The following is a 91,552-nucleotide window of genomic DNA, read 5'->3' on the forward strand; positions in this document are numbered from 1 at the left end:
ATCTGCTCTTTCTCGCTGCCGTGCCGGCAATCACTCAAGCAGGAGATAAACTCATGGACATGACCATCGCTTCAAGGTGTGCTTTCGGCAACGCTGCAAAACCCCCGCAGCCCTACGCAAGCCACCGCAACACGGGGGCGATCTAGCTCCTGGAGGATGCTCGGGCGAGCAAGAAGAGCGGCGAGACCCTGCCGCTGTGCGACTCAGTCGGGCGGCGCTTCAGCCTCGTTGGCGGCGGCAGCCTCGGCGCGGGCCAGCGCCTCGGTATAGTTCCAAGGCATCCACGAGGACGGATCGAGCGCAACGGTCGCCACATGGCGCTGTAGAGTGACGAGGTAGTCGAACGGCTCGATCTGGTGCAGTTCCGCGGTATGAATCAGGCTCATGAACAGGTCGCCGACCCGCGCACCGTTCAAGGTGCGATAGAACAACGCGTTCTTCCGATGCAGGATCGCCTTCTTGAGGATTCTCTCGCAAACATTGTTGTCAATCGGGGCGCCCGGCACGCGCAGGAAGAGCGTCAGCTTCTGCCAGTGGTTCTGCATGTACGAGATCGCCTGCCCGAGCCCCGAGTGAGGCTCCACGAGGTGCTCCGCGAACTGCCTGGCCATCCAGTCCTCGAGCGCCTTCATGCGCGGGGCGCTCTCCTGCTGGTGGAGGAGCAGGCGATCCGGTGGCGAGAGACCTTTCTGCCGCGCCTGCTGATCGGTGCGAAAGACCTCGCGTAGCGTCTTGAGGACGAAGGCGACTTCGTCGGGAAAGGCGTTGGCCACGTCGACGTACTTGCGTCGCGCATGCGGAAGACAAGAAGCGGCCAGGGTCGGATGATCGCCCGGCTTGTTGCGAGACAAGCCATCGGACATCTGGATCGGCGGGTCCGGCGCCTCACGGCGGTCGAGCACCTCGGCGAGGTGTTCGCCGGCATGGCAGGGCCCGGTCTTGAACAGCGCGATTGGACCGTGCGCCGTCTCGGCGACCAGCCCGGAAGTGAACACCCCGGTACGATCCGCGCGGGCGCCCGGCGGCAGCGCCTCGGTGCGCGCCTCCTGGGTGAAGTGGAGAATACGCATCGTCGTATCGTCGTTGTAGAGCACCGACCCCTCGGCCGCCTGCTCGGCCAGTTCCGCAAAGGCCGGCGTCAGGCGTGCCGCCGCTTGCTGCACGACCTCCCACTGGGTCGCCGCCGGCAGCGGGATGGCCAGCGCCTTCTCGAGCCGCTGAATGCGGTGGAACGGCAAGCCGCAGCCGTACTTCAGGAGCGCGATCATCGCCGCGGCGGTCTCGTCGTATTTCGTCTCGCCGACCCCTGCTGGTGGCTCGGCAGTGAACACCGTGCCACAGAGTCCGCAGCGCAACCGTTCCAGTTCATAGACCTGCGCCGCCAGGGGCGCCACCCCGGTCACGCGAACCAGCAGCGCCGGCTCGCGTCGTTGCCCGTACAAGCGGCCCTCACAACCCGACTCGGGGCAGGGATCGCCGTGCTTCAAGCTCGCATGGGCGACCGCGATGCGCGGCGCGCGGGGATAGTCGTCGGCCCCGTTGCGCCCGTGCCCGGGGCGCTTCTTCTTCTCGCGCCGCGGGTCCGTATCGGCCGTCCCTGTCGCCGCACCACCGGGGTCCGTTTCGCCGGCCGCTGCCGGCGGACTCGTCGGGGCGTCCTCCGGCGGACGCTCACCCGTCTTCTCTTCCCCGAGAACCGCGGCCGTGCGCTCGCTCGGCGAGCCGAAGACGATCCGCTGCACCCGCGCCAGCGTGGTCTGCGTCGACTCGAGCTCGGCGGTCACCCGCGCGAGGGTGTCCACCGCCGCCTTGAGGGTGGCCTGCTCCGCCTCGGGCAATGCGCCGTCGCGGGTGCGCTCGACAATGGCGTTGAGCTCCTGAATCGGGATCTGTATCCGCCGAGGCGGCTTCTGCCGGCGCCGGGTCATGCCAGCCCCCCGAGGCGGCGACGGAAGTCCGCGTGCAGCGGGTAACCGAGGACCTGCTTGCGGGAACGGTTCGGGCGATGGCTCAGGTCGTCCTTGCCGCGACCGGTGGTCAGGCCCAGCTCCTGCCAGTTGGCGGCCCGGTAGCAGGTGCCCGCGTAGCGCTCGGGATCGACGAAGGTCTCCAGATAATGCACCGGGTGGCCATAGCGCGTCTGCCAGTCGGCGCCAATCCGGCGCGCGACGCGGCCGAGGAGATGCGAGGCCAGATGCGGAACACGCACCCAGGGCAAGATCAGGAAGCGGCTCTGGTAGGCGATCTCATGCACATGCGCCCGACGCCCTTGTGGCGACCAGCCGATGAAGCGGTCACGCGGAGCGAGGTGGCGCGGCGCCGAGGTGAAGCCCAGACAGGCGAGCGGTCGCCCTTGGCTAAAAGCCACGTACTTGATCTGCTCGCCGACACCCTGCATCGGGCCGAGGTAATGCGCCTCGGCGATCAGGTGATCGAAGAGTCCTTCCAGCGGCGTGCGGCGAACCGCCACCAGTTCGACGGGGCGCAACGCGCCGAGAGGCTGTTCCAGCGGCGAGCGGTCCACTGCCACCAGCGGCGGCCGGCGGCGAGCGATGGCATTATTCGGCGGGCGCTGGCGGACCGCTGGCAAGCAGATGTGCTCGGCCCGGTGCAGGACGAGCAGCAGGCTGCGGCAGACCATGTCGCGCAGTGCGCCATTGGGCTGACGCCAGTCCCAGTGTTCGCACAGGCGTTGCGAGAACGCCCGGCGGCTGGCGTCGGGATGCGCCTTGAGTAGCGCGCGGATGGTTTCGAGGTCGCCGGTAGTAACCGTGCGGCCACGGTAGGAAAGGATCGTGGGCACGCAGACCGTTATACCGGTTCTGCATCTGGAACGCAAGCGTCAGGCGAGCGCGCGCCACTGCGGCATCCCCCCGGCCGCCGCGTAATCGCCTCCCGAGAGCAGCACCGCCAGGGCGTGCGGGGCGAGCACCTGCCCCGGCGAGTCCCGGGGCCAGCAGCGGAAGCGGCCCTGCGACAGGCGCTTCTGACACAACCAGAAGCCTTGACCGTCATAGACCAGGACCTTGACCGCCGTGTGCCGGCGGTTGCGAAAGACGAACAGGGCACCGCTGAAGGGGTCTTCGGCCAGGACCTGGCGCACGCGCCGGGCCAGCCCGTCGATGCCGCAGCGAAAGTCGGCCGGCTCGGCGGCGACCCAGACGCGCAGGCGCGGGGTCAGCGCGATCACGGCCTTGTCTGCCACAGGCTGCGCGCGACCTCGGCGATGTCGCCGCTGGCCGCACGCGGCAGTTCGATGCGCAGCGCTCGACCGTGCCGGTCAGAGAGAACCAGGATGCAGGGAGACGGGGCCAGTGGCAGGCCGAAGTCGAGTTCGACGAAGTCCGCTGAGGGCACCGATGACCGCGAGCCGGCGGCGGGTCGCTTGGCTGTGGCGGTGGCGCTGGCTGTTGTGGTGGCCAGCCGGCGCTTCAGGCTGGTGTAGTCGAGTTTCAGGGCAACGGCGACTTTGGCGATGCCGTGCCGCTCGGCCAGTTCGATTGCTCGCGACCAGAGGTCTTCCGGGATACGCGAACTGCGCGGGCGGGTGCTCCGCCATTTGGCAAGGGCGGCCGCGGCAGCGGCCAGCTGGGGGTCGGACAAGGGAATGGAGGGCGGCATCGGGAGGCCTCTGGATCAGTGAATACGGGCCTACCACGCTACCAGACCGCCCCGGCGATTTCATGCAGCGTTGCCGAAAGGACACGCTTCAAGTGCGTTCGCGCACAATGGCTCGATCCCAAAGCTCTACACGTGCGAGGGTAAGGATATTTCCCCGCCACTGGCCTGGACTGGATTGCCCACGGGGGCAAAGAGCTTGGCCCTAATTGTGGACGATCCCGATGCCCCCGATCCCGCAGCACCGCGCAGGACCTGGGTTCACTGGGTGCTGTACAACCTGCCGGTTGAAAGCACCGGGCTGCCGGAGGCCGTGCATTCGTTGCCGGCAGGCACGCTTGATGGACTGAACGACTGGCAGCGCGCTGGCTACGGAGGCCCCTGTCCTCCCATTGGTCGGCACCGCTATTTCCACAAGCTCTACGCGCTCGACGTCGTGCTGCCCGACTTGAACGAACCGACCAAGAAGGCTTTGGAGGACGCGATGAAGGGGCATGTCGTTGGGGAAGCGCAGTTGGTCGGTACCTATCAGAAGGGGCGTTGATCTCGCTTTGCACGAGAAAACCCTGCTCCCATCGTTTTCTGCGTTCTGATGGGCGCGAAGCTTCCCGACCCGCCAGCGCTGTGGTTGTCCGGTCGTCGAACAGTTAAGACCGGTAGCGACGGACTCCACGAGCGGACCATGATGTCCGTTTGGGGGCATCGCCTGGCATGTTGGAGGCGCTATCAACGCCCTTTGGCAACGCGTCGGTCGAAGACTGACGAATGATACGGGCGCCGGCATCGCCGGCCACTTGCGGCATGAGCGTCGCGTACAATCGCCGCAAGTCGCCATTCTTGGCACTTCCGTCCGCCGATGCAGGACTCCCCGAGGAATCACCAGGGGTGGGCTCGGTGTTTTAGTGGCGGCAGATTGACTTCACTCCTTCAAGGGACGACGTGACGAAAGAGGACCAAACTCCAAGCTGCTCGCCGCTCGCTCAATCGGTGACGCGAGACGGCAAGACTGTTCAAATCGATATCTACGAGAACGGAGAAGGTGGCTGGCTTCTGGAGGTGGTCGATGAACACTGGAACTCCGTCGTGTGGGATGCCTCGTTTGCCAGCGACCGCCAAGCGCTCGACGAAGCCCTGAACACTATTGAGCGTGAGGGAATTGGGGCGCTGATTGGTTCGCCAAGTGGTGAGCAGAAAGCGATGGATTTGCATCAACCGTTGTCTGAAGCGGAACTCGACGAACTCGACGACTTTCTCGCCGACGAGGCCATCGAGGACAGGTCGATGGATGTGTCGATGATGGAAGGGTTTCTGACCGCGGTCGCGATCGGACCCCGGGTGGTGCTGCCGTCGGAATGGTTGCCCTGGGTATGGGATATCGAGGACGGACAAGCCGAAGCCAGGTTCGATAGCGAGGAACACGCCAATCGAATCATCTCGCTCGTCATGCGACACTACAACGCGGTGGTCCAAACGTTCATCGACGATCCTGCATCGTTCAAATCGGTTTTCTGGCGTGGCGACCAGTGGGGTGCAGCCGAGTGGTGTGAGGGTTTCATTCTCGGCTTTCAGTTCAGCGACGAGGCGTGGAGCCTGCTCGGTGTTGAGCAACCTGCCTGGTTCACCACTTTCCTGCGTTTGGGTACCGACGACGGCGTCTGCATCACCACGGACTCTGGCGACGCCGAGAAATGGATGAACGAGATCGAACCGTCGCTCGTGAAAATCCACGCCTACTGGAAAGACAGCCCTGCCAGCGAGCCTGGCGGCGTCATCCAGGACGGATTTAACCTCGGCGGGCAGAAAGAAGTTGGGCAGGTGCTTCGCGGTGGACCTAAGGTCGGCCGCAACGATCCTTGTCCCTGTGGCAGTGGCAAGAAATTCAAGAAGTGCTGCGGAGCCAACGACGCTACGGTCGCGTTGCATTGAGTGGTGTGGGATGACCACGCCGCGCGGACTGTTTCGATTGAACCAGGACTTCGTAACGGGGCCGAGAGGCGAGGGGTAAGCCCTGCGGCCACGAAGCGTCCTGACCGCAGCGCTCCATGCGCGACCGCTACTCCGCTGAGGGTGACTGCTTAGCCGGCCCGTTAACGCGGTACCTTCTACACCGAGCAGAACGCTTGGTAGATTATGTCATGCGACAGGTGACTGACCGGATAGGACCCAAACCTGACACCACATAACGCTCGCAAACGCTTTGGCAACCTGATGACTACAGAGTGGCCGAATTCCCTGCAATTTACGATAGCCTGCGTTTTGTGAATCCGGGGCGCCGCACGTCTTACGGAACAAGTTTCTGATCGCGTAAAGTGCGACGGTAAGCTCCAGCCACGATTGCGAGCGCGACGACAAGCAGAGCCGCCGCGACCGAGAACGTGATGCGCATCCCGCTGGCAACGGCCTCGGGGCGTGCCGTTGTGATGTCGGTCGTCGCCGATGCGAGGGCGAACACAGCGCCCATGACGGATGCCCCGGTGATCAGTCCCAGATTGCGTGACAAGTTGAGCATGCCCGAAGTGGCGCCGCGCAGGTTGGGGTTGACATCCGCCATGACGGTGGTGTTGTTGGCCGTCTGGAACAGTGCGTAGCTGGAGGTAATGACGACGATCGGTGCGATGTAGCCAGGGATGCCGAAAATCGTCGGCAGCATGGACAGCGTGAAGGCGCCCGCTGCCATTCCGAGGAGCCCAATGGTGATCATGCGTGGTGGCCCAAACCGGTCGGCAATGCGTCCGGCTGGCACGGCGGTCAGTGCAGCAACCAGCGGGCCGACGGACAAGAAAAGTCCAACAAGCGCGGCGTCGAGCCCGAGGGCACGCGAGAGATAGAACGGCCCGACCACCAGCGTCGCCATCATTACCGTCGAGACGAGCATGCTGGTGGCGAGACTCGAACTCAGCACGAGATTGCGGAACATCGCCAATCGGATCAACGGTGACGCTGCCCGTTTCTCGGCAAGCACGAAGAGGCCGGCTCCAAGGACAGAAGCCAACAGCAGAGCGACGTTGAATGGGCCAAAACTGCCGCGCCCGATCGTCATGGCTAGCGCATATGCCGCGAGTGTCAGTGCCAGCAGCAGCGTGCCCAAACTGTCGAAGCCGGGGCGCTCTGCGTTAAGTCGCTTGCGATCATTCGGCAGGTGGCGATGTGCAAGGAAAAGAGCCAGGACACCCAGTGGCAAGTTGATCAAGAAGATGACCCGCCACCCGAGTTCGGCGATCAGAATGCCGCCGAGTGATGGGCCGAGCGCGGTACCTATCGCGGACATCGTTCCGAGCAGCCCGATGGCGCTACCGGTCTTTGCCTTGGGAACCGTTTCACCGACAAACGCCATGGTGAGGGCCATCATGATGGCTGCGCCAAGACCCTGCAGTGCACGCGCAGCAATCAGTAACCAGAGCGTGGGAGCGACACCGCACACGCTTGATGCCACCGTAAACAGGAAGATTCCGGCAAATAGCAGCCGCTTGCGGCCGGTAATGTCACCGAGCCGCCCGACGCTGACGATCGTGGTGGTGATGGCCAGGAGATAAGCGAGGACGATCCACTGGACCTCCTGAAAGGAGGCATTGAATTCCTCCGCCAAGTTTGGCAATGCCACATTGGCGATGCTCGTGCCGAGCGAAGATAGCAAGACGGCTAGCGAAAGGGTGGCGAGCGCCCAGCGCACCGACGGTGCCTGTTCAGCGCTTCGATAGACGGCCCCATCTTGGTCTGCAATGATTGCGTTCATCATGAACTCCTTGTCGTGACTGCTCCCGAATCGGAACTGTCACAAACATAAGCCTTCACGTGCCCTGGCGGAAGGCGCATCATTTGCACTTTATTCGTGCGTTGGACGCCATATAACAACCAGGCCGTGTTAGGACTAATCCATGTCGACACCCGATCTGAATCTGCTCGTCACACTTGACGTGTTGCTCGCCGAAGGCAGCGTTGCGCGCGCTGCCAGACGGTTGCGGCTCAGCCCGTCAGCGATGAGCCGGGCACTGGCGCGATTGCGAGAGACGATGGGCGATCCGTTGTTGGTCAGGGCCGGACGCGGTCTCGTCCCCACGCCACGGGCGATCGAACTACGCGAGCGGGTCAGTCAGCTCGTGGAGGATGGAAAAGCCGTGCTGCGCCCCTCCGAGACGCTCAACCTCAAACAGCTGGACAGGACGTTCACGCTCCGGACCAGCGAGGGTTTTGTGGAGAACTTCGGACCGGAGCTCATTGCCCGCGTCGGCGCGGAAGCACCCGGTGCACGGCTTTGCTTCGTGCAGAAGCCAGACAAGGACAGCACGGCACTGCGCGACGGAATCGTCGACCTGGAAACTGGCGTTGTGGGGAAGACGACGGCTCAGGAACTGCGTGTGCAGACATTGTTCCGAGACCGCTTCATTGGCGCTGTGCGACTGGGGCATCCCTTTAGCCAGGGTGAGGTTTCGCCCTCTCGTTTTGCCGCCGGCAGGCACATCGGCGTTTCGCGCAGAGGGCTCGAGGACGGTCCGATTGACGAAGCATTGAAGCCACTTGGGCTGGGACGGCAGATCGTCACGATTGTCGGAGGCTTTTCGACCGCGCTGGCCTTGGCTCGGGGCTCCGACTTGATTGCCAGTGTTCCCGAACGACACACGGGAAATCTACGTGCCGGAATGCATAGCTTTCCCCTCCCGGTCACCACACCGGAGGTCACGGTCTCATTGCTCTGGCACCCGAGGCTGGATGCCGATCCAGCACATCGTTGGCTGCGCGGCCACGTCAGGGATGTTTGCGCGGTATTTCGCTGAAATGATTGGAGCGACGGCCAATCGAGTCGAACGGCGGGTTCCGGATCAGTGTGCTGTCATTCGCGCCAGCCGAACTCTCGCTGCCGCTACGTTGCCCGCTGGCCGAAAGTTGTCATTCGGTGATGGCACGTCAAGGCGTCGACGGGCAAGTCGCCGGCGTCAGGCGGACACCGTCTCCCGTGGCCGGCAGGCCAAAGATCAGCGCAACGCGGCGAGGTGCGGCTCCCGCTCTGACGGCTGACCTTGACTACGTCGAAGGCAGAAGGGATGGTGGGCTCGGTACCGGAAGCGCTCGTCTCTCTGAACGCCCCCCGGCGATGACAGCCAACGCAAGTCCAGGCGGTAGAATGCCGCCTATGACCCGTGCTGATCTGATCGCCGCCATCGCCTCCCGTTTCCCTACGCTGACGGTGAAGGATACCGACATCGTGGTAAAGGAAATCCTCGACGCCATCGGGCGCACCCTGGCGCAAGGTGATCGCGTTGAAATCCGTGGTTTCGGGAGCTTCCGGCTGAACTACCACCCAGCCCGGACCGGGCGCAATCCACGAACCGGAGTGGCGGTTCCAGTCCCCGAAAAGTACCTGCCCCATTTCACCGCGGGCAAGGAACTACGGGAACGCGTAGAGGCGTCAGTCAAGGACGCACCGCTTCAGCAGGCCGCCTGATGCACACCCTTGGCAGACTCGACGCAGCCGGCGCTAAGCCCGTTCGCAGTCGATTCGCGCGCAGCCTTGGGTAGTATCACCGCGCCCCTCCATGCCTGACGCCGCCGAACTCGACCGCCTCGCCGGCCTCGTTGAACGCGTGACCTTCCACAACGAGCAGAACGGTTTCTGTGTTCTGCGCCTCAAGGTGAAGGGCGAGCGGGAACTGATCACCCTGATCGGCCACGCCCCCGTCGTTTCTCCCGGCGAATACGCCTCTGCTTCCGGCAACTGGGTCACCGATCGCGAGCACGGCCGGCAGTTTCGCGCCGTCTTTGTCAAAATCTACCCGCCGACCACCTTGACCGGCATCGAGTGAGTGTGATCACCCGATTTGATGTTCTGATGTTCACCTACGGCGATGGTTAGTAGGGGTGATGGTAGGCGACCCTGGGGCTCCGCCCCAGACCCCGCGCTCGCCGCGAGGCAGCCGCCGGGGATGAACAAGTGCTTCCCCGGCAACTGCTCGCAAGCATGGGGGCCCTCCAAGGCGTCAAGAGGCTTTCGCGGCATAAACGGGCCGATGAAGCCGGCCCATTTATTCCACGGTCCTCTTGACCCCTTTCCTTGTCAAAGAGCCTCCCTTTCTGTCGACTCGTTCATCGAAAGGGCTAAGGCGACGCCTCCCGAGCGGACTTTCCGTCCGTCGTTCCTGTCGCCTCTCGTCATTCCGTGACGGTCATGAATCCGTACCGCTGACCGAAAGCCAGCCACGCCCGTCGGGCTGAAGAACGAGCCGGTTCGGATACCTCCACCCGCCCCAAGAGATCGAGCAGCGCTCGAAGTGGCGCGTCGGTCTCATTGCCGATAGCGTCAATGACCGTTCTTCGGTCGCGCATCCGCTGGGCACGCTTGCGCTCTCGGTCTGTCATCGCTCGCTCGCCCTGGGGTGGGCGGCCTCTTTTCGTGACGGTCACCAAGGGGTCGGTCATCTTGTCCTCCTGTTTTTGTGCCCGTCACGAGAAGAACCGAACGTTCTGCGGTAGCCTTTTCCAAGGTCCGCAGGCGTTGTTCCGCCCGGGGCAGCTGTCAAGGGTCGTGGGGCGTGATCGCACAACAGCGCGAGCCCGTCGCCTGGCGGGAGGGTCGTCACCGGCCGACCGCCACACGACGCAGCGCAGGGGTCTCGGGTGACGCGAAGACCTCGAGGTAGAGTTTCTCGTCGAGTTGCGGCAACTCACGCTGCGCCGCGGCGGCGAGCAGTTCGGCCGCGAGGGTGGTCAGGATGCGGTAGTTACCGGCGGCGTGATCGCACAGCGTATGACAGAGCGCGGGAGTCATCAGGCTGGCGTTCCCGGCGCGGCTCAGCAGATGGGTCAGACAGGCGAGTAACTCGTCACGCGACGCATATTCGGTGGCGAGGCGGGTACGGATGCGGGAACCGAGCGGGATCAACTTCTCACGACGCAGCTTCTCGATCAGACGCGCATCGCCGGCCAGCACCACACACAGGAGCGGCTGCGAATCGAAGCGCGCACTGGCGAGCAGGCGCAACTCGCAAAGAACGGCCGGACTCATCTCCTGCGCCTCATCGACCAGCAACACCACCCGGCGACGGGTCGTTTCCAGATGCGCGAACCAGACTTCACGCAGCGCCTTGAAGCCACCCCAGCGATTATGCGGGCGCAAGGGCACGGTGAAGATGTCGCCCATTTCGCGATAGAAATCGGCCAAGTTGCTCTGCGGATGGTTGATCGCGCCGACGGTGACGTCCGACTGGCTTCCCAGACGGTCGGCCAGGAGGCGCAAGGCCACGCTTTTCCCGGTGCCGGGATCGCCGTGGATCATCGCGAAGCCCCCTTCGCGCAGCTGAGCGTGTTCGATTCGCCAGCAGAAGTTCTCGATCCGGGGCGGAACAAAGAGGGCCTCGATCGGCAATTCAGGGGAGAAGGGATTCCACTTCAGCCCGTAGAGGGCGAGGAGCTTATGGTTCATGCCGGCTCCTTGTCGACGGACGGCAAATACGCAGGCGGCAAGCCCGTCGCGGCGTAGTCAGCGAGCAGTTGGCGCAGCAGTGGCGCGATCCCGGTAGACGGCGGCGCCAGACCCTCTGTCGTGACGGGCGCGAGGCGCCGACGCTGACCATCGGCGTTGGCCGACTTGTCGAGCACCTTGATCGGGCACAGCACGACGCCGGTGCTCGGATCCACGAGATCGACGTGTCGGAGGTCCCAGCGGGCGTAGCGTAGATGAACCACCGGCAGGTGCCGATAACTGGCGGGGATCTCGAAGCGGATGCCAGCCAGACTGACCGTGCCATCGGCACGCCGCTGGCGGCGCGCGACTTCAATCCGGAAGGCGGCCTGCAGCGTGGTGGTATCCGGGCAGTCACGGCGAACACTGGGCCCCGCGAGATAGCGCGCCAAGGGGGTCGCGTCGATCTCGGAATGCAGCGTACGGTGGTACTCCTGTTCGACCCAGGTTTGGCTGGCCTGATTGAGGAGGTCCAGCGTCAGCAATTTCTCGCTTTCGAGCATCGCCATCAGGCGCCCTTCGATGCGCCCCCAAAACGATTCCTGTTTGGCATTTTGGTAATTACGTGGCCGGCCACGTAATTACCAGTATGTGGCGCTCAGAAATATGTGGCGACGAATCCGGCACCCCGCTTGGTTGCGGGCGGTCGGTCAAATTTACACCACATAAGTTTGCGCGGATCAGGATCACGATGATCGTCCATCTTGTTGAAGACGGAGATCGATCATGATTGAAGAGCTATTCAAGCGCCCCACGGCGCTGGCGCGCTACCGGGAAGGCCCGCTTGCGGAAGCGCGAGAACAATTTCTCGACCGATGTGCCAACGATGGTTACTCACGCTCGATGCTGCAGAAGATCGCTTGGGTACTCCTGGCCGTCGCAGAGGGCCTTGACCTTGAGCATGGGAAGGTCAGTACGCAGGACATTGAGCGCGCTGCGGACTGCCGACGACGGTTGAGGCATCAGCCCATCCGTACCGAGGACTCGGTGTGGACACGCCAGATGTTTATCCACTTCGCGACGGAATGGCTGCGATACCTGGACTGCCTTCAGCAGACCGAAGAGGCACCGAACGCCTTCATGGCTCAGATTGACGCCTTTGCCTGCCATATGCGCGACGAACGAGGCCTGTCGCCAGTGACGATCAGCACGCGTTGTGAGCGCCTGACCTGGTTCTTTGCCGGACTGTGCCCGTCCCGGGATACGTTGAGCGCGATTACCGTTGCCGATGTCGACGCCTTCATTGAGTCGAAGAGTAAGAAAGGTTGGACACGTGCCTCTTTGGCCACGTTGGCCAGTTCGTTGCGCAGCTTCTTCGCCTTCGCCGAAGCCCGCGGGTGGTGCCCTTCGGGAATCACTGCGGTCATCGAATCGCCGCGGCTCTATACCCGTGAAGGTATCCCGGAAGGCCCAGGCTGGGACCACGTCCAGCGCCTCCTTGTCGCCACAAGCGGTGATCGACCGGCAGATATTCGCGACCACGCCATCCTGATGTTGCTCGCGGTCTACGGCCTGCGGCGAGGCGAGGTCGCGGCGTTGCGGCTGGACGATCTGGATTGGGAAGGCGAGTCGATCCACATCACGCGACCCAAGCAACGTCGTGCTCAGCGTTATCCTTTGCTGCACGCCGTGGGCGAGGCGATCTTGCGCTACCTGCGCGAAGTGCGACCGCGCTGCGGGCATCGGGCATTGTTCTTGACGCTCGGCGCACCCATTCGCCCGCTGTCGGCGCCGAGCATTACGCCGGTTGCGCACGCCCATCTGAGTCGCCTGGGCCTCACCCTGTCGCCACGTGGGGCGCACTGTTTGCGGCACGCCTGTGCCAGCCACCTTCTCGCGTCGGGCTTCTCCCTGAAGCAGATTGGCGACCATCTCGGACATCGCAGCGCCAATTCGACCCTGAGCTATACCAAGGTCGACCTGACGGGGCTGCGGCAGGTGGCCGAACTCGATCTGGGGGCACTGCTATGACGCTCTCCGCGCAGGTTTCCATGTACATCGCTCATAAGCGCGCCTTGGGATACAAGTTCGAGACCGAGGAGGCGATCTTCAAATCCTTCTGCCGGACCGTCGGTGAAGGCCCACTGGCCAGCGTTGAAGGCAAGTCCGTGCTCGCTTTCCTGAACGGCAACGGACCGGTGAGCGCGTACTGGGTCAAGAAGTACCACGTGCTTTCGGGGTTCTACCGTTTCGCCCTGGCACGTGGTTTGGTCAGCAGCGTGCCGTTGCCGTACAGCCTGCCGAGGCTGGACGCTCCCGTCTTCGTGCCCTACATCTACTCCCACGACGAACTCAAGCGCCTGCTCGACGCGCTCCCCATCGCCTGTACCGGCCGAGCGCCCATCGACGCGTATGTCTTCAGAGCCTTGCTCTTGCTGCTCTACGGGGCGGGGCTCCGCATCAGCGAAGCCGTCTCGCTGAACATCGCCGATGTCGACCTCGAGCAAGCCCGCCTGATCGTCCGGGGGACGAAGTTCTACAAGAGCCGGCTTGTGCCACTGGGCAAGGATCTGACGCATGTCATGAGCGAGTATGTGGGCAAACGCAACGACCGCCACTCAGGCGGCGCGGACACGCCGTTCTTCTGCTTCCGGAACGGCGCGCCGCTGAGCAAGTCTGCCGCGCGCTGCACCTTTCGACGCCTGCGAACTGCCGCCGGCGTTACCCGCGACGGTGGCTCAAGAGAGCAGCCACGACTCCACGACTTGCGTCATTCGGCCGCCGTTCATCGGCTCGTCGCCTGGTATCGCAGCGGCGCAGACCTGCACGATCTCCTGCCCAAGCTGGCGACCTACCTCGGCCACGTGAACCTGTCGGCCACACAACACTATCTGACGATGACGCCTGACTTGCTTCAAGAGGCAAGCCGGCGATTCGAACGTTACGCCATGGAGAATGATCATGACTGACCACGCTTTGCTCGGACCTTGGGTCCGGCGTTTCCTGATCGACTATCTGGTGCAGGAGCGCAACCTTTCGATCAACACCCAGAGAAGCTATCGCGACATGCTGGCGCTGCTCCTCCCCTACGTTGGCGATCATCTCAAGAAATCGGTGGACCGACTGACCGTCGAAGATCTGTCGGTAGATCTGGTCCGCCAGTTCCTCGCTGATCTGGAAGCGAGGCGTCGCTGTATCGCCGCCACTCGCAATCAACGCCTCGGCGGCCTTCACACCTTGGCTCGATTCATCGGCCAGAACAGCCCCGAGCACATCGCGTGGTGCACACAGATCCGGCTGATCCCCTTCAAGAAGACGGCTCACCCTGGCATCACCTATCTCGAGAAACCGGAAATGGATGCGATCCTGGCGTCTCCGGATCGCCATACCGCTCTGGGTCGGCGCGACTACGTGCTCTTCCTCTACAACTCGGGGGCGCGCGCGAGCGAAGCGGCGGAGGTCCGGGTCAGCGCCATTGACTGGTATGCTCAATGCGTTCGAATCACCGGCACGGGTAACAAACGGCGTGCCTGTCCATTGTGGCCAAACACCTTGGATGAGTTGCAGTTCCTGGTGGCAAACCGCGCGCCGGAGCAGCGTCTGTTTCTGAACCGCAACGGTCAGCCTCTTACTCGCTTCGGCATCCATACGCTGGTCGAACGCTACGCATCCAGAGCTTGTGCGCAATCACCGTCGCTGGCCAGCAAGCGAGTCAGCCCGCACGTGATTCGCCACACCGCGGCAACCCATCTGCTACGGTCCGGCGCCGACATCAACACTGTCCGTGCCTGGCTGGGTCACGTTTCGCTCGCCACGACAAATCTCTATGCAGAGACCGATCTTGCGACCAAGGCCCGTGCACTGGCCATGTGCGCGCCGGCGGCAGAGGGCGCGATCAATAAGTCCTGGCGCCAACAGCCAGACCTGCTGGCTTTCTTGCGCGGTTTGTAGACAAAGTTTATGTGGCATTTGCCCGGCTCCCGGCCTCGTGTCTTCAAGAGAATGAGGCCCGGGGCCACATATTTTTGAGCGCCACATACTGATAGGGCGAATACGGCAAGGTGGTCTGATGCACGACACCCAGACGGGCGAGGCCGCCGACGGTCGTGGTAATCAGCAGGAAGAAATAATGTCAAGGAAACCCGGGAAACCCAGGCGGGACAAGCCCCGTAGCCGGGTTTCCTCGTGATTATTTTCCGCCTGGGCGTTGTAGGCCTGTTCGAAGCCGCCACCGGCGACCGGCATGATGCGGGACTCTTCGTCGGTCAGATTGATCTGATCACGGTCTCGTGGTCCGGGCTCGGGAGCCTTGGGGGGCTTGCCACCGGGCTTCTTGCCGGTCGCCTCTTCCTTGGCCGCACGGCGGGCCATTTTCTCGTCGTACTCGGCTTTCTCGCGCTGAAAGCGCTCCTCGGCCCGAGCGACAAGCTTGGCCTTGGCGGCGGCCATGGCGGTCAGCCGATCTTCGCGACGCTTGAGTTCCTCGGGCAGGCTGACTCCCGTCGGGATATCGGCTTGATCCGCCTGTTCTGCCAGCGCCAGTAATTCCTGAACCTCGGCCTTGAGTTGGACTTCCAGCTTTTCGATGTGCCCGTGCGATAGCGCACTGTGCCGCGAGGCGTTGGCTTCAAACTTCGAGCCATCAAGACTGATGTTACCCACCTTGAGCACTTTCATTTCCGTGGCCATTTTCAGGACCTGCAGAAACAGGTCGCTCAGTTCGTCAAGGAACCGTCGGCGGAAGGTGGCCAAGCTGTCGTGATCGGGATGAAGGTTGGCGGCGATGAAGCGGAAGGCTATCGAGTCGTAGCTTGCCTGCTCCAGCCTGCGGCTGGAAAAGATACCCGTGGCGTAGCCATAGACCAGAATCCCCAGTAGGGTGGCCGGATGGTAGGCTTTCGATCCGCGCCCCGCGTACTCGCGCGTCAGCTTGGAGAGATCGAGCTGGTCGATCACTTCGACAATGAATCGCGCCAGGTGATCCTGGTTCAGCCAGTCGTCTACCGACGGCGGTAGCAGATAGTCGGTCTGGCGGTCAGCGACGATAAACTTGGACATGCGACGACCCGGTTGTTCGAAGAGGTATGATTATATCATATCTGGATCTGGCGCAGGAAAAGTCCGACAGGCTGCTAGCTCAAAGCGAGTCCAGCCAGTCCAGTATGTCGGCGTTTTTCTTCCAACTGGGAGGGGTCTGTTGCATCGCCATGTGATCGACAGCTTCGAGCGCTCTTCGCTTGGTTTCAATGTTGGCTTGAGCGTAATGATTGGTGGTGTCCAAGCTTGCGTGCCCGAGCCAACTACGGATGACAGACACGTCGACGCCGGCGGCGATCAAGTGAACAGCTGCTGGCGTGTCGAAAGCGATGTGGCGTGACCTTTTTGTCGATGAGCGACGGCACTTGCTTGGCAGCAGCGGCGACGTAGTGCTCCAACTTATAACGGAAGCCCGAGGCGCCCAGTGGCTTGCCATAACGGTTGGCAAAGATTGGTTCCGATTCGGCACGAGGTCGGCGCTTGAGCAAGGCCTTGAGCAAGTCGATGGTTTCTGGCCAGAGCGGGCAAAAGCGTTCTTTGCGGCCTTTGCCCAGCAGACGAACGTACGCGGGAGAATCGAAGTGTATGGCTTGCGGACAAACATCAAGCGCCTCTTGGATTCGAGCGCCAGTATTGTAGAGAAATGACAACAGAGCATGATCACGCTGACCCTCTAGGTTGGCGCGATTGGGCTGGGCCAGAATGGCACTCACCTCGTCTAGTTCCAATGCGCGGAGGGCAGGCTGCATGGCTCGTTTGGTTGGGATACGCAAGGCCTCGGCACACTGTGCGGCGGCCGAAGGATCGCGGTCCGCCACATACGCGAAGAAGCTGCGCAAAGCCGCCAGCCGACAGTTACGGGTGCCGATGGAATCTTTGCGCTCGTCCTCGGCATACTGGAGGAAAGCCGTGACTTCAGCCGCGGTCAAATCGGGTAGGCTCAGTTTTGCCACCAGTCGATCCTTCCGTTTAGCGACGAAACGCAAAAAGAGCCGCCACGTGTCTCGGTAAGAGCGAACGGTGTTTGCTGAGCAATTGCGCTGCTGTCCTAGCCATTGCAGGAAGAACGCCTGTAGCAACAAGGGGAAGGTGTTGGCCGGTTTCATGACGGGGCTCCTGTTGAATCATGGAGCGCATTAGCGGCGAACGTGTGAAAGCGATCTCCCGCTTGCTGAAGAAGTTCTTGGGTGATGGTCAGATAGACCAGTGTCGAGTTGATGTCCTTGTGACCCAGATAGGTGGCAAGATAAGGCAATCGAGATTGCGGGTTGACCCCTTCCCGGTACCAGGCCAGCATGCGGTTGGCCACGAACGAGTGGCGAAGATCATGAACACGTGGTCCTACTGATCCCTCTTGCGGCTTGAATCCGGCCCGCCTGATGACCTCTCTCAACAATTGGTGGATACGAACATAGGAGTAGGGAGCGGCCGGCTGCTGATGCCAGAACAAAGCGGCGGTGACATCCATGGGCATACCGGCGAGGCGTCTGGCTTCGAGGTAGTCATGCAATGCTGCCAACACGCTGGGCGCGACCGGTAGCCGCCGCGACTTGAAGAACTTGGTTTCACGGATCTCAATCGTTGCATCTGAGCCTCTTGCAAAACTCCCCACGGGAACTGCTGGGCCGCGGGATTCGCTCTCTGGGAACGATTTTTGTCGCGAGGGAAGTTGCCGTGGCCGAGCGGCGAACCTGATGGCATTATTTGTCTCATTGGGGGCAACGACCACCCTGCATCATCGGATGCACAGCGGTCGGAGAGGAAAAACGGGTGGTCATTCTCGTAATCGCATCAACTGGTCGGCGGTCAGCGCCAGGATACCGAACATCAAGTGCGCCATCACCTTGGCGCCGCCCTTGACCATGATGGTGTTGCCGCCGAATTCGTCCTTGAGCCGCGCGTTGCTGCGCTCGGCGACGGTACGTTCGTTGTAACGAATGGCCTCGGCCGGTGCGAATTCGATCTTCTCGCCGCGACGCGGATTGTGATCGATCAGCGGAACGTGGCCGAGACTCCGGCAGTGCTCACGCAATTCGGTGCTGCAATAGGCCGCATCCATGACATCGTAGAGGTTGGTCACCCGCTCGGCACTGATCAGTGATAGCGGAATGGCGGCACGGCTGTCGTGCATCGAGGCGCTTGAGAGCAGCGCCGCGATGGGCACGCCACAGTCGGCGGTGTCGAGATGCAGCTTATAGCCGTTCCAGCTGACCTTGTAGCCTTGGGCGTTGCACTTCGTGCCGCGATCACACGCCGTCGGAATCTCATCGAGCATTTGCGCCAACGTCTGCCCGCGTTGGCGCTGGATCGGCGACTCCTTCGCGGGTGGTCGTGTCTCGCCGCGCCGGGGGCGGCCACGTTTCTTCGCCGCTGGTGGCGTTTCTGGCACTGGCGCACTCGCTTCGGAAGGGCTCTCTTCCTTCGGGAGCACCGAGGGCTGTGCCGCTGGGACCTCTTCGGCCACGGCCGCCTCGCGCCGGGACGGATGTTCGCGTGCTTCAATGGCCGTACCGTCGCGGCTGATATGTCCGATCAGTTCATCCCCGAGATGGGCCTTGACGAGGGCTTCATGCACCCGCTGGCCCAAATCCGCTTGAGAAAACTCGTCGAAGGCGCGCGAGAAGGTGGCTTCAGAAGGCAGTTTCTTGCACAGAGGAAAGCCACAGATACGTCGCAGCGCACGGTCTATCGTCAGGCGTTCAATCAGCCCTACCGTGGTATTGAGCCCCAACACCGACTTAGCCACGAAAGCGTTCGCCAGCCACGCCCGCTCTACCGGCGGACGCCCCACGCCACACCAGTTCGATCCCGTGAATTCCTCAATGCGCACCCATTCCAGGATGTGCACGACCTTCTCCAACTTCGGTGTCAGCGGACCTTCAGCCCTCAACTCGGGCAGCAGTTCGTGCTGAATCACGTTCCAGCGTTGCATGATCAGTTCGCGTTGGGTAGTATCCATTTTGCGGGCGTTATGATGTTGGTCTTGAGAAACCCATCATGCCAGAAATGGCCGCCTGCGTCCTCCGCTTTCGCCCCCAGCGACGAAAAAATCAGCCCTGCAGTGTCAGTTTTGCAAGAGGCTCACGTGTATTGCAGCAGACTGACGCCAGGGAGCAAGGGACGGGCTGTACGCCGAGAATTGCTGGCCAAGCGCGCTCAGAGTGCTTTGGCGATGGCGGCAATGGCCCGCGCGACATCTTTGGCGTCGGTCGCGCAGCCACAGACCGAAACCAGCATGCAGCGTCGCCAATATTCACCGTCGCCTTGCAGTCCCAGACAAAGTCCCAGACAAACAATCTCGCAGTTGGCGAAAACTTATCGGACCGCGGGCAGGGTCGGCGGCACGATGCGCAGATGGCTTGGGCCGCCGCTGGCGTCGTCCCTGATCAGCTCGAAACGCGCCGGGCGGCTGCTTTCCGGTATGTGCTGGCGCAGGGTTTCAAGCCAGCGATCGAGTTCAGGCTGGCCGATGTGGCGGCTATAGACCGCCCATACCGTCCATACCGCGTCTGCCGGGCGGGCCGGCAGCCGGGCAGCGATGTCGGCCGGGTCGTCGGCGAGCGTGGCGCTGATGCCGGTGTCGACGCTCTTCTGGCGGGTCATCGGCGCAGCCGCCAGAGTTGCCGGGCCTTCTTCTTTCGGGGTGTTTGTAATGCCGCTTGCCGCCATTTTCCCCGGGCGGCTTGTCTGTTCCGTCATCCGGGCTGCGGCTGGAGGTGCAGGCTGCGCGGCGCGTGCGTCGGCGCGCGCGTCTTGTGCCATGCCGCTGCCCGGCGCGGCATGGCGTTCTCGTGCGGCGAGTTTGCCCTTGTCTTGCGGGCCTTGCCGCATGGCGCCAGGCGTCTGCTCCAGCGCGACTTGCGCTTCGGCAAGTGCGGGCTCGGCGTTTTGGCCGAGCGCCTCTTTCTTCGCCGCGTCCTTCGCCAGCATTGCTGTCTGGAAAGCGTCTTGCACCGCGACTTGCTGCGCGTCGGGGGTGAGGGTGAGCACGAGTTGCGTGCCGATTGCTGCCAGCAGGCCAGCCAGTGCCGCCAAACGCAGGTCGAAGCAGCGAAAGCCGAGGAAGGCGCGTTTCTTGACCGGGGTGGCTGGCGGGGCAGCTTCGGTGGCTGGCGCGGCAACTGCTTGCGCACGCAGCCATTCTTCGCTGGCCGGCGCAAGTGCGGCGCCAAGCATCGCTTGTGGGCTATCGCCTTTGGCGATGCCCGTCAGGACGGCCTCGCGGCGGGGAGCTTGCGCAGATTCAATGCTGGCGGCCATCTTCAGGAAGTTGGCTTCCAGGCTGGCGGGTGGTTCGAAAGCCGAAGGAATGGTCTCGAGACGCGCGGCTGTTGCTGGCGCAGGGCTGGGCGAGGTGGTTGGCGTGGCGGCCGCCTCGGGCGGTGTGGCAATTGCGCGTCTGTGCAGTCTGTGCAGCCTGTGCGGCCTGTGCCGCGCGTGCAAAAGCCGCTTCGAATTCAGCTTCGTCCGACGGGGTGTAGGCGGGCAGCTCGCAGAGCAGGCGGGCCAGGCGGTCCTCGCCCTGCAGGAATTTTTCGAAAGCCCGGCTCGCTGGTTCACCTGGTTCACCTGGCTCACGCCTGTGCCTCCAGTTCGCGGCGCAGGCGGGTGAAAGCGTAGCGCAGGCGGCTCTTGACGGTTTCGAAACCTTCGCCGACGGTGTGCGCGATTTCCTCCAGAGTCATTTCGCTGAAAAAGCGCAGGACCACCACTTCGCGCTGATTGGCGGGCAGGGCGAGCAAGGCCTGGTGCACCCGGTCGAGATTCTGGCGCAGTATCAGTTCGGCTTCCGGCGCCAGATCCTCGGTGGGCGCTTCGGGGCGCTTGTCGTCGAGTTCTGCGCGCTGGCTTTCGGCCGCAGAGCGGCGCAGGTCGAGCCACAGGTTGCGGGCAATCTGGAACAGGAAAGTCCGGAAAGCCGCTTGCGGTTTGTAGTCCGCGCAGCGCGTCATCAGCTTCTCCCAGCTGCGCTGGGTGATGTCTTCGGCCTGGGCGACATTGCCCTGGCACTGCCAGGCGATGAAGTTGAACAGCGCCCGGTTGTGGCGGCGGAAGAGCTCGGTGGCGGGTTTCTCGACCAGGCCGTTGGCGACCAGCAGCATCAGGTCTTCGTCGGGCAGCGTGGCAAGTTCGGCGGCGGTCTTCATGGCCCGCAGTATAGACCGGCCGCTTTGCCGGGAGTGTTTGCCGCCACCTGCCCCCACTCTCGCCTGTCGGAGAGGCGGCGGCGAGGCGCCGGGAACGAGAACGGGCGGCGGATCAGCTCGCGGGCTTGCTCCCCAGGGCTGCCGCCAGATCGAGCAGGCGCAGGAACTCGCCGCGGTAGCCGTAGGGGTCGCTGCCGGTGTTGGCCAGCGCCAGCTTGCGGACGTCGGCATAGCGCCAGTCGCCGGTGTATTTGCCGCCGCGCAACAGCTGGCCGTAGGCTGCCACGGCGCTGGCGAATCGAAATTCGCTGCTGGCGGCGTCGAGCGCTTTGATCGCGCTACGTTGCAGAGGGAAGTCGATGAGCTCGCTGGTGCTGCTTCCGGGCTGCTTGTAGCGCAGCTTGAGGTGGCCGAGTTCGTTACCCAAGGGGCTTTCGACACTGGCTTGCCGGGCATAGCGCAGCGGGTCCACGCTGGCCTTGCTGCCGGCCAGGGTCAGCTCGTAGAGTGCGGTGACGGTGTGGCCTGCGCCAATGTCGCCGGCATCGACCTGGTCGTTGTTGAAATCCTCGCGCGCCAGCTGGCGGTTCTCGTAGCCGATCAGGCGATACTCCTTGACCACGGCGGGATTGAATTCGATCTGCACTTTCACGTCGCGGGCGATGGTGGCCAGGGTGGAAGTCAGCTCATTGACCAGTACCTTGTGGCCTTCCATCAGGTTGTCGATGTAGGAATAGGCGCCGTCGCCGACATCGGCGATCTGCTCCATCATCGCTTCGTTGTAGTTGCCGGTGCCAAAGCCCAGGGTCGACAGCGAGATGCCGGATTTGCGCTTTTCTTCGATCATGCTTTTCAGCTGCCGCGTGTCGGCGATGCCGACATTGAAATCGCCATCGGTGGCCAGCAGGATGCGGTTGATGCCCCCTTTGACGAAGCTTTGCTGGGCAGCGGCGTAGGCCAGTTGAATGCCGGAAGCGCCGGCCGTGCTGCCGCCAGCCTGCAGGGCATCGATCGCCGCGCTGATGGTGGCTTTTTCAGTGCCTGGCGTCGGTGGCAGGATCACCCGTGTTCCCGAGGCGTAAGTCACCAGCGAGATGCGATCCTGAGCACGCATCTGGGCAACCAGCAACTTGAGCGCGGACTTGAGCAGCGGCAGCTTGTCCGCACTGTTCATCGAGCCCGAGACGTCGACCAGAAAAACCACGTTCGCCGGCGGCAGGGCCTGCTTGGCGACATCCTGCCCCTTGATGCCGACGCGCAGCAGCACGCGCTCGGCGTTCCACGGGGCGGGAGCCATTTCGCTATGCACGGCAAACGGACGATCGTCCTTCGGCAGCGCGTAGTCGTACGGGAAGTAGTTGATCAATTCCTCGACGCGCACCGCATCGGCGGGCGGCAATTGGCCGGCATTGAGCATGCGGCGCACATTGCTGTAGCTGCCGGTATCGACATCGATGCTGAAGGTGGACACCGGCGCTTCGGCGACCTGCCTGACCGGATTGTCGGTGAGCTGGCTGTAGCGCTCGCGCGCCTCGGGCGGCATGGGGGCAAGCGCATAGCTTGGTGGCTGCGGCTGTGGCTGCACGGCGACGGACATCCTGTCGGCGGCCATCCTGGCATCGGCTTCCTGCCTCGCCTCCTTCTTTGCCACCACTTTGCCGGGCGGGGCGTTGGCCGCCATCGTCTCGGCGAGCTTTGGCGCCGGCTTGGGCTGCGCCTGGGGTGCTGTCTGGGCGGCTGAAGCGAGTGGGGCGGTTGGGGTGGTTGGGGCGCTCGGGGTGACTGCGACGGTTGCCGTGGCTGCGACGGCGCCTTGCGCGCTCGGGCGAGTTTCGTTCTCGGCGGCGCGTCCGGGGGCTGTTTGATCGCTGCGTGGCGCTGTCTTGACGGCTGTATTGTCCTGTTGCGTCGGTGCGCAGGCGGCGAGCAGGCCGGCCAGCAGGATGGCGAGCAGGCGGGATGGGGTGCGATGTTTCATGGTCAGGCTCCTGTTTCCGGGTCCAAGTTTCGGTGCGCATCGAGGCGCGATCTCTTGACGCCTTCCCGCATCCGCGCTGTGGCGCTAAATGCGGGGGCGTGAGAGTGAAACGGGCGAGATCAGAAAACCGGGTTGGTTCGCGCGTGATTTTTTCGTCGGGCGCTGCCGCTCACACCATCGCCGACGTCACCACCTCCGTCATCGACGACACCCAGGCCGGCAGACGACCCAACCGCGGCCATGCCGCCCGCTTCGCACTCGCCAGCCGTGAAGCGGATTAGCGCATCGAGTGGGCGTTTTTCGAGCAGAATACCGGCTGATGACTCAAAGCCTGATCGTTTCCTGCCGGGTCGCCGATGATTCTCTACGCGCTGATTGGAGAAGCCGGTGTTGTGTTGACTAAGGGAGGTGTTCCGGATGCAAAGTGAAGATGACAGCCTGATCCGCGAGATGATCGACACGATCATTCGTGAAGCCAATCCCGACACCGTGATTCTATTTGGTTCGCGTGCGCGTGGCGACGCCCGGCCGGATTCCGATGTTGATCTCCTGATTGTCGAGCCTGAGCCTTTCAGCCCGCAGCGAAGTCGCCGCCAGGAAACGGCGCGATTGTACCTGGCTCTGCGCAAGCTGGCGCTGCCCAAGGATTTGCTGCTCTATAGTCGCGATGAATTCGAGCAACTCAGGGATTCTGAGCACCATATCGTCGGTCGCGCCCAGCGCGAGGGAAAGGTTTTGCATGCGCGCGCCTGATCACGCGCAGGCCTTGCTGCTCATGGCGCGCAAGGATTTCGATGCCTTACGCGGCATGCTCGACAATCCGCTGTCGGGCGAATTGATGCCTGCGGCGGCCTCGCCCTTACCGCTCGGGCGGAATGATGCGCATGAATAGCTCAGTTGAGTTCATTGAAGTGGATCTCGAAGCCGGTGAAAAGAAGCTCATCCTGGAGCTTGGCGGTTTCTGGGTAATGGATGAAACGACACAGGCGGACCTCAGGAATGGTCGGAAGAAATGGATCAGATTTAGAGCGGATGTTGTTTCCGAGCTCATTGGTGAGCTGTCCTACCACTGCAACCGCTGCCGGAATGTCTATCAATTGGAACTGCTGGATGAACTGATCTGCCATCTTGAAGTCACGTTTTCCGCCAGCACGAGATAACTCCCCATGTTGCCTTCGTTGCTCGCCGGCGAGATCGTCGGTGCCGCGTGCGTGGTGGCGATGACCAGGCGCTTTGGCCGCAGCATGACGGAGCCGACGGCCTGGAAATGGTCGAGGTGGAATTCGCGGGCACCGACCGTCTGGATACGGATGTGGCGCTGTACTTCCTCGGCCGGGTTGTCGCGCTTGCTGGGCCGCTTGTCAATCAGCCAATGCCTTTAGCAGCGCGTCCTTGGCGTCCTGATAGAACTCGATGTCCAGCCGCGTGGCCATGTCGTCGGAGAGATCAAACAACTGACGCCGGCACGATACCGGCAAGAGCAAGGATTTCGCCCCTTTTTCGCTGGCAATCTCCGCAAGACTGACCGCGTTGTGAACTGGCTCGATGGTTCCGCCGAGCGTCACTTCGCCGACGACGATCAAGCCCCCGCGCACGGATTTGCGCAGCAAGGCCCCGCATAGCGCGATCAGCGAAGCAACGCCGGTTTTTGCACCGCTCCTTGCCGCATCGAAGCCGCGCAGCTGCACCGAGAATTCATGGGCACGCGGGTCGCGATCGCCGACCAGCTGCATTGCCCGCGCATAGAGGTTCTGCTCGGCGCAACGGATCGATTCCTGGAACGCTTGTTGCACGGGCTTGTTGAGCACGCGCACGCCGCCGCCGGGTCCTTCGGCGACTTCGATGCGGAAGAGGCCGGGATGCTCATCCTGGCCGCCGGGTGAGAGCGTCCAGATCTGCCCGGCCTCCAATGGCTCGTCACCGATGCCGCCCTGACTTTGCAGTTCCGGCGTTGAGACAAATTTTTCGACACCCTCGGCGCCCAGCGTATAGCTGAAGTGGGTATTGCGGAATTCGGCAGCACCGATACGCTTTTGCTGTTCCTTGACGCGGCGGCGAACTTCCAATGCCAGCCGTACAGCCCATTCGAGGTCTGCATCGCTGACCTCGGCATCCTGAGCGGGATGAATCAGCTTCAGCAGGCCACTGATGGTCTTGTTGACGCCGTTGATGTCGCGGCCCGATAGCGCACCGCCAAAGAAGAGGCGGTTTTGCAGGGTCGCCAGGCGGCTTTGGTTGCGCAGTTGTGTGAAGCATTCGGAGAGGAAATCACTGACCAGCCCGAAGTGATCGGTGAAGATTTCCGGTTTCAGTTTGGGCACGTCCCAACCGGGCAGGTAACAATGAATACGATCCATGAACGCCGTGTCGTCGCGCATCTCGGGCGGCAGCGGCTGGAAGAGGTGGCCAATGCGCTGCTGGTGCTCGACGTCGACATCGAAGTTGCCGACCATCACGATCGAGCCGTCGGCGCGGATGCTCTCCTTGCCGCGCGAGAACTCTCCCGATTCCATGTAGCCCTTCATGATGTTGACCCCATCCTTCTGGTCGAAGGAGATGCCGGAAACCTCATCGAAGCACACCACGTCGTATTGGCAAACCAGGCCGCGCTGGCCATTGGCGTTATTGACGAACATGCGCGCAACGGTTGCCTTGCCGCCGGAAACCAGATGGGCGTAGGGCGATACCTGCTGGAAGAGATGTGACTTGCCGGTGCCGCGTGGGCCGATCTCGACCAGGTTGTAGTTGCGTTCGACGAAAGGCACCATGCGCAGCAAAACGGCGTCTTTGTTGCGTTCGCTGAGCTGCGCCGGCTCGAGGCCGATGGAGCGCAGCAGAAAATCCTTCCATTCGGGCGTCGACAGCTTGCCGCGCGCCTGCGCCATCTTCTCCAGGACGTCACGCTGTGAGAGTTGAATCGCGCGCAGACCATCGACGCCGAAAGGCCGGCCGCTTTTCTCCTGGGCGATGGTCGGGTCGTAGCCCAGCGTCACCTCCGCATAGAAGCCGCCCGTCAGCATGCGCTGGTGTGCGGTGACCAACTCGGCCGAAATGCGGACATCGCGCAGCTTCAGCGACGGCAGTTCGGCGACGTAGGAATCGGTTCGGGAATCCAGTCGCGCCGAAATGATGTCGATGATGCGTGCCTGGCCTTTTTCACGCGCAATCGACTGGATCAGGTTCTCGTTACCGGCGCGTACCGCCCGTTCGGAAAGCTGGCGCTGGACGATCGCCAGGCCTTCCTGAATCTCCGCTTCATCGGTGGTCGCACAGTAGCGTCCCAGCATGAACTCGACGACATAGGTGGGCACCGGAAACTGGCGCGAGAACTGGCGCACCAAATCCTTGCGCACGATATACCCGTCGAAGGCGTCTGCAGCCTTGCGATCCAGTGAATCAAGCTCCATGCCACGCTTCTCCAAAATTCATGCGTTCCTCGGCCACTTTCTGGCCATCGCGACGGAGCAGCACCGAGATCTCCTCATCGATCAATTCATCGACTTCCTCGAAGACCACGCGGCCCTTGCCGTCGCTGTCGATGCTTTCGGCTTCGCCGATCGCATTGCCCAGCCGTTCCACGCTGACGCTCAGGCCAGCGGCATCGGTCGTCGTGACCGAGCAGATCGTCTTGCGCGTGTTCCAGCGCACCGAAGCCAGTCTGGCTTGACCCGTCACCGGGCCATTGCGCTTGACGCGCAGGAAGGGCACCACGGATTCCTGCGGGCTCAAGCCGCCGTGGTCGTACTCGCGGCCCCTGGTAAATGCCGAGATGCCGGGAGCGAGGGCGATGCTTACCGAAGCGTCGAAGCTCCAGGGCAGCACCAGACTCTCCTGGCCGGCAGCCGCTTCGCGCAGAATCGCGCAGCGACCCCAGCGCGTTTCGGTCAGCCTGGCCGGCAGTTCCGCCTTGGGCAGGCCGCCTGGCAGGAGCAGCCAGCCGTGGTCGGTCACCACCCAGACTTCCTTCCAGCCGACATTCAGCAGGCGACGGATGGCACGTGCGAGGTCGACGAGGTGACCCGTCACGGCGCGCGCCAGCCGCAGCCCCTTGTTGTGGCCATCGCTGTCGATGTCGCCGGGGAACTCGGCCCAGCCCTTCCCATAGGCCAGGCTCGGGCTTTCCGTGTCGACAATTGCGAAGACCTCGCTTTCCATCGCCTTGCGCAGCTTGTCGGCCGTGTAAGCGCCTCTGGGCAGCACCGGCTCGAAATTGCTGCCGCTGCCCCGCACGGCAAGTTTGCAGGCGGGTGAAATCCAGACCTTGCCGCTGCTGGTCACCGAAGGAATGCTGGTGAAGCCCGGTTCCAAAGTGATATCGAGGTCTCCGCCAGCGGCCATGTTGGCTTCAAGCTCGCGCGCCAGATCAAAGCGAAGGCCATCGACGAACAGGACAAGAGTGCCATCGGCAACCGCCGGCAGTCCCCACTGCGGATAACCGTCGCGCTTGACCAGGGACTGAAAGCCATCGGCCTGTCTCTCCAGCCAGCGCCGGTAGAGCGCCTCAAGCACGGCATAGACCGGTTGCTCCAGCTCTGCTTGTTGGGCAAGCGCCATCGCCGCGCGCGCGGCAGCGTCAACGCGCCAGCCGCTTTCGGCATAGCGTCGCGCAGCCTCGGAAACGTCGCCACCCGCGCCTGGCTGAAGGAACGCGGTGGCGATGGCTGCGAGGTGCTCCAGGGCGGTGGCGAGCGGCGCATGGCCTTGCCTTGCCCAGAGCATTCCGCGCCGGGCAGCGTGTTTCTTCTCCAGTTCCAGAACACCCTGGGCGGCCGCGGCAGGATGCAGGCTGGCAGTCTTGAGGAGTTCGTCGGCCAGGCGCTTCTCGTCGGCGTCGTTTTCCCGTGGATACCTCTCCGGGCCCTGGATCATGTCCGGGGGCGCGACGCTCCGGAGCAGTTCGTAGGCATCGGGATAGCTTTGCCAGTGAGCGGCGTATTGTTCCCACAGCAGATAGGCCGGCTCGCCCCTCGAGCTGCCGAGGATCCGCTGCGCAGCCTCCATCGGCCCACGGCTCAGGTCGACGCCGAAGCGGCTGCGCATCGTGGCCACGAAGCTGTCCCAGGCATTACCTTTTTCCTGCCGTATCGCCTCGGGGGAAGTGAGCCAGCGCAGCACGGTCTCATCGGGCGCTGGGTTGAGCAAATCATTGAGATAGCGCTCGTCGATGACTTGCGCTTCCAGCGCACGCACGTTCTGCAGCAGCAATTTGCCGATGGCCGCTTTCAGCGCTTGCGCAGTCTCTTGATTGCCGGCAACCCTGAACCCCAAGCCGCCGCGTTTGCTCTCCAGGAACGCACGCAGGGTCCAGTCCTTGCCGTTCTCCTGGCGCCAGAAGCAGCCGCGATACTGCAATTCGGCAAGTGGCGCGAGCTGGGGGTCGTTCTTGAGGCCGCGCAGATCGGTGCGCAACTGGCCGTTGCCGACCCCCGGCAGGTAGAGGATTGGCGTCTCGCCTTCGCTCGCCTGGCCAGCCTGGCCATCGGCCACCATGCGCAGCCAGATTCCTGGCCCGCTGCGATCATCCGGCGCGTGCGCACCCAGCGAATGGAGTTCCGGTAGCGCTTCCTTCAAGCTTGGCAGGACAGCTTCCCATTCGCGCTTTTCGTCCGTCCATAGGATGGCGATGGGTTTGGCTTCCAGAGCGGGGTTGTAGCGCCTTGCCTGTTCGCGGACGCAGGAGGCGATCTTGGCAGAAACGGTTTCTGCGGCGTGCTTCATTTTCCTGATGCTTTCATGTTCGCTATGCCCTCGGCGGCGTTTGGAGAAGTCTGCCGGGTAACTGGTAGAACGATTTTTTCGGTCCCTTTTCCACGGCGCCCTCGTCTGCCAGTCGTTGCAGCCACTCGCGGGCTTGCGTTGTTGTCAGCTGGAGTTCGCTGGCAATCTCCGACTCTTTTTTCGGGATCGTCAAGACGCGAGGCAGGGCAACGCGCACGGCAGCGAAAAGTGTTTCCGCCGGGCTGGGTGTGGTTTCCTCCGGTTGGGGCAAGGGTGGCGATAGGGGATCAAGCGATGCCAAGGACGGGATTTCCAGGCGCTCGTCGTCGAGCGCTGCGGCTTGCTCAGGCGATTCGCCGGTATCGTCGGTCGCAGAGGCGGCCAGCTCGCCAGGGTGTGGCGGCTGCAACTGCTCCGCTGCCAGAGTGCCTTCTTCTCTGCTTGCGCGGGCTGATGCATCGCTAGTGGCGGTTTGAGCAAAAAGCGGGCTCTGGATTGCCGTTGGCCGGGGTGCGCTTGCCGAGCTCAAGAGATCTTCCAGCGCCTCACGGTCTTCCGGATTGGGCCAGGGCAGGGCGCCTTTCCTGGCCAGCGCCTCAAGGCCTTTGCTCGATGGATCGGTTGAACGGACAAACACCGGCACCAGCCGCAACTTGTGCAGTTGTTCGATTGCTCCAGCCCAGGTTCCGCCCTTTTCGTAGTCCGAACTCACCACCAACGCGGCGTCGGCAAACGCATAGATCAGCTTGTTTCTTTGCATCGCATGGCCGACGTTGAAGCCGGCGCCCGGATCGTAGGGCGAGATCAGCACGAGTTGCCCGTCCATCAGCATCGTCCGCTGCTCGCGGTTCATTGCGGTTTTTTCGAGACTGTCGGCGAGAACGCCCGTGGCGCGGCCACCGGCCGCCAGAGCGCCGCGCATCGCTGCCTGGTCGATGCCGCGTGCACCGCCTGAAACCAATGTCTTTCGCGCCCTTGCAGTTAGAGCGCCGACGGATTCGGTGTATTCGACAAGCGCCTCCTCGACCGCGCGCGAGCCGACCACGGCGAGGCCGCCGCTATCGAGAATCGACCGCTCGCCGCAGCCATAAAGAACGGCAGGCCGGTCATCCTTCAGGCGATCTCTCAGGCGCTGCGGATAATCTGGATCGGCGCGGCTGACCACCCAAATCGCCCTTGTTTGCCAACGTTCTATCGCTTGGCTCAAGGCGAAGCCGCGTGCGAGCAATCGCTTCAGGCGCTCCGCATCGACGACGGCCTGTGCGTCGCGAAGCGCTTCGTCGGCATGCGACGAGAGAAGGTCCGCCGGCTCCCTTGACAACTGGTGCAGGTGGCGTGCCAGGCGCTTGTACTCGCCTGGCGTAAGCAGGTCGTTAGGGGGGGCGCTGCGCGGCCCGGCAATCAGCGGGGCGGTCAGCAGCAGAATGGCCTGCGTGTTGGCGGAGAGATTAGGATTCATCTGACTCTTGTCCCGTTTGTGCTAGAGCGAGTGGCCAAACAGTTGTACATCCGTGCGTGCCGAGAAGCCATGCCGCGACAGTGAGGGTCCAGCGCGAGTCGACCATGTCATCAACAAGCAGGACCGGTCCGGCAGGAATTTCCGGGCGCAAAGCGGCCAGCGAGCCGTCGATGTTCCGCGCTTGCTGAATGCTGTTGGCCATCGTTTTTTGCTCCGGACGGGCGTCGGTCTTGGCCAGCACCATATCGAACGGCAAGCCCAAAGCGTCCGCCAGTCGGCGCGCGAAATCAGGAACCAGATGCGGGTGCCGCAACGAAGGAATAGCCGTAACCCATTTGGGAAACGGGCGAGGATTCCATTCGCCAAGCAAGCTCACGCAGGCAGCGACCAAGTCGTCGGAAAAGACGCCATCGTGGTACTTGCCCTTGCGAACCAGGCCGCCCCATCCGGCGTCGCCCCAGACACATAGTGCCTTGCCAGCTTGGGCTTTGCACAGCTCTGGTATGTTGCCCTTGACGCCATAGCGCGGCATGCCACCGGCGGGCCAGACTTGCCGCGGCTCAATCGGCAAACTCGTGCGACGCAGGAAGCGAATGGCTTCGCGGACCAGGGCCGCATCCGGCTCGGCGCGCAAGGGCTGCAAAGCGGGCCCGGTGATAGCGGTCGGATCGCCATCCAGGGCGCTGATCAGGAAGGCCATGTGCCCACCGGTCAGGCGGACATAGGCCTGCATCTGCGCCTGTTCGTCACGGCGGAGTTGCGTGAGACGCGCCGCTCGGTCCCAGAACCCGCGGCCCAGCTTCGCCACGGTCAATTGCCACTTGCTTCCCTGTTTGGCGATTGGCGCAGGCGATTCCAGGGAAAGCAGGTCGATTGCCTTCTTGACGCGCTTGTTGCTGATGTTCAGGCTGCCGAGCAGTTCTGGAATCGAGAGCCCCCTGGGGGCCGCCTCCAGCGCCCCGAGCATGGCCTCGACCTCCGCTTCGCTCGGGAAGGCGCTGTCGATGAAGTAGTCCGTAATCTCGGTTTCTTCCACGCCACTAAGCAGGATGCCATGGGCTGCATCCAGTGCGCGGCCGGCACGGCCGACCTGCTGGTAATAGGCAACGACCGATCCCGGCATTTGGTAGTGAATGACAAATGCCAGGTCCGGCTTGTCGAAGCCCATACCCAGGGCAGTCGTTGCCACCAGCGCCTTGACCTGGTTATCCAGGAGCGCCTGTTCCAGCGCCGGGCGTCGATCGCCGGATTGGCCGGTGTAGCTTTCCACGGCCAGACCGCGCGATCCAAGCCATTCGGCGACCTGGAGCGAATCGCGTACCGTCAAGGTGTAGATGATGCCGTGCCCAGGCAGTGCGGCTACGTGTTCGGCCAGCCAGGCCAGTCGTTCGGCCTGGCTCGGCAAGCGAATCGTTTGCAGGGCGAGAGTGGGCCGATTCAGATCGCCCCGCGAGACATTCAGATCGGGACCAAGAACCTGCTTCAGATCGTCCATGACCCGGTTGTTGGCAGTCGCCGTCGTCGCCAGCAAACGCAGGTTTCGCGGCAAGCTGCGGACGATACGTTCAAGCAATCGATAGTGCGGACGGAAGTCGTGACCCCAGTCCGAAATGCAGTGCGCCTCGTCAATGACCAGCAGCGTCACACGGTCGGCGATGCGCGCCAAAACCTCATCGCGAAACTTGTCGTTGGCCAATCTTTCGGGAGCAATCAGCAGGATGTCAACGTCGTTTCGTGCAATGGCGGCAATGACCTCGTCCCATTCGCCCTTGTTGTCCGAAGTGATCCTGGCCGCTCGAACGCCCATGCGTTCGGCGGCAGCAATCTGGTTGCGCATCAGCGCCAGCAAGGGTGACACCAGCAAGGCAGGGCCATGGTCGGCCTCACGCAACATTTTGGTCGCAATGAAGTAGACGAAGCTTTTTCCCCAGCCGGTTTTCTGCACCACCAGCAGACGACCTCGCCCTTCCACGACATGGCGAATCGCTTCTTCCTGGCCATCGCGGAAGACCGCTTCGGGCTGGCCGCTAGCGATGCGCAGCAGTTGCAGGGCGCGGGCGGCGTCGAAGTTCATTTCGCTTTCTCACGCGCTGCCTTTTTCTCGGCGAGCGTGCTGTGGTGGTCGTTGATGCGCGTGCCTTCGGGTTCGCCGTAGGTCGGGCCGAGCTTGAACCAGGGCGCGGAGGCGACGTCCTTGCCGCGGTCGACGCCCCATTTGATGCCGACTTTGGCGCGGTTGATGCGCAGCACGCCGGCCTCGACGAAGGGGCGGATGTTCATGCGCACGCCGTCGTTGATGTCCGGGTTCCAGCCGAACGGCTGCTGGTGCAGCGGCTTCCAGCGCACGAAGATGTCGTGGGGCGGTTCGCCTTCGAGGATCGCTTCGAGCCTGGCCTTCAGTGCCTCGGCCTTGGCGAGCTTGAGCGTGGCGTCCGCATTGCCGGCGTCGACGGCGCGCCGCTGCTGGGTGATCCAGTCGCCCAGATAGAGGTTGATCAGGGTATTGAGTTTTTCGCGCGTCAGCAGGTGATAATTGACCAGCGCCGAGAAGCCTTCCTTGTGGCCGTCCCAGACGTGCCAGATGAAGGGGCGCTTCTGGAAACGGGCGACATGCTGCTCGAAGAACTTGTCGCGCAGCCATTGCGCCAGCGGCAGGCCGTCGCAACCCGCGTCGCGCAGCAACTGGCTTTCGCGAGCCGCCGACCAGTCGGTGCCGAAGGCCCTGGCGAGCAGCGCACGCAGCCGATCCACCGCCGCCGCTTCGCCGCGCACGGCCGGCAGGCAGACGATGCCGTCGTCGTCGATCAGGCCGGCGAGGTCGTGGCCGCGCGCGATCCAGGCACGCGCTTCGTCGGAGAGCTCCATTTCGGCATCCGACTCCGCCGGCCAGCGGTAGCCGAGCAGACGGGCAACGGCAACTTGCAGCGGGTTGTTGGCCGGTTTCGGGTGGCCGTGGAAAATCCACTGGGTCGGGTCGTCGGAATAGGGTTTGGGAAGGCCGTTGGGGTAGCGTTCGGTGGCGACTTGCTGCCAGTGGGCGAGATCGAACGGGACTTTCACCAATGTTGCATTGGTGACGTTCAATTTCTGGTCAATGCGCCGCACTGCTTCGTTGTATTCCGGTGACGAGCAGAAGCACCAGAGAGCGGTCAACTGGGATGCGTCGTTTGGTGTGATGGGCGAGCAACTGATGTCAAACATTTCGCCTGTGTAGAGAGTGCAAGGCAATTGCCTCATCACGCGAACGGCGACCCCTTTTCTTCCCCAGCTAGATTCACCCTGGATTCGAGCAGCCGGATTGCGATAGTGATCGTCTCCATTACTCGGCCAATAAAAGACGCTCTCTCGACCTAAATAGTGATCCGTTATATTGACTGGTGTTTGGAAGTGACGCCAGTCACCGGCATTCGTGGCAACTTCCCAGAAGAAACAGCGAAAGCGCGAAGCATCGCCTCCATGCATCCCGTTGGGCGACTCTGCGTAGGCTGATAACAGCTTTCCAGATGTCTCGCCCCCAAGCACTATCCTTCTATCTGGGTTTCCCAACTGCGCTTTCTGGCGAACTGCTACAACCTCGACTTCAGCCAGAATCGTCGCTTTTGCCACGGGTGTATTCGGCGCACTGGCATCCAGGCCGTGTACCATCTGATTTTCCGATGGCGTGGCATGGGTTAGGTTGAGCAGGATGGTGAAGGCCCCCGCCGCGTCAGTGCTATCGAAGCCGTGCTCGCCCAACCGCGCCAGCAGGTTCCAGGTGGCGTACTTCAGCAAATGCTCGCGCTGCTTCTGGTAGCTCTTGAGGAACAGCCAGTTCTGCGGCATCACAAACGACACCGAGCCGCCGGGCGCACAAAGCTTGAGGCTACGTTCCAGAAACACATTGGCGATATCGCCCTTGGCTGCCTTGTAGTGTTCTTCGCAGAAATCCTTGAGCACCGGGCCATGCTGTCCTGCACCCAGATACGGCGGATTGGTAATGACCAGGTGATAGCGCCGCGTCAGGATGCGCGAGGCATGCACCATGCCCAGCGCGGCGACACGGGCTTCGGTGCCGGCCTCGTCGTCATGACCGGACAGCGCCAGCTCCAGCCGGGAGGCCAGTTCTTCCCACTGCGCATCGAGCAGATCGCCCCGGGTCGTGGCCATCGGGTCGATCAGGCTGCCGAGTTCCGGGGCTTTCTGAAAGAGGGCGTAAAGCGCGGCCATGCCGGCTTCGAGCAGCCTGTCGCCATCGGCGAGCTTGAGCCAGTCGGCTTTCTTGCTGTGCGGCGCGACGCCGACGCAGGCGATGTTGAGGCGTGGCAGTGGGCGATGGCCAAGCGGCTGGCCTTGCTCGTCGGGATAGCGCCAGGCTGCCAGGGCGAGCGCGAAAGCGGCGATTTCGACACAGCGGGCATCGAGTTCGAGGCCGTGCAGGTTTTCGGCCAGGACGCGGTCGACGGCAGCAGCCACCGACAGATGTTCGGTGGCGCAGCGGATCGGTACCAGGTAGTGCAGGGCCGAGACGAGGAAATGCCCGGAGCCGAGGCAGGGGTCGAGCAGCCTGAAGTCGGCGAGGCTGGCGGGCCAGGCGGGGAAGGTGCCGGCGGCGGGCGTGCCATCGTTGACCTTGCGGAAGTAGGGCATGGCCACCGGCAGCGGCTGCTCGGGGTGGCGGCCCTGCCACCAGCCGCCGAGGGCGTTTTCGAGCAGGAAGGCGACCATGTACTGCTCGGTGAATAGCTGCGTGACGGCAGGCAGTTCGTCGGCGCCGACCTTGGTGCCGGCCTGCTTCATCTGTCGCTGCACTTCCTGCTTCTTCGGCGCCTGCCAGAACTGGTAGCTCCAGCCGAGGCTGTCGTCGGCCTGGAAGACGGTGGTGGGCAGCCGGGCGAGCAGGGCTTCGAGCGCCTGCTCGGTTTCCAGCGGCAGTTGCAGGGCCAGCGCCGGGCTGTCGGGGCGGAAGACGTTGGGCAGCATGCGCGAGGCGTAATGCCCGGCGACTTCCCATTCGCTGCGTGCCGGGGGATCGAAGCGGCCTGGCCCGTCCTCGGCGTCGGCCTTGCAATCGCTGAGGCTCACCGGATAGCCGTCCGGGTGCATCAGCAGATCGCTTTCGGCTAGGAAGCGGGCGAAGAGCATGCGGTGCCAGTGCTCGTAGGCGATCTCAGCGACCAGGTGGTCGATGCTCTGTGTGTCGTCCTGGCGCAAGTCATCGCCCAGTGCCCGGCCGTGGGCGCGCAGGCGGACACGCAGCTTCTTCTGACCATCCGTCAGATGCGCCGGCGCTGTACTGGCGCCGACGGCCAGGGCTTGCAGCGCCCGGGCGGCGCCTGTTTCGGCGGCGGATCGCGCCTGGGCGGCAGTGGCTTCGAGGGCGCGGCGGTGTTCGCGGGAGAGATGGGTTTTCATTTTCCTGTTTCGGGTGGTCAGCTGCGGGCAAAGGCGAGCAACGGAACGATGTCACGCGCGTCGGCGGCCTGCAGGGCGGCGATATAGCGTTGCCGGGTTGCATTCGCATCGACGAGATTGGCGCTGCCCCAGGTGAAGCGGGGTGGCGCCCGGGGGGTGTCCAGATCGAACGCTATCCTGTTCAACGATTCCGTCCGGCGGGTTTCCAGAGTACGCGCCGGGAACCCGAGCGCAGGGCGTCGATGAGGGCGCGGGTCTGCGCGTCGCGCGCCTCCGGTGAGGTTGCCTGCGCTTCCAGCGCCATGCTGTGGCTGATCGCCGACATCTGCTCGAGTGCCAGTGCGGCCGCCCGCGCTTCCAGTGTCGCTTCGAGTGATTGCCTGGGCACCAGGGCGTAGCGCAGTTCGCAGTCCAGGGCTTCGGCTGCCCGGCGCAGGGTGCTCAGGCTGATGGTTTCGTCAGCCTCCGAACTCTCCAGTCGGGTGACCGTCGAGGTGGCGACGCCCAATCTGCTCGCGAGGTAGGTTGCGGACATTCCCAGCCCGTCGCGAATGGCCCTGATCCAGCCGGACGGCGGACGCGGCGGCAGGTCGGCGCTGCGCCAGCGTTCCAGCGCGGAATCGAGTTGGCGAAGCCGGAGTTGTGGAAAGTTTGTCTTCATGAAATTGCACCACAATGCGCTATTTGTAATTTACATTTTGCACTAAAGAGCAATGTTAATAGATGCAATATTGCGTCATGGAGCAATTCTGTGACTTTTTCATAGCTGGACGGGGCCAGCAGGAAGCTTCGACAGAACCGCCGCGCGAACTTCGGCCAGCCAGGCGTCAAGATCGGCTTCGCTGCGTACGAGGCGGCGAGGTGGTGTGATTGGCTGAACGGTTGGTTCCAGCTTTCTGGCGGCGGCGGTGAGCGCCCGCGCGAGCTGGCTGCGCAGCGCGTGCCGCTTTTCGGACCAGCGCTGCGGCGAGCAGGCGGCCAGCGAAGCGATCAGCTCGCTCAGCGTGCCCACCCTGGGTGCGCCCTCCGGCGAGGAGAGCTGCACTTCGCGCAGGATGGCGGCGCGGTCTTCCGGGGGGAGTTTGCCCCATTCGGCCGACGCCTCGAGCTCCTTGATGCATTGCCCGTATTCCCGCCGGTAAGTCTCGGCGGCATGGTTGAGCGCGGCACGCAGGGCGTCGGCGGCGCGATCGACGAGTGGGTCGACCTTGTCAGGGTCATCGATCAGCAGGCGGCCGCGCAGGATGGCGTCACGCTCGGCGGTGATCGGCTCGCTTTCAGGCAGATCACGCGTGTACTCCAGGAGCGTGGCGAGCTGCCGCCATAGCGGCTCACGCTGGGCGATCCTGGCGGCTTTGGCTTCCAGATCGCCCAGCAGCTGGCCTGCCGCCTTCTCCACTTTGGCCAGGCGTTTGACCAGGTCGCGCCCGGAAGTGGCAGCGAGCTCGTCGATAAGGGCATTGGCTATGGCTTCCGGGCGTGGGGCTGCGCCTGTCGCTCGCCCTTGAGCGTCGCGCAGCTTGGCGACAAAGTCGGGTGCCCTGGCCTCGGCTTCGTCGGGCCGGCAGCGGACGAGGCGAGCAATGGCGCGCTTTTCTTCATTCGAGAGCGGTGCCGTCTCGCGGGAGAAGCTGCTCGCAGCGACATCGCGGCGGTTGAATCGGCCGGCCGGCCAGGCGCTGCCGGCGGCATTGACGATGCGCAGTTGGCTGGCGGCGAAAAGCACCGCGAGGAGCGCGTCGACGGCATCCTGCGACCATCCGTAGGGTTCGCCCATAAACTCCTCGCGCAGCCTGCTGCCTCTCCAGGCGGAAGAACCGAGGCGCTGCAGGATCTCCTGGGCAGCCGGGTGGGCTTCCGCCGTTTCCTGATGCCCGATTTTTTCAAGCGCGTTGACCAAACCGCGCTCGGCATCATTGAAGGCCTTGTCCCAGCCGTTGGCATCGGCGAGGCCGAACTTGCGGAACAGGCGGGCGGCGGCGTCAGTCGCTGCCTGCTTGATCCGGTCATCGAGCGTGGCGCCGTCTTCGACCACCTGGCCACCGCCCTGGATGATCTGCGCTTGCTCGAGCGCCTGGCGAATCAAGTCGTTGACGCGCGTTTCGGCATCACGCTTCTGCTTGGCGAGCGCATTGCGGGCCTCCTGGCCTTCAGCGGTCTGCGCTTCGCCGAAATGTCCGAGGGTACGGTCGGCGGCTTCGCGGGTAATGATGGCGCGTACCAGTTCGTCTTTGCGCGGCAGGGCGACATGGGCAAAAAGGATGGCCGAGTTGATTCCGGCGCGGGCAGCATCGCCCAGCACTTCCTTGGCCTGTGTGCCGTCGACATCGGAGCGCAGCCACACCGGGATTTCGGCCTCGATCTTCGGCGAGGCGTTGGCGTCGGTATGGAGCTTGAGGCGGCGGATTTCGCGGCTGACACCTTGCGGAATCGTCAGGCGGCGGATCTTTTCGCCGGCCATTTGCAGCAGTTGCTCGCGGATCTTGCTCTCGTAGGCGGAGGGATTGCTGCGCAACGCGTCCTCCTCGCCACGCTGGTAAGCGAACCAGTCGGCGCTTTCCCTGGTCTGCAAGCGGTATTCGTCCAGGCCGCCGGCGGAGACGCGCATTAGCAGGCGGTCCCGGGTGACCAACTCGTCGAGTACGGCGGCGACCTGCCCACGCAGTGCTGCGCTCGGTGCCATGAGATCGTCGATCAGGACATCGGCGATGCTTTGCGGGTCGGTATGCAGACCCGTGTCCTGGGCTGAATTACCGGTGATGCGGGTGAGCAGGAAGACCACCTTCAAGGCACGTGCCTTCAGCCGCGAGCGGTCGTCAGCGGCGGCGTCGAGACGGTCGATGGCATTGGCGGTTTCCGTGCTGATCTGGCTCGATTGACGCAGACGCATACGGATTTCGTCGTAGATGAAATCGCCACCGACGATATGACCAAGGGCGGCATCCTTGCTCTTGCGCACGGCATCGAAGGCGAGACGCAGCTGGGAACGCAACTGGACCCCGGTTCCGGTGGCGTCGGTGGTCGCCAGTACGCGTTCCCACAGCCGTTGCCGGGTCGGCAACAAGGGATAGCTCGACCCGAGGTTGTCTTCGTCCTCGCGACGGTGCGCGAAAGCGCTGCCGTGCAGGTGGCCAGCAATTTCGCCAAGGCAGCCAGCGGGGCTGAACAAGGTACCGAGGGCCTTGCCGGCGGAGGCTTTCTTCTTGAGCACCGTCTCGCGCAGGACTTCCTCGACGTCTGAATCGGAAAGCTGGACCTGCACCGGAAAGCGTCCCAGAAGCTTGGAAAGCACCGGCGTGCTGTTCAGGGCGCTTTGGCCGGTCGCGATGACCAGGACGCGACCATGGAAACCGGCACTGAGACTCTCGATGACTTCCTGCACGCGCATCGCGCGGTCGGCACTGTCGGCGATGTATTGCTGCAGTTCGTCCAGCACCAGCAGGAAGATCGGCATTTCGCCGCCACTGCTTACGGCCTCGGCAAAGAAGTTGAGGAAATCAGCCTGGCCGACATCTCCGGTCGTGGAGAATTTCTCGAGTTTATCGCCGAGCTCAAATGCGTCGCGCGCGAGACCGGGTTTGGCAGCGAGGATGGCGTCGTGGAGATGCGAGGAAACGGCAAGATCGCGCAACTCGCGCTCCAGCTGGCGATCCTTTGCGTGCAGCTTGGTACGTACCGTGTCCTCGATGCCTTCGTTGCGTAGCCAGAGCAGGGCGCGCGCTTCATCGTACTTTGCTGGTAGACCCAGGGCTTTGAAGACGATGCTGAGAACCGCCTTGCGGATACTGTCACCCTCGCCCTGGCTGAGCGTGCCGGAAGCTGCACGCAGCTCTACTTTGCGCTGCCGCGCGAGCGTGTCAATTTCTGCGAGGCTGTCGGACACCGAGGGTGGCAGTCGAGCGATGTCGCGTGGCAGGCGTCCGCCGGGGAAGGCTTCGTTGGTCCACAAGGCGCGGGCCATCTTCACCAGGTGCGACTTGCCGCTGCCGAAGAAGCCCGATACCCAGGCCGGCGGCGATTCGTGATCGCGGCGTAGCGATTCGGTGAAAGACTCGAAAATCCGGCGCAGGCCTTCCTCGTAATGGCCCTTGCAGACGAAAGTCTCCAGCTCGAAGCGCAGCGTTCGCCGCTGCCGGTCGTCGAGCGCCTCATCAACTTTGGCGACGCCCTGATTTTCGAGGGAGAAGCTGTCGATGTCTCTTTCGAATACTTCGCGATTGATCATGTTGGTCTCGGCGGCCGCAGTGGCCTCTGTGGGCTAAGGTGAGCAGGATTCAGCAGCTTATCGGCACCGCCAGGTAGCCCCAGCCGTCCTTGGCACCGAGCAGGCGATAACTGTTGTTCTTGGCGTCGTGCTCACCGGGGAAGAAGATCACCAGGCGGCCGGGGATGTGACTCTCGATGCGCTCGATCAAGGATGAGACGCTATGCAGGCCGAACAGACCACCGCCACCGACGAGAGCCAGGGCATCGTTACTGGTCAGCTCGGCGGTAATCGCGCCGATGCGGGCCACCAGATACTCGTCGAGGCCGCGCACATTGCCAGCATCGTCCCAGAGTCGTTCGGGACGGCTGAGATAGCGGTCGCGGTACTCGTACTGCGCGAACCAGCGCGAAAACTCGCTTGCCAGGTCATATTCCTTCCAGCCGTGGCCGGTGGTTCTGATTTCCTTTGCGAGTTCTCCGGATTGCATCAGGCGGCGCAGCTTTCGCTCGTCGCCCGGCTGATAGACGACCATGACAACACGCTCGCGTGGGGATACGTTTTCCGGCCAGGGCAGGGCGAGGTGTTCCTTGAGTCGATCGACGATCACTTGGGCAATGGTCATGCGCTGAGTCTCTTTTCATCGTCGCCGAGGAAATCGGGGAATCCCAGTTCGAGGACTCCGCCCGAGTAGGCGACTTTCATTAGCCCATGGCGCCCGGCAGCCAGAAGCAGGGCAAGGTGTTCCTCGGCAGGAAGATCAAGCGCCCGCGAGTAGGGGCTTTGCAGAAGGGCGATACCGTTCATGCCACCCAGCCAGTCAAGAAAGGCGGCGTAGGTCGCGGTCGCGATCCCGGAGCAGGGCCGGAGCCTGGTGCGTGCCTTGCCCAGCGATGGCCCAAGATAGCCGAATTGAAAGAAGGAGGCGTAGAGGTTGTGGCTGAAGCTGACATACATCGCTTCGGAATATCGTCCCGGCGCGTGAGTGCGTATCCAGTCTGCGAAGGCCTTGCGGTCCAGGCTCTCGGCCACCGGAATCCTCAACACCATCTCCAGGCACGCGTGCAGAAGGGGTTCCCGGGCCATAGCCAAGAGCCCGGACATGAGCGGCGCATCGTCGCTGGAATAGGGCGAGAGGCGCCGCATTTCCCGGAAGAGGCAGACAGTTGGGTCGATCGCGTAAAGACGGCGCAAGAACTTGAGCGTCTTCTCACGATTGGATGCGGTGGATTTCCGGAGGAGGTTTTCTTCCAGAACCGCCTTTCGATACGCCTCGGCATCGGCGTCGATGGGGACAGCCGCCAGAAGTGTTCGCAGTTCGCCGGTCATCGCGGTTCTCGAGCTGAGCGCGCCGCCATTGCTGAAACCAATCCGAATGGCGTGTTGCGAGAGTTTTGTGGTCATCAAGTGTCCGGGCTTTCGCCTGGGATTCTACGGCAATGGTCGGACAGGTTCTTACACGGGCAGTTTGTTGCAGTCAGTCGGCACCCGATGCCACGCTACGCTTGCTCCCCGCGGCAACTACGCCATTCCGGCGATGCAGAACCGTGAGGCACAGGGCGACGTAAGCCGTGCGGCCATTTTATGGCGCTTGACGGCCAAATGCATGACCGACTGTGCCAATCAGATGATCAGCTGCGACACGCGATCGAGGATTGTTGCCTATCCAAAGATCATTTGAGCGCTTCTGCACGGGCCGCTACCTCTGCTTGGCGGCGGATCAGGGCCGGAGTACGTCCTCCTGAGGGAAGATACACGGGACGTTTTCATTCGCGAAGCCAACCCTGACACCGTGATCCTGTTTGGTTCGCATGCGCGCGCCTGATCACGCGCAGGACTTGCTGCTCATGGCGCGCAAGGACTTCGATGCCTTGCGCGGCATGCGCGACAATCCGCTAAAAAGTCTGCAACAGCTTCGCTTTCACCAGCTCTCGCCAGACGGGCAATGAACCTCAACGCTCTCAGCCGGCGTTGCTCGGGTCCTGCTCCGCCAGCTGGCGGCTGATTGCGAGCGCTTCGGCAAAGGCCGCCTGCGCCTCGTCCAGCTTGCCCTGCGCCTGCAGCACGCCGCCCACGCAGTTGTGCGCCACCGCCAGGTCCCGCTGCCAGCCGGCGTTGCTCGGGTCCTGTTCCGCCAGCCGGCGGCTGATCGCGAGATCTTCGGCAAAGGCCGCATGCGCCTCGTCCAGCTTGCCCTGCGCCTGCAGTACCCCGCCCACCCGGTTGTGCACCACCGCCAGGTCCCGCTGCCAGCCGGCGTTGCTCGGGTCCTGCTCCGCCAGGCGGCGGCTGATCGCGAGGGATTCGGCAAAGGCCGCCTGCGCCTCGTCCAGCTTGCCCTGCGCCTGCCGCACCCCGCCCACGTGGCGGTGTGCCACCGCCAGGTCCCGCTGCCAGTCGGCGTTGCTCGGGTCCTGCTCCGCCAGCCGGCGGCTGATCGCGAGACCTTCGGCAAAGGACGCCTGTGCCTCGTCCAGCTTGCCCTGCGCCTGCAGCACCCCGCCCACCCGGTTGTGCGCCACCGCCAGATCCCGCTGCCAGCCGGCGTTGCTCGGGTCCTGCTCTACCAGCCGGTGGCTGATCGCGAGATCTTCGGCAAAGGCCGCCTGTGCCTCGTCCAGCTTGCCCTGCGCCTTCAGCACCCCGCCCACTCGGTTGTGGGCCACCGCCAGGCCCCGCTGCCAGCCAGCGTTGCTCGGGTCCTGCTCCGCCAGCCGGCGGTTGATCGCGAGACCTTCGGCAAAGGCCGCCTGTGCCTCGTCCAGCTTGCCCTGCGCCTGCAGCACACCGCCCATCCGGTTGTGCGTCACCGCCAGCTCCCGCTGCCAGCCGGTATTGCTCGGGTCCTGCTCTACCAGCCGGCGGCTGATCGCGAGATCATTCGGCAAAGGCCACCTGCGCCTCGCCCAGCTTGCCCTGCGCCTGCAGCACGTCGCCGAGGAGACATTCGGCATCCGATTCTGCCCGCGCGTCGCCCAGGTCGCGCGCGAGTTCGCGAATGCGGTGCGCGTCATCACCAAGCTGCGCCGTTTCACCCCGATCCACGCGTACCCATGCGATACAGAGCGACGCCCATACGAGGGCGCGAGCGTGGATCAGGCCTGTCCCAGCCAACTCCCGCAAGGCCACCGCCAGTGCCTCGCGGTCTTCGGGGTGTGCGGTGCCAGACCAATCACGATCGAGTCGCTCAAGCTCGCTAGCGGCTTCATCCGGCGCAGAGCAAAGGCGGTGGTAAATCCACTCGATGCGTGCGGCGGGCGTGGGATCATTCGCGAAATGCGTGGCGGTCCGCTCGCTCAAGGTCCGGAACCAATCCGTCCGCTCGGCCGCCAGAGCCTTGCGCAGTGCCAGCCGAGCGGCCTCGTGGACATTCGCCGCCGTCTCGCCTCGTGCCGGAAACGGTTCCACCACGGTCAGCTGGCACAGCCGCCCGTGCAGGACGCGGCTTTCCTCGGCTGTGATTTGCAGCAAGACCGCGAGGATGTTGGCATCAAACCAATGCGCTATCGCCGCTGCCGCCAGGGCTTCCCGCAACGCCAACCGCTCTCCAGGCGGCAGGGCGGGAAAGGCGAGATCCGCCGTGGCCAGCGCGAGCTTCGCCGGATCGCCCGCGGCCGCCTGGAGTAAAGCAAGTTGCTCGGTGAATTCCATATCAGGCAGCAGGTCCGAGCAGTTGCGCCAACAAACTGGCCTTCCCTCTGGCCAGATCGCACGCGGTCTCCACATCCGTCAATTTCAGGTTCGGGCGGTGCCGCTTCCCGTAGTCATACCAGTCGGCGGGCGGTGGAGGCTCCACCTGGACGACAGGGCATGCCACCGCGGCCCAGACTGCTCCAGTGGCGTCCGGCACCTGTTGTCCGGCGACGACCACGCGCAGCCAAGTCGCGCGAATCAGGCTCTGGAGCAGGGACTTCTCCACCCACTGCTGCGCTTCGCCCGCCATTTCGTAGGTATCGAAAATCAACAGGGTGGGTTGGGCTCGTTGCCGGAGCGCATCGAGGATCTGGTCGAAGCGCTCGTGCAACCGTGGTGTCGATGGCGGCGTCGTCACGCCCAGGTCCTGGACGAAGGCACGGACCTCGCGGTCCATGTCCGTGGTTCCCTTGAAATCGAAGCGTCCGCACGCGATGTCCGCAACGGGAAGAACGTTGGCGAGCATCTGCCGCGTGATGTGGCTCTTGCCGGTCTCGCTCACCCCCCGGATCCGCAGAAGGCGCCCAAGCACATTGGATGTCAGCAGCTGACCAAAAGCTTCCCGCGCGCCGCTATGGTTGGCCATGGGCCATGACAGTGGCGATGGCGTTTTCGGCCATGCCGGTCCAGACGGTGCGCTCGCCGAGAGGGCCTCCAGGTCGGGCCTGAGGAGGTGCAGGCGCGCGATGATCAATTCAGCGCTTTCGGCGGCACTGCGGCCCCGCACGTCGGGCACGATCGCGTTGAAGAGGATGCCTGCGACTTCGCCATCGCCGACGCGGATCGGCAGAATGGCGTCGCGCTCGCGTTTCTCCGCGGCTGCGCTGCATTTCATGTTTCGGGCGCGAATGGCCTGGTGCTCGGCCTGCGTCCAGGGCTTGGACCCGTAGCGTTCCGAGACGCACACGACCGCCAGCTCGCACCGTCGACCGTATATCTCCTGAAGCTTCAGGTCCGCATCGTCGCCAGCGATGTAGTGCTCGAACCACTCGTCCAGGAACACGCTACCGCGCCCCAGCCGATTCTCCACCGCCTCGGCGATAGCGAGCACGAGCTCGCGCTGTTCGCCCGCGAGGGAGAATGCGACGAGGAATCTTTCAGGCACGGCGCGTGTTGGCATGAGTCGAGGGTAGGGAGGGTTCGGTTGGACAGTGCAAATAATGCGCGAACACTTGCAAATACTCAAGCCAGGCGAGGGGGATTGATGGCGCGCGAGCAGCAGCAGATTTCCTGGCCGGCGCTGCGCCGGCGATAGAGCGGAAAAGTTCTCGGTTTTCTTCGCTCCTGGCTGACTGTATCGCCGAAAGTCCGTTTCGACGCCAGGATGCTGACCGTGTCCGGGCATCGATCTGGGCGGAAAGCCGGCCTATCGTTTGACTTCCGTCAAAATTGGTGTGACCTTTGTTACCTATAGTCAATTGCCAATTGACGTCACTGTGGAGGAAGCGCCATGTTCAAGCACATCCTTGTTCCTGCGGATGGATCCGATCTTTCAAAGGCAACGGCCCGGCGCGCGGTTTCGTTCGCCAAGGAAGCAGGCGCGCGCATTACGGCATTCTTTGCCAAGCCGGAGTACCCGGTCAGCTACTATGGCGAAGGGGCTCTGATCGATCCGACGACGCCAGAGAAATTCGATGAACTTGCCGAGCAGCAAGCACAACAGGTTCTCGACTTCGTCGTTGATCTGGGCAAGGAGGCTGGCGTCCGGGTTGAGAAGTTATCGCTGACCAGTGACATTCCCTACGAGGCGATCATCGATGCGGCGACGCAAGCAGGCTGCGACCTGATCTTCATGGCCTCGCATGGCCGCCGCGGAATCAGCGCCCTGTTGCTCGGCAGCGAGACGCACAAGGTGCTCACGCACTCGACCATTCCCGTTCTCGTCTATCGCTGATCACCGCGCTTCCTGGCGTTGGGAGGGAGGCTCGCCAGCACGCCTGACAGTGCTGCCCTGGTCCAGCCATTGCTGGCGCAGTGTGGCAAAATGCCTTGGACGCGTGGGCGCCAGCTGGCTAAATACGGCTGGCGATGGAAAAGGTGTAATGAGCATGCAGCGCTTCACGAAAGTTGTTGGCTGGCGTTGCCGGGTGCCGCTGTTAGCGTTCGGCCTGGCCGCCAGTTGTACTGCTGTCGAGGCGGTCGATGTCGGTTTGGCCGGCGTATTTCCGGGCAAGGCGCTGCTGAGCATCGGCGGCGGCGCCCCACGGACGGTGGCCGTCGGCACGGAAACCAGCGAGGGCGTTCGAGTGCTGGCCGTCGACCGTGAAACGGCAACCATCGAGAGTGACGGAAAGAAGCGTATCCTGCGCGTGGGGCAGAACGTTGTCTCCAGCTCTTCGTCGCAGGGCGGTCACAGCGCGGTATTGACTGCTGACGGTAACGGTCATTTCCTGACCACCGGGAACATCAACGGAACGAGCGTCCGTTTTCTGGTCGATACCGGTGCCACGATGGTCTCGCTCGGTGCCAGTGACGCGCGGCGGATCGGCATTGACGCCAGCAAGGGCCAGTCGGCGATGGTGAACACGGCCAATGGCGAAGCCCGAGTTTCTCGTGTTCAGCTGGATAGTGTACGTGTTGGCGAGATTGTCCTGCACGGTATCGATGCGCTGGTACATCAACAGGACATGCCGTTCGTGTTGCTCGGCATGACGTTTTTGAACCGTATGGAAATGCAGCGTGACGGTCAGACAATGACCCTCAGAAAGCGCTACTAAGAGGAGTCGATGATGCGTCAGCAAAAGGAAGAAGCAAGCATGTTGAGCCGTGAGCTCGATATCCTGATGGGCGAGCGGCAAACGCTGCTGCAAGTCGTCGGTGCCGCAGCGGCGCTGATTGCTTCGCTCGACAGCCGGGCGCTGCCGCCGACTGCCGTCAAGTCGGCAGATCTGGTGGCAACGACGATCAACGCTTTGTCGGAAGAGACTTTGCGCGACGCTCTTGCCGCCGTGCGCGCAGAAATCGAGGAAGAGAACGATGCCGGCGGCGCACGGGACGGCGAGCGTGTCGTCAGCCATTGAGGCCTTGCCGGGCTCTGCGACAGAGGCCAGCGGCAAGGCCGTCGACCTGGATCAACTGTGGCAGGTTCTGTCTGTCGAGCCTGCGAGTTCTCCCTGTGTTCTTGAAGATGGCGTTGGCGAGGAAGATCTGCTGCCGGCAGCCGTACTCTTTCCGATTGTTCGACGTACTGGTGAGCCGACGGTATTGCTGACTCAGCGCACGGCACATTTGCGCGATCATCCGGGACAGATCAGCTTTCCGGGGGGGCGTTGCGAAGCGAGCGATCCATCGCCGGCCGATACCGCGCTGCGCGAGACCATCGAGGAAATTGGTTTGTCGCCGGCACATGTCGAAATCATTGGCTATCTACCCGAGTACCGCACGTCGACGGGTTTCCGTGTCACGCCGGTGGTGGCGATGGTGACGCCACCTTTCGATTTGCAGCTCGACACCTTCGAGGTGGCGGAAGCCTTCGAAGTGCCTTTGTCATTCCTGATGGATCCCGCCAATCACCAGCGGCATTCGCTTCACTACCGGGGCAAGCTGCGTCACTACTACGCGATGCCCTTTGGCGATTACTTCATTTGGGGCGCTACGGCAGGGATCATCATGTCCCTCTATCGGGCCCTCGAGGTCGCTGGACGCTAATCGAGAACCAGGGCGACTTTCTCGAGAAATTGCTCCACCTTCCTCCGGTCAGGGACCACGCCGAGCGCCAGGTGGAGTTGACCGAAGTGCCGCCGCAGTTCGTCGAGGGTCTCCGTTTTCTCGATTTCTGCTGCCAGAACGAGCGCCTCCTTCCCCAGCAATTCGTGCAAGGTGCGAATGACGTAGCTCTTGGCGAGGCTGATGTCCTCGTCGGGCAGTGCCGCCGAAAGGGGGGCGCCGGTGGTCGCTGACAGCTGCTGCACGAAGCCACCGTTCAGCAATTGTGCGAGGTGCCGCTGGCCCTCCGCGGATGAGGTGCACAGGGCCAGCAACTGCTGGCCCGTACGTTGCCCGTCGATCATGATCAGCATTGCCCGCACTCGTGCCGGCAAGCGATGAGCGCGGGTGGAGATCTCATCCTGGCCCTTCGCTGTCTTGCTGAATACAGACGATAGTTCCATCCTGAAAAGCCTTCTGGAAGCGCTGGAGCGATTTTGCGAGAAGGGCCGCGCTTCTGCAAGCCCCCCATGCCTGTGGTAATGTCCTCGTTTGACTAACCCGTGGTGGCCAGCTGTCTGGCGTACGCGATGCCGCTCACCAAAGATATCGGCACGAGTCTCCGGGATGAGCTTCTTTTCCCTGCTGGCCGTCCTGCCTCTTGAGCAGATGCGGTCGCTGCTCGTCTGGAGCGGGCATGTTCTCGTGCGCCATGTGACGATGGGACTTGGGCAGTCCGCGCACTATTATACGGGCATTCGGCAGGCGCTTTCTGTTCCGCTGTCGTGGCGAGGAGCCGTGATCGAGAAATCGGCGACTTAGAAAGCTTCGCACGGCGAAGCTTTGCTATTATTGACTGTCCAGCTTTGCGGGGCACTGCGCTTGCTTTCGCCATTGTCGGCAATTTCGAGCCTGCGTTATCCCGTTGGCGAGCGCAGGCCAAGCAGAAACCCGATGCGGATTTGGGGTTCCTGATGGCCAGCGCTGCGGGTGTGCTCGGGCTGCGTCTTGGCCTGCCGCTCGGCGAATGCGGTGAATGCGGCGAATGCGGTGAATGCGGCGATGCTGCCGGCCAGGCCGACAGCGGCGTCGGTGACGAAGCAGAGGTGGATTTCATGGAGAGTGGCGTCGGTCTGATTTGGCGTGCACTGCCACTGTGGCTGTTGTTGTTTGGGCTTGCCAATCCGGTAGGCGGTTGATCGATTATTTACAGGAGTTTCTTCATGAGCAGAGAAGTCGTTGTACTAAGCGCAGTCCGTTCGGCCATTGGCACCTTTGGTGGTTCACTGGCCAACATGGAGCCGCATGAACTGGCCGGCACCGTAATGAAAGAGTCGATCGCCCGCTCGGGTGTCGATCCGCAGCAGATCAACTACGTCACCGTCGGCAACTGTATTCCGACCGATTCGCGTTTTGCCTATGTCGCTCGTGTGGCGGCGATCCAGGCCGGCCTGCCGATGGATTCGGTGGCCATGGCGGTCAACCGCCTGTGCGCCTCGGGTTTGCAGGGCATTGTCAGCACCGCCCAGAACATCCTGCTCGGCGACTCCGATTACGGTGTCGGCGGCGGTGTGGAAGTGATGTCGCGCGGCGCCTACATGCTGACGGCGATGCGTTCCGGGGCACGTATGGGCGATGCCAAGGCGATCGACATGATGGTGGCGACGCTCAACGACCCCTTTGGCGTCGGTCACATGGGTGTGACTGCCGAGAATCTGGCCAAGAAGTGGGATATCAGCCGCGAAGAGCAGGATGCGCTGGCTGTCGAGTCGCAGCGCCGTGCTGCCGCGGCCATCGCCGAAGGTCGCTTCAAGTCGCAGATCGTGCCGATCGTGATGAAAACCCGCAAGGGCGAGGTCACCTTCGACACCGACGAACACGTCAAGGCGAGCACGACGATGGAGACGCTGGCCAAGATGAAGCCTGCTTTCATCAAGGACGGAACGGTGACGGCCGGCAACGCATCGGGTATCAACGACGGTGCCGCCTTCATGGTGCTGGCTGCTGCCGATGTCGCCGCTGCGGCCGGCCAGAAGCCGATCGCTCGTCTGGTCGCGTACGCCGTCGCCGGCGTGCCGAGCGAGATCATGGGTGAAGGTCCGATTCCGTCGACGAAGCTGGTGCTCAAGAAAGCTGGCATGACGCTCGATCAGATGGACGTCATCGAGTCCAACGAAGCTTTTGCGGCGCAGGCGATCGCGGTCAACAAGGGTCTCGGCCTCGATCCGGTCAAGACCAACCCCAACGGCGGCGCCATTGCTCTCGGCCACCCGGTCGGCTGCTCGGGCGCTTTCATCGCCACCAAGGCGATCTACGAGTTGCAGCGCACCGGCGGCAAGTATGCGCTGGTCACCATGTGTATCGGCGGCGGCCAGGGTATTGCGGCGATTTTCGAACGCCTTTAACGCGGTCTGCAGTCCGCTGTAGGCGCTTCAAAAAGCAGAAAAGCCCGACCGTTTTGCGGTCGGGCTTTTTTTTCGCGGTGCGTTCGTGGCGCGTCGATCACCTCATTCGGTTTGCTGTGGAAGCCGCAGCCCCAGGGCCGCTTTTTCGGGGGTCGTACCGTGTTCGACGACGCCGAGCAGGGGCGCCGCGAGCCGCTCTTGCAGGGCCGCCAGGTTCTCGCTGAAGCGCGACATTTCCGGGTCGATGCGGTTCGCTACCCAGCCTGCCAGGGCCAGGCCGCGCGCCGCGACGGCCTGCTGGGTGAGCAGCGCGTGGTTGATGCAGCCAAGGCGCATGCCGACGACCAGGAGCACAGGTAGCTGCAGTGCGGCCGCCAGATCGGCGGTGTCGTAGGCGCGACCCAGCGGCACGCAGAAGCCGCCGACACCCTCGACCACAACCGCGTCAGCGAGAGCCTGCAGTTGTGCAAAAGTGGCGACAATGTGCGGTAGTTCGATGCGCCGGCCTTCCTCCTCGGCGGCGATGTGCGGCGCGATCGCCGCCTTGAAGCCGTAAGGATTGACCCATTCCCGCGGCGGCTGCAGCGACGACGCGGCGAGCAGGTTCTCGACGTCGTCGTTGCGTCCCCTAGCGTCGAAACCCGCGGCAACGGGTTTCATCGCTACGGCGCTCAGCCCGGCCCGGCGCAGCGCATGCAGCAGTGCGCAGGCGACGAAGGTCTTGCCAATTTCGGTGTCGGTGCCGGTGACGAACCAGGCGGTCTTCTGCGCTGTGGGCTGAGATGGCATGTGGTCGCTCACTTCCTGGCGTAGGCAAGAATGACGTCGTACCGTGCCGGCAGGCCAGCCGGCGTGCGGTGCTGCTCGTAGGCGGCCTGGACCCTCTGCCAGGCACTACGGCCGAGCAAGCCGCTGCGCGCGCCTTCGCCGACCGAGTGGGCACCGATTTCCTTGACCGCGCGCAGCAGGGTTTTCAGATCCGGGTAGTGCATGTTGATCGTCTGGCGTTGCAGTCTGACTTCGGCGAAGCCGGCAAGCGTCAGCGCCGCAGCAATGGCGTCTGGCTCGCTGAAGCTTAGGGTGTGGCGGTGGCGGTCGATGCCGATGAAGGCCGCGCGCAGTTCGGCAAAGGTCTGCGGCCCGAGCGTGCTCAGCGCCAGTTGCCCACCGGGACGCAGAACGCGCCGCGCTTCAGCAAACACCTTGCCGCTATCGCACCATTGCACCGTCAGGTTGGACCACCAGGTCGAGAAGCGCTCGTCGCCACAGGGCAGCGCTTCGATGTCTGCCGCCAGGCAGTGATCGGCAGCGCTGCGCGCGACGGCGAGCATGCTTGTCGCGAAGTCGACCGCCGTGATGCGGGCACTCGGCCAGCGTGCGCGTAGCAGGCGGCAACCATGACCCGTGCCACAGCCGGCATCGATGATCGTGCCTGGTTCTGGAAGCGGTGAAAAATCGGCCAGCAGGCGCTCACCGACCTGGCGCTGCAAGACGGCCGCGTTGTCGTAGGAGGCGGCGGCACGCGCGAAGGATTCACGAACGCGCGGCTTAGCGGGTAGTAACAGGGGCATGACAGAAATCGTCCAGCAGTCGCGCGAAGCGATCCGGGTTGGCCAGGAAAGGGGCATGCCCGGCATTATCGAAAATATCCAGTTGCGCGTTGGCCAGCTGTCTCGCCAGGTAGGTTGCCGCCGCGGCCGGATTGAGCGGGTCCTCGCTGCCGTGGACTATCAGGCTGCGCGTGGCAATGCCTGGCAGTAGGGGCCGCAGGTCAAGCTCGCGTAGCCATTCCAGGCCGCCGCGCAGCGCGTTGCTGGCGGGCTGGGGCGCTGCGCGCAGACCGGCGAGGAGCATACGGGTGATTGCTCGCGCCTTGGCGTCCCCCTGGCTGAGGACAGTGACGAAACGCTGCAGGGTCTGCTGCGGCTGCGCCTGGACGCCGGCCGAAAAGTGGTCGACCAGTGCCGGCGTTTGTGCGGTCGGCCAGTCGGCGCGCTGCAGGAAACTGGGCGTGCTGCCGACCAGGACCAGTCCGCAGACGCGTTCGGGCGCCAGCAGCGCGGCGCGCATGGCGAGCAGGCCGCCGAGTGACCAGCCACACAGGGTGACCCGCTCCGGCAGCGCCTCGAGCAGCGCCTGCGCCGTCGCCGGGAAATCAGGGAAAGTGGTGCGCGCATCGCCGTCAGCGGCGCTCTGGCCGTAGCCGGGCAAGTCGATCAGGTGTACGCGGCAGTGGCGCGACAAGCGATCGAGCACTGGCTGCCAGACCCAGCTGCCCAGCCCCCAGCCGTGGATCAGGGCCAGATCCGGGCCGCTGCCGATGATTGCGCTCATGCCAGTTCGCGCAGCGCGTCGACCAGTTGCGCGAGCTGTTCCTCAGTGTGGCTTGCGGTCAGTGATACGCGCAGGCGTGCGCTCCCAGTGGGCACCGTCGGCGGCCGGATCGCCGGCACCCACAGGCCGCGATCGTAGAGGGCGCTGGCGACGCGCAGCGTCTCGTGGTTGTCGCCGATGAGCACCGGCTGGATCGCCGTCGGCGAGGGTAGCAGGCGCCAGCGTGTGCCGGCCAGTCCGTCGCGCAACTGCGCAATGAGCTGCCATAGCCGGCTGCGCCGAGCGTCACCGTCGGCGATCAACGCCAGGCTGGCGAGTAGCGCACAGGCGGTGGCCGGGCTGCCGGCCGTGGTGAAGAGGTAGGTGCGCGCGCGCTGTTCCAGCCAGTCGATGACCGTCGTGTCGCCAGCCACGAAAGCGCCGGCCGCCCCGGCTGCCTTGCCGAGGGTACCCATGTACAGCAGGCGTCTGGCCGCGGGTAGCTGGAAATGCGCGAGACTGCCGCGGCCTTGCGCGCCGAGGACGCCGAAACCATGCGCGTCGTCGATCACCAGCCAGGCGTCGAAGCGTTCGGCGAGCTCCAGCAGCCCCGGCAAAGGCGCCAGATCACCGTCCATGCTGAATACCGCATCGCTGAGGATCAGCTTGCGGCGCGCCGGGCTGGCGGCGAGCAGGCGCTCGAGTGCCGCCAGATCAGCGTGCGGGTAGCGTTGGCTGTCGGCTCGCGAGAGCTGCACGGCGTCGATCAGCGAAGCGTGGTTGAGACGGTCGGCGAAGACCGCGTCCTTGCGCCCGACCAGCGCCGGAACGATTCCCAGATTGGCCATGTAGCCGGTCGAGAACAGGAGGGCGCGGGCAAAGCCCGTGAAATCGGCCAGCTTCTGCTCGAGGGTGGCGTGCGGCGTCAGGTGGCCGCTGACCAGGTGCGAGGCGCCGCTGCCGACGCCCCAGCTCCGGGCACCGAGGCAGGCCGCCTCGATCAGCGCCGGGTCCTTGGCCAGTCCCAGGTAATCGTTGCTGCAGAAGCTGATCAGCGAGCGCCCATCGACGCGCGCCTGCGGACCGCAGGGAAGGTCCAGGGTGCGACGCGTGCGTCGGAGGCCGGCTGCCTGCAGGGCGTCGAGTTCGCTTTGCAGTTCTTCCCAGATCATGAGTGCAGCGCGGCGTCCAGTGCGGCGATGGCGCGCGCGACGAGAAACTCGCACTCCTCATGGCTGATCACATACGGCGGCATGAAATAAATGGTGTTGCCGATCGGTCGCAGCAGGATTTCCCGGGCCAGCGCCTGGCGGTAGAAGCGCTCGGAGAACTGCGTGTCGTCGCTGAGCACGTCGAACGCAGCGATCATGCCGCGCTGGCGGAGATGACGCACGCGCGGGTGATCGGCCAGCGGCTTGAGGCAGTTGGCGAGATGCGCGCTGAGTGCTCGATTCGTTTCGATGACCTGGTCTTCGGTAAAGATGTCGAGCGTCGCCAGAGCGGCTCGGCAGGCCAGGGCGTTGCCGGTGTAGGAGTGCGAATGCAGAAAGCCACGGCTGACGCGGTCGTCGTAGAAGGCGGCATAGACGGTGTCAGTGGTGAGTACCATCGACAGCGGCAGGTAGCCACCGGAAATGCCTTTCGACAAACACAGGAAGTCCGGCCGGATGCCGGCCTGCTCGTGGGCAAAGAAAGTGCCGCTGCGACCACAGCCAACGGCAATCTCGTCGCAGATCAGGTGCACCTGATAGCGGTCGCAGAGGGCGCGCGCCAGGCGCAGGTATTCGGGGTCGTACATGGCCATGCCGCTGGCACACTGGATGAGCGGTTCGACGATCAGGGCGGCGATGCGCGAGTGGTGCTCGTCGAGATGGCGCTCGAGCGCCGCGGCGGCGCGGCGGGCGACATCAAGCGCAGATTCTCCCTCTTGCGCCAGGCGTGCGTCAGGCGTCGGCACGGTGCTCGCCGGACGAATCAGTGGTGCGTAGGCATCCTTGAACAAGGCGACGTCGGTAACCGCCAGCGCGCCGATGGTTTCACCGTGGTAACTACCACGCAGACAAAGGAATTCCTGTTTGTCGCCATGGCCGCGGTTACGCCATGAATGAAATGACATCTTGAGCGCGATTTCAGTCGCCGACGCACCGTCAGAAGCGTAGAAGCAATGGCCGAGCGCGCCGCCGGTAAGTGCTGCCAGGCGCTCGGAAAGCTCGACCACCGGCTGGTGCGTGCAGCCGGCCAGAAGCACGTGTTCGAGTTGCTCGAGCTGCGCGTGCAGGGCGGCGTTGATGCGCGGATTGCAGTGACCGAAGAGATTGACCCACCAGGAGCTGATCCCGTCCAGGTAGCGTCGGCCATCGAAGTCGTGCAGCCAGACGCCCTTGCCGCTGGCGATGGGAATCATCGGCAGGGCGATCGGCAGGGCGCCGTCGCCGTCGGCGTGCTGCTTCATCTGGGTGCACGGGTGCCAGACGGCCGCCAGGCTGCGCTGCAGCAGATCGCTATTGCTCATCAGAGTTTGCTCGCCGCCGCTCAGTGCAGCGTCTGCGAGGGCGAGTCGTCCTGCTCGGGCATCTCGGCATGGACCGTCTCACCCTCGATATTGGGATACAGCGGCGCGCCGCAGTCGTCGCAGAACTCATAGGGGAACTGCTGGTCGAGGACGGTGACTTCCTTGAGACCGGTCTTGCGCAACACGCTCTCGATTTCTCCGGCCACGTCGGTCGTTTCGTCTTCGATGCCCAGCAAGGGCCAGACCACGCCGTGGTAGATGACGTCCTCGTCGCGCGGGCCAAAGCCGATGCGGTATTCTTCCAGCCGCTTGTCGTGGAAGCCGCCGACGATGGCGCGCAGATTGTCGGCTGACTCACCAAGTGTCGCTTGCAGGAAGGCCACCGAGGCGTTCAGCGAGTAGGGGCGCGAGGCGCTGTCGGCGGCGCGACAGGCCGCATGGTAGGCGTCGGCGAGCAGCGGTTGATAGGCACAGCCGGTCAGCAGCGGTTCGAAGCAGGGGGCGCCCTGGCGCAGCCACTCCTTGAGCGCCGTCTCACGGGTGCTCTTGTCTTCCTCGTTCCAGCGGAAAAGGGGCAGGCCACGCGGTACCGCCAGTGCACCGATCACGTAGCGGGTGTCGGAGAGGAAGCGGTTTGTTTCCGGCATGCTGGCGGCGTCGACGCTGAGATCACAGCCGGCGAGCGCCGCTGCACCGAGTTTTTGCAGCAGTTGCCAGGTCTCGACAAAACTGTGCGGTAGCTGGTCCGGGCTGTACAGGTAATCGGCCAGCGCGACGCGGGCACCGGCGGCAAACACGTGCGCCCCAAGCTGGACCTTCAAGGTCTGCAGGAGGCCCTGCGGAATCGCCGCCGCGGGAATCGAGAAGCGCGACCAGCCGAGTACCGGAACCGCAATCAGCAGGACGTCAAAATCCTGGCCGCGATCGAGCATGATGCACGATTCGGCCTGTGACTCGACGATGTCGGCGAGATCGTCATGCGCCATCGCGTGCGTGTCGAAGAGGCGGTCCAGCGAGGCGTTCAAGTCTTCCTCGGCGCCATCGTGCAGCAGTTGGTCCACGAGTTCTGCCAGACGTTTCTGCCAGAACAGATCCTCGAGCTTGCTGCCCGACTCGGCCAGGCCGATGGCCAGACGGCCGACTTCGGTGGCGTCAGCAGAAATACGCTTGCGGGAGGAGAAGCGGTTGCGTTTCATCGTCGGGAGCCTGCAGCAGAGTCAATCCGCCATTGTAGCAAGCTGGCGAGCCCGGCGTCGGCGCGCGTGCATCTTCGTGCATTTTCGTGCCTGTTCGTACATTTGCGTGGCGGGCCGGGCGACGGATGCCAGCCGGCGCGCGCGAGTGCGGCTTCTCAGGCGATGCGCAGCTGTGCCAGCGACGCGAACGCCGCCTGGTTGCCGATGTCCGGGGTAATGATCAGTTCGAGGATGTTGACCGCAGCGAGCTCGACGCGATGGTCTTCGCTCTGGCTGTTGGCCCCGTCCGGGCTGAAGTTCCATTGCTGCCTGACGATGTCCCGGAACGATTGTCCGCCATCGGCAGAGCAGCGCAGAACGTACTCCTGGGTACGCTGCACCGAGGTTTCGACGAAGGACAGCCAGATCCTGTGCAGCGTCTGCGGCTGTGCAAAGAGCAGGCGGATGGTTTGCCTGCCCGGAACTGCGGCACGCCAGCCGCTGCCGCCGCCCGGCACCAGGGCCGACTCAATGGGATGAGCCGCCTCTTCCGAACTGATTTCCACCTCAGCCAGGTCTTCGAGATTGAGCCAGTCCCCAGGCGGCGAAGCATCGGCCTGCGGGACATCCGGGATTACTCGCTTGCGCATGGCTACAAACCCCTCATCAGTAAGCGGAACTCCGCGACGCGGAGGCCGTAAAGCGAGATCTTCGCGGCTATGCGGGTCTTACACTTCCCCGAGTCGTGCGGCCACTTCACGTTCGGCGTCTATCCAGTACTGCGCGGAAGAGCCTTGAAAACCGTCATTTTCAGCAATGAAGTAGGCCGCGGACTGGATCATGCAGTAGCGCTCTTCGGCGCCGGGCTTTTCTGCGACTGGCGTGGCAGCGGGGGGCGACGCAGCGGCCACCGGCTGTGGGCTGCTCGCTGCAGGGGCGGTGGCGGCCGCAGGCACTGCGGCTTTCTTCACCGCCGGTTTCTTCGCCGCAGCGGCTGCGGCTTTCGGCGCCGCAGGCGGCTTGGCTGCGGACGGCTTGGTGGCTGCTGCGGCAGCTAATGTCGTTGGTTTCGTCGCCGGCTTGCTGGCGGCTGGTTTCTTCTTGGTCGTGCTGGTTGTGGTTTCTTCAGCCATGATCTATCCCTTTTTTCCTTCGCTGTCAGTATGTCAGTATGGTTGGTGCACCGAGCGGGCACTTGGGCGGCTGCGCCGCCCCGCGCGTACCCCCGGCAGGATAGAAAAATCGGCGCTTCCGGTCAAGGCAAATGACTATTTGCCGGGAGTGGTCACCGCCTGCGTCGCGAATCAGCCCGCGCCGCGAATTTGGTCCAGGCGTCGCGAATCAGCCCGCGCCGCGAATTTGGTCCAGGCGTCGCGAATCAGCCCGCGCCGCGAATCAGCGCCACCAGATCCTCGGTCGAGGGCAGGGCGCTGGCTTCGCCTTCTTCGAGGATGCTTTCGGCCAAGGCGCGTTTCTCGTGGTGCAGCTCGACGATGCGTTCCTCGACGCTGCCCTTGGTGACCAGGCGATAGACGGTCACCGGCCGCAGCTGCCCGATGCGATGCGCGCGACCCATGGCCTGGTCTTCAGTGGCCGGGTTCCACCACGGATCGGTGATGACCACGTAATCGGCAGCGGTGAGGTTGAGCCCGAAGCCACCGGCTTTGAGGCTGATCAGGAAGAGATCGCCGTCACCGGCCTGGAAAGCGGCGACGCGCCGCGTACGCTCGGCGGCGGGAGTGCTGCCATCGAGGTACTGATAGGCGATTCCGGCCGCATCCATCTGTTCGCGTAACATTGCAAGAAAGTCCACGAACTGACTGAAAACAAGCGCTTTATGTCCGTTCGCAACCAGTTCGGCGGCGAGTTCGGCGAAAGCCTGCACCTTGGCGCCGACGATACCGAGTTCGGGGCTGCAAAGGCGTGGGTCGCAGGCGGCACGACGCAGGCGCGTCAGCTGGGCGAGGATGTTGAAGCGCGCTTGCGCTTGCGGCGCACTGTCGAGGCTGGCGTCGATCTCGTTCGCGGCTTCGCGGCGCAGCGCTTCGTAGTGTGCCGCTTCCGCAGCTTCCGGGGTCACCGTCAGAATCAGCTCGGTGCGCGCCGGCAGCTCTTGCAGGACTTCGGACTTGGTGCGGCGCAGAACGAAGGGGCCGACCAGACGCTTGAGCACGTGCTGTGCCTCGCGGTCGCGGTTGCGTTCGATCGGGCCGGCGAAGCGCTCGTCGAAGCGGCGGCTGCTGCCGAGCAGGCCGGGATTGGCGAAGCGCATGATCGACCACAGATCGGACAGGCGGTTTTCGACCGGGGTGCCGGTCAGCGCCAGACGAAAGTCGGCGTCGAGGGCGAAGACCGCCTGCGAGCGCTTGGCGGCGGCGTTCTTGATCGCCTGCGCCTCGTCGGCGATCAGGGTATGCCAAGTGCGCCCGGCGAAGCGCTCCTGGGCCAGTTGCAGCAGCGTGTAGGAGACGATCAGCAGGTCCTGCGGTCCGGCCTTGGTGACCAGTTCCTCGCGTTCGCTGTCGCTCGCTTCGCTGTAGATGCGGACGTTGATGCTGGGTGCGAAACGCAGTGTTTCTGCCAGCCAGTTGCCGCAGACCGAAGTTGGCGCGATGACCAGCGCGGCGCCGCCAGCGGCGCGTTCGAGAAGCACGCCGAGCGCCTGCAGGGTCTTGCCGAGGCCCATGTCGTCGGCCAGGCAGCCGCCGACGCCGGCAGTCGCCAGACGGATCGCCCACTGGTAGCCGTCTTCCTGATACGGGCGCAGGCTGGCCTGCAGCAGGCTGGGGAGTTTCGGCGTCAGGGCCTGCGCCTGGCGCAGGCGGTCGATGGCCTGGCGGAAGTCCTTGCTGGCGTCGAGTTCGGTGCCGTCGAGAATCTCGTCGAGCCAGGCGGCGGCGATGGTCGGCACCTTGCCACCGTTCCTTGTCGGTTTCCAGCACCGCTGCCAGATCGCTCAGCTTCTGCTTCAGCGAGCGCGTCAGGGCGGCGTAAACGCCGTTGCCCATGGGCACGAAACGGCTCTTGGCGCGGGCCGCGCTGAGCAGAGTTTCCAGCTGCACGACCAGCCCTTCGTCGAGAGTCGCCTGCCCGGCGACGCGGAACCAATCGCGTTCACGGCTGATTTTCACGCCCAGCTGGCGGCTGTCGAGGGTGAGCACGCGAACGCTCTTGCCCTTCGGCCAGTCCACCGCGGCAATCGCCGGCAAGGTCGGCAGTGCTTCGACCACCGCCAGTGCTTCCTCCGGGTCTTCGATCAGCCACTCGCTGCCGCGCCATCGCGCTCGCCGCTGTCGAGAAAGGGCAGGGCGTCGAGTACCGATTCCAGATGCTGGCGCTCCTCGTTCAGGTCGCGCTCGGTGCCGACCGTTTCGCTGCCGCGCACCGCCATCAGGCGCAGTCTGCCGGCGGCAGCTGGCAGGCGTGGACCGTCCGCACCGAGCGGTGCGACCACCAGGCGCAGCGAGAGGTCGTCCCCGAGCGGCGAGAGTTCGGCGCGCAGGCGGGAGTAGCTGGGCACCTGCCGCGTCGCCTGTGCCGGGTCGGCATGAACGTGAAAATGCGTGGCCAGTGCCTGCAGGGTCTTGGCCACTTCTGCCTGCGCGTTCGGCGCGTCGGCGGGAACTGAAAAACGACCCGAAACGAGCTGCGCAGCCTGCTGCTGGGCCGGCGAAAAACGAACCAGCCGCAGGCGCTGTGGCCCATCCGCGACCAGCGTGACGAGCCGCAGGGCCTCCGCTTGACGACGCTCGTCGGCGTCTGGCACTGAGTATGGATTGGCCGCGACCGGCGCCCGCAGCGGCGGCTCGACGCGCATCACGTAGCGCCCGTCGACGCGCAGGAGCTCGAGTTCCGGAGCGGCTTCGCTCAAGTCGACGAACTGCTCTGCCGCGCCCGGCAGGACGATGCACGGGTGGCCGGGAAGGGCGGCGATGGCGGCTGCCAGATCGATGCGGTAGCGATTGCGGTAGCCGTGTTCGAGGCGAACGGCGCGAGCGACTTTCAGATCGGCGCCGGCCAGCTGCGGGTTGCCGGCGATTCTCGCCAGGCTCAGCGGCCGCGGCCGTCCCCAGCCGCGTTGGCCGCGCTTCTGTTCGAGCGGCGTGACGGCGAGCAGGTCACCCTGGCTGCCGATCTCGAGTTCCCACAGCAGGCGCGTCGTTTCGCCGTTGCCGCTGGCCGCTGCATTGCCGCCCAGGGATTGCAGCGCGAGGAGGATTTCCTGCCACTGCTCGCCGCCACTGGCGATGAAAAAACGCTCAGGCGGATCGCGTCCTTCGAGCACGGCCTGGCTGCCGTCGAGGATGTGGGTCAGCGTTCTTAGTCGGCAACTGTCAAGGTCCTGGCGCAGGAGGTCGATCGATGCCCGCCACTGCTCCGCTACCGTTTGCGGATTCCTTTCGGCGATCGTTTCGCGACCCAGCCAGGCGGCGAGCAGCACTGCCCACAGGGAGTCGAGCACCCAGCGCGCCTCGACGTCGCGCGTGGGCCGGAAAGCGGCTCGTTCGAGCGGCGCCTTGCCGAGGCGAACGTCGATCGCATGCACCCAGCGTCCCCAGCCGGCGTAAGGGCTGGGCGCCCGCTTGCCGGACTCCGCGACGCAGAACTTGCGCGCCAGTTCGAGGTGCCGGGGCGTCGCCTGCGCCAGAAGTGACAGCGGATAGAACCAGGCCACGCTGTCCGGCAGCAGGTGTTTGCCAGCACCGCCGAGCTCGCTCTTGCACTGCTTGAGCGCCGCTTCGAATGCCGCCTGCCCGGCACCCCACTGCCCGTCGATGACCAGCCTGGCGGCACGAATCGCGGCGCTCAATCCGTCGTCGAGTCCCTCCAGCGCGGCTTCCAGCAGGGCGCTTTCGCCGCGTTGCATGGCCAGGTCGCCGAGGACCAGGCGCAGATCGGTCGACAAGGCCTCGCGATCGTCGGCCAAGGCCTCTACCGCCCAGTCGGCGACCGGCAGGTAGGCCTGCGCAGAGAAGATGCAGACGCTGGCGATCGCCTGATAGGCCAGCCGCGAGCGCCAGATCGGCTCGATGCGCTGGAAACTCTCTCCGTCAAAGGGCCAGAGGATGGCTTCGCCGACGATCACGTTCCAGTCCAGCGACCGGCCCAGGACGCTTCGCAGGTGCGACAGCTCTTCGCTGGCAGCGCCCGAGAGGAATTTGGCGCGAACGTAGGCGATGGTCGTCGGGATGCTCCCCGTAGGCCAGTAGTACGCCGATCGGGTGGGGTCAAAGCGGTCGACGTCGGCGATCAGGCGGGGCAGCGAGTCGCCCTGGCTGCTTTCCAGCAACTGCCGGTAAAGCGCGGTGCGCAGCGCATCGACGAGGTGAAACGTGGCTGCCCGCGAGGGATCGTCGACCAGCAGGCCGTTTTCCCGCAGTTTCTGGGTCGCCGCCTTGACGTCGGCGGCAGTAAAGGCCTTTCCCGAGCTGTTTTGCAGGCCACTCAGCGAAAGCAGCCCGGTGCAGGTCGGTGTTGGTGCGAAAAGTCCACAGCAGCGCGCTGGCCAGTGCGACCCTGTGCTGGTCGGGCGTCAGCCCGTGGCGGTCGAGCATTTCTAGAGGCGGCGGCGTTCAGGGCAGTTCTGTTCATTGGCGGGTGAGCTGCGGAAATGGTGGCAGGTGCGTGGTTCTGTGGGAGACGGTCAGATGTCAGCTGCCGCGGGTGAGCAGCATCGCGTCGCCGTAGCTGAAGAAGCGGTAGCGTTCGGCAATCGCGTGTCGATACGCACAACGAATGGCGTCGACGCCGGCGAACGCCGAAACCAGCATCAGCAGGGTCGACCTTCGGCAGGTGGAAATTGGTGATCAGCCGGTCAACGACACGGAACTCGTAGCCGGGGGTGATGAAGATATCGGTCTCGGCGGGGCCGGCGCGCAGTTCCCCGCGCTGCGCGGCCGCTTCGAGTGCGCGCAGGCTGGTCGTTCCGACGGCGACGACTTGCCGCCGCGGGCGCGGGTGCGGGCAATGGCGGCGATGGTTGCCTGGGGAATCTCGAAGCGCTCGGCGTGCATGCGGTGTTCGGCGACGTGATGCACGCGCACCGGCTGGAAGGTGCCGGCGCCGACGTGCAGCGTCAACCACGCCACTTCGACGCCACGCTGTGCGAGTTGGGCGAGCAGCGCATCGTCGAAATGCAGGCCGGCTGTCGGCGCCGCGACGGCGCCGGGGTGGCGCGCGAAAACGGTCTGATAGCGAGCTTCGTCGTCGGCGCCGGCGGGGTGCGTGATGTAGGGCGGCAGCGGCAAGCGGCCGTGTCCTTTCGATCAGCGTCCACAGGTCGCCTTCGTCTGCCCCGCCGTTGGCCCGCTCATCTGCCAGTGCAGGTCGAAGAACTCACCCTGTTCGCCGCTACGGCCGTCGACGACCAGGCTGATCGCGTCTTCGAGAATGATCCGACTGCCGGTTTTCGGCGACTTGCTGGCCCGGATCTGCGCCACCGCGTGGCGAGCATCGACGATGCGCTCGACCAGCACTTCGATCTGGCCACCGCTCTCCTTGCGGCCGAGGAGGCGGGCGCGGATCACGCGCGTATCGTTGAACACCAGCAGGTCGCCGGCAGCCAGCACCGCGGAAGGGCAGTGAAGCGCTGATCGGCGAGCGCGCCGTCGCTGAGCTGCAGCAGCCGGCTGGCGCTGCGTTCGCCAGTCGGGTGCTGGGCGATCAGTTCGCCCGGCAGGTCGAAGTCAAAGTCGTCAAGGGTGAGCATGGGGTGCGTAGCGTACTTAGGTGCTTAGGTGTTTTAGGGGGGCTGGCCAGGGAAGAGCAGGCTGGGGATGGCTGGCGGCGTGCCTTGTTGCTGGCCAGGCGATTTTGTAGCTTGTCGGCGGCCGGAGAATCAGCGATAATCCGCAGCTCTTCTGGCCCGCGAACTTCGGGCCGAGGCCGAGATGGCGGAATCGGTAGACGCAGCGGACTCAAAATCCGCCGATGGTGACATCGTGGGGGTTCGATTCCCCCTCTCGGCACCAATCAGTTAACCCGCAGAAATGCGGGTTAAAGTTTGGTTTCATCATTTGCGGGGCTGCCTTGTTGGTCATTTGGGCGCATGCCGCAAAAACCGGCACCTTTTCCGGCGCTGCGCCAGAGGGTGGGCGGCAAAAGCCCTGAACTCCTCAAATCGCAACGACCCCCGACGACTCTCCGCGCAATGCTGAACCTGCCGTGCCGCCATCGCCTCTCGGCGCCTGGTGGCTTGCCATCCGACCCAAGACGCTGACCGTGTCCGTCGCGCCGCTGATCGTTGGCCATGCTGTCGCCTGGTCGCAGACCGGCGGCTGCTCTGGCAGCCGGCGCTGGTTGCCCTGCTCGCCGCGCTGCTGATCCAGATCGGCACCAATCTGCACAACGACGTCGGCGATTTCGAGCGCGGCAGCGGATACGCCCGATCGCCTCGGGCCGCCGCGGGTGACGGCCATGGGCTGGCTGCCGGCTACGTCGCCGTACGGCGCGCGGCGTGGCTCGCGTTGGCGCTGGCGTTCAACTTCGGAATTTATCTCGTCTACCACGGCGGCTGGCCGATCGTCGTCATCGGCTGGCGTCGCTGCTCGCCGGCTGGGCTTACACCGGCGGCCCATGGCCGATCGCCTATACCCCGCTCGGCGAATTGTTCGTCGTGCTCTTCTTCGGTCTGGCCGCGGTGGGCGGCAGCTACTACCTGCAGACGCTGTCGATCAGCCCGGCCGCTCTGCTGGCCGGGGCCATGCTCGGGCTGTTCGCTGCGGCGGTGATCACGGTCAACAACTACCGCGATCTGGAGACCGACGCCCGGGCCGGCAGGCGGACCCTGGCGGTCGTCGTCGGCCGGCGAGGCACGCAATGGGTCTATGCGGCTGGAACTGCTGCTGCCGCTTGCTGTTCTTGCCGTGCTGGCGCTGCTGATGCCGGGCGCGGGCTCTGGCTGGCCCTGCCGCTGCTGGTACTGCTGCCAGCGTTGCGGCTGCTGCAGCGCTTCCGGCGTGAGCCCGCGGGTCCGCTCTTCAACGAATTGCTGGCCAGCACGGCCCGCTTGCAGTTCGTCTACGCGCTTCTCCTGGCGCTGGCGATGGTCGTCTGAGCGGGGCTGCAAGGGACGGCGCCCGGTGCCAGCATCAGGTGGCGCTGCCTGACGGCGGCTGAACCAGGCCAGCTTCTCCTGCAGGCGAACCACGGTGCCGACGATGATCAGCGCCGGCGAGCCGATGCCGGCGGCTTCGACGCGTTCGCCGGCAGGGTTGCCAGATCGGCGGTCAACACCCGTTGCCGGCGCGTCGTGCCATGTTGCACGACGGCCGCCGGATGGCTGGCCGGCAGGCCGTGGGCGATCATCTGGCGGCAGATTTCGGCGAGGCCGCCGACGCCCATGTAGAAGACGACGGTCAGCTTCGGACGGGCCAAGCGCCGGCCAGTCGAGATTGATCGTGCCGTCCTTGAGGTGGCCCGTCGCGAAGGCCACCGCCTGGGCATGATCGCGATGCGTCAGCGGGATGCCGGCGTAGGCGGCGCAGCCGGCGGCGGCGGTCACTCCCGGAACGACCTCGAAAGGGATGCCCGAGTCGACCAGGGCTTCGATCTCTTCGCCGCCTCGCCCGAAAATGAAGGGGTCGCCGCCCTTGAGGCGAACGACCTTCTTGCCAGCACGTGCCAGACGAACCAGCAGTTGATTGAGTTGCTCCTGCGGCACGGTGTGATTGGAGCTTTTCTTGCCGACGTAGATTTTCTCGGCGTCCATACGCGCCAGTTCGAGGACCCCTTCGGCAATCAGATGATCGTAGACGATGGCGTCCGCTTCGCCGATCAGCCGCGCGGCACGCAGGGTGAGCAGGTCGAGGTCACCGGGCCCGCTGCCGACGATGTAGACGGTTCCGACTGGCGGGGAGGAGGGTGTTTGCATCATTCCTTGTTTTCCGGTTTTTTGGCTGAGGTGCAAGCATAAGCGCCCGTCGCCTTGCTTTTCAACTCGGACGCGACCATAGGCTTTCTGCGCATCACTGATATTTGATGGAGGTCAAGGAATGGACCTATGCAGGCGTGTCATCCTGCGCCGAGTCTGACACGGATGATGACCCGGGCGACAGTCGAGAAATTTCAAGAGGAGAGGAAACAAGCATGCAGAAGGTAATTCGTAACGTATTGATGCTGGCAGCACTGCCGTTGGCCATGAATGTGGCCTTCGCGGCCAAGGCCGAGAAGGCCGCCGCAGCGCCGGCTGCCGAGACGCCGACGCTGTCGGCCGAGGACAAGGCGGCTTCCGGCAAGACCTATTTCGAACGTTGCGCCGGCTGCCATGGCATGCTGCGCAAGGGCGCGACCGGCAAGAATCTCGAGCCGCAGAACACCACCAAGCTCGGTTCGTCGCGCCTTGAAAAGATCATGACCTACGGTACCGAGGGCGGCATGCCCAACTTCGACGACATCCTGTCGAAGAAGGAACTCGCCGACATGGCCAAGTATGTCCAGATGCCGGCCGACGTGCCGCCGGAATGGGGCATGAAGGACATGAAGGAGAGCTGGAAGCTGGTCGTGCCGGTCGCCGAGCGCCCGACCAAGCAGATGAACAACGTCAACCTGAAGAACGTCTTCGCGGTCACCCTGCGTGACTCGGGCGAAGTGGCCCTGATCGATGGCGACACCAAGGAAGATCTGGGGTATCGTCAAGACCGGCTACGCGGTCCATATCTCGCGCATTTCGGCTTCCGGGCGTTACGTTCACGTCATTGGCCGTGACGGTCGTTACGATCTGATCGACATGTGGTACGAGAGCCGAAGATCGTCGCCACGATGAAGGCCGGCTACGAAGCGCGTTCGGTCGACACCTCGAAGTACAAGGGCTACGAGGACAAGTACGCAGTCGTCGGCGCCTACTGGCCGCCGCAGTACGCGATTCTCGATGGTGAAACCCTCGAGCCGCTGAAGCTGGTCTCGACGCGTGGCGTCACGGTCGATGGCGAGTACCATCCGGAGCCGCGGGTGGCTTCGATCGTCTCTTCGCACGACAAGCCGGAGTGGGTGATCAACATCAAGGAAACCGGCATGATCAAGCTGGTTGACTACTCCGACATTGCCAACCTCAAGGAAGTGACCATCAACTCGGCCAAGTTCCTGCACGACGGCGGCTGGGACTCGACCAAGCGCTACTTCCTCGTTGCGGCCAACGCGTCCAACAAGGTCGCCGTGGTCGACACCAAGGAAGGCAAGCTGGCGGCACTGGTAGACACTGCCAAGATCCCGCATCCGGGTCGTGGTGCCAACTTCGTCCATCCGAAGTTCGGTCCGGTCTGGGCAACGTCGCACCTGGGTGCCGACGTGATCACTCTGATCGGTACTGATCCCAAAGGCCATCCGGAGCAAGCCTGGAAAGTCGTTCAGGAACTCAAGAACCACGGTGCCAACTCGCTGTTCGTGAAGACGCATCCGAAGTCCAAGAACCTTTGGGCGGACGCGCCGCTGAACCCAGATCCTGAGCTGGCCGGTTCGGTCTCCGTCTATAACATCGACGAGCTCGGCAATCCGGACGCCAAGTCGCAGGTCATCAACCTGGCTGCTGCTGCCGATCTCGGCAAGACCAAAGGCAACCAGCGCGTGGTGCATGGCGAGTACAACGAAGCGGGCGACGAAATCTGGTTCTCTGTCTGGACCGGCAACAAGACCGAGCCGTCGGCAATCGTCGTCGTCGATGACAAGACGCGTACGGTCAAGAAAGTGATCAAGGACCCACGTCTGGTCACGCCGACCGGCAAGTTCAACGTCTACAACACCCAGCACGACGTCTACTGATCTCTGCTGAGCGCCTGTTCTGAACCGGGGGGCCATGGCCCCCCGGTTTTTTTTTGGCTCGATTGCCGGCATAATTCCCGGCACCTCAACTGCCACAAGGAATCGACAATGAAAGTGCCCATCTTTTTGCTATCGGCCGCCATGTGCTCGCAGTTGGCGCTCGCCGCACCACCGCCGGTCGACCCGGCCATGCTCGAACTGGCCGACGAGAGTCGGTGCCTGGGCTGCCACGACGTGGAGATAAAAGTACGTGGCCCCGCCTGGCGCGATGTCGCAAAACGCTATCGCGGCAAACCGGAAGTCGAGGAAGTGCTGGTGGAAAAAGTCTATACGGGCGGCGGTGGCGTCTGGGGTGACGACTACATGTCGGCCAACAAGCGCGCCGGGAAGGAGAACATCCGTATCCTGGTCAAGTGGATTCTCACCCTGCCGGATTCCTGATCTCAAGCCTGGCGGCAGCAAGCAGCAACGACAGGTCGACGGGCGGCAAGAAACGGCTCTCACAGGCGCATCGGAACGCCCGCGACGCCTCCCTCTATAGTGGGCGCGTCGTTGGCGCGTGCCCTGAGCAGATCGATGATCATTGCCGACACTTGCTCGATCGAGCGGTGGGTGACGTCGATCACCGGCCAGTTGCGCGCGACGAACAGGCGACGCGCGTCCTGCACCTCCTTGCGCAAGGCGTTGAAGTCGTTGTACTGGCTGTCTTCGTTGTCCCATGACCGCAAGCGCGCGGAGCGGACGCGCGCCAGCCGTGTCGGGTCCACCGTCAGCCCGACGATCAGCGGTCCCTTTGCTTTCAGCAGCCCCATCGGCGGCTGCGAGAACGGCACCAGTGGCACGTTGGCGGCCTTGATGCCGCGTGAGGCCAGGTACATGCAGGTTGGTGTCTTGGTGGCCCGCGAGACGCCGACGACGATCACGTCGGCGCCGTCGAGATCTTCGCTGGCAATGCCGTCGTCGTGGGCCAGGGTATATTTCATGGCCTCGATGCGGCTGTAGTAGTCTTCGTCGAAAGCGTCGCCGGAACTGCTGTGGAACTGAACAGTCGTGTTGGAGTACTCGGCGAGGTTCGTGATCAGCGGTTCGAGGGCAAACTGGCAGGGGACGAGCAGACGGTCGCAACCCTCTTCGAGCGCCTGCCGGACGTCGGCGTGGCTGATGCTGTGCAGGACGTAGCCCGGCCTCTGCGCCACTTCGCCAAGAATCTCGGGCACCTGGCCGAGGTGACGGACCATCTTCCATAGTCGGCGCTCGACTTCCAGCCCTGCGAACTGAGCGATGGCGTTACGCGCCAGCAACTCGACCAGTTCGCCCGAGGCATGCGAGACGAGGTGCAATACGAGGGTCTTGCTCACAAGCATCCTTTACCAGCCAACGCTGACGGGTGAGTGGTGGCGGTTATCGCTGGCTACGTCGTGGCGCGTGTTCAGCGGTGGTGACCACCGTCGAGGCGCAGCACGGTGCCGTTGATCATCACGTTTTTCAACACGTGCAGGACCAGCATCGCGAACTCGGACGGATCGCCGAAGCGATGCGGAAACGGGATCTGGTGTGCCAGTCGCGAATCGAGGTTCTTTTCCATGGCGAACAGGGTCGGCGTGCCGAACAGCCCGGGCGCGATGCCGACGACGCGGATGCCCAGCGGGCCGAGTTCGCGCGCCGCCGGCAGGATCATGCTCACCACGCCGCCTTTCGACGCCGCATAGGCCGCTTCGCCGCTCTGCCCATCATAGGCGGCGACCGAAGCGGTCGACAGGATGACGCCGCGTTCGCCGTTTGAGCGCGGCTGCAGGCGCGCCATGTCGGCAGCGGCGAGGCGCATCATGTTGAAAGTCGAGATCAGGTTCACTTCAACTAGCTGGCGGAAGTCCTCGAGCGGCATCGGCCCATTGACACCCACTGTCGGCTCCGAGTGGCCGCGGCCCACGCAGTGCACCAGCACGCGTGCCGCGCCGTGCGCATCGCGCGCCGTCGCCAGGGCCTCCTCCGCAGCGAGTGAATTGGCGACATCGCAGGGAATGGCCAGGCCGCCGATCTCGTTGGCAACTTTTTGTACGCCGACGGCATCGATGTCGATGACCGTCACCTTGGCTCCCGCCTCGGCGAGATAACGCGCCGTTTCTGCGCCCAAGCCCGATGCTGCCCCGGTGACCACTGCCGGGCATGTCCAAAGATCCATTGCTTGTCTCCCGCTGTATCTGTTTCCCGCCGCCATCAGCCGCGGATGCCAGCGCGCATTATGGGCCGTGCGAGACGAGCGCGCAAACTGCCACTGCTGTGCCGTATGGACAGCGATCGGACGCCGCGCGAGCCGTTTTCAAGGCCGTCTTCGGATAAAATGCCGGCTCGCCGCCTTCTTCTCGTTAGCGCGGAAGAGGGCGAGCCAAGGCGCCACCGAGCCCAACCCTACCGACTCGCAGACCATGCCCATCGTTCTTGTTCTCGCTCTGCTGCTTGTTTCCCGCGGCGCTTTTGCCGAGGCTGCTCCTCAGCCTGAGGCACCGACCCCCGAACGCCAGAAGCAACTCGTGCACCTCGTTCGTCAGGACTGCGGTTCCTGCCATGGCATGACCTTGCACGGTGGCCTGGGTCCGGCCCTGACGCCCGAGGCCTTGCGCGACAAGCCCGTCGACTCACTGGTAGCCACCATCTACGGCGGTCGCCCGGGGACGGCAATGCCACCGTGGCATCGCTTTCTTACGGAAGCCGAGGCGACGTGGATCGTGCAGCAGTTGATGGTGAGATTCCCCGAGGAATAGCTGCCAGGAAGGGCGCGAAGGGATCACCCGCGATGTTGCAAGTTTCGGCCGTTCGCTGTCCGCCCGGGGTCGCTGCAAAGGCTTTCGCGGCGATACAATCGGTAACTGGGCCGCTGGGCAGGTTTGCAGCCACGGCGGCGATGTTCTCCGTAGTGGCTGCGACGCTTCGACTGCCACCCACCAGTTCCCACAAAGAGGCTCCAGAATGAATTTCTCCGATGTGCTCAAAGCGCTCAATCAGGCTTCCGCCTTCGAGCTGTACCGGATGCGGGCGGGGATCGACCGCGTACTCGAACAGCCGCAGTGGCTTGATTCGATTCGTTCGCGGCTGCGCGTCGGGCAGACGATTTCCTATTTCGAGCCGAGGGAAAACGCGAGCTCCAGCGCACTAATCATCGAACTGCGTCGCAAGCGCGTGCTGGTTCTGGAGATTGCGACGCAAACGCGCTGGCTGATTGAGTATGCCGCAATCAACGTCGATGGGGCCGACGTCGAGATTCGCGAGCAGCCGCGCCAGGGGCTGGGTCGCAATGAGGTCGCTGTCGGCGAGATGGTCGGCTTCGTCGGCCGCGATCAGCAGGAAAGAAGTGGCCAGGTCATTCGTCTCAACGACAAGACGGTGACTCTGCTGTGCGGGCGCGTGCAATGGCGGGTGGCCTATCAGTTCCTGCATCGGGTGGTCGACTCGCAGGCGATCGACGGTGAGGTGCTCGAAATCAGCGTTGTGGATAGCGACGGCGAACATGGGTAGGCGTGTACCGGTCCGCGGATGCGGCGCTTGGTACGGTGAGTAACGACGCCTCTGGCGCTACCCTTGTCGCTGGAAACGGGAGCAGGGTGGCTGTGATGGAACTCGTCGGTAGTGCTCGATTCTTCCTCAAGACGGCGCAAAGTCCCTTAAACTCACGTTTTCATGTATTGCGGACGGGTTTATCGTGACGGCACGGGAAGCGCAATGTTCTTGCCGTGAGCGACCCGATAGGCACGCAGGCCGTGCGCTGCCGTCAACTGCATGGACCAGACGCTCGCATTCGCAGCCCGCCCGTAGAGGACCGTCATGACCAGAAACCGCCCCTCGCTTTCCCCCTGGTCGCCACGTCGACTGACGATGGCGCTCGAGCCTCGACACCTGTTTGACGGCGCCGCGCCGGCGGAGGTCGCCGCCGTAGTGCAGGACGACGGCGTGGCGGCAGTTCGCGACGCGCCAACAGCGGCGCCCGTCGAGGCGACGCCGAGCGAAGTGATCGTCGTCGATAGCCGCGTGGTGCAGAGCATCGATGTCGAGAAATTGCGCGCTGCTGCGGCGAAAGTGGTGGTGCTCGACCAGCAGTCCGATGGCTTGACGCAACTCGCCGCAGCGCTCGACGGCGAGCAGAACCTGACTGCCATCCATATTCTCAGCCATGGTAGCCGCGACGGCATCTTTCTCGGGCAGGGCCTGGTAGATCAGAACGAACTGCAGCGGCAAGGCGCCGTGTTGACCGGGATCGGATCGGCACTGGCAGTAGACGGTGACATCCTGCTCTACGGCTGCGATGTTGCCGCCGATAACCGCGAATTCGTCGACACTCTGGCCGCGCTGACGCAGGCGGATGTTGCGGCGTCGACCGACGCCACAGGGAGTGCGGCACTGGGCGGCGACTGGTTGCTCGAAGTGAGCACCGGACCGCTTGAAACCACTGCCTTCGTGCTGGCCGACTTTGCGCAACTGCTGGCGCCACCGACCATCGTGGACGGCGGCGGTACGCGCACGACCAGCGAAGATGCGCCGCTGGCAATCACCGGCGTCAGCATTGCGGACGCTGATGTTGGCGACGCCCAGACCGTGACCCTGGCAGTTACAGGCGGTGCGATTACGCTGCAAGCAGGAAGTGGGGTAGTGATTGCCGGTGGCGCAAATGGTAGCGACACCGTCAGCTTCAGTGGCACGCTGACCCAGGTCAACGATGCGCTGAACGGCATGACTTTCGCGCCGACGGCCGACTACTTCGGCCCTGCCAGTATTGCTGTTTCTACGCACGACGGCAGTATCAGCGTCGGGCCGACAGACATCATGTTGACGGTCACGCCGGTTGACGACCTGCCTGTGGGGACGGCCGACGCCATCGCCGCAACGGAAGACGCCGGTACTGTCGTCGGTGATGTGCTCGCCAACGACATCAACCTTGACGCGCCGATCGACACGCTCCGCGTCATCGCGCTGCGCAGCGGAACGGTTGTCGCCGGCAGTGGCAGCGACGGTAGTGTTGGCAATCCACTCGTCGGTATCTACGGCAGCCTGGTGGTGAACCCCAACGGTGGCTACAGCTACACAGTGGACAACAGCCTGGCGACGGTGCAGGCGCTGAAAGGCGGCCAGACGGTCAGCGAAAACTTCACCTACACGTTGAGCGACGGCCATACGTCGGTACAGACAGATATTACGGTGACTGTCACCGGCAGTAACGACGCGCCGAAAGTCATCGGAACGCCAGCTACTCTGGTGGCAAGCTCGATTCCCGAAAACGCGACCAGCGACGAAAACTCGGGCGCACTGGTCAGCAGCTTGCTTGCCGACGTCGACGCCAATCCGGTGGTCAGCGATGTCGATGCGGGAACGGTTCTCGGTATCGCCATCTTCGGCAGCAGTGTCACCAACGGCATGACCGGCGTCTGGGAGTACTCGCTCGACAACGGTGCCAGCTGGACGCCGGCGGCACTATTTTCCAGCAGCGACGCCTTGCTGCTGCCGGCCGACGCCAAGCTGCGGTTCGTCGCCGACAGCAACGCCGACGATGCCAAGGAGTCGGGAGTAGCTCGCATCCAGTATTACGTCTGGGATGGCAGCAATGGCGCCAGTGCCGGCGACACCGCCAATGTCAGTGCGCCGGGTGGCGGCGTCACGCCGTTCAGCGCCGCCAGTCTCGATGCCGACTTCATTGTCAGCGCGCGCAATGACGTGCCGGCACTGACGCCGATACCTCTGCTGCTGAACGAAGGCGCTACGGTGACGATTACTGCCACCGAACTCCCGGTCGGCGATCAGGACAACCAGAGCGATCAGCTCACCTACCGGGTTGAGGCGCTGCCCGGCAAGGGAGTGCTGCTCAGGAACGGCATCCCGCTCAGCGTCGGCAGCGTGTTCAACCAGCTTGATGTGCTGGCTGACAAGATCAGCTATCGACATACCAGTGGCGAGCTATCGGCGGATGCCAGCGACAGCGTCTCCTTGTCGTTGCGCGACGGTGCTGGTGGCGTGATCAATCCCGTCTTGCTGCCGATCACTATTCTCGACGTCAACGCGCAGATTGCGATCACCGGGACGACGCAGGCGGTGCCCGAGCGCATCGGTAGCGAGGCGAGCGACTTTGCAGTGCTCAACCTCGGCTTGAGTGACAGCGACGGCGACCCGAGCCTGATGACCTTGACCATTAGCAGCTTGCCGGATGCGGCCGTCGGTCGCCTGCAGTACTGGAATGGCAGTAATTATGTCGATGTGACCGCGCCCTTGTCATTGAGCAAGGCAGAGCTGGAGGCCAATCCGCTGCACTTCATCTCCAGCGGCGCCGAGCCGGCAGCGGTCAGTGGCAGTGGTTTTGCAGGACCGTACCACCCGACCGCCAGTTTCGAGGTAGTCGCCAGCGACCACAGCGCGACGCTCGCGCCAACCGTCGATAGCGACACCGTCACCCTCACCATCGACGCGCGCAACGATCCGCCGACACCGGTCACGCAGTTGTTGCACGTGGACCAGGGCGGTCCGGGGGTGGCGATTACCCAGGCTTTCCTGACCGGCAGCGACCCCGATAGCGATGCCGCCAAGCGTGTCTATACGGTGAACAGCTTTCCTGGCGCGGGTCTGCTGCGCTTGAATGGGGTGATCATCGGTGTCGGTGCCACCTTCACCGAAGCCGACCTGAACGCCGGCCTGCTCACCTATACGCATGGCGGTGGTGCCACCGATAGCGATTCGGCGACGGCCGAAGATCACTTCGACTTCTCGATCAATGATGGGGATGCTGCGGTCAGTACCGGTACGCTGTACATCGATGTGCAGCCGCTCACACCGACCGTGCCCGGTGCGGGCGGCACGCTGCGTGCCATTACGACAGAGGGTTTCTTTACCGCCATCGACACGACGACGCTGACGGGGTCGACCAGCTACACCCTGTCGCTGCTGCCGGCGTACGGCAGCATCTACCTGAACGGTGTCGCGCTCGGGACTGGCGACGACTTCAGCGCCGCGGATCTGGCAGCCGGTGCCGTTGTTTACGTGAATATTGGCGACGAACCGTCAGCCTATGGTACGCCATACCATGATGCCTTCAAGGTCAGCCGTAACGGTGGTACGGTAAGCGACCCGTCGACCATCGACCTGATCGTGACGCCGGTAGATGACGCCCCCACCATCAAGCAGACGCCAGGTGCCGATGAAATTTCGGTCAACGAAGACGGCGACACGCTGATGGAAGAGAGCGCGGTCGACGGCAGCAACGATTTCGGCTTGATCGGAGTCGCCAACGCCGTCAAGCTGACCCTCGCCACTCTGCAGCACATCGATCCGGATAGCGATCCGGCGGCACTGTCCTATGTTCTGGAGACCGCTCCGCTCGGTGGCGAGCTGCGGCATTGGAACGGAGCGACCTGGGTCGCGCTCGACCAGGACGAGCTGTTCAGCGCTCTGGACGTCGGGAATGGCAACATCGCCTACTTCCACAGCGCCGACTCGGAACTGCGTACGGATTCGCTCACGGTTCACCTGCGCGACGGCGGCGTGGTGCAGGTCGGCGACGTGCTGATCGGCGACCCCATCACCGAGCAGGACTTCGTGACCGTCGAAGACCTCGACGGCAACCAGCTGGCCATCAACAAGGGCGAGATCGCTCGCAGTCCGAGTCGCACGGTGACTTTCACTGTCGCCAATGTCAACGATGCGCCGCTGGCCAGCAATGGCCTCTTCAGGGTTGAAGAAGGTTACAACACCGGTATGGGTGGCCCGGACGACAACCCCGGGCGGATCCAGATCCTTGACGCCAGCATCCTGGCGGCCAGCGACAGCGACAACAGCCTGAGCACGGCGACCTACACGATCGCCAGCCTGCCGGTGCGTGGCACGCTGGAAATCGACTGGGGCAGTGGCTTCGTGGCGCTCGTTACTGGCGAGGAGGGGACCGCCGCTGCGCAGTTTACCTACGCCATGCTTACCGGCGGCAAGCTACGCTACGTACAGGACGGTAGCGAGTCCCTTGTCGATGGTTTCACCTGGCGCCTGAACGACAATTCGCCTGTTGCGCCGGTTGCGCTGGACAGCAATCTCGCCACGGTCATCATCAACATCCTGCCGCAGAATGACCCGCCGGTAATTTTCAACAACACCGGCACAACGGTCCCGGAAGGTGGCGTTCGACACATCACCACGGCCATGCTCGGCTCGCCACTGACCTCAGAGACGGACGTCGACAATACGCAACGGCAAACGCAGTTTCGCGTCACAGCCGCTACCCAGAGCGGCACCCTATATCTCGACAAGGCCGGTGCCATCACCGCTCTTGGCGTCGATGCATCGTTTACCCTGGGTGACATACAGGGCGGCTACCTGAAGTACCGGCACAACGGCGCCGAGGTGCCGCCAAGCGACAGCTTCGATTTCGAAATTTCGGATGGTAGTGGCGGCAACGAACCTGTCGGCACCTTCAATATCGGTGTCACGCCGGTAAACGACGCGCCGCAGCTTTCCGGGCTGAATCCGCTGACCTATTTCGAGGACGACGGCGCCACCCTGATCGACACCTCGCTGCTCTTCAACGACGTCGACCTGGCCAATGGCGCCAGCTACAACGCTGGAACGACGCTGACGATTGCCTACAGTTCGGGCGGCACGGTTGGCGATCAGCTTTCGGTGCGCGATCAGGGCGCGGCGTCGGGTCAGGTCAGCGTTGCCGGTAGGGCGGTCAGCTACAACTTCGGGGCCGGGCCGGTGCAGGTCGGCACTATCGACGGCAGCCTCGACGGCGCCAACGGCGCCAATCTTCGTATCACCTTCAATGCCAGCGCCAATGTCGCCGCGGTCAAGGCAGTGCTCCAAAACCTGAGTTTCCACAACACGGACACTGCCAACGCTTCACAAGCCACCGCGCAGGCGACGCGTTCGCTCAGCTACACATTTGTCGACGGCGGCGGTACGGCGAGCTTTGTGGACGATGCCGGTACCACCCTGCAGGGCGACGATACGCTCATCGCCAGCAATACCATCGTCGTCAAGCAGCGCAACGACGCACCGCTGATGACCGATGTCGACACCGTGCTGACGTCGATCAGCGAAGACGAGACCGTGAACGGGCGCAGTGTCAAGGTTTCGGACCTGAATGGCATCATCAGCGATGTCGACAACGCTGCCGTCCAGGGCATTGCCATCGACAGTCTGATCGCCGGCAATGGCACCTGGCAGTTCTCGCTCGACTCGACGAACGGCAGCAACGGCTCATGGAGCAACATCGGCAGCGTTTCGGTGACCAGTTCGCTGTTGCTCGATCCGGACGCGTGGCTGCGTTTCATTCCCGATGGCCAGAATGCCACCTCTGCCACGTTCACCTACCGCGCCTGGGATCAGACCACCGGCAGCGTTGGTGGCCGCGCCAACAGCACTCTCAGCGGCGGAAGCACGGCTTTTTCGACCGAAGACAACGCCGTTTCGCTTGTCGTCACGCCGCTCAACGATGCACCGGTGCTCGCCGATACGGTGCTCGCGGTGACCCAGAACGAGGACGCCGGTGCGGCGAGCGGGGCGGTCGGCACGCTCATCTCGAGCCTGGTCGGCGGCATCAGTGACGTCGACACCGGCGCGCTTACCGGCGTTGCCATCTGGCTTGGCCCGGATGCAGGCAACGGCACCTGGCGCTACAGCATCGACGACGGCGGCACGTGGTTCGACCTTGACGCAGCGGACGCCGGCAACGCGCGCTTGCTGGCGTCCGACGCCCGCATCTACTTCGTCCCCAACGCCAACTACAACGGTGTGCAGACGGAATCCCTGGCCTTGCGTGCCTGGGACAGAACCAGCGGCGCCAACGGCGACGGGAGCGTCGATACCACCACCAACGGCAATACGACCGCGTTCTCCATGGCCACCGACAGCGTTTCGCTGACGGTCGTCGCGCTCAACGATGTCCCGACGATCTCGAACAGCACGCCGGTCATCGACGCCGTCGGGGCAAGCGAGAACACCAGGATCACTGTGGGGCCGATCTTTACGCTCGGCGATGTCGATCTGGCGCGCCTTGAAGGCAGCAACACGGGGCAGCTTACCCTCGCCGTGCCACACGGCGCCTTCGTTCTCGACACCACCGCGGTGACCGTTACCGCCGGCAGCCAGGCGACCGATCGCGGCGCTGGTGACTGGGGTGGCGGTAGCAGCACCTTGACCTTTACCGGCACTCTGGCGCAGTTGCAGAGCGCACTGGACACGGTCGAATACGTACCCGGCGACAACCCGGATGCCTCGGAGACGATCACCGTCACCTTCAACGATCTGAACAACGCCGGGGCGGGTGCTGCGGGCGGCGGCTCTGACGTCCATAGTGCCAGCACCACCGTGGAGATTGTCAACATCGCCTCGGTCAATGACGCACCGACGATAAGCCGGCCGGCGACGGTCAGCGCGACCGAAGATGTCGAGTTTAACTTCACCGGCGGCAACACGATCAGCATCGCCGACGTCGACGCCCGCAACGGTGCGGTCGAGGTCGCGCTGAGCATTCCGACGGGAAGCATCACCCTGACGCCGGGAGCGACCAGCGTTACCAGCGGATCGCTGGGCTCCTCTGCCTTCACCCTGCAAGGCACGGTCAGCGCGATCAATAGCGCACTCGCCACGCTCAGATACACTTCGCCGCTTGACGACAACAGTCTAAACGCGAGCGACGCCGAGCGTACCCTGGCCATCAATGTCAGCGATCTGGGTAACAGCAGCGGCGGTGCCATGACCACCGCTGGCACGGCCAACGCCAGCACGCTGATCAATCTGGCTGCAGTCAATGACACGCCGACCCTGGACGTCGATTCAGCAGACGGTGTACAGATGACGCGGGCGACCACAACGGTAGGCGAGAACGCCACCACAGCCATCAACGACATCGTCCTCGCCGACGACAAGGATATCCACGACAGCGGTTATGGCAGCAACACCAACATCGTCATTACGGCGCTGCATGGCACACTCACTCTCGATGTGTCGACTGGGGTAGTGGCCGTTCCTTCCGGCAGCCCGAGCGGGCGCAGCATCACGCTCACGGGCAGCATTGCCGACATCAACGCCGCGATTGTTGCCAGTCATCTCAAGTACACGCCGGATAGCAATTTCTCCGGCAACGACAGCCTGCACCTGGTTTTTCACGATGCGGGCAACAGCGGCTCGGGCGGTGACATGAGCGCGTTGTCCGATATTCCGCTGCTGGTCAGCGGCGTGAATGACGCGCCGGGATTTGCGGGTCTCGGTGGTGGCTCGGTGGCTTTCAGAGAAGACGGTCCGCCAGTGGTCCTCGATATTGACGCGACCTTCACCGATCCCGAGCTTGTCGGCTACGACAACTGGGGTGGTGCGGTGCTCACGCTGCAGCGCACTGCAGCGCTTGGAACTCCAGGCACCGCTGCCACCGACGACGCTTTCGGGCTGACGGGCTCCGGCAACACCGGCGTCAATTTCAACGCGGCCAATGTACGCATCGGCACGACCGTGGTGGGTAGCTTTACCAACACCGGAGGTGTGTTGACGATCAGTTTCAACGACGGGACCTCGAGCGCGCAGGCCGACCAGGTCCTGCAGGCGGTGACCTACAGCAACGGCAACGACAATCCGCCGACGCAGGTGACCATCGGCTACATCATCAACGATGGCAATACCAATACCGGTCTGACGGCGCAGGGTACCGTCAACCCGCCGGGCAATCCGCCGCTGCCGCTGGCGCTGGAAGGTAGCGGTGCAGTGGTAGTTGCCATCAGCGCCAATAACGATGCGCCGGTGCTGGCCCTGGGGGCTGATCCGTTGATCCAGTTCTTCGAAGATGCGGCTGCGAGCCAACTGGCGCCTAATGCCGTGCTGAGTGACCCCGAATTGTCATTCCTTGCCAGCGGCAGTGGTGACTGGGGAAGCGCGATACTCTCACTGCAGGGCAGTAGCGGCCCTGACCCCGAAGACGTTTTTGGGGTTACCGGTAGCGGCGACGTCGGGGTCAATTTTGAGGGGAGTGATTTGCGTATCGGCACCAGTGTCGTTGGTACCTTCAGCAATACTGGTGGAGCGTTCTCGGTTATTTTTACTGCTGGGACCACGACAGCAGAAGTCGAGCAGGTGGCGCAGGCGCTGACGTATCGCAACACCAGGCAGAGCCTCGCCGACGGGCAGTTCGACATTCTCAACGAACTGGTGTGGAGGATCAACGACGGCAATACCGGCGACAACGTCACCGCCGGTCCACAAGGGCTGGGCGGCGCCGAAGAGGCCGCCGTAACTCAAGCCATCACTCTGCGGGGAGTAAACGATGCGCCGGTGCTGGCAGACGCCGCCCTCGCCATCACCGTAGCGGAAGACGACGCGCTTCCAATGGCTGCGGTTGGCTCTTTGGTGTCAGCGTTGACCGGCGGTGTCAGCGATGTCGATGCGGGTGCCGTGTACGGCATCGCGATCATTGAAACCGATACCACTATGGGCACCTGGTTCTACAGCACCAACGGCGGTAGCGCTTGGCTTGACGTCGGCCTCGTTGCGGAAAACAGCGCTTTGCTGCTTCGTGACAGCGACCGCATTTACTTCCAGCCGAACCTCGACAGCAACGGCACGCTCGCCCCCGCCCCCGGCTTGTTCGGATTGAAGTTTCGCGCCTGGGATCAGACCGACGGCACCGCCAGCGCCGTCGGCACCAAAGTGAACGTAAGCAGCATCGGCATCGGCGACACCACCCCGTTTTCCACTGCCACCGACACCGTCGCCCTGACGGTCGTCGCGATCAACGACGCGCCGACGCGCTTGCTCGCCAGTGTGGATCTGGCAGGTTCGCTCGAGGATGCCGCCAGTCCGAGTCAGGAGACCATCGCCAACCTGTTCGACACTGCCGGCAGCAACGCCGCGTTCAGCGACGCCAGGGACGATCAGACGGCTTTCACGGGCGGCTCCGTTGCCAACCTCTTTGCCGGCATTGTCATCACTGACAATGCGGCGACTGCAGCACAAGGGACGTGGCAGTACTCGGCCGACGGTAGTAGCGGCTGGACCAACATCAGCACCGCTTTGACCTCAGCCAGTGGTCTGTTCCTGCCCGGCCCTTACGCCCTGCGCTTCCAGGCCACCGCCGACTGGAACGGCACGCCCGGCAGCCTGAGCGTGCGCCTGGCCGACAACTCGGTCGGCGTTCTGCCCGCTGCCGAGGACAGCGTCGACGTCTCCAACGATACGACGCTATCGGGCGGTAGTACGCGCTACAGCAATAGCAGCAATGCGGTGTTTCTCGGCACCAGCATTATCTCGGTCAACGACGCTCCTGCAGGTGCCGACAAAACCATTACGGCGATCGAGGACACCGCCTACCAGTTTCAGGCAGCCGACTTTGGTTTCACCGATGCGCACGACAGCCCGGCCAATAACCTGGCTTCGGTGCTGATCTCGACGCTGCCCGCTACCGGCACTCTGAAATTATCCGGCACGGTACTGAGCGTCCCACAATCGATCACCGTCGCCGACATTGCTAATCTGACGTGGACACCACCACCGGACCTCAATGGCTCTGCCGTTGCGAGCTTCACCTTCCAGGTAGGTGACGATGGCGGCGTTCTGAACGGCGGGATCAACACCGACCCCAGCGCCAACACCATCACTTTTGATGTCAGTGCGGTGGTAGACATCGTCGATGACACCACGACCACCGCCGAAGATACCGCTGTTACCACCACCGTCCTGGCCAATGACAACTTCGAGGGCACTCCGGTCGTCACTGGTGTGACGCAGGGAGTGCACGGGAGCGTCGCCATTAACAGCGGCGGAACCATCACCTACACCCCTGACCCCGACTACAACGGTAGCGACAGCTACACCTACACGGTTACCAGTCCGACGGGTGTGACCGAAACCGCGACCGTCAACGTCACGATCAACCCGGTGGCCGACAGCGTCGACGACACCGCCGTGACCGACGAAGACACGCCTGTCACCACCACCGTCCTGGCCAATGACAACTTTGACGGCAATCCGGTCGTCACTGGCGTGACGCAGGGCACACACGGGAGCGTCGTCATTAACAGCGGCGGAACCATCACCTACACCCCTGGCCCCGACTACAACGGTAGCGACAGCTATACCTACACGGTTACCAGTCCGACGGGTGTGACCGAAACCGCGACCGTCAACGTCACGATCAACCCGGTGGTCGATGTTGTCCCCGACAGCGTCACCACCAACAGCACTGCAGCGCTCGTGTTCGATCCTCTCACCGGAACGAACGGCGCCACAGCCGACAACTTCGAGGATCCTGCGGCGGCGATCGCGGCCATTGGCATGCCAGCCCACGGCAGCGCCGTGCTCAATCCCGACGGCACCATCACTTACACCCCGACGCCGGGCTACGTCGGACCGGACAGCTTCAGCTATATCGTCAGCAGCGGTGGCGTCAGCGAGACCGCGACGATCAGCGTCGTCGTCACCAATGCCGCACCTGTCGCCAACCCCGATACCGCCAGCACGCCGGAAGACACCTTCGTCAGCGGCAACGTCCTGACCAACGACACCGACAGCGACCCGGGCGACAGCAAGACCGTCACCCAGTTCGTGGTCGACGGCGTGACGGTCACCGTTCCCGCCGGCGCAGTCGGCGGTAGCACCCTGATCGCCGGCGTCGGCACGCTGACGCTCAAGGCGGATGGCAGCTACAGTTTCACGCCTTTGGCGGACTGGAATGGCAGCGTTCCGACGGTGACCTACACGCTTCGTGACGTTGCCGGCGCGACCGCCAGCAGCACGCTGGAAATCATCGTCACTGCGGTCGCCGACATCACAGCCGACAGCGTCACTACCAGCAGCACTGCAGCGCTCGTGTTCGATCCTCTCGCCGGAACGAACGGCGCCACCGCCGACAACTTCGAAGATCCGGCGGCAGCAGTTACGGCCATCGGTGCTCCTGGGCAAGGCACCGCCGTGCTCAATCCCGACGGCACGATCACCTACACCCCGACGCCGGGCTACGTGGGACCGGACAGCTTCAGCTATACCGTCAGCAGCGGTGGCGTCAGCGAGATCGCGACGATCAGCGTCGTCGTCACCAATGCCGTACCTGTTGCCAACCCCGACACCGCCAGCACGCCGGAAGACACCCCGGTCAGCGGCAACGTCCTGACCAACGATACCGACAGCGACCCGGGCGATAGCAAGACCGTCACCCAGTTCGTGGTCGACGGCGTGACGATTGTCGTCCCGGCAGGGGCGGTCGGTGCCACCACAAGCATCGCCGGCGTCGGCAACCTGACCGTCAAGGCCGATGGCAGCTACAGCTTCAGCCCGTTGGCTGACTGGAATGGCAACGTTCCAACGGTGACCTACACCGTTCGTGACATGGTCGGCGCGACCGCCAGCAGCACGCTGGAAATCATCGTCACTGCGGTCGCCGACATCACCGCCGACAGCGTCACTACCAGCAGCACTGCAGCGCTCGTGTTTGATCCTCTCGCCGGAACGAACGGCGCCACAGGCGACAACTTCGAAGATCCTGCGGCGGCGATCACGGCCATCGGTGCTCCTGGGCAAGGCAGCGCCGTGCTCAATCCCGACGGCACGATCACCTACACCCCGACGCCGGGCTACGTTGGACCGGACAGCTTCAGCTATACCGTCAGCAGCGGTGGCGTCAGCGAGACCGCGACGATCAGCGTCGTCGTCACCAATGCCGCACCTGTCGCCAATCCCGATACCGCCAGCACGCCGGAAGACACCCCCGTCAGCGGCAACGTCCTGACCAACGACACCGACAGCGACTCGGGCGACAGCAAGACCGTCACCCAGTTCGTGGTCGACGGCGTGACGGTCACCGTTCCCGCCGGCGCAGTCGGCGGTAGCACCCTGATCGCCGGCGTCGGCACGCTGACGCTAAAGGCGGATGGCAGCTACACTTTCACGCCTCTGGCCGACTGGAATGGCAGCGTTCCGGTCGTAACCTACACCGTTCGTGACACGGTCGGCGCGACCGCCAGCAGTACGCTGGCAATTGCCGTCACGCCGGTGGCCGACATCACCGCGGACAGCGTCACCACCAACAGCACGGGGTTAGTGACCTTCGATCCGCTCACCGGCACGAACGGCGCCAGCGCCGACAACTTCGAAGACCCGGCGGCGGCCATCACGGCCATCGGTGCTCCTGGGCAAGGCAGCGCCGTGCTCAATCCCGACGGCACGATCACCTACACCCCGACGCCGGGCTACGTTGGACCGGACAGCTTCAGCTATACCGTCAGCAGCGGTGGCGTCAGCGAGATCGCGACGATCAGCGTCGTCGTCACCAATGCCGCCCCCGTCGCCAACCCCGATACCGCCAGCACGCCGGAGGACACCCCCGTCAGCGGCAACGTCCTGACCAACGACACAGACAGCGACCCGGGCGACAGCAAGACCGTCACCCAGTTCGTGGTCGACGGCGTGACGGTCACAGTTCCCGCTGGCGCAGTCGGCGGTAGCACCCTGATCGCCGGCGTCGGCAACCTGACCGTCAAGGCCGATGGCAGCTACAGCTTCAGCCCGTTGGCTGACTGGAATGGCAACGTTCCAACGGTGACCTACACCGTTCGTGACACGGTCGGCGCGACCGCCAGCAGTACGCTGGCAATTGCCGTCACGCCGGTCGCCGACATCACCGCCGACAGCGTCACCACCAACAGCACGGGGTCAGTGACTTTCGATCCGCTCACCGGCACGAACGGCGCCACCGCCGACAACTTCGAAGATCCTGCGGCGGCGATCACGGCCATCGGTGCTCCTGGGCAAGGCAGCGCCGTGCTCAATCCCGACGGCACGATCACCTACACCCCGACGCCGGGCTACGTGGGACCGGACAGCTTCAGCTATACCGTCAGCAGCGGTGGCGTCAGCGAGATCGCGACGATCAGCGTCGTCGTCACCAATGCCGTACCTGTTGCCAACCCCGATACCGCCAGCACGCCGGAAGACACCCCCGTCAGCGGCAACGTCCTGACCAACGACACCGACAGCGACTCGGGCGACAGCAAGACCGTCACCCAGTTCGTGGTCGACGGCGTGACGGTCACCGTTCCCGCCGGCGCAGTCGGCGGTAGCACCCTGATCGCCGGCGTCGGCAACCTGACCGTCAAGGCGGATGGCAGCTACACTTTCACGCCTCTGGCCGACTGGAATGGCAGCGTTCCGGTCGTGACCTACAGCATTCGTGACGTTGCCGGCGCGACCGCCAGCAGTACGCTGGAAATCATCGTCACTGCGGTTGCCGACATCACCGCCGACAGCGTCACTACCAGCAGCACTGCAGCGCTCGTGTTCGATCCTCTCGCCGGCACGAACGGCGCCAGCGCCGACAACTTCGAAGATCCGGCGGCAGCAGTTACGGCCATCGGTGCTCCTGGGCAAGGCAGCGCCGTGCTCAATCCCGACGGCACCATCACCTACACCCCGACGCCGGGCTACGTGGGACCGGACAGCTTCAGCTATACCGTCAGCAGCGGTGGCGTCAGCGAGACCGCGACGATCAGCGTCGTCGTCACCAATGCCGCACCTGTCGCCAATCCCGATACCGCCAGCACGCCGGAAGACACCCCCGTCAGCGGCAACGTCCTGACCAACGACACCGACAGCGACTCGGGCGACAGCAAGACCGTCACCCAGTTCGTGGTCGACGGCGTGACGATTGTCGTCCCGGCAGGGGCGGTCGGTGCCACCACAAGCATCGCCGGCGTCGGCAACCTGACCGTCAAGGCCGATGGCAGCTACAGCTTCAGCCCGTTGGCTGACTGGAATGGCAACGTTCCGACGGTGACCTACACCGTTCGTGACACGGTCGGCGCGACCGCCAGCAGCACGCTGGAACTTGCCGTCACGCCGGTGGCCGACATCACCGCGGACAGCGTCACCACCAACAGCACTGCAGCGCTCGTGTTCGATCCTCTCGCCGGAACGAACGGCGCCACCGCCGACAACTTCGAAGACCCGGCGGCGGCAATCACGGCCATTGGCATGCCAGCCCACGGCAGCGCCGTGCTCAATCCCGACGGCACCATCACTTACACCCCGACGCCGGGCTACGTCGGACCGGACAGCTTCAGCTATATCGTCAGCAGCGGTGGCGTCAGCGAGACCGCGACGATCAGCGTCGTCGTCACCAATGCCGCACCTGTCGCCAACCCCGATACCGCCAGCACGCCGGAAGACACCTTCGTCAGCGGCAACGTCCTGACCAACGACACCGACAGCGACCCGGGCGACAGCAAGACCGTCACCCAGTTCGTGGTCGACGGCGTGACGGTCACCGTTCCCGCCGGCGCAGTCGGCGGTAGCACCCTGATCGCCGGCGTCGGCACGCTGACGCTCAAGGCGGATGGCAGCTACAGTTTCACGCCTTTGGCGGACTGGAATGGCAGCGTTCCGACGGTGACCTACACGCTTCGTGACGTTGCCGGCGCGACCGCCAGCAGCACGCTGGAAATCATCGTCACTGCGGTCGCCGACATCACAGCCGACAGCGTCACTACCAGCAGCACTGCAGCGCTCGTGTTCGATCCTCTCGCCGGAACGAACGGCGCCACCGCCGACAACTTCGAAGATCCGGCGGCAGCAGTTACGGCCATCGGTGCTCCTGGGCAAGGCACCGCCGTGCTCAATCCCGACGGCACGATCACCTACACCCCGACGCCGGGCTACGTCGGACCGGACAGCTTCAGCTATACCGTCAGCAGCGGTGGCGTCAGCGAGATCGCGACGATCAGCGTCGTCGTCACCAATGCCGTACCTGTTGCCAACCCCGACACCGCCAGCACGCCGGAAGACACCCCGGTCAGCGGCAACGTCCTGACCAACGACACCGACAGCGACTCGGGCGACAGCAAGACCGTCACCCAGTTCGTGGTCGACGGCGTGACGGTCACCGTTCCCGCTGGCGCAGTCGGCGGTAGCACCCTGATCGCCGGCGTCGGCAACCTGACCGTCAAGGCGGATGGCAGCTACACTTTCACGCCTCTGGCCGACTGGAATGGCAGCGTTCCGGTCGTGACCTACAGCATTCGTGACGTTGCCGGCGCGACCGCCAGCAGTACGCTGGAAATCATCGTCACTGCGGTTGCCGACATCACCGCCGACAGCGTCACTACCAGCAGCACTGCAGCGCTCGTGTTCGATCCTCTCGCCGGCACGAACGGCGCCACCGCCGACAACTTCGAAGATCCGGCGGCGGCCATCACGGCCATCGGTGCTCCTGGGCAAGGCACCGCCGTGCTCAATCCCGACGGCACGATCACCTACACCCCGACGCCGGGCTACGTCGGACCGGACAGCTTCAGCTATACCGTCAGCAGCGGTGGCGTCAGCGAGACCGCGACGATCAGCGTCGTCGTGACCAATGCCGCCCCAGTCGCCAACCCCGATACCGCCAGCACGCCGGAAGACACCTTCGTCAGCGGCAACGTCCTGACCAACGACACCGACAGCGACCCGGACGATAGCAAGACCGTCACCCAGTTCGTGGTCGACGGCGTGACGGTCACAGTTCCCGCTGGCGCAGTCGGCGGTAGCACCCTGATCGCCGGCGTCGGCAACCTGACCGTCAAGGCCGATGGCAGCTACACTTTCACGCCTCTGGCCGACTGGAATGGCAGCGTTCCGGTCGTGACCTACAGCATTCGTGACGTTGCCGGCGTGACCGCCAGCAGCACGCTGGAAATCATCGTCACTGCGGTCGTCGACATCACCGCCGACAGCGTCACTACCAGCAGCACTGCAGCGCTCGTGTTCGATCCGCTCAACGGAAGCAACGGCGCCACCGCCGACAACTTCGAAGACCCGGCGGCGGCAATCACGGCCATTGGCATGCCAGCCCACGGCAGCGCCGTGCTCAATCCCGACGGCACCATCACTTACACCCCGACGCCGGGCTACGTCGGACCGGACAGCTTCAGCTATACCGTCAGCAGCGGTGGCGTCAGCGAGACCGCGACGATCAGCGTCGTCGTCACCAATGCCGCACCTGTCGCCAACCCCGATACCGCCAGCACGCCGGAAGACACCCCCGTCAGCGGCAACGTCCTGACCAACGACACCGACAGCGACCCGGGCGACAGCAAGACCGTCACCCAGTTCGTGGTCGACGGCGTGACGATTGTCGTCCCGGCAGGGGCGGTCGGTGCCACCACAAGCATCGCCGGCGTCGGCAACCTGACCGTCAAGGCCGATGGCAGCTACAGCTTCAGCCCGTTGGCTGACTGGAATGGCAACGTTCCAACGGTGACCTACACCGTTCGTGACATGGTCGGCGCGACCGCCAGCAGCACGCTGGAACTTGCCGTCACGCCGGTGGCCGACATCACCGCGGACAGCGTCACCACTAACAGCACGGGGTCAGTGACTTTCGATCCTCTCGCCGGAACGAACGGCGCCACAGCCGACAACTTCGAAGACCCGGCGGCGGCGGTCACGGCCATCGGTGCTCCTGGGCAAGGCAGCGCCGTGCTCAACCCCGACGGCACGATCACCTACACCCCGACGCCGGGCTACGTTGGACCGGACAGCTTCAGCTATACCGTCAGCAGCGGTGGCGTCCGCGAGATCGCGACGATCAGCGTCGTCGTCACCAATGCCGCCCCCGTCGCCAACCCCGATACCGCCAGCACGCCGGAAGACACCCCGGTCAGCGGCAACGTCCTGACCAACGACACCGACAGCGACCCGGGCGACAGCAAGACCGTCACCCAGTTCGTGGTCGACGGCGTGACGGTCACCGTTCCCGCCGGCGCAGTCGGCGGTAGCACCCTGATCGCCGGCGTCGGCAACCTGACCGTCAAGGCGGATGGCAGCTACAGTTTCACGCCTTTGGCGGACTGGAATGGCAGCGTTCCGACGGTGACGTACACGCTTCGTGACGTTGCCGGCGCGACCGCCAGCAGCACGCTGGAAATCATCGTCACTGCGGTCGCCGACATCACCGCCGACAGCGTCACTACCAGCAGCACTGCAGCGCTCGTGTTCGATCCTCTCGCCGGAACGAACGGCGCCACCGCCGACAACTTCGAAGATCCGGCGGCAGCGATCACGGCCATCGGTGCTCCTGGGCAAGGCAGCGCCGTGCTCAATCCCGACGGCACGATCACCTACACCCCGACGCCGGGCTACGTGGGACCGGACAGCTTCAGCTATACCGTCAGCAGCGGTGGCGTCAGCGAGACCGCGACGATCAGCGTCGTCGTCACCAATGCCGCACCTGTCGCCAACCCCGATACCGCCAGCACGCCGGAAGACACCCCCGTCAGCGGCAACGTCCTGACCAACGACACCGACAGCGACCCGGGCGACAGCAAGACCGTCACCCAGTTCGTGGTCGACGGCGTGACGATTGTCGTCCCGGCAGGGGCGGTCGGTGCCACCACAAGCATCGCCGGCGTCGGCAACCTGACCGTCAAGGCCGATGGCAGCTACAGCTTCAGCCCGTTGGCTGACTGGAATGGCAACGTTCCAACGGTGACCTACACCGTTCGTGACATGGTCGGCGCGACCGCCAGCAGCACGCTGGAACTTGCCGTCACGCCGGTCGCCGACATCACCGCGGACGGCGTCACCACCAGCAGCACGGGGTCAGTGACTTTCGATCCGCTCACCGGAACGAACGGCGCCACCGCCGACAACTTCGAAGACCCGGCGGCGGCAATCACGGCCATTGGCATGCCAGCCCACGGCACCGCCGTGCTCAATCCCGACGGCACGATCACCTACACCCCGACGCCGGGCTACGTCGGACCGGACAGCTTCAGCTATACCGTCAGCAGCGGTGGCGTCAGCGAGACCGCGACGATCAGCGTCGTCGTGACCAATGCCGCACCTGTCGCCAATCCCGATACCGCCAGCACGCGGGAAGACACCCCGGTCAGCGGCAACGTCCTGACCAACGACACCGACAGCGACTCGGGCGACAGCAAGACCGTCACCCAGTTCGTGGTCGACGGCGTGACGGTCACCGTTCCCGCCGGCGCAGTCGGCGGTAGCACCCTGATCGCCGGCGTCGGCACGCTGACGCTAAAGGCGGATGGCAGCTACACTTTCACGCCTCTGGCCGACTGGAATGGCAGCGTTCCGGTCGTAACCTACACCGTTCGTGACACGGTCGGCGCGACCGCCAGCAGTACGCTGGCAATTGCCGTCACGCCGGTGGCCGACATCACCGCGGACAGCGTCACCACCAACAGCACGGGGTTAGTGACCTTCGATCCGCTCACCGGCACGAACGGCGCCAGCGCCGACAACTTCGAAGACCCGGCGGCGGCCATCACGGCCATCGGTGCTCCTGGGCAAGGCACCGCCGTGCTCAATCCCGACGGCACGATCACCTACACCCCGACGCCGGGCTACGTCGGACCGGACAGCTTCAGCTATACCGTCAGCAGCGGTGGCGTCAGCGAGATCGCGACGATCAGCGTCGTCGTCACCAATGCCGCCCCCGTCGCCAACCCCGATACCGCCAGCACGCCGGAGGACACCCCCGTCAGCGGCAACGTCCTGACCAACGACACAGACAGCGACCCGGGCGACAGCAAGACCGTCACCCAGTTCGTGGTCGACGGCGTGACGGTCACAGTTCCCGCTGGCGCAGTCGGCGGTAGCACCCTGATCGCCGGCGTCGGCACGCTGACGCTCAAGGCGGATGGCAGCTACAGTTTCACGCCTTTGGCGGACTGGAATGGCAACGTTCCAACGGTGACCTACAGCATTCGTGACGTTGCCGGCGCGGCCGCCAGCAGCACGCTGGAACTTGCCGTCACGCCGGTGGCCGACATCACCGCGGACAGCGTCACCACCAACAGCACGGGGTCAGTGACCTTCGATCCGCTCACCGGCACGAACAGCGCCAGCGCCGACAACTTCGAAGATCCTGCGGCGGCGATCACGGCCATCGGTGCTCCTGGGCAAGGCAGCGCCGTGCTCAATCCCGACGGCACGATCACCTACACCCCGACGCCGGGCTACGTGGGACCGGACAGCTTCAGCTATACCGTCAGCAGCGGTGGCGTCAGCGAGATCGCGACGATCAGCGTCGTCGTCACCAATGCCGTACCTGTTGCCAACCCCGATACCGCCAGCACGCCGGAAGACACCCCCGTCAGCGGCAACGTCCTGACCAACGACACCGACAGCGACTCGGGCGACAGCAAGACCGTCACCCAGTTCGTGGTCGACGGCGTGACGGTCACCGTTCCCGCCGGCGCAGTCGGCGGTAGCACCCTGATCGCCGGCGTCGGCAACCTGACCGTCAAGGCGGATGGCAGCTACACTTTCACGCCTCTGGCCGACTGGAATGGCAGCGTTCCGGTCGTGACCTACAGCATTCGTGACGTTGCCGGCGCGACCGCCAGCAGTACGCTGGAAATCATCGTCACTGCGGTTGCCGACATCACCGCCGACAGCGTCACTACCAGCAGCACTGCAGCGCTCGTGTTCGATCCACTCAACGGAAGCAACGGCGCCAGCGCCGACAACTTCGAAGACCCGGCGGCAGCAGTTACGGCCATCGGTGCTCCTGGGCAAGGCACCGCCGTGCTCAATCCCGACGGCACCATCACCTACACCCCGACGCCGGGCTACGTTGGACCGGACAGCTTCAGCTATACCGTCAGCAGCGGTGGCGTCAGCGAGACCGCGACGATCAGCGTCGTCGTCACCAATGCCGCACCTGTCGCCAATCCCGATACCGCCAGCACGCCGGAAGACACCCCCGTCAGCGGCAACGTCCTGACCAACGACACCGACAGCGACTCGGGCGACAGCAAGACCGTCACCCAGTTCGTGGTCGACGGCGTGACGATTGTCGTCCCGGCAGGGGCGGTCGGTGCCACCACAAGCATCGCCGGCGTCGGCAACCTGACCGTCAAGGCCGATGGCAGCTACAGCTTCAGCCCGTTGGCTGACTGGAATGGCAACGTTCCGACGGTGACCTACACCGTTCGTGACACGGTCGGCGCGACCGCCAGCAGCACGCTGGAACTTGCCGTCACGCCGGTGGCCGACATCACCGCGGACAGCGTCACCACCAACAGCACTGCAGCGCTCGTGTTCGATCCTCTCGCCGGAACGAACGGCGCCACCGCCGACAACTTCGAAGACCCGGCGGCGGCAATCACGGCCATTGGCATGCCAGCCCACGGCAGCGCCGTGCTCAATCCCGACGGCACCATCACTTACACCCCGACGCCGGGCTACGTCGGACCGGACAGCTTCAGCTATATCGTCAGCAGCGGTGGCGTCAGCGAGACCGCGACGATCAGCGTCGTCGTCACCAATGCCGCACCTGTCGCCAACCCCGATACCGCCAGCACGCCGGAAGACACCTTCGTCAGCGGCAACGTCCTGACCAACGACACCGACAGCGACCCGGGCGACAGCAAGACCGTCACCCAGTTCGTGGTCGACGGCGTGACGGTCACCGTTCCCGCCGGCGCAGTCGGCGGTAGCACCCTGATCGCCGGCGTCGGCACGCTGACGCTCAAGGCGGATGGCAGCTACAGTTTCACGCCTTTGGCGGACTGGAATGGCAGCGTTCCGACGGTGACCTACACGCTTCGTGACGTTGCCGGCGCGACCGCCAGCAGCACGCTGGAAATCATCGTCACTGCGGTCGCCGACATCACAGCCGACAGCGTCACTACCAGCAGCACTGCAGCGCTCGTGTTCGATCCTCTCGCCGGAACGAACGGCGCCACCGCCGACAACTTCGAAGATCCGGCGGCAGCAGTTACGGCCATCGGTGCTCCTGGGCAAGGCAGCGCCGTGCTCAATCCCGACGGCACGATCACCTACACCCCGACGCCGGGCTACGTTGGACCGGACAGCTTCAGCTATACCGTCAGCAGCGGTGGCGTCAGCGAGATCGCGACGATCAGCGTCGTCGTCACCAATGCCGTACCTGTTGCCAACCCCGACACCGCCAGCACGCCGGAAGACACCCCGGTCAGCGGCAACGTCCTGACCAACGATACCGACAGCGACCCGGGCGATAGCAAGACCGTCACCCAGTTCGTGGTCGACGGCGTGACGATTGTCGTCCCGGCAGGGGCGGTCGGTGCCACCACAAGCATCGCCGGCGTCGGCAACCTGACCGTCAAGGCGGATGGCAGCTA

64 protein-coding genes, 1 tRNA gene and 7 pseudogenes are annotated in these 91,552 nt (G+C 64.0%); 28 read left to right on the forward strand and 44 right to left on the reverse strand.

Annotation, left to right across the window (positions count from 1 at the left end):
* Positions 1–203: 203 nt before the first annotated feature.
* From tnpC to V5B40_RS22190, 4 genes are read right to left on the reverse strand one after another with little or no spacing between them, the layout of a single operon-like run.
* Entirely contained in the window at positions 204–1,928 is a 1,725-nt protein-coding gene (gene tnpC / locus V5B40_RS22175) for an IS66 family transposase (protein ID WP_332356597.1), read from the reverse strand.
* Positions 1,925–2,803 carry a DUF4338 domain-containing protein gene (locus V5B40_RS22180; RefSeq protein WP_332354890.1) on the reverse strand — a complete coding sequence of 293 codons (879 nt, stop codon included), beginning with the start codon at positions 2,801–2,803 and terminating at the stop codon, positions 1,925–1,927. Before V5B40_RS22180 ends, tnpC begins: the two co-directional genes overlap by 4 nt.
* Positions 2,804–2,842: 39 nt before the next feature.
* The gene (gene tnpB, locus V5B40_RS22185; RefSeq protein WP_332356598.1) at positions 2,843–3,205 is read right to left on the reverse strand and encodes an IS66 family insertion sequence element accessory protein TnpB; all 363 of its coding nucleotides are present in this window, start codon (positions 3,203–3,205) and stop codon (positions 2,843–2,845) included.
* Positions 3,187–3,621 (reverse strand): hypothetical protein, encoded by a 435-nt coding sequence (locus V5B40_RS22190; RefSeq protein ID WP_332356599.1) that lies wholly within the window; start codon positions 3,619–3,621, stop codon positions 3,187–3,189. The genes tnpB and V5B40_RS22190 overlap by 19 nt, the downstream gene beginning before the upstream one ends.
* Positions 3,622–3,691: 70 nt before the next feature.
* On the opposite strand from V5B40_RS22190, the gene V5B40_RS22195 reads away from it, so the two are divergent.
* Both V5B40_RS22195 and V5B40_RS22200 read left to right on the forward strand, forming a co-directional pair.
* The gene (locus V5B40_RS22195; RefSeq protein ID WP_332356600.1) at positions 3,692–4,162 is read left to right on the forward strand and encodes a YbhB/YbcL family Raf kinase inhibitor-like protein; all 471 of its coding nucleotides are present in this window, start codon (positions 3,692–3,694) and stop codon (positions 4,160–4,162) included.
* Positions 4,163–4,557: 395 nt separating this feature from the next.
* The gene (locus tag V5B40_RS22200; RefSeq protein ID WP_332356601.1) at positions 4,558–5,544 is read left to right on the forward strand and encodes a UPF0149 family protein; all 987 of its coding nucleotides are present in this window, start codon (positions 4,558–4,560) and stop codon (positions 5,542–5,544) included.
* Between the two features lie 355 nt (positions 5,545–5,899).
* On the opposite strand, the gene V5B40_RS22205 is transcribed toward V5B40_RS22200, so the two are convergent.
* Entirely contained in the window at positions 5,900–7,351 is a 1,452-nt protein-coding gene (locus V5B40_RS22205; protein ID WP_332356602.1) for an MFS transporter, read from the reverse strand.
* A 142-nt stretch (positions 7,352–7,493) separates the two neighbouring features.
* On the opposite strand from V5B40_RS22205, the gene V5B40_RS22210 reads away from it, so the two are divergent.
* The 3 genes from V5B40_RS22210 to V5B40_RS22220 all read left to right on the forward strand — a co-directional run bounded on the left by V5B40_RS22210 (position 7,494) and on the right by V5B40_RS22220 (position 9,416).
* Complete coding sequence (locus V5B40_RS22210; protein WP_332356603.1) at positions 7,494–8,390, forward strand: LysR family transcriptional regulator; 897 nt, start codon at positions 7,494–7,496, stop codon at positions 8,388–8,390.
* Positions 8,391–8,746: 356 nt separating this feature from the next.
* The gene (locus V5B40_RS22215) at positions 8,747–9,058 is read left to right on the forward strand and encodes an integration host factor subunit beta (RefSeq protein WP_332356604.1); all 312 of its coding nucleotides are present in this window, start codon (positions 8,747–8,749) and stop codon (positions 9,056–9,058) included.
* A 91-nt stretch (positions 9,059–9,149) separates the two neighbouring features.
* The gene (locus tag V5B40_RS22220; RefSeq protein ID WP_332356605.1) at positions 9,150–9,416 is read left to right on the forward strand and encodes a YrrC family ATP-dependent DNA helicase; all 267 of its coding nucleotides are present in this window, start codon (positions 9,150–9,152) and stop codon (positions 9,414–9,416) included.
* A 346-nt stretch (positions 9,417–9,762) separates the two neighbouring features.
* On the opposite strand, the gene V5B40_RS22225 is transcribed toward V5B40_RS22220, so the two are convergent.
* The 3 genes and pseudogenes from V5B40_RS22225 to V5B40_RS22235 form a co-directional block, all read right to left on the reverse strand.
* Positions 9,763–10,029, reverse strand: a complete 267-nt coding sequence (locus V5B40_RS22225; RefSeq protein ID WP_332356606.1) for a hypothetical protein — start codon at positions 10,027–10,029, stop codon at positions 9,763–9,765.
* Between the two features lie 157 nt (positions 10,030–10,186).
* Positions 10,187–11,032 (reverse strand): ExeA family protein, encoded by an 846-nt coding sequence (locus V5B40_RS22230; protein ID WP_332356607.1) that lies wholly within the window; start codon positions 11,030–11,032, stop codon positions 10,187–10,189.
* A pseudogene (locus V5B40_RS22235) lies at positions 11,029–11,631 on the reverse strand (IS481 family transposase); the annotation flags it as partial. The gene V5B40_RS22230 and the pseudogene V5B40_RS22235, both read right to left, overlap by 4 nt.
* A gap of 166 nt (positions 11,632–11,797) precedes the next feature.
* On the opposite strand from V5B40_RS22235, the gene V5B40_RS22240 reads away from it, so the two are divergent.
* Genes V5B40_RS22240 through V5B40_RS22250 form a run of 3 tightly spaced genes read left to right on the forward strand, consistent with a single transcriptional unit; the run spans position 11,798 to position 14,962 of the window.
* A complete protein-coding gene (locus tag V5B40_RS22240) occupies positions 11,798–13,042 on the forward strand; it encodes a tyrosine-type recombinase/integrase (RefSeq protein ID WP_332356608.1) in 1,245 nt (414 codons plus the stop codon).
* A 20-nt stretch (positions 13,043–13,062) separates the two neighbouring features.
* Positions 13,063–13,980 carry a tyrosine-type recombinase/integrase gene (locus V5B40_RS22245; RefSeq protein WP_332356609.1) on the forward strand — a complete coding sequence of 306 codons (918 nt, stop codon included), beginning with the start codon at positions 13,063–13,065 and terminating at the stop codon, positions 13,978–13,980.
* On the forward strand, positions 13,973–14,962 hold the full coding sequence (locus tag V5B40_RS22250) for a tyrosine-type recombinase/integrase (RefSeq protein ID WP_332356610.1): 990 nt from the start codon (positions 13,973–13,975) through the stop codon (positions 14,960–14,962). The genes V5B40_RS22245 and V5B40_RS22250 overlap by 8 nt, the downstream gene beginning before the upstream one ends.
* A gap of 246 nt (positions 14,963–15,208) precedes the next feature.
* Here the strand turns inward: V5B40_RS22250 and V5B40_RS22255 are convergent.
* The 5 genes and pseudogenes from V5B40_RS22255 to V5B40_RS22275 form a co-directional block, all read right to left on the reverse strand.
* Positions 15,209–16,069, reverse strand: a pseudogene (locus tag V5B40_RS22255) (transposase); the annotation flags it as partial.
* A 79-nt stretch (positions 16,070–16,148) separates the two neighbouring features.
* Positions 16,149–17,154 (reverse strand): annotated as a pseudogene (locus V5B40_RS22260) (tyrosine-type recombinase/integrase).
* Positions 17,151–17,660, reverse strand: a complete 510-nt coding sequence (locus V5B40_RS22265) for a tyrosine-type recombinase/integrase (RefSeq protein WP_332356611.1) — start codon at positions 17,658–17,660, stop codon at positions 17,151–17,153. Before V5B40_RS22265 ends, V5B40_RS22260 begins: the two are co-directional and overlap by 4 nt.
* Before the next feature lie 162 nt (positions 17,661–17,822).
* Complete coding sequence (locus tag V5B40_RS22270; RefSeq protein WP_332356612.1) at positions 17,823–19,007, reverse strand: transposase; 1,185 nt, start codon at positions 19,005–19,007, stop codon at positions 17,823–17,825.
* A gap of 356 nt (positions 19,008–19,363) precedes the next feature.
* Positions 19,364–20,308, reverse strand: a complete 945-nt coding sequence (locus V5B40_RS22275) for a hypothetical protein (protein ID WP_332356613.1) — start codon at positions 20,306–20,308, stop codon at positions 19,364–19,366.
* Here V5B40_RS22275 and V5B40_RS22280 point away from each other — a divergent pair.
* Positions 20,295–20,660, forward strand: a complete 366-nt coding sequence (locus tag V5B40_RS22280) for a hypothetical protein (RefSeq protein ID WP_332356614.1) — start codon at positions 20,295–20,297, stop codon at positions 20,658–20,660. The genes V5B40_RS22275 and V5B40_RS22280 overlap by 14 nt on opposite strands.
* Here V5B40_RS22280 and V5B40_RS22285 read toward each other — a convergent pair.
* Both V5B40_RS22285 and V5B40_RS22290 read right to left on the reverse strand, forming a co-directional pair.
* Positions 20,623–21,195 carry a sigma-70 family RNA polymerase sigma factor gene (locus tag V5B40_RS22285; protein WP_332356615.1) on the reverse strand — a complete coding sequence of 191 codons (573 nt, stop codon included), beginning with the start codon at positions 21,193–21,195 and terminating at the stop codon, positions 20,623–20,625. The two genes, V5B40_RS22280 and V5B40_RS22285, sit on opposite strands and share 38 nt — an antisense overlap.
* Positions 21,196–21,307: 112 nt before the next feature.
* Positions 21,308–23,173 carry a YfbK domain-containing protein gene (locus V5B40_RS22290; RefSeq protein ID WP_434735903.1) on the reverse strand — a complete coding sequence of 622 codons (1,866 nt, stop codon included), beginning with the start codon at positions 23,171–23,173 and terminating at the stop codon, positions 21,308–21,310.
* 143 nt (positions 23,174–23,316) lie between these two features.
* On the opposite strand from V5B40_RS22290, the gene V5B40_RS22295 reads away from it, so the two are divergent.
* The 4 genes from V5B40_RS22295 to V5B40_RS22310 all read left to right on the forward strand — a co-directional run bounded on the left by V5B40_RS22295 (position 23,317) and on the right by V5B40_RS22310 (position 24,333).
* The gene (locus V5B40_RS22295; protein WP_332356616.1) at positions 23,317–23,454 is read left to right on the forward strand and encodes a hypothetical protein; all 138 of its coding nucleotides are present in this window, start codon (positions 23,317–23,319) and stop codon (positions 23,452–23,454) included.
* Between the two features lie 136 nt (positions 23,455–23,590).
* Positions 23,591–23,926, forward strand: a complete 336-nt coding sequence (locus V5B40_RS22300; protein WP_332356617.1) for a nucleotidyltransferase domain-containing protein — start codon at positions 23,591–23,593, stop codon at positions 23,924–23,926.
* Complete coding sequence (locus V5B40_RS22305) at positions 23,913–24,065, forward strand: hypothetical protein (RefSeq protein WP_332356618.1); 153 nt, start codon at positions 23,913–23,915, stop codon at positions 24,063–24,065. The genes V5B40_RS22300 and V5B40_RS22305 overlap by 14 nt, the downstream gene beginning before the upstream one ends.
* Entirely contained in the window at positions 24,058–24,333 is a 276-nt protein-coding gene (locus V5B40_RS22310; protein WP_332356619.1) for a hypothetical protein, read from the forward strand. Before V5B40_RS22305 ends, V5B40_RS22310 begins: the two co-directional genes overlap by 8 nt.
* A gap of 201 nt (positions 24,334–24,534) precedes the next feature.
* Here V5B40_RS22310 and brxL read toward each other — a convergent pair whose 3' ends face one another.
* The 10 genes and pseudogenes from brxL to V5B40_RS22360 form a co-directional block, all read right to left on the reverse strand.
* Positions 24,535–26,580, reverse strand: coding sequence for a protease Lon-related BREX system protein BrxL (gene brxL / locus V5B40_RS22315; RefSeq protein ID WP_332356620.1), 2,046 nt, complete (start codon positions 26,578–26,580; stop codon positions 24,535–24,537).
* Positions 26,570–28,891: a BREX-1 system phosphatase PglZ type B gene (pglZ, locus tag V5B40_RS22320; RefSeq protein ID WP_332356621.1), complete on the reverse strand. Its 2,322-nt coding sequence runs from the start codon at positions 28,889–28,891 to the stop codon at positions 26,570–26,572. Before pglZ ends, brxL begins: the two co-directional genes overlap by 11 nt.
* 22 nt (positions 28,892–28,913) lie before the next feature.
* Positions 28,914–30,350 (reverse strand): DNA-processing protein DprA, encoded by a 1,437-nt coding sequence (locus V5B40_RS22325; RefSeq protein WP_332356622.1) that lies wholly within the window; start codon positions 30,348–30,350, stop codon positions 28,914–28,916.
* On the reverse strand, positions 30,340–32,424 hold the full coding sequence (locus V5B40_RS22330; RefSeq protein ID WP_332356623.1) for a RecQ family ATP-dependent DNA helicase: 2,085 nt from the start codon (positions 32,422–32,424) through the stop codon (positions 30,340–30,342). Before V5B40_RS22330 ends, V5B40_RS22325 begins: the two co-directional genes overlap by 11 nt.
* On the reverse strand, positions 32,421–35,741 hold the full coding sequence (locus V5B40_RS22335) for an Eco57I restriction-modification methylase domain-containing protein (RefSeq protein ID WP_332356624.1): 3,321 nt from the start codon (positions 35,739–35,741) through the stop codon (positions 32,421–32,423). The genes V5B40_RS22330 and V5B40_RS22335 overlap by 4 nt, the downstream gene beginning before the upstream one ends.
* Positions 35,742–35,758: 17 nt before the next feature.
* Positions 35,759–35,884: pseudogene (locus V5B40_RS22340) on the reverse strand (mobile mystery protein B); the annotation flags it as partial.
* A gap of 38 nt (positions 35,885–35,922) precedes the next feature.
* A complete protein-coding gene (locus V5B40_RS22345) occupies positions 35,923–36,402 on the reverse strand; it encodes a mobile mystery protein A (protein WP_332356625.1) in 480 nt (159 codons plus the stop codon).
* Positions 36,403–36,501: 99 nt separating this feature from the next.
* Positions 36,502–39,966: a BREX system P-loop protein BrxC gene (gene brxC / locus V5B40_RS22350; RefSeq protein WP_332356626.1), complete on the reverse strand. Its 3,465-nt coding sequence runs from the start codon at positions 39,964–39,966 to the stop codon at positions 36,502–36,504.
* Positions 39,967–40,015: 49 nt separating this feature from the next.
* Entirely contained in the window at positions 40,016–40,570 is a 555-nt protein-coding gene (locus tag V5B40_RS22355) for a DUF1788 domain-containing protein (protein ID WP_332356627.1), read from the reverse strand.
* Positions 40,567–41,349 (reverse strand): hypothetical protein, encoded by a 783-nt coding sequence (locus V5B40_RS22360; RefSeq protein WP_332356628.1) that lies wholly within the window; start codon positions 41,347–41,349, stop codon positions 40,567–40,569. Before V5B40_RS22360 ends, V5B40_RS22355 begins: the two co-directional genes overlap by 4 nt.
* Positions 41,350–41,756: 407 nt before the next feature.
* Here V5B40_RS22360 and V5B40_RS22365 point away from each other — a divergent pair, with 407 nt between their 5' ends.
* Positions 41,757–41,894, forward strand: a complete 138-nt coding sequence (locus V5B40_RS22365; protein WP_332356629.1) for a hypothetical protein — start codon at positions 41,757–41,759, stop codon at positions 41,892–41,894.
* Positions 41,895–41,906: 12 nt separating this feature from the next.
* Here the strand turns inward: V5B40_RS22365 and V5B40_RS22370 are convergent, their stop codons facing one another.
* The 3 genes from V5B40_RS22370 to V5B40_RS22380 are packed head-to-tail and all read right to left on the reverse strand — an operon-like array spanning position 41,907 to position 44,758.
* On the reverse strand, positions 41,907–42,833 hold the full coding sequence (locus tag V5B40_RS22370; protein WP_332356630.1) for a tetratricopeptide repeat protein: 927 nt from the start codon (positions 42,831–42,833) through the stop codon (positions 41,907–41,909).
* The gene (locus tag V5B40_RS22375) at positions 42,823–43,596 is read right to left on the reverse strand and encodes a hypothetical protein (protein WP_332356631.1); all 774 of its coding nucleotides are present in this window, start codon (positions 43,594–43,596) and stop codon (positions 42,823–42,825) included. Before V5B40_RS22375 ends, V5B40_RS22370 begins: the two co-directional genes overlap by 11 nt.
* A 1-nt stretch (position 43,597) precedes the next feature.
* Positions 43,598–44,758 (reverse strand): toll/interleukin-1 receptor domain-containing protein, encoded by a 1,161-nt coding sequence (locus V5B40_RS22380; protein ID WP_332356632.1) that lies wholly within the window; start codon positions 44,756–44,758, stop codon positions 43,598–43,600.
* A gap of 330 nt (positions 44,759–45,088) precedes the next feature.
* Here V5B40_RS22380 and V5B40_RS22385 point away from each other — a divergent pair, with 330 nt between their 5' ends.
* From V5B40_RS22385 to V5B40_RS22400, 4 genes are all read left to right on the forward strand, one after another.
* A complete protein-coding gene (locus tag V5B40_RS22385; protein ID WP_332356633.1) occupies positions 45,089–45,532 on the forward strand; it encodes a universal stress protein in 444 nt (147 codons plus the stop codon).
* A gap of 148 nt (positions 45,533–45,680) precedes the next feature.
* Positions 45,681–46,355 carry a retropepsin-like aspartic protease family protein gene (locus V5B40_RS22390; protein WP_332356634.1) on the forward strand — a complete coding sequence of 225 codons (675 nt, stop codon included), beginning with the start codon at positions 45,681–45,683 and terminating at the stop codon, positions 46,353–46,355.
* Positions 46,356–46,364: 9 nt separating this feature from the next.
* Positions 46,365–46,658: a hypothetical protein gene (locus V5B40_RS22395; protein WP_434735904.1), complete on the forward strand. Its 294-nt coding sequence runs from the start codon at positions 46,365–46,367 to the stop codon at positions 46,656–46,658.
* Complete coding sequence (locus tag V5B40_RS22400) at positions 46,642–47,286, forward strand: CoA pyrophosphatase (RefSeq protein WP_332356635.1); 645 nt, start codon at positions 46,642–46,644, stop codon at positions 47,284–47,286. Before V5B40_RS22395 ends, V5B40_RS22400 begins: the two co-directional genes overlap by 17 nt.
* Here the strand turns inward: V5B40_RS22400 and V5B40_RS22405 are convergent.
* Entirely contained in the window at positions 47,283–47,747 is a 465-nt protein-coding gene (locus V5B40_RS22405) for a hypothetical protein (protein WP_332356636.1), read from the reverse strand. The two genes, V5B40_RS22400 and V5B40_RS22405, sit on opposite strands and share 4 nt — an antisense overlap.
* Before the next feature lie 163 nt (positions 47,748–47,910).
* Here V5B40_RS22405 and V5B40_RS22410 point away from each other — a divergent pair, with 163 nt between their 5' ends.
* The 3 genes from V5B40_RS22410 (at position 47,911) to V5B40_RS22420 (ending at position 49,688) form a co-directional block, all read left to right on the forward strand.
* On the forward strand, positions 47,911–48,105 hold the full coding sequence (locus tag V5B40_RS22410) for a hypothetical protein (protein WP_332356637.1): 195 nt from the start codon (positions 47,911–47,913) through the stop codon (positions 48,103–48,105).
* 152 nt (positions 48,106–48,257) lie between these two features.
* Entirely contained in the window at positions 48,258–48,482 is a 225-nt protein-coding gene (locus V5B40_RS22415) for a hypothetical protein (protein ID WP_332356638.1), read from the forward strand.
* Positions 48,483–48,506: 24 nt separating this feature from the next.
* A complete protein-coding gene (locus V5B40_RS22420) occupies positions 48,507–49,688 on the forward strand; it encodes an acetyl-CoA C-acyltransferase family protein (RefSeq protein ID WP_332356639.1) in 1,182 nt (393 codons plus the stop codon).
* 102 nt (positions 49,689–49,790) lie between these two features.
* Here the strand turns inward: V5B40_RS22420 and bioD are convergent, their stop codons facing one another.
* From bioD to queA, 11 genes and pseudogenes are all read right to left on the reverse strand, one after another.
* Positions 49,791–50,477 (reverse strand): dethiobiotin synthase, encoded by a 687-nt coding sequence (gene bioD, locus V5B40_RS22425; protein ID WP_332356640.1) that lies wholly within the window; start codon positions 50,475–50,477, stop codon positions 49,791–49,793.
* 8 nt (positions 50,478–50,485) lie between these two features.
* Entirely contained in the window at positions 50,486–51,259 is a 774-nt protein-coding gene (bioC, locus tag V5B40_RS22430; RefSeq protein ID WP_332356641.1) for a malonyl-ACP O-methyltransferase BioC, read from the reverse strand.
* The gene (locus tag V5B40_RS22435) at positions 51,237–52,022 is read right to left on the reverse strand and encodes an alpha/beta fold hydrolase (RefSeq protein WP_332356642.1); all 786 of its coding nucleotides are present in this window, start codon (positions 52,020–52,022) and stop codon (positions 51,237–51,239) included. The genes bioC and V5B40_RS22435 overlap by 23 nt, the downstream gene beginning before the upstream one ends.
* Positions 52,019–53,173 (reverse strand): 8-amino-7-oxononanoate synthase, encoded by a 1,155-nt coding sequence (gene bioF / locus V5B40_RS22440; RefSeq protein ID WP_332356643.1) that lies wholly within the window; start codon positions 53,171–53,173, stop codon positions 52,019–52,021. Before bioF ends, V5B40_RS22435 begins: the two co-directional genes overlap by 4 nt.
* Positions 53,170–54,513, reverse strand: coding sequence for an adenosylmethionine--8-amino-7-oxononanoate transaminase (locus V5B40_RS22445; RefSeq protein WP_332356644.1), 1,344 nt, complete (start codon positions 54,511–54,513; stop codon positions 53,170–53,172). The genes bioF and V5B40_RS22445 overlap by 4 nt, the downstream gene beginning before the upstream one ends.
* Before the next feature lie 20 nt (positions 54,514–54,533).
* A complete protein-coding gene (locus V5B40_RS22450; protein WP_332356645.1) occupies positions 54,534–55,709 on the reverse strand; it encodes a DUF2863 family protein in 1,176 nt (391 codons plus the stop codon).
* 155 nt (positions 55,710–55,864) lie between these two features.
* Positions 55,865–56,338, reverse strand: a complete 474-nt coding sequence (locus V5B40_RS22455; RefSeq protein ID WP_332356646.1) for a carbohydrate-binding protein — start codon at positions 56,336–56,338, stop codon at positions 55,865–55,867.
* 78 nt (positions 56,339–56,416) lie between these two features.
* Positions 56,417–56,821, reverse strand: coding sequence for a DUF2934 domain-containing protein (locus tag V5B40_RS22460; protein WP_332356647.1), 405 nt, complete (start codon positions 56,819–56,821; stop codon positions 56,417–56,419).
* A gap of 245 nt (positions 56,822–57,066) precedes the next feature.
* Positions 57,067–58,599, reverse strand: a complete 1,533-nt coding sequence (locus tag V5B40_RS22465) for a DEAD/DEAH box helicase (RefSeq protein WP_332356648.1) — start codon at positions 58,597–58,599, stop codon at positions 57,067–57,069.
* Between the two features lie 345 nt (positions 58,600–58,944).
* Complete coding sequence (locus V5B40_RS22470; protein ID WP_332356649.1) at positions 58,945–60,978, reverse strand: hypothetical protein; 2,034 nt, start codon at positions 60,976–60,978, stop codon at positions 58,945–58,947.
* A 361-nt stretch (positions 60,979–61,339) separates the two neighbouring features.
* Positions 61,340–62,397: pseudogene (queA, locus tag V5B40_RS22475) on the reverse strand (tRNA preQ1(34) S-adenosylmethionine ribosyltransferase-isomerase QueA).
* A gap of 175 nt (positions 62,398–62,572) precedes the next feature.
* Between queA and V5B40_RS22480 the strand changes: the two are divergent.
* A tRNA-Leu gene (locus tag V5B40_RS22480) sits at positions 62,573–62,659 on the forward strand.
* Positions 62,660–62,803: 144 nt separating this feature from the next.
* Here V5B40_RS22480 and V5B40_RS22485 read toward each other — a convergent pair.
* Positions 62,804–63,106, reverse strand: a complete 303-nt coding sequence (locus tag V5B40_RS22485) for a hypothetical protein (RefSeq protein ID WP_332356650.1) — start codon at positions 63,104–63,106, stop codon at positions 62,804–62,806.
* A 38-nt stretch (positions 63,107–63,144) separates the two neighbouring features.
* Between V5B40_RS22485 and V5B40_RS22490 the strand changes: the two genes are divergently transcribed.
* Complete coding sequence (locus V5B40_RS22490; RefSeq protein ID WP_332356659.1) at positions 63,145–63,744, forward strand: prenyltransferase; 600 nt, start codon at positions 63,145–63,147, stop codon at positions 63,742–63,744.
* Positions 63,745–63,786: 42 nt separating this feature from the next.
* On the opposite strand, the pseudogene cobA reads toward V5B40_RS22490, so the two are convergent.
* Positions 63,787–64,536 (reverse strand): annotated as a pseudogene (gene cobA / locus V5B40_RS22495) (uroporphyrinogen-III C-methyltransferase); the annotation flags it as partial.
* 239 nt (positions 64,537–64,775) lie between these two features.
* On the opposite strand from cobA, the pseudogene V5B40_RS22500 reads away from it, so the two are divergent.
* Together V5B40_RS22500 and V5B40_RS22505 are read left to right on the forward strand one after the other, a co-directional pair.
* Positions 64,776–66,443: pseudogene (locus V5B40_RS22500) on the forward strand (cytochrome D1 domain-containing protein).
* 108 nt (positions 66,444–66,551) lie between these two features.
* A complete protein-coding gene (locus V5B40_RS22505) occupies positions 66,552–66,884 on the forward strand; it encodes a c-type cytochrome (protein ID WP_332356651.1) in 333 nt (110 codons plus the stop codon).
* A gap of 59 nt (positions 66,885–66,943) precedes the next feature.
* Here the strand turns inward: V5B40_RS22505 and V5B40_RS22510 are convergent, their stop codons facing one another.
* Together V5B40_RS22510 and V5B40_RS22515 are read right to left on the reverse strand one after the other, a co-directional pair.
* Entirely contained in the window at positions 66,944–67,801 is an 858-nt protein-coding gene (locus V5B40_RS22510; protein WP_332356652.1) for a pyruvate, water dikinase regulatory protein, read from the reverse strand.
* 71 nt (positions 67,802–67,872) lie between these two features.
* Positions 67,873–68,625 carry an SDR family oxidoreductase gene (locus V5B40_RS22515; protein ID WP_332356653.1) on the reverse strand — a complete coding sequence of 251 codons (753 nt, stop codon included), beginning with the start codon at positions 68,623–68,625 and terminating at the stop codon, positions 67,873–67,875.
* A 244-nt stretch (positions 68,626–68,869) separates the two neighbouring features.
* Between V5B40_RS22515 and V5B40_RS22520 the strand changes: the two genes are divergently transcribed.
* The 3 genes from V5B40_RS22520 to V5B40_RS22530 all read left to right on the forward strand — a co-directional run.
* On the forward strand, positions 68,870–69,205 hold the full coding sequence (locus tag V5B40_RS22520; RefSeq protein WP_332356654.1) for a c-type cytochrome: 336 nt from the start codon (positions 68,870–68,872) through the stop codon (positions 69,203–69,205).
* 205 nt (positions 69,206–69,410) lie between these two features.
* Positions 69,411–69,956, forward strand: a complete 546-nt coding sequence (locus V5B40_RS22525) for a hypothetical protein (protein ID WP_332356655.1) — start codon at positions 69,411–69,413, stop codon at positions 69,954–69,956.
* A 306-nt stretch (positions 69,957–70,262) separates the two neighbouring features.
* Positions 70,263–91,552 (forward strand): Ig-like domain-containing protein (locus V5B40_RS22530; protein ID WP_332356656.1); only part of this gene is annotated, 21,290 nt, incomplete at its 3' end.

Origin of the sequence: Candidatus Accumulibacter meliphilus (genome assembly GCF_036625345.1) — a bacterium.
GTDB classification, from domain to species: Bacteria; Pseudomonadota; Gammaproteobacteria; order Burkholderiales; family Rhodocyclaceae; genus Accumulibacter; species Accumulibacter meliphilus.

Coding starts and splice junctions, on each gene's coding strand:
- tnpC (WP_332356597.1), bottom strand. CDS start 1,928: ATGACCCGGCGCCGGCAGAAGCCGCCTCGGCGGATACAGATCCCGATT.
- V5B40_RS22190 (WP_332356599.1), bottom strand. CDS start 3,621: ATGCCGCCCTCCATTCCCTTGTCCGACCCCCAGCTGGCCGCTGCCGCG.
- V5B40_RS22205 (WP_332356602.1), bottom strand. CDS start 7,351: ATGAACGCAATCATTGCAGACCAAGATGGGGCCGTCTATCGAAGCGCT.
- V5B40_RS22210 (WP_332356603.1), top strand. CDS start 7,494: ATGTCGACACCCGATCTGAATCTGCTCGTCACACTTGACGTGTTGCTC.
- V5B40_RS22215 (WP_332356604.1), top strand. CDS start 8,747: ATGACCCGTGCTGATCTGATCGCCGCCATCGCCTCCCGTTTCCCTACG.
- V5B40_RS22220 (WP_332356605.1), top strand. CDS start 9,150: ATGCCTGACGCCGCCGAACTCGACCGCCTCGCCGGCCTCGTTGAACGC.
- V5B40_RS22225 (WP_332356606.1), bottom strand. CDS start 10,029: ATGACCGACCCCTTGGTGACCGTCACGAAAAGAGGCCGCCCACCCCAG.
- V5B40_RS22230 (WP_332356607.1), bottom strand. CDS start 11,032: ATGAACCATAAGCTCCTCGCCCTCTACGGGCTGAAGTGGAATCCCTTC.
- V5B40_RS22240 (WP_332356608.1), top strand. CDS start 11,798: ATGATTGAAGAGCTATTCAAGCGCCCCACGGCGCTGGCGCGCTACCGG.
- V5B40_RS22245 (WP_332356609.1), top strand. CDS start 13,063: ATGTACATCGCTCATAAGCGCGCCTTGGGATACAAGTTCGAGACCGAG.
- V5B40_RS22250 (WP_332356610.1), top strand. CDS start 13,973: ATGACTGACCACGCTTTGCTCGGACCTTGGGTCCGGCGTTTCCTGATC.
- V5B40_RS22270 (WP_332356612.1), bottom strand. CDS start 19,007: ATGGATACTACCCAACGCGAACTGATCATGCAACGCTGGAACGTGATT.
- V5B40_RS22280 (WP_332356614.1), top strand. CDS start 20,295: ATGCTGGCGGCCATCTTCAGGAAGTTGGCTTCCAGGCTGGCGGGTGGT.
- V5B40_RS22275 (WP_332356613.1), bottom strand. CDS start 20,308: ATGGCCGCCAGCATTGAATCTGCGCAAGCTCCCCGCCGCGAGGCCGTC.
- V5B40_RS22285 (WP_332356615.1), bottom strand. CDS start 21,195: ATGAAGACCGCCGCCGAACTTGCCACGCTGCCCGACGAAGACCTGATG.
- V5B40_RS22290 (WP_434735903.1), bottom strand. CDS start 23,173: ATGAAACATCGCACCCCATCCCGCCTGCTCGCCATCCTGCTGGCCGGC.
- V5B40_RS22300 (WP_332356617.1), top strand. CDS start 23,591: ATGCAAAGTGAAGATGACAGCCTGATCCGCGAGATGATCGACACGATC.
- V5B40_RS22305 (WP_332356618.1), top strand. CDS start 23,913: ATGCGCGCGCCTGATCACGCGCAGGCCTTGCTGCTCATGGCGCGCAAG.
- V5B40_RS22310 (WP_332356619.1), top strand. CDS start 24,058: ATGAATAGCTCAGTTGAGTTCATTGAAGTGGATCTCGAAGCCGGTGAA.
- brxL (WP_332356620.1), bottom strand. CDS start 26,580: ATGGAGCTTGATTCACTGGATCGCAAGGCTGCAGACGCCTTCGACGGG.
- pglZ (WP_332356621.1), bottom strand. CDS start 28,891: ATGAAGCACGCCGCAGAAACCGTTTCTGCCAAGATCGCCTCCTGCGTC.
- V5B40_RS22325 (WP_332356622.1), bottom strand. CDS start 30,350: ATGAATCCTAATCTCTCCGCCAACACGCAGGCCATTCTGCTGCTGACC.
- V5B40_RS22330 (WP_332356623.1), bottom strand. CDS start 32,424: ATGAACTTCGACGCCGCCCGCGCCCTGCAACTGCTGCGCATCGCTAGC.
- V5B40_RS22335 (WP_332356624.1), bottom strand. CDS start 35,741: ATGAAAACCCATCTCTCCCGCGAACACCGCCGCGCCCTCGAAGCCACT.
- V5B40_RS22345 (WP_332356625.1), bottom strand. CDS start 36,402: ATGAAGACAAACTTTCCACAACTCCGGCTTCGCCAACTCGATTCCGCG.
- brxC (WP_332356626.1), bottom strand. CDS start 39,966: ATGATCAATCGCGAAGTATTCGAAAGAGACATCGACAGCTTCTCCCTC.
- V5B40_RS22355 (WP_332356627.1), bottom strand. CDS start 40,570: ATGACCATTGCCCAAGTGATCGTCGATCGACTCAAGGAACACCTCGCC.
- V5B40_RS22360 (WP_332356628.1), bottom strand. CDS start 41,349: ATGACCACAAAACTCTCGCAACACGCCATTCGGATTGGTTTCAGCAAT.
- V5B40_RS22365 (WP_332356629.1), top strand. CDS start 41,757: ATGCGCGCGCCTGATCACGCGCAGGACTTGCTGCTCATGGCGCGCAAG.
- V5B40_RS22375 (WP_332356631.1), bottom strand. CDS start 43,596: ATGGAATTCACCGAGCAACTTGCTTTACTCCAGGCGGCCGCGGGCGAT.
- V5B40_RS22380 (WP_332356632.1), bottom strand. CDS start 44,758: ATGCCAACACGCGCCGTGCCTGAAAGATTCCTCGTCGCATTCTCCCTC.
- V5B40_RS22385 (WP_332356633.1), top strand. CDS start 45,089: ATGTTCAAGCACATCCTTGTTCCTGCGGATGGATCCGATCTTTCAAAG.
- V5B40_RS22390 (WP_332356634.1), top strand. CDS start 45,681: ATGAGCATGCAGCGCTTCACGAAAGTTGTTGGCTGGCGTTGCCGGGTG.
- V5B40_RS22395 (WP_434735904.1), top strand. CDS start 46,365: ATGATGCGTCAGCAAAAGGAAGAAGCAAGCATGTTGAGCCGTGAGCTC.
- V5B40_RS22405 (WP_332356636.1), bottom strand. CDS start 47,747: ATGGAACTATCGTCTGTATTCAGCAAGACAGCGAAGGGCCAGGATGAG.
- V5B40_RS22410 (WP_332356637.1), top strand. CDS start 47,911: ATGAGCTTCTTTTCCCTGCTGGCCGTCCTGCCTCTTGAGCAGATGCGG.
- V5B40_RS22415 (WP_332356638.1), top strand. CDS start 48,258: ATGGCCAGCGCTGCGGGTGTGCTCGGGCTGCGTCTTGGCCTGCCGCTC.
- V5B40_RS22420 (WP_332356639.1), top strand. CDS start 48,507: ATGAGCAGAGAAGTCGTTGTACTAAGCGCAGTCCGTTCGGCCATTGGC.
- bioD (WP_332356640.1), bottom strand. CDS start 50,477: ATGCCATCTCAGCCCACAGCGCAGAAGACCGCCTGGTTCGTCACCGGC.
- bioC (WP_332356641.1), bottom strand. CDS start 51,259: ATGCCCCTGTTACTACCCGCTAAGCCGCGCGTTCGTGAATCCTTCGCG.
- V5B40_RS22435 (WP_332356642.1), bottom strand. CDS start 52,022: ATGAGCGCAATCATCGGCAGCGGCCCGGATCTGGCCCTGATCCACGGC.
- bioF (WP_332356643.1), bottom strand. CDS start 53,173: ATGATCTGGGAAGAACTGCAAAGCGAACTCGACGCCCTGCAGGCAGCC.
- V5B40_RS22445 (WP_332356644.1), bottom strand. CDS start 54,513: ATGAGCAATAGCGATCTGCTGCAGCGCAGCCTGGCGGCCGTCTGGCAC.
- V5B40_RS22450 (WP_332356645.1), bottom strand. CDS start 55,709: ATGAAACGCAACCGCTTCTCCTCCCGCAAGCGTATTTCTGCTGACGCC.
- V5B40_RS22455 (WP_332356646.1), bottom strand. CDS start 56,338: ATGCGCAAGCGAGTAATCCCGGATGTCCCGCAGGCCGATGCTTCGCCG.
- V5B40_RS22460 (WP_332356647.1), bottom strand. CDS start 56,821: ATGGCTGAAGAAACCACAACCAGCACGACCAAGAAGAAACCAGCCGCC.
- V5B40_RS22485 (WP_332356650.1), bottom strand. CDS start 63,106: ATGGCCGTCACCCGCGGCGGCCCGAGGCGATCGGGCGTATCCGCTGCC.
- V5B40_RS22505 (WP_332356651.1), top strand. CDS start 66,552: ATGAAAGTGCCCATCTTTTTGCTATCGGCCGCCATGTGCTCGCAGTTG.
- V5B40_RS22515 (WP_332356653.1), bottom strand. CDS start 68,625: ATGGATCTTTGGACATGCCCGGCAGTGGTCACCGGGGCAGCATCGGGC.
- V5B40_RS22520 (WP_332356654.1), top strand. CDS start 68,870: ATGCCCATCGTTCTTGTTCTCGCTCTGCTGCTTGTTTCCCGCGGCGCT.
- V5B40_RS22525 (WP_332356655.1), top strand. CDS start 69,411: ATGAATTTCTCCGATGTGCTCAAAGCGCTCAATCAGGCTTCCGCCTTC.